Genomic DNA, 113,257 nt, shown 5'->3' on the forward strand with positions numbered 1-113,257 from the left:
AGTGCTTGGCATACTGGGGGCGTCCATGTATGAGCGGGCTTGCCCCGCGCTGGGCCGCGAAGCGGCCCCACTCCAGACGACGCGCCCCCCCCCCCCCGACCCACTAACTCACAAATCACCACCTTTACTGCCACACCCGGAAACAATTCCCCACGCATTCCTTCCCACGCAAAACTGTTCCCGTGACGTTTACGTCACCCTGATCTGTGACCTTTCTTCACGGCAAGGTGCCATCACCGGCGCAGCGGTTACTCCGCTACACACTCGACGCGCAAAAATACATGCACCCTTTTAGTGCACCCCTCCTCGCACCGCCCTTTCCTGGATCAGAATCCACGGCGAAACCACAACCGCCCATAGGCTCGGGTCACGCTCGACCAAGTCCAGCGCCCGCGTCGCAGACACTTCGCCCAGGCTGCCGGAGGCCAGCCAGGCGGCGACTTTGTCGCGGTTATCTTCGGCCATGCCCTCAGCCGCCTCGATCAAATCCAGGCTGGCATCGACCCACAATAGGGCACCCTTGGCAAAGAACGGCTCAAGCTCCTTCCAGGAGATTTCGGCGGTTTCACCGAGCAGCTTGGCATAGAGGGTGCTAGGTTCTTGCGTCATGGGAGTCCACCTTGGAAAAAGTCGGCGCAATCATAGCGTCACGTCTCGTTTAGAAAAACCCAAGGCAGAAAAACCCGGTTGCAATTGAGTCATCGAGAAAAACGTCAGGAAAGCCAAGGATTGCCGAAGCGTCTGTCACCACCCGCGCCGCAATTCTGTCTTTTCCTGTCGTTAAAGCGACACCCACGGAATTTGCCCCTGGCAGCCAGCTTTTCAAGCGATCAACCGGCGCTCTACACTGTACCGGTACAGTTGCCAGGCGGTTGCCGGGGGGATATTCCAGATATCCGATCCGGTTCAGCTGCCGATCAGGCCGCTAGAACTATAAAAAATACAACAGTAAGAGTGGAGCACTATGAATAAGGCTACTAAGCAGATTTCCAAACTGTTTGCCGCTATGGTCCTGGCTGGGGTTGCGGGCCATTCGTTCGCTGCCGACACCATCAAGATCGGCATCGCCGGTCCGAAGACCGGCCCTGTGACCCAGTACGGTGACATGCAGTTCATGGGCGCCAAGCAGGCCATCGCCGACATCAACGCCAAGGGCGGCGTCGACGGCAAGATGCTCGAAGCCAAGGAATACGACGACGCCTGCGATCCCAAGCAAGCCGTGGCCGTGGCCAACAAAGTGGTGAACGACGGCGTCAAGTTCGTGGTCGGTCACCTGTGCTCCAGCTCTACTCAACCCGCCTCGGATATTTATGAAGACGAAGGCGTCATCATGATTACCCCGGCAGCCACCAGCCCGGAAATCACTGCCCGTGGCTACAAGCTGATCTTCCGCACCATCGGCCTGGACAGCGCCCAGGGCCCCGCGGCCGGTAACTACATCGCCGACCACGTGAAGCCCAAAGTCGTTGCGGTACTGCACGACAAACAGCAATACGGTGAAGGCATCGCCACCGCGGTCAAGCAGACCCTTGAGAAGAAAGGCGTAAAAGTTGCCGTCTTCGAAGGCCTGAACGCCGGTGACAAAGATTTCTCCTCGATCATCCAGAAACTCAAGCAAGCCAACGTCGACTTTGTCTACTACGGCGGCTACCACCCTGAACTGGGTCTGATCCTGCGCCAGTCCAAGGAAAAAGGCCTGAACGCCAAGTTCATGGGGCCGGAAGGCGTCGGCAACGACTCCATCTCCCAGATCGCCCAGGACGCTTCCGAAGGCCTGCTGGTAACCCTGCCGAAATCCTTCGACACCGATCCGGCCAACAAAGCCATCGTGGAAGAGTTCACCAAGAACAAGCAGGACCCGACCGGTCCGTTCGTGTTCCCGGCCTACTCGGCCATCGAAGTCATCGCCGGCGGTATCAAAGCCGCCAAGAGCGAAGACACCGCCAAAGTGGCTGAAGCCATCCACGCCGGCACCTTCAAGACCCCTACCGGCGACCTGAGCTTTGACAAAAAGGGCGACCTGAAAGACTTCAAGTTCGTGGTCTACGAATGGCACTTCGGCAAACCTAAAACCGAAGTTTCTCCTCAGTAAGCCAGGCATTACTGGTCAACAAGCCCACTGTGAAAGCAGTGGGCTTTGTTTTACGAGGTTTATGGGCCATGTCACCCGCGATCCGGGCGCTGGCTCACCTGAAAATCTTAAAACCGTCACCAGCGGTTCGCTGGCAAACGCTTTGTGCAAATGTGCTCACAGAACACAGCGCAGGGCCGGAACATGACTCCACCAGTGAAATGCGTATCGGGTTTTTAGGAGCGCTGTAATGCCTGAGATCTATCATTTTTTCCAACAGCTGGTTAATGGCCTGACCATTGGCAGCACCTATGCCTTGATAGCCATTGGCTACACAATGGTTTACGGCATCATTGGAATGATCAACTTCGCCCATGGCGAGGTGTACATGATTGGTTCCTACGTGGCCTTCATCGCCCTTGCCGGGCTGGCCATGATGGGTATCCACTCCCTGCCGCTGTTGATGACCGCTGCCTTCATTGCATCGATCGTCGTAACCAGTGCCTATGGCTACAGTATCGAACGCGTTGCCTACCGCCCCCTGCGCGGCAGCAACCGTCTGATCCCGTTGATTTCCGCCATCGGCATGTCGATTTTCCTGCAGAACACCGTATTGCTGTCCCAGGACTCCAAGGATAAATCCATCCCCAACCTGATCCCGGGGAGCATCTCCTTCGGCCCAGGCGGCGCGGAAGAAGTCCTGATTTCCTACATGCAGATCCTGGTCTTCGTGGTCACGCTGGTGGCGATGCTGGGCCTGACCGTGTTTATCTCTCGCTCCCGTCTGGGCCGCGCCTGCCGGGCCTGCGCCGAAGACATCAAGATGGCCAACCTGTTGGGCATCAATACCAACAACATCATCGCCCTGACCTTCGTGATCGGTGCCGCGCTCGCTGCCGTCGCGGCGGTGCTGCTGAGCATGCAGTACGGCGTGATCAACCCCAACGCCGGTTTCCTGGTAGGCCTCAAGGCCTTTACCGCAGCGGTCTTGGGCGGTATCGGCAGTATCCCGGGCGCCATGCTCGGCGGGCTGGTGCTGGGTGTGGCCGAAGCGTTTGGCGCCGATATTTTCGGCGACCAGTACAAGGACGTCGTGGCGTTCGGCCTGTTGGTCCTGGTGTTGTTGTTCCGTCCGACCGGCATTTTGGGCCGTCCGGAGGTTGAGAAAGTATGAGCAGATATCTTAAATCGGCGTTCTTCAGCGCCTTGCTGGTCTGGGCCGTGGCCTTTCCAGTACTCGGCCTCAAACTGAGCATTGTCGGCATCAACCTGGAAGTGCATGGCACCGGTCCCGTGACCCTGACCATCATTGCCCTGTGCTCGGTGCTGATGTTCCTGCGGGTGCTGTTCAGCCAGCAGGTCGGGGCTTTGTTCAAAAGCAACCGTGGCCCGTTGATGTCGCCCAAGGTCAGCCAATTCCTGACCCTGCCGCGTACCCAGCGCTACATCATCATCGGCCTGATCGTGGCCGCGTTGATCTGGCCGTTCTTCGGCTCGCGCGGCGCAGTCGACATCGCCACCCTGATCCTGATCTACGTGTTGCTGGGCCTGGGCCTGAACATCGTGGTGGGCCTGGCCGGCCTGCTCGACCTCGGTTATGTGGGCTTCTATGCGGTAGGCGCCTACACCTACGCGCTGCTGTCGCACTACCTGGGCTGGAGCTTCTGGATCTGCCTGCCGCTGGCCGGCATGGCGGCGGCCACGTTCGGCTTCCTGCTGGGCTTCCCGGTGCTGCGCCTGCGCGGTGACTACCTGGCCATCGTGACCCTGGGCTTCGGTGAAATCATCCGCTTGTTCCTGCGTAACCTCACCGACATCACCGGCGGCCCCAACGGCATCAGCAGCATCCCCAAGCCGACGTTCTTCGGGCTGTCCTTCGACCGCACCGCTGCCGAAGGCCTGCAGACGTTCCACGAGTACTTCGGGATCGACTACAACCCGGTGAGCAAAGTGGTGTTCCTCTACCTGGTCGCGCTGCTGCTGGCGCTGGCTGCGCTGTTCGTGATCAACCGCCTGCTGCGCATGCCGATCGGCCGTGCCTGGGAAGCGCTGCGCGAAGATGAGATCGCCTGCCGCGCCCTGGGCCTGAACCCCACTATCATCAAGCTCTCCGCCTTCACCCTGGGCGCTGCGTTCGCCGGTTTCGCCGGCAGCTTCTTTGCCGCGCGCCAGGGCCTGGTGACACCGGAATCGTTCACCTTTATCGAATCGGCGATCATCCTCGCCATCGTGGTACTGGGTGGCATGGGCTCGCAGTTGGGCGTGATCCTGGCGGCGATCGTGATGATCCTGCTGCCGGAAATGATGCGTGAGTTCAGCGAATACCGCATGTTGATGTTCGGCGCCCTGATGGTGCTGATGATGATCTGGCGTCCTCAAGGCCTGCTGCCCATGCAACGTCCACATATGGAGCTGCGCAAATGAGCCGCGAGATCCTGAAAGTCGAAAATCTGAGCATGCGCTTCGGCGGCCTGCTCGCGGTCAACGGCGTGGCCCTGACTGTGAAAGAGAAACAGGTTGTGGCGCTGATCGGCCCCAACGGCGCCGGCAAGACCACGGTGTTCAACTGCCTCACCGGCTTCTACAAACCGAGCGGCGGCAGCATCCTGCTGGACGGCCAGCCGATCCAGGGCCTGGCCGGTCACGAAATCGCGCGCAAGGGCGTGGTGCGCACGTTCCAGAACGTGCGGCTGTTCAAGGACATGACGGCGGTCGAGAACCTGCTGATTGCCCAGCACCGGCACCTGAATACCAACTTCTTCGCCGGCCTGTTCAAGACCCCGGCGTTCCGCAAGAGCGAGCGCGAGGCCATGGAATACGCCGCGTACTGGCTGGACAAGGTCAACCTTACCGAGTTTGCCAACCGTCCCGCCGGCACCCTGGCCTATGGTCAGCAACGTCGGCTGGAAATCGCCCGCTGCATGATGACCCGCCCACGGATCCTCATGCTCGACGAACCGGCCGCGGGCTTGAACCCCAAGGAAACCGAAGACCTCAAGGCGCTGATCAGCGTACTGCGTGAGGAAAATAACGTGACGGTGCTGCTGATCGAACACGACATGAAACTGGTCATGAGCATCTCCGACCATATCGTGGTGATCAACCAGGGCACGCCGCTGGCCGACGGAACCCCGGAGCAGATCCGCGACAATCCCGAAGTGATCAAAGCCTATCTGGGGGAAGCGTAAAATGCTGCAATTCGAAAACGTTTCCACTTTCTACGGCAAGATCCAGGCCCTGCACAGCGTCAATGTGGAAGTGCGCCAGGGTGAGATCGTCACCCTGATCGGTGCCAACGGTGCCGGTAAGTCGACCCTGCTGATGACCTTGTGCGGTTCGCCCCAGGCCTACAGTGGCAGCATCCGTTATATGGGTGAGGAACTGGTGGGCCAGCCGTCGTCGCAGATCATGCGCAAGAGCATTGCCGTGGTGCCCGAAGGCCGTCGGGTGTTTTCGCGCCTGACCGTGGAAGAAAACCTGGCAATGGGCGGGTTCTTCACCGACAAGGGCGACTATCAGGAGCAGATGGACAAGGTGCTGCACTTGTTTCCACGGCTCAAGGAACGCTTCAGCCAGCGCGGCGGCACCATGTCCGGCGGCGAGCAGCAAATGCTCGCCATCGGCCGCGCGCTGATGAGCAAGCCCAAGTTGCTGCTGTTGGACGAACCGTCCCTGGGCCTGGCCCCGATCATCATCCAGCAGATCTTCGACATCATCGAACAACTGCGCAAGGACGGTGTAACCGTGTTCCTGGTGGAGCAGAACGCCAACCAGGCGCTGAAGATCGCCGACCGTGCCTATGTGCTGGAGAACGGCCGGGTGGTGATGCAAGGCTCGGGCGAGCAACTGCTGACCGACCCGAAAGTGCGCGAGGCGTACCTGGGCGGTTAAGAGAAGGTTGCTGAACGAACCGGATCCAAATGTGGGAGGGGGCAGCCCCTCCCATTTTTTTTGCATTGTTTGAGGTTATTTCTCCCGCCCCTGTAACGAACCGCGTCCTCCTACCTCTAGTGGTGCAAGCAGGCATTCAAGCCCGCTTCTCAACCCACTGCTGGAGTTACCCCAATGACGACCAAACTGTCCGCCACCGCCCTCATCCTCGCCCTGGGCTCGACCTTGAGCCTGTCCGCCCTGACCACCAGCGCCCACGCGGCCGATGACATGCAAAAGTGCTTCGGCGTTGCTGAAGCCGGCAAGAACGATTGCGCCGCCGGCCCCGGCACTTCCTGTGCGGGCACCTCGAAAACCAAGGATCAGGCCGATGCCTGGAAACTGGTCCCCGCCGGTACGTGCACCCAGACCCCCAGCACTACCTCGCCGACCGGCTTCGGCCAGGAAGCCGCGTTCGCCGCCAAATCCTGAACCCCCACCCGGCCGCGCCTGAGTATCGACGATGACACCTATATTCCCGCCCACATGCTCACCGGCTCAGGCGCCCGGCTTGCCTGATCGGGCCGGGCTGGGGCTCAAGCACGAGCACTTTGTCGAAGTGCTTGAAACCTCGCCCGACCTCGGTTTTTTTGAAGTGCATGCCGAAAACTACATGATGGCCGGCGGCCCGTTTCATCACTACCTGGGGCTGATCCGTGAACGCTACCCGCTGTCGCTGCACGGCGTGGGCCTGTCCATCGGCGGCGAAGGCCCGCTCGACCGTGACCACCTGGCACGCCTGGCTGCGCTGCTTGAGCGCTATCAACCCCAGGCTTTTTCCGAACACCTGGCCTGGTCCAGCCATGGCCCGGTGTTTCTCAACGACCTGCTGCCCCTGGCCTATGACAGCGCCACCCTGCACCGTGTGTGCGATCACATCGACCAGGTCCAGAGCACGCTCAAGCGGCCAATGCTGCTGGAGAACCCGTCGACTTACCTGTTATTGGAACGTTCGACCCTGGACGAGACTGACTTCATCAGCGAGGTCATCCGGCGCACTGGCTGCGGTTTGCTGCTGGACGTGAACAATGTCTATGTGACGTGCACCAACCACCAGCGTGATCCGGATGCCTACCTGAACGCCCTGCCCTTGCATGCCGTGGGGGAGATACATCTGGCCGGCTTTGCCGAAGACACCGACAGCCTGGGCGATCGCCTGCTGATTGACGACCATGGCGCCTCCATTGATAACGCCGTATGGCAGCTGTATCAACGGGTGCTGGGGCGGATCGGCGCGGTACCGACGCTGATCGAGCGGGACAACCAGGTGCCCGCCTTATCGGTGTTGTTGGCCCAAGCGTGGCAGGCCGAATGGCAGCTGTCGCAGGTGCGCCCATGACTACCCACGGCACATTTGCCCGCGCACTGCTGGAACCCGACCGGGCCTGCCCGGCTGGTTTGTTCAGCCGTAACGGTGCCGATCCGGCCAGCCGCTTTGCGGTATACCGCAATAACGTGCACAACGGCTTGATCAATGCGCTGGCATCGGCGTACCCGGTCACTCTGCAACTGGTGGGCGATGCCTTCTTTCGCGCCATGGCCGGCCTCTACGTGCAGGCGCATCCGCCCACCAGCCCATTGATCGGCGAATACGGCAGCACCTTCGCCGGGTTTATCCAAGACTTCGAACCGGCGGCCAGCGTGCGCTACCTGGCGGATATCGCACGCCTGGAGCGCCTGCGGGTACGTGCTTACCACGCCGCCGATGACCAGCCGCTGGCGCCACAGGCCGTGCTCGACGCCTTGCAAGGTCGCGCCGACCTCGGCGCGGTGCGCCTGCAGCTGCATCCCAGCGTCGCCACGCTGATGTCACCGTATGCCGTAGTCACAGTATGGGCGGCGCATCAGACCGAAGGCGGCCTGGCCACCCTCGATCCCGGGTACGCGCAAGGCGCGTTGGTCCTGCGCCAGGGCTTGGAGGTCAAGGTGTTCGCCATCGACGCCGGCTCCGTGACCTTCATCCAGCGCCTCGTCTGGGGCGAAACATTGCAGACCGCCGTAGAAGGGGCCCTGGAAGCCAGCAACGACTTCGACCTGCACCAATGCCTGACGCTGTTGATCAGCCACCACGCCATCACTTATTTACACCTGGACTCAAAGGTATCGCCATGAACACCCACGCACAGTGCCTGATCAAACGGGCCATCCAGCTTTTTGAACAAATGCCTTACAGCCTGATCGGGTTTTTCGCGCGCTTCTCCATCGCCGCGGTGTTCTGGAAATCCGGGCAGACCAAGGTCCAGGGCTTCGCGATTGACCTGGTCAACGGCACCTTCGAGCTGGGGGAGCCGCGCTTGGCAGCCTCGACGCTGCCGCTGTTTCGCAGCGAATACAAGGTGCCGTTACTGACCCCGGAAGTGGCCGCGCACCTGGCCGCATTCGCCGAGCATTTTTTCCCGTTACTGATCCTGCTGGGGCTGGCCACACGGTTCTCGGCGCTGGCCCTGATCGGCATGACCCTGGTGATTCAGCTGTTCGTCTACCCGGACGCTTATCCGACCCACGGCACCTGGCTCGCCCTGTTATTGCTGTTAGTCGCCAAAGGGCCGGGGCGTCTGTCCATCGATCACCTGATTGCCCGTCGCTACCGTTAAAGCCGATCGAGGGCCTCGCCGCCGCGCTTGAACCAATCCACCAGGTAATCGGCCAACACCTGGGTGCGACGCGGCAGGCCACCCTGATAGGGATGAACCAGGTACATCGGCTGGCTGGCCGTCTGGTAATCGCGCAGCAGCCAGCGTAAACGTCCGTCAGCCAGCTCCGCCGGCAACACGTAGGACGGCAGCCGCGCGATCCCCGCGCCCACCAGTGCGGCTTTTTTCAACAGGTTGTAGTGATTGGACGCGAACGTGCCGCTGACCCGTACCCGCAACAATTCGTGCTGCTGGTGGTAGAGCCACTCTTCGCGCCCGCTGTAGTGGCTGTTGAGCAGGCAACGGTGCAGGGCCAGATCCGCCGGGGTCCGCGGTTCGCCATGCTGCTCCAGGTAGGCCGGGCTGGCGCAGGTCATTTCGCGCCAGGCCAGCAGCGGTCTGGCCACCAGGCGCTCGTTCTCGACCGCGCCTGATCGCACCCCCAGGTCGAAACCGTCCCGCGCCAGGTCGCGATAGCGGTTGTTGAGCTCCAGCTCGATCTGCACCTGGGGGTACTGCTCGGTAAATTCCAGCAGTAAGCCGTCAAAGAAGGTTTCGCCCAGCGACACCGGCACCGTCATTCGCACCGGTCCCGCCAGGTCGTCCTTGAGCCGCGCCAGGGCCTGGCGTGCCCGCTCCACCTGCGCCACCAACGCCTGAGCCTGGGGCAGTAACGCCGCGCCGGCCGCGGTAAGGCTGAGCCGCCGCGTGGTGCGATGCAACAACACCACGCTGAACTGTGCTTCCAACTGGCTGATGCGCTTGGATAACTGGCCCTTGCTGCAGCCCAATTGCTCGGCGGCCACGGTAAAGCTGCCGGCCTCGATCAACACGGCGAAGGCCGCAAGGTCATCCATCTCGCTCATGGATTGTTTCCAAATGAAAACCAAAGGTTGCCTATTAGCGCGTTTATCCCGTTCAAAAGCCACCCTAGACTGGGTCGACATTCACCCTTGAAGGAACAGCACCATGAAAATCCTATTGATTGGCGCCAACGGCACGGTCGGCTCGGCGGTCAAGGCGGAGCTCGCCCAACGTCATGACGTTATCAGCATCGGCCGCACCCGCGGCGACTTCCAGGTGGACATCAGCGACAGCGCGTCCATCCGCAGCCTGTTCGAACAGACCGGCAGGTTCGATGCGCTGGTCTGCGCCGCCGGCAGCGTGACGTTCGCCGCCTTGGGTGAGATGCATGAGGGTGACTTCGAACTGGGCCTGCGGGACAAATTGATGGGTCAGGTCAACCTGCTGCTGATCGGCCGAGAGTACGCCAATGACGGCGCCTCCTTCACCTTCACCAGCGGCATCCTCAACCGCGATCCGATTCGTACCGGCGCGTCGGCCGCCTTGGTCAACGGTGCCATCGACGGGTTTGTCAAAGCCGCGGCGATCGAATTGCCACGCGGGCTGCGCATCAACGCGGTAAGCCCCACAGTGCTGGTGGAAGCGATGGACAGCTACGCGCCGTATTTCCGTGGCTACAAACCGGTCAGCGCTGCCGATGTGGCACTGGCCTACGCCAAAAGCGTAGAAGGCCTACAAACCGGCCAGACGTTTATCGTGGGGTGAAAGTCAATTCCGTAAGAATTGCCTGATGCTGGCGGGTGGGCTTGTGATGCGACGCCAGCCTGCGTAACGTGGCGGCACTTGCCTGGAGACCCTTTATGCGTGCCGCCCGTACCCTCGCCCTGTTCGCCTTGCTTCCCCTGTTCGCCGCGTGCCAGCTGTTCGAAAGCGAGCCGGCCAAGCCCTCCCTCGCCGGGTTGACCCGCATGCAGGGCGAGCTGACGGCGGCAGGCGACAAGCTGCTGTTCCAGCCGTGCAACGACAAACGCAACTACGTGGTCAAGGACACCGGCGGCACCAGCATCCTGCAGGAAGCTGCGTCCCTGGCCGGGCAGCAGGGCGCTTTGTTTGCCGACCTGCGCGGCAAGTTCTCCGGCGTCGCCAGCGGTACCCAGGGCGAAGTGGAGTTGCAGCAGCTGTACCGCGTCGAACGGTCCACCTCCGCCTGCGACGATCCCGACTTCAAGCGCATGATCCTGCGCGCCAATGGCCACAAGCCTGCGTGGGCCCTGAATGTCGCGGCCAAGGGCATGGTGCTCGAGCGCGAAGGCTTGCCGCCGTTGGCAGTGCCCTATGTGGAGGAGCAGCTCGGAGACGGCCGCTTCAACCTGATGACCGAAGCCAACAACGAACACATCGAACTGTGGGTGGCCCCGCAACGCTGCGTGGACAGCGTCAGCGGCAGCCTGCAGCACATGAGCGCCGAATTGCGGATCAACGGTAAAGTCCAGCGTGGCTGCGCGGCGTTCGGCGGCTCGCGGGACGATTGATCGGCGCCCGCGCTGTTTTAACATGACGGGACACCCGCGTTGGGGCTTATAATCGCCGGTTTGCAAAACCGCCGGCCTTACCAGGCGCCGCACACCGGATCCCGTCATGTTACGAATCACCGAACTCAAGCTGCCCATCGACCATCCCGAAGAAGACCTGCGGCCCGCCATCGTGCAGCGCCTGGGCATCGCCAGTGATGACCTGCTCGATTTCACGCTGTTCAAACGCAGCTACGACGCGCGCAAGAAATCGTCGGAGCTGTGCTTTATCTACACCATCGACCTGACCGTCAAAGGTGACGAAGCCGCGCTGCTGCGCAAGTTTGCCGATGACCGCAACGTCAACCCGGCCCCGGACGTCAGCTACAAAGTGGTCGGCCACGCGCCGGCCGATCTGGTGGAGCGCCCGGTGGTGGTCGGGTTCGGCCCATGCGGCATCTTTGCCGGGCTATTGCTGGCGCAGATGGGCTTCAAGCCGATCATCCTCGAACGCGGCAAGGAAGTGCGCCAGCGCACCAAGGATACCTGGGGCCTATGGCGTAAAAGCGTGCTCAACCCCGAGTCCAACGTGCAGTTCGGTGAAGGCGGCGCCGGGACGTTTTCCGATGGAAAGCTGTACAGCCAGATCAAAGACCCGCAGTTCCACGGCCGCAAAGTACTGCACGAGTTCGTCAAGGCCGGTGCGCCGGAAGAGATCCTCTACGTCAGCAAGCCCCATATCGGCACCTTCCGTCTGACTGGCGTGGTGGAAAATATGCGCCAGCAGATCATCGCTCTCGGCGGTGAAGTGCGCTTCGAGCAACGGGTAACCGACGTGCTGATCGAAGACGGCCAACTGAACGGCGTGGTGCTCGATGGCGGCGAGCAGATCCTGTCCAGGCATGTGATCCTGGCCCTCGGCCACAGCGCCCGCGATACGTTCCGCATGCTGCACAGCCGGGGCGTGTACATGGAAGCCAAGCCGTTCTCGGTAGGCTTTCGTATCGAACACCCGCAGTCGCTGATCGATGCCGCGCGCCTGGGCAAGTATGCGGGCCACCCGAAACTCGGCGCCGCCGACTACAAATTGGTTCACCACGCCAAGAACGGCCGTTCGGTCTACAGCTTCTGCATGTGCCCGGGTGGCACCGTAGTCGCGGCCACGTCCGAGCCGCACCGCGTGGTGACCAACGGCATGAGCCAGTACTCGCGTAACGAGCGCAATGCCAACTCCGGTATCGTGGTCGGCATCACGCCGGAAGTGGACTACCCCGGTGGCCCGCTGGCCGGTATCGAGCTGCAGGAGCGCCTGGAATCCCACGCTTATGTTCTCGGTGGCAGCAACTACGAGGCACCGGCGCAACTGGTCGGTGACTTTATTGCAGGCAAGCCCTCCACCGCCTTGGGCAGCGTGGAACCGTCCTACAAACCGGGCGTGTCGCTGGGCGATCTGGCCTTGGCGCTGCCGGACTTCGCCATCGAAGCGATTCGTGAAGCGTTGCCAGCGTTCGAAAAGCAGATCAAGGGCTACTCGCTGCACGATGCGGTTTTGACCGGTATCGAGACCCGCACCTCGTCGCCGCTGCGGATTACCCGTAACGAATCGATGCAGAGCCTGAACGTCAAGGGCCTGTTCCCGGCCGGCGAAGGTGCGGGTTATGCCGGTGGAATTCTATCGGCGGGCGTGGACGGGATCCGGATCGCCGAGGCATTGGCGCGGGACATGTTGGCCAGGCGGGGCTGAAGCGGTAAGCGGCAAGTGCGTCTGCTCTGACTTGCCGCTGCCCTCTTAAATATTCGCCCGCAGTACGCTGGCGGGCAGCGGTTCGCCGCGCTCCACGCTGGCGGCAACGGCCGATATCAAAGCACCCAGTTCATACCCCTGCCCCGCGAGCCACGCCTGATCGTAATAGGTGGTGGCATAGCGCTCGCCACCGTCACATAAAATCGCCACGATCGAGCCCGACTCCCCCGCCGCTTTCATCTGCTGCGCGGCCATCAGCGCGCCGATCAGGTTGGTCCCGCTGGACCCGCCGACGCGTCGTCCCAGGCGCTCGGCCAGGTAATGCATCGCGGCCAGGGACAGCGCATCAGGCACCTTGACCATCGCGTCGATGACCTTCGGCAGAAACGACGCTTCGACCCGTGGTCGGCCGATGCCTTCGATGCGCGAACCGCAGTCCAGGCGCAGGGTGGCGTCGCCGCTCTGGTAGAAGTCGAAGAACACCGAACGCTCGGCATCGGCGCATAACACGCGGGTGCAATGCTGGCGATAGCGAACATAACGTCCCAGGGTGGCGGTCGTGCCGCCGGTGCCCGGACTGGAGATCAGCCAGCTTGGTTCGGGGTGCTGCTCAAAGCGCATCTGCTGGAAGATCGACTCGGCAATGTTGTTGTTCGCTCGCCAATCGGTGGCACGTTCGGCATAAGTGAACTGATCCATGAAATGACCGCCACTTTCCTGGGCCAGACGTTCCGACTCGGCGTAAATCCGCGTCGGATCCTGCACCAGATGGCTCTTGCCGCCATAGAACGCGATCTGCGCGATCTTTTCCTGGGACGTGGTCGCGGGCATCACCGCAATGAACGGCAGGCCGAGCAGACGCGCAAAGTACGCCTCCGAAATCGCCGTGGAGCCACTGGACGCTTCAATGACCGGCGCGCCCGGCTTGAGCCAGCCGTTACACAGCGCATAGAGAAACAACGAGCGCGCCAGCCGATGCTTCAGGCTCCCGGTGGGGTGGCTGGACTCATCCTTGAAATACAACTCGATACCCGGCAGGCCCGGTAACGGCAGTGGGATCAGGTGGGTGTCGGCGCTGCGCTGGAAGTCCGCTTCAATGATGCGAATGGCTTCGCGGGCCCAGGGACGGTGGTCGCTCATCGGGGATATCTCTAAGGATGTTGAACGCAATCTTAGGATGTTTCCTACACTCCACACAGATACAGTGAAGACTGAATTGGACACACAATTGCTAGTCTTTGGCGCAACGCCTCTGCCACCTGCCACTTATAACAAATAAGAATATAACTTTTGTTTTAACAACTAACGGTACGGGTTAGGGTACCCACCTATTGAACCTGGATTGGAGAGCATCCCTTGCCTCTGCGTAGCACGTTTACCCGTTTCTTTCAGCTCGAAGCCGCTAGTGGCCTGCTGCTGATCGCCGCCGCAGCGTTGGCGCTGATCATCAACAACTCACCGTTGTCGCACCTCTACGCCGCGTTTCTGGACGTGCCGGTGGTGGCGCAGATCGGCGCATTGCAAATCGCCAAGCCGGCCCTGCTGTGGATCAACGATGGCCTGATGGCCCTGTTCTTCCTGCTGATTGGCCTGGAGGTCAAGCGCGAGCTGCTCGATGGCCATCTGTCCAAACCGTCCCAAGTGGTGTTGCCGGGCGCGGCGGCAATTGGCGGCATGGTGGTGCCGGCGCTGATCTACTGGGCCATCAACAAGGACTTCCCTGCCGCGCTGTCCGGCTGGGCGATCCCGATGGCGACCGACATTGCCTTCGCCCTCGGCGTGCTGGCCCTGCTGGGCAAGCGCGTGCCGGTGTCGCTGAAGCTGTTCCTGATGACCCTGGCCATCATCGATGACCTGGGCGCGATCATTGTGATCGCCGTGTTCTACTCCACCGACCTGTCCGGTGCCGCCCTGGCCGGTGCGGGCGCCTGCCTGGTGGCGTTGATCGCGATGAATCGCCTCGGCGTGATCAAGCTGGCTCCCTACTTGATCGTCGGGCTGATCCTGTGGGTGTGCGTGCTCAAGAGCGGCGTGCATGCCACGCTGGCCGGTGTGACCCTGGCGTTCTGCATCCCGCTGCGCACCAGAAATGCCGAGCCTTCGCCGCTGCTGACCCTGGAACACGCCCTGCACCCGTGGGTGGCCTACGGCATTCTGCCGTTGTTTGCTTTCGCCAACGCCGGTGTGTCTCTCACCGGCGTCAGCCTGGAAAGCTTTACCCACCATGTGCCCATGGGCATCGCCGCCGGCCTGCTGTTCGGCAAGACTATCGGCGTGTTCGGCCTGACCTGGCTGGCCATCAAGACCGGCCTTGCCGCCCTGCCGACCGGCGCCAACTGGGGCCAGGTGTTCGGTGTGGCGATCCTGTGCGGTATCGGCTTCACCATGAGCCTGTTCGTCGGCTCCCTGGCGTTTGTGCCGGGGGCCAGCGAGTTTGCCGGTGAAGATCGCATGGGTATCCTGACCGGGTCGATACTGGCGGCTTGCATCGGTTACGCCGTCACCGCGATGGCGAGCCGCAAAAAAGTCTGACTACGCGCGTAGTAAACGGCGCAACAAAAAACCCCAACCGGTCACCCGGTTGGGGTTTTTCTTTACCCGTCGATTAACCCTCAGCGGGTAACGCGGCTGGTACCGTCAACGGTCATGATGCGCACACGATCGCCGATGCGGAAGATTTCATTCTCCTGCACGGCCTGAACATAGGCGCGCATGCTGCCATCGTCTTCGCGTACGGTGATTTCAACACCCTGTGTACGAGTCAGGCCTTCTTCGGTCGCCGAACCCAGCAGGCCGCCGGCCACCGCACCGATCACCGCCGTGACGATGCTGCCGCGACCGCCGCCGATGGCACTGCCACCCACGCCGCCGACGACTGCACCGGCAGCGCCGCCGATAGGCGTCTTGGTGCCTTCGATTTTCACCGGACGCAGGGATTCGATGGTACCCATGCGAACGGTCTGTACACGACGCGCTTCGTCACGGGAGTACGAGTCGCCGGTCAGACTCGAGGCGCAGCCACCCAACAGCAACGACAAGGTGGTAAAGCAGGCAACCAGTAAAACAGACTTACGCATAGCATCAACTCCAAAGGACAGGTATTCATTAAACGCTGCCGCTTGACGCCTGTCACGGCAAGCCCGGCAGAAAACTGTTTTCATTCAGCCCCAGTACAGACAGCCCGTACCCGACAACTCGACGAACAGTAACACCCCGGTCGTCATCAGGACATCCATGGACTATTTCATCATTGTAGTCACAACCCTCGCCGGCCTGTATTTCCACGGCTGGCTCTACGTGCGCATCCGCCACTGGGTGGATCGCGACCTCGCGCTGTCACTGGCAGGTGATGACCCGCATAAACGCAGTTTCATGCTGCAACAACTGGAGACGGCGCGCGCCCTGAGGATCAAACGCAGGGACTTGCCAGGCTGGCTGAAAGACGCCGCGCAGCACTACACGCCCGCAGTCTCTTGAACAGAGACCGCGGGGTGAAGGGCATCATTCAGTTGAAGTGACGAAAGGTGAAGCTCAGGGCGCCAGGCGCTCGCGGACCCACTGGGTGTCGTCTTGCAGACGATAGTTGAGGCGGTCATGCAGGCGGCTGGCGCGGCCCTGCCAGAACTCAATGCGCTCGGGCAACAGGCGGTAGCCACCCCAATGCTCGGGGCAATCGGGCTGACTGTCGCTGAAGCGTTGTTCAGTGGCCTTGAGCAGCTCCTGCAGCGCTTCACGGTCGCGAATCACCCGGCTCTGCGGTGAGGCCCAGGCGCCCAGGCGGCTACCAAGTGGACGAACCTGGAAATAAGCGTCCGACTCCTGAGGCGTGACCTTGACCACCCGCCCTTCAATGCGCACCTGGCGTTCCAGGGTCGGCCAGAAGAAGGTCATGGCCGCGAACGGCCGCGCCGCGAGCTGCTGGCCCTTGGCGCTTTCGTAGTTGGTGAAGAAGGTAAAGCCCTGGGTATCCAGGCCCTTGAGCAACAGGATACGACAGTGAGGTCGACCGTCCTGATCGACCGTGGCCAGGGTCATGGCATTGGCCTCCACCGGCGGCTGCTCGGTTTTCACCGCATCGGCAAACCACTGGTGAAACAACGCAAACGGCTCGCTCGGGGCTTGGGCCTCGCTCAAACCGTCCCGTGTGTAGTCACGACGCATATCGGCCAGTGCCTGGGTCATGCGGCTTTATCCTTTTGGTTCAGCGGGTCAGTTTTTCGCCTGGTCGTTTGCAGCCGGATCTGCCGCCTTGGCCTTGGCCGGAGCAGGTTTCTTCGCGGCAGGCTTGGCAGGCGCCTTTTTGGCAGCCGGCTTGACGGCGGCTTTCTTGGCGGCAGGTTTGGCGGCAGCGGCTTTTTTTGCCGGCGCCTTGGCGGCCGGCGCAGGGGCCGGCACGTTCTGCACGGCTACCATTTCAGCCACGGGCGGGGTCTTGCCGGAGTTGTACTTGTTCAGCAACGCCAGCATGGTGGTGCGCTGGGTGAACATGATTTCCATGCGACGGTTCAGGGCGCGTCCCTGGTTGCTGTCGTTGGCCGCACGCGGCATCAGGTCACCCATGCCACGCAACATCAGGCGGTCTTGCTTGAGGCCGCTGAGGCTGAAAATCGAGGCGATGGACTGCGCACGTTCCTTGGTCAACGCCTGGCTGGCCGGGGCACTGCCGGTAGCGTCGACATGCCCCAGGACCAGCACGGCGGTCTTGGGATCGGACTCAACCGCCTTGGCCACACGGGTAAACGGCCCCAGCGTCACTGGCAACAACATTGCCGGGCGCTTGGGGTTGTAGGAACCGTCGACCGGGGCAATCACCACCAGCACGTTGTCGCGGCGTTCCAGTTGCAGGTTGCTGTCCTTGATGGCAGCACGCAGGCGCGGCTCGTAGTCGTCCAGCCAGGCCTGAGTGATTTTCGGGTCAGGCATTTGCACGTTGGCGACGTCGACCTTGGCCAATGGCTTTGGCTTGCTTTCGAACGGCCACCACCAATGGGTCTCCGTGTCGGTCTTGGCCACGGCTGGGGCCGGGTCTGCGGCTTTGAGATCGGCTTTCAGATCGGCCTTGGCGTCGGCGGCCTTGTCATCGGCGCTCTTGGATGAAAACGGCCACCAGCTGGAGCCGGTGTCGGCCTTGGCCACCGGAGCAGGCGCTGGGGCAGGCGTCGCCGCAGGAGTAGCTGCGGTGGCCGGTGCGGCAGGCTTGGCGCCAGCGGCGGGTTTAGCCTCCGGCTTGGCATCGGCCTGGCTCACAACGTCCTTGGTAGCCGCCTTGTCCGATCCGAATGACCACCAATGCCCACCTTCGGCATCATTTTGTGGAGTTTGTGCACAGCCGGTAACAGTGAGGCAAAGCGCCAGAGCCAAGGACTTGTTCGATAACATGAGATATCCACAAAATGAGAAAAGAAACGGGGGTCTGAGTGACCCGTTAAACAGACGCTTACAGAACATTTAAGTTACATGATTTCGTTCAGCGCCTTTTATAGTTGCCTTTGTAACAAAAAATTGTGAAACGGCAAGGGTTTTACAGACAACCGGCCAATATTCCGACCAACTTCTGCGCACGCGGGTCCATAAGTACATAAGGGCCGAGTGTATTAGTGACGAACCCAAACGCTACATCATGTTCAGGATCGGCAAAACCTACCGAACCGCCCGCCCCCGGATGCCCGAAAGCGCGGGCGCCAAGGCCGAATGTGGCATTGGGCAAGTGGGGTTGATCCAACATGCAGCCCAGGCCGAAGCGGGTTTGGGTCAATAATGTTTTATCCGGCCCGATACTGTGTTCGCGCGTCAATTGTTCGAGCATGTCAGCTTCCAGCAAACTACCGTCCAACAAACCACTATAAAAACCGGCCAGGCTGCGCGCATTACCGTGACCATTTGCCGCTGGCTGCTGCATACGTCGCCATTCGGGTTTATTAGTGCTGGTCAGAATAGACGGTGGGTTGGTAAAAGCCCGCGTGGTCATGGCCGCCGGTTCACGCATCATTACTTGCAGTAAACGTTGCGCGGCTTCATCGCCCATATTGCCTTTGCTGCGGGCTATATGCGCAACCCGATGAAACTGGTCATCGGCCAGGCCTACATGAAAGTCCAGCCCCAGCGGCTGCGCGACCCGCGCCACAATCGATTCGCCTGGCCCACGGCCATCGGCACGCCGCAGCAGCTCGCCGACCAGCCAGCCATAGGTGATCGCCGCATAGCCATGGCCCTGCCCCGGTGTCCACCACGGGGCTTCGGCAGCCAGGGTGTCTACCATCAGCTTCCAGTCGTACAGGGCTTCGGCGGGCAGGGCCTCGCGGATCGCCGGCAAACCGGCCTTGTGGCACAGCAATTGGCGCAGGGTGATGTCTTGCTTGCCGGCCGCCGCGAATTCCGGCCAGTACTGGGCGACCGGTGCGTCCAATTGCAGCTTGCCCTCGGCCACCAGTTGCAGGGCCGTGACGGCGGCGAAGGTTTTGGTACAGGAGAACAGATTGACGATGGTGTCGCTGTGCCAGGCTTGAGCGCCGTCCTTGTCGGCGGTGCCGGCCCACAGGTCGACCACGCTCTCACCGCCGATCTGAATGCACAGCGCCGCTCCACGCTCCTGCGGGTCATCGAACAACGCGGCGAAGGCTTCACGTACCGCTTCGAACTGGAGCTCGTAATGACCCTGAATCTGCACCTAAGCCCCCTCGTGAAGCACCATGAAAAGTGGGCGACATTGTTCCAGCCCTTGTGGGGTTTGTGAACCCGTCAGCGCTGAATCAATGACCATTTCCAGAATGCCCACCCGCGTGCCCGGTGCCCTGCGCAGCGCCTTTGCCGTCATGGGCCGAGCGACCGCCTGCCTTTTCCTGCGCTGCCGCGGCCGCATTGGCTTTCTCGGCTTCCTTGCCCAATTGCTCGACCGCCGCCAGGTTGCTTTTGCGCACGCTCTCGACGAAGCCCTGAAAGGGCACATCGGTGATGCCTGCCAGGCCGAAATGGCCGTTTTCACCGTCCAGCAAACGGCCGGTCACGGGTTGGTCCAGATATTGGAACCAATGCACGCCGACAATGGACGGCTCGGCCATGGCTTGCTTGAGGAAGTTGGCATACGCCGCGCCGCGATCCTCTTCCCTGGCCAACTGCGTCACACCGCCCCAGAACGGACCACGGTCGGCCGAGCCAACGTTGAACTCGGTGATCAGCACCGGCTTGTCCAGCGCACGCAGGGCGGCGAAGTCATAACCGTCCTGGGGTTTGAGGGTGTACATGTTAAAGCTCAACACGTCGCAATACTGCGCGCAGGACGCCACGGCCTCCGGCGTACTCACCGCAAAGCGGCCGCCGAGCAGCAATTGGTTGGGGGCGTGCCATTTGAGCGAGTCGGAGATGGTCTTGAAATACGCATCGGCGAAGGTTTTCTGGAAGTATTTGAAGTCGGCCTCGATTTCCGGGTGCGCAGGGTTGGGCATCGGCGGCTCGAAACCGGGATCTTCCATCAGTTCCCAGCCTGTAAGCTCGATCCCCCAGGCTTTCGACAGGCCCTCCTCGTTGCGGTATTTGTCGCGCAATTGCTTAAGAAACGCACGCTTGGCCGGTACATCGGTGGTCATGCGCAAGGTGCCATATGCCAGGGCATAGCGGGCTTTGGGGTCATCGCCAGGACCGGCCCAGGCCAGTTCGTTATCGGCGAAGAAGCCGATCAGCCAAGGGTCGTCGCGATGATCGCGGGCGGCGATGGCCACGGCGCGTTCGGTGGCCATGGCAAAGCGTGGGTCGAACGGGTCAGGCATGCCACCCCACCAGTCGGTGCCCGTGCTGATGCTGGCGTAGTCGCCGACGATGGACAGCGGCAAGGTGTACGGCACACGGTCGGCGGTGGCCAGGTCCGGGTCGCTCCAATTGCCTACGGTGTTAAAGCCCCAGGCCTGCAGACGGTCGAGGGTGTGGTTGACCCAGCGTTTCTGGTCGAACCCTGCCGTGCCGTAGGCGCGTTCCAGATTGGCGCGGTAAAAATCGTACCAGCGCCCGGCGCCGAAGCTGCGGCCTTCGCCCGAACCGTTGCCGGTGCGGTGATCAGCACTGCCGTAATATTTGTCGAAGGGCTCGCCGGCCTTGGGCAAGGCGGCAAACATCCATTCACGACCGGCCACATAAGTCTGGCTATTGTCCGCAGCCACGGTGTTTACGCCGAGGGAATAGAACGGATGTCCCTGCGGGGTCACCAGGTACCAGCGGCCGTCGCGTTTTTCGGTGCGGAAAAAGCCGCTGGCGGTGAACGCAGGGCCTTTGTTCCAGCCGCCGTAAGGGTCCAGCGAGGATTTGTCCCGCGTGGCCAGCCATGCCTGCAGTTGCTGCTGCTCCCTGGCGGCGCCAGCCTTGAGTTGCTCATCACTGCTGACCTTCTCCGGCCAGCGCGCACGAGTGGATTGACCATAGGCGTCGACCAGTTCGCTGTAGGCTGCCTTGATGACCGGTTCCACGTCCTGTACGCCGAAGCGCTCCAGCAGGATGCTCTGGGCCACATTGGGATTGAGCATCGACACGCTGACCGACACCACCTGGCTGCGGTCGATCTCGCCGGCGCTGCTGGCCAACAGTACACGCTGGCCGTCCACCGTGATCGGCATCGGCGGGCCGGCCTTCATGCCCTGGCTCAGCGCCGAGTTGGCTTGCAGCGGGATCAGCAAGGTCTGGGCCGGGCCGGCCGGCAGGTCGATGCGGCTGGTCAACGTGCGGCCGTCATTGCTCTGCACCTTGACATACAAGGTCAGCGCCCAGTCCATGGCACTTTGAATGCGCAGGCTCACGGCCCCGGACTGCGACCAGTCCCATGCACCGCTTTGCGGGCTGAGCACCAGGCTCGGTTCGGCCGCCGGGTTAAAGGTGATGCGCCGCAGCACCTCGCCCTCGGGAGTTTGCTCGGCATTGTATTGCGGCAGGCTGGCGTCCTGGGTCGCCACCTTGACCACATCGGCAGGTCGGACGAAGTTGAACAGTGTTTGCTGCCCGGCGGGCGCGGCGATCAAGGGCGCTGCGAACAGCAAGGCAAAAAGAGCAGGCAGCGTGCGAATCATACGAGCAAGGTTCTCCCAGACGGCCGGTGAATGGCCTGTGATGACGGTGATGAGATAGACCACAAAGTGGGCGAATTCGCCCACGGTGGATTAAGAAATTTCGCGCCGGAACGGCGGCAATGCGTTAAGGATAGCCTTGCCATAGCGCTGAGTGACCAGTCGGCGGTCGAGCAAGGTGATGGTGCCCCGATCCTGTTCGGTACGCAGCAGGCGGCCGCAGGCCTGCACCAGCTTCAGCGAGGCATCCGGCACCGAGATTTCCATGAACGGGTTGCCGCCCCGCGCTTCGATCCATTCGGCCAGCGCCGCTTCGACCGGATCGTCCGGAACCGAGAAAGGGATCTTGGCGATCACCACGTGTTCGCAGTAGGCCCCCGGCAAGTCCACGCCCTCGGCGAAACTCGCCAGGCCGAACAGCACGCTGGAGTCGCCGCCGTCCACCCGCGCCTTGTGCTTGTTGAGGGTCTCCTGCTTGGACAGGTTGCCCTGGATAAACACCTGCTTGCGCCAGTCGCGATCCAGGCCGTCGAACACATCCTGCATCTGCTTGCGCGACGAGAACAGCACCAGGGTGCCGCGCGAGCCTTCGACCAGTTCCGGCAGGTCGCGGATGATTGCCGCGGTGTGGGCCGCCGCGTCCCGTGGGTCGGCCTTGAGGTCGGGCACCCTCAGCACGCCGGCGTCGGCGTGGTGGAAGGGGCTCGGCACCACGGCGGTGACGGCTTTTTTCGGCAGCCCGGCGCGCATGCGGAAACGATCGAACGTACCCAGCGCGGTCAACGTGGCCGACGTCACCAAGGCCCCATAGGCCACGTTCCACAGGTTGCGACGCAGCATGTCGGCGGCAAGGATCGGGCTGGCGTTGACCTCGATATCGAATAGCGCACCACTTTCGGCCAGGGTCAGCCAGCGCGCCATGGGCGGGTTGTCTTCCGGGTCTTCGACGGTAAAGGCGGTCCACAGCTCCCAGTTGCCCTGCGCGCGCGACAGCAGGCTGCCGAACAGCGGGTACCACTCCTCGGCCTGGTTGCTGGCGATGCCGATGTTGACCTCGCCATCCATGCCTTCCTTGAGCAGGTCGGTGAGACGGGTGAACAGGTCGGTCAGGCGTGAAAAACCCTTCTTCAGCTCGATGCCCATTTCGCGCATGTGCTCGGGGATCAGGCCGCCGACGAAACGGTGGCGTGGCCGTTCGCGGCCTTCCACGTCTTCGCCGGGCTTGAAGTCGGCCACCTGCTCGCAGGCACTGAACATGAACTGCTGCTGGGTCTTGATCTCCCGCGCCAGCTCCGGCACCTGCTCGATCAGCTTGCCCAGATCGCCGGGCAGCGGGTGCTGGGCCAGCAGTTTGGTCAGATTTTTTGCGGTGGACTCCAGCCAATCGGCGGTAGAGCGCAGGCGCGTGTAATGGGCGAAGTGGCCGATGGCCTTGTCGGGCAAGTGGTGGCCTTCGTCGAAGACATAGAGCGTGTCGCGCGGATCGGGCAACACCGCACCGCCGCCCAGCGCCAGGTCGGCCAGCACCATGTCGTGGTTGGTGACGATCACATCGACCTTGCCCATGCCTTCGCGGGCCTTGTAGAAGGCGCACTGGCCGAAGTTGGGGCAATGCCGGTTGGTGCACTGGCTGTGGTCGGTGGTCAGGCGCGCCCAGTCGGAATCTTCCAGGGCGGTGGGCCAACTGTCGCGGTCACCGTCCCATTTATTGCCGGCCAGTTTCTCGATCATGCTGGTAAACAGCTTCTGGCTGGCCTCATCGACTTCAATCCTGAAGCCTTCTTCTTCGAACAGCTGCGCGGTGGCGGTTTGCGCGTGGCCTTCCTGCAGCAGTACGTCGAGCTTGGACAGGCACATATAGCGGCCACGGCCCTTGGCCAGGGCGAACGTGAAGTTCAGGCCGCTGTTGCGCATCAGGTCGGGCAGGTCCTTATAGACGATCTGCTCCTGCAGCGCGACCGTGGCGGTGGCGATCACCAGGCGCTTGCCGGCGGCCTTGGCGGTCGGGATCGCGGCCAGGCTGTAGGCCACGGTCTTGCCGGTACCGGTGCCGGCCTCGACGGCCACGACCGCAGGCTCGCCTTCGCGGCGGCCTTCGTCGTCGGTGTCGATATCCCCGAGGACTTTTGCCACTTCGGCAATCATCAGGCGTTGGCCGTAGCGCGGTTTCAAGCTCTTGGCTTCGAGAAAACGCGTGTAGGCGCCCTGGATCGTGGTTTTGAGTTCAGTGCTGATCATGAATAGTCGGGCGCAAAAAACGCTGGATAAATTTTCAGTGGTTCGGATCGGCGGCTATCATACCCCGCTAATTAATCCCGCGCAGAACGGAGTACCGCAATGACCGTCTTCAGCCTCGCTTACACCCTGCATGTATTAGCCGCCCTGGTATGGGTCGGCGGTATGTTTTTCGCCTGGATGATCCTGCGCCCCGCCGCTGTGGCGGCCCTTGAAGGCCCTGCCCGGCTCAGGTTGTGGGCGAATGTGTTTCAACGTTTTTTTGTGTGGATCTGGGTGGCGGTGCTGATTTTGCCGATCAGCGGTGTCGGCCTGCTGCACCTGCGCTTCAACGGCTTTGAAACCGCGCCGCGTTATGTGCAGGTGATGATGGGCTTGTATCTGGTGATGACCGCATTGTTTATCCGCATCCAGGCGTTGAAATTCCCGGCGCTGCGCGCGGCGGTGGTGGCCGAGGACTGGCCGGCGGGCGCGGCGGCCCTGGGACAGATTCGCAGGTTGGTGGGGAGCAACCTGATCATCGGGCTGGTGGTGGTGGCTATTGCTTCGGCGCGACCGATGTTCTGAGGGTCAGGCAAGCTGCAAGCCTTGACTTGCAGCTTGACGCTGCGGCGTTTCAGAGCCGCTGAATAGTCACGGCACCCGCCGGCCCGGCAGGCCCTGGCTGCCCTTCCAAACCTGGGCGGCCTTTTTCGCCGCCCTCGGTGCGGTACACCAGGCAGCCCTTGGATTGCCCACCTTTACCCGGCTTGCCCGCCGTTCCGGCAAGGCCGCCCGGACCGCCATCCACCCACACCTTGATCCGTTCGGCCGGGAAGTCTTTCGGCAACTCGACCCGCACCTGCGCGCCCGCCGCGCCTGGCAAGCCATCGCCGCCATTATCCCCGTTGGCGCCTCGCCCGGCCGCGCCCCAGGTGCAGCCCGGGTCTTCGCCGTTGGCGCCATCCAGACCGGCGTAGCCCTGGGCACCGGCGCCGCCACGGGCGTCCACCGAGAGTTCTTCGGCCGTCAGGGCATTGATGCGCAAAGTCAGGTCGCGCCCGGCCTTGGCCGGTTTTTCATGGGTGCCGGGAGCCCCACGCGAGGTGATCTGGCTGCCAGGGTCCAGCTGCGCCTGGCGCACCTGCAATTGCAGCGCGGTACTGCCGGGAACAATGGCGATGCGCGCGTCGCGGCCCAGATGCAACTCTTCCACGGTGACCTGGCTGATGGTGGCCGGCACCAGCAAGGTGCCGTAGTCCGCCACGTCCAGGCGCTCCAGTTGCAACACGCTGGTGCTGCTGGGCAGACGCATCAACGAGTTGGTTTCCACACTGACGCTCTGGGCCAGGGCAATGGGGCTGACCAACAGGGCCAACAGAAAAACCTTATGCATCATGGGGCTCCTGAGTATTTTCCAATTTTTCTTTGGACGCACAGTAACGACTTCCACGGACGGTTTGCCAGTGAAGGATCAAAAAACTTGAGAAGGGAACAATGCAGGAGGCTTGGCGGCAACATCCCAGCGGATCCCACTGGGGCAACGGCGGTCAGCGGTTGTTCTGGATTTGCGTAGTACAGTTTCAGCGCGCGACTTCTCGCGCCGGGGCCGCAGCATAAAGCGCGCTCTTTTCATCGGCACCAGCCCCGGATTCATTGGGATTGACCGCTTCACAGGACTTTTCGCCACCACCCGCTCTAGGCCCGCACGCTCAGCCGCGCTAGTCTCTATGGTCCTGATGTGAGGATCTGTGATGACCGCCGGTAACTCTGCCCGTACACCCCAGCAAGCCCTGGCCGCCCTCCTTGACCAGCACGCGCCCAAACGCTTGCTGGTGTTGGGCGTCGGTCGGTTCCCGGCGCTGGAGGCCTTTGAACAAGCGCACCCGGACAGCCAAGTGTGCTGTGCCGGGCCCGGCCCGTTGCCGGCAGACCTGGCGGCCCAGCGTTTTGACCTGGCGCTGGTGGTCGACTGCCTGGAACACTTGTCAAAACCCCAGGGCCTGACGCTGCTCGGCGGCATCCGCAACCTCAATGCCAGCCGCATTGCCGTGCTGGTCGACCTGGGCGCCTGCGACTGGAAGGACACCGACTTCTACTCCCTGGCGCTGCAGGCCGGCGAGCGTTTCCAGCGCGACGAGCAGGTCCTGACCTTGTTCACCTACGATCTGCTTGACTATAAACAGGTGCCCGACTGGCTCAACGCCCGGTTCTGGGCCAACCCGGAAAACTTCGGAAAGTATTGGTGGTGATCCCGATGAGTACATCCATTTGCCCCTGCGGCAGTGGCAACCTGCTGGATGCCTGCTGCGGCCATTATCACGCCGGCCACCCGGCGCCCTGTGCCACCGCGTTGATGCGCTCGCGCTACAGCGCGTACGTATTGGGCCTGGTGGATTATCTGGTGGCCACCACCCTGCCCGCGCAACAGGCCGGCCTGGACCGCGACGCCATCGCCGCGTGGAGCGCCCAAAGCACTTGGCTTGGCCTTGAGGTGGAAAGTTCGGAGGTGTTCGGCGGCCAGCCGGAACACGCGTTCGTGACCTTCACCGCACGCTGGCATGACAGCACCGGCGAACATAGCCACCGCGAACAGTCCTCTTTCGTACAGAATGACGGGCGCTGGTACTTCATTGACCCTACAGTGCAAGTCAAGGCCAGTCGCAACGATGCCTGCGTATGCGGCAGCGGGCAGAAATTCAAGAAGTGTTGTTCCAGCTACCTCTAACCCCCAGGAATCGCGCCATGCTTCGGATATACAGCTTGATGCTGGCGTTAACCCTCGGCCTGAGCGGCTGCGCGTCGTGGTTCGAAGACGACACGCCACCGCCTCACGTGTCGCTGGTGAAGGTCGAGGTGGTGCGCGCCAAATTGCTGGAGCAGAAATTCAAGCTGTACTTTCGTGTAGACAACCGCGACGACGCCGACCTGACCGTGCGCGGCTTGGTCTACAAGGTAAGCCTGGGCGATTTCGTGCTGACCGAAGGCGAGTCCAATGAATGGCTGACTGTGGCGCCGCACGGCCACGCCGTTTTCAAGGTCACGGTGCGCACCAACCTGTGGCCGCAGATACGTGATGTGGTGCAGATGCTGAAAAAACCCGACAAGCCCGTGCCTTACCGTCTGGAAGGCGAGCTGAAAACCGGATTATTCATCGGTTATGACGTGCAGGTCGCGCACAATGGGCAGATAATCCCCGGCGATTTTATTCCGGAGCGACATCGATGACTCAACAACCCCATGTCCATGGTCCTGACTGCAACCACGATCACGATCACGTTCACCATGATCATGACCACGGCCATGTCCACGGCCCGAACTGCGGTCATGCTCACCAGGAGCCGGTGCGCAATGCGCTGAAGGACGTTGGTCGCAACGATCCTTGCCCATGCGGCAGCGAGAAAAAATTCAAGAAGTGCCACGGCGCCTGATCGCGACCGCTGACATTCACTTGACCCTCGTGGGAGGATTCCAACCGCCTCCCACACTGTTTTGCCCAAGGCTTACGCAATTACACAACTCCTGCTTGCGTCGTTTCACCGCGCTCACTAACGTAGCGCCTTTACTGACGCTACCCCCCGCAGGAGCTTTGCCATGGCCTCGCCAGCCCTTTCACATTTTCTTCCCCGGTTCGGCGTTGCCGCGGCAGTGGCCAGTGCATTGAGCCTGGCCGGTTGCCAACTCCAAAGCACCCAGGACACCCTGCCGCCGGTGGCCGGCGTACAGCCGCTCAAGGGCCTGGCCCAGAATGTGTCGGTGCGCCGCAATGCCCAGGGCATGCCGCTGATCGAAAGCAACACCTTCCACGATGCGCTGTTCAGCCTTGGGTACGTGCACGCCAGCGACCGCATCCAGCAGATGGTCACCCTGCGCCTGCTGGCCCAGGGCCGTCTGGCGGAAATGTCGGGGCCTGAGGTGCTGGACGTGGACCGCTTTATGCGAGCGGTCAACCTGAAAAAAAGTGCCGGCGAGCTGTATAACGCCTCGTCGCCGCGCCTCAAGCGGTTCTTCGAAGTGTACGCCCGCGGTGTCAATGCCTATTTGTTCCGCTACCGCGACAAGCTGCCGCCGGATCTGGCCCAGACCGGCTACACGCCCGAGTACTGGAAACCGGAAGATTCCGCACTGCTGTTCTGCCTGCTCAATTTCAGCGAGTCGGCCAACCTGCAGGAGGAATTGGCGTCCCTGGTGCTGGCGCAGAAAGTTGGCGTCGACAAGCTCGCCTGGCTTACACCAAGCGCGCCGGATGAGCCGATCCCACTGGCCGAAGCCGACAAACTCAAAGGCATCAATCTGGGCCAGATCACCGGCCTGGTGGGACTCGACGCGGTCAGTCAGCAGTTGAGCAGCCTCAACGCGCTGGCGGTCACCACGTCAAGCAACTGGGCCATCGGTCCGCAGCGCAGCCGCGCCGGCAAGAGCCTGCTGGCCAGCGATTTCGCAGCCCAGCCACAGGCACCGTCGCCGTGGAGCTACGTGCAGATCCGCGCCCCGAAATACCAGGCCGTGGGTGCCTCGATTGCCGGGCTGCCCACACTGCTGTCCGGGTTCAACGGCAAAGTGGCGTGGAGCATGAGCGCGGTCAAGGGCGACACCCAGGACCTGTTCCTGGAAAAGGTCAAACGCCAGGGCTCCGCCCTGTATTACGAAAACAACGGCAAATGGCTGCCGGCCGGCGTGCGTAACGAAACCTTCTTTATCAAGGGCCAACGCTCGATCCGCGAAGTCGTCTACGAAACCCGCCACGGTGCTCTGCTCAACAGCAGCCAGGCCTTGACCAGCGGTTTGGGCCTGGCCCTGCAAAGCGCCGACTTCAAAGATGATAAGAGCCTGGACGCGTTCTTCGACCTGTCCCGCGCGCAAAATGCCGGTAAAGCCTCGGACGCCACCCGGGAAATCCGCGCGATCGCCCTGAACATGATCTTCGCCGACGCCAGCAATATCGGCTGGCAGGTCACCGGTCGCTTTCCCAACCGCCGTGAAGGTGAAGGCCTGTTGCCGTCGCCGGGCTGGGAGGGTCGCTTTGACTGGGACGGTTACGCCGATGCGATGCTGCACCCCTATGATCAGGACCCGCCCCAGGGCTGGATCGGCACCGCCAACCAGCGCACCGCGCCACGCGGCTATGGCATGCAGCTATCCAACTCCTGGGATGCGCCGGAGCGCAGCGAACGCCTGGCGCAACTGGCCAATGCCGGCAAACACGACAGCCGCAGCGTGATCGCCATGCAATACGACCAGACCACGGCCTTCGCCGCCAAGCTCAAGAGCATGTTCCAGGCGCCGGGCATGGCCCAGCCATTGAAGCAGGCGATGGATGGGTTGCCGGCCGCCGAGCAGGCCAAGGCACGGGAAGCGCTGAAGCGCTTGATGGCATTCGATGGTCGCCTGGTATCGACGTCCTCGGACGCAGCGCTCTACGAACTGTTCCTGCAGGAGAGCACCCGACAGATCTTTCTCGACGAACTCGGCCCGGAAAACAGCGCCAGCTGGAAAGCCTTCGTGAGCAACGCCGGCCTCTCCTACGCCGCCCAGGCCGACCACCTGCTGGGCCGTGAAGACAGCCCGTTCTGGGACGACGTGCGCACCGCACAGAAGGAAGACAAGCCGACGATCCTCGCACGCAGCCTGGCGGCTGCCATTACCGCTGGCGACAGCCAACTGGGTACGGACCACAAGGCGTGGCAGTGGGGCAAGTTGCACAGCACCACCTGGAAAAACGCGCAAGGCCAAGTGATCCGTGGGCCGCTGGCCAGTGGCGGCGACCATAACACCTTGAACTCGGCGCCTTACAGTTGGGGCCAGGATTTCAACACTACCCAGGTGCCGGCATTGCGCATGATCGTCGACTTCGGCCAGGCGGAACCGATGATGGGCCAGGGTGGCATCGGCCAATCCGGTAACCCGGCCAGTCCGAACTATGCCAATGGCATCGACCCGTCGCTCAAGGCGCAATACCTGAGCTTCCCGATGCAGCCGCAGAACTTCGACAAGGTGTACGGCAAGACCCGCCTGACCCTGACCCCAGGCAAGTAAACGCTGGAAAATGCAGGAGGGGCTTGTTGTGGTGAACCGGCTCACCACAGAGTCAGGTGTCTGCCTTTAGATTGATGCAGATGCCTATGCCCCTCCCACCTTTTCAGCCAGTGTCGAACGTCTATTGAAGTACGATCAGCCGGTTTCGCCGTTGATCATCGGTAGCCTGCTGGAACAACCAGGATCCACATGCATTCAGATAGAACTTCTGCGCTCGCCCCTGCCTCATAAGTAACAAGCCCCTCTTGCGGTCATCCCATGGACCTTGTCATCGCCCGCCCCGAAGGCCTCTATTGCCCCGCCGGGGATTTCTACATTGACCCCTGGCGCCCGGTGGAACGCTCCGTAATCACCCACGCCCATGGCGACCATGCCCGCACCGGCAACACCCACTACCTCGCAGCCGCGCCCGGCGAAGGTATCCTGCGCTCGCGACTGGGGCAGGACATCAACCTGCAGACCTTGCCCTACGGCGAACGTCTGGTGCACCACGGGGTAACCTTGAGTTTCCATCCGGCGGGGCATGTACTCGGTTCGGCCCAGGTGCGCCTCGAATATCAGGGCGAAGTCTGGGTAGCGTCCGGCGACTATAAAGTCGAGCCCGATGGCACCTGCGCGCCCTTCGAGCCGGTGCAGTGCCACACGTTTATTACCGAATCCACCTTCGGCCTGCCGATCTACCGCTGGCAGCCGCAGGCGCAGATCTTTGCGGGAATCAACGAGTGGTGGCGTGGGAATATCGCCAACGGCAAAGCCAGCGTGTTGTTCTGTTATTCCTTCGGCAAAGCCCAGCGCATCCTGCATGGCATCGACGCCAGCATCGGCCCGATCCTCTGCCACGGCGCGGTCGAGCCGTTGAACCGGGTGTATCGCGATGCCGGCATCTATATCCCCGAAACCCTGTACGCCGGCGATTTCAAGAAAAACGACCCGCTGCTGCGCCAGGCGCTGATCATCGCGCCGCCCTCCACCGGCGGCGGCACATGGATACGCCGCTTCGGCGATTACAGCGATGCCTTCGCCAGCGGTTGGATGCGCCTGCGCGGCACCCGACGGCGGCGCGGAGTGGATCGCGGTTTTGTCCTGTCGGACCACGCAGACTGGCCGGGCCTGTTGTGGGCCATCGAGCAAACCGGCGCCGAGCGGGTGATGGTGACCCACGGCTCCGTCGGCGTCCTGGTTCGCCATCTGCGTGAAAAAGGCTTGGATGCACAGGGCTTCACCACCGAATACGGGGACGACGAAGAAGAGGTCTCGGCATGAAGGCCTTCGCCGAGCTGTACGCCAACCTCGACGCCACTACCTCCAGCAACGCCAAGCTTGCCGCTTTGCAAACCTACTTCCGCCAGGCCCCGCCGGCCGACGCCGCGTGGGCGGTGTATTTCCTCTCCGGTGGGCGGCCACGGCAACTGGTGCCGACCCGCCTGCTGCGTGACATGGCCACCGAGGCGTCGGGCATCGAGCCGTGGCTGTTCGAAGAAAGCTACCAATCGGTGGGCGACCTGGCCGAGACAGTTTCCCTGCTGCTGCCGGAGTCGCCCTACACCTCAGAGGACGGCCTGGCCGTGTGGCTGGAGGAAAAACTGCTGCCCTTACGTGGCCTGCCGCCGGCGGAGCTGGCCGAACGCTTGCCGGCGCTGTGGGCGCAACTGGATCAACCGAGCCTGATGGTGTGTATCAAGCTGATCACCGGCAGCTTCCGTGTGGGGGTGTCCAAACTGCTGGTCACCCGCGCCCTCGCGGCGATGGCCGGGTTGGACAGCAAGCGCGTGGCACAAAGGCTGGTGGGCTACACCGATCTGTCCAATCGCCCTACGCCGCAAGGGTATCTGAAGCTGATCGCCGCCGAATCGTCGGACGAACACGCTCAACGTGGCGGGCAGCCGTATCCGTTTTTTCTGGCCCATGGCCTGGCGCAACCGGTGGAGCAATTCGACACCTTGCTTGGTTCACCCAGCGACTGGCAGGTGGAGTGGAAGTGGGACGGCATTCGCGCGCAAGTGGTCAAGCGCGAGGGCCGCCTGTGGGTCTGGTCCCGAGGCGAGGAGCTGGTGACGGAGCGTTTTCCTGAACTGCACAGCCTGGTGAGCGGCCTGCCCGACGGCACGGTGATCGACGGCGAGATCGTGGTGTGGAAGGACGCAGTGCAACCTTTTGCCCTGCTGCAACAGCGGATCGGTCGCAAGACCCTGAGCAAAAAAGTCCTGGAAGACGCGCCAGTGGCAGTGCTCGCCTATGACCTGCTGGAACACCAGGGTCACGATTGGCGCAACCATCCCCAGGCCGAGCGCCGGGCACAGTTGGAACAGGTGATCGCCCAGTGCAACCAACCCGTGCTGCTGCCTTCGCCGCTGCTGACGGGCGCGACCTGGCAGGATCTGGCGCAGCAGCGCGAGGATTCGCGAAGGCTGGGGGTGGAAGGCATGATGCTCAAGGCACGCGACGGCCTTTACGGCGTGGGCCGCACCAAGGACATGGGCGTGTGGTGGAAATGGAAGGTCGACCCGTTCAGCGTCGACGCGGTGCTGATCTACGCCCAGCGCGGCCACGGGCGGCGCGCCAGCCTTTACAGCGACTACACCTTTGCGGTGTGGGATGGCCCGCCGGGCAGCGAACGCACGCTGGTGCCGTTCGCCAAGGCCTACTCCGGGCTGACCGACGAGGAAATGCGCAAGGTCGATGCCATCGTGCGCAAGACCACCGTGGAAAAATTCGGCCCGGTCAGCAGCGTGACGCCGAGCATGGTGTTCGAGTTGGGGTTTGAGGGCATCGCTCTGTCCAAGCGCCATAAAAGCGGGATTGCGGTACGGTTCCCGCGAATGTTGCGCTGGCGCCAGGATAAAAGTGTGGAAGACGCCGACAACCTCGCGACCTTGCAGGACCTGTTGGCCTGAGACAAATCCCCCAAATGGTGCATTGAAAAATCGGTGCCCATTTTTGGGCATCTCCTACACTCTCGACGCTACCTTCCTACCTTTTAAAACGCTCATTCGGAACTATGGTGCAGAAATTGCTACTTAGGATCCGTCTGACACCGTTCAGTAACAGTCCTAATCGCGCCACAAGCGCTTATCTTGGTTTCAAGGGATTACATAATGAAAAAAGCATTGCTGACCCTTTCTGCACTGGCTCTGTGCATGGCCGCCGGTACCGCGCTGGCCAAGGAATACAAGGAATTGCGTTTTGGTGTCGACCCGTCCTACGCCCCGTTCGAATCCAAGGCGGCCGACGGCAGCCTGGTGGGCTTCGATATCGACTTGGGCAATGCCATCTGCGCCGAGCTGAAGGTCAAGTGCAAGTGGGTCGAAAGCGATTTCGACGGCATGATTCCGGGTCTCAAGGCCAACAAATTCGACGGCGTGATTTCGTCCATGACCGTCACCGATGCCCGCATGAAGGCCATCGACTTCTCTAACGAGCTGTTCTCCGGCCCGACCTCGCTGGTGTTCAAGAAAGGCGCGGGCTACTCCACGCCGGAGTCGCTCAAGGGCAAAACCGTTGGCTACGAGCAAGGCACCATTCAGGAAGCCTACGCCAAGGCCGTACTGGATAAAGCCGGTGTAACCACCAAGGCCTACGCGAACCAGGATCAGGTTTACGCTGACTTGACCTCCGGCCGCCTCGACGCTTCGGTACAAGACATGCTGCAAGCCGAACTGGGCTTTTTGAAGTCGCCGGCCGGCGCCGGCTATGAAGTCAGCGCGGCCATCGACGACCCTTTGCTGCCGTCCAAAACCGCCGTCGGTATCAAAAAAGGTAACACTGAGTTGAAGGCCCTTTTGGATAAAGGTATCAAAGCGTTACACGATGATGGCACCTACGCCACCATTCAGAAGAAACACTTTGGCGATCTGAACCTGTACAGCGGCAAATAATGCCTGGGCGCCCCTGTTTATTCAGGGGCGCTTTTTTATCGCCATAGGTCCCGATTTATGTTCGAAGAACTGTTGCAAACCCTCGGGCTGAGCGCACTCAGCTTGAAGGGTTTCGGCCCGCTGTTGCTGCAAGGCACCTGGATGACCATCAAATTGTCGGTGCTGTCCCTGGCCGTCAGCGTATTGCTGGGGTTGCTCGGCGCCAGCGCCAAACTGTCCAGCCTGCCCTTTCTGCGTATCCCCGCGCAGCTCTACACCACGCTGATCCGCGGCGTACCCGACCTGGTGCTGATGCTGTTGATTTTCTACAGCCTGCAAACCTGGCTCACTGGTCTGACCGACTTGATGGAATGGGAGTACATCGAGATCGACCCATTCAGCGCCGGGGTAATCACCCTGGGCTTTATCTACGGTGCCTACTTCACCGAGACGTTTCGCGGCGCGATTCTCGCCGTACCCCGTGGCCAACTGGAAGCCGCCACCGCCTACGGGCTCAAGCGCGGCCAGCGGTTTCGCTACGTGACTTTCCCGCAGATGATGCGCTTTGCCCTGCCGGGCATCGGCAATAACTGGATGGTGATGCTCAAGGCCACCGCGCTGGTGTCGATCATCGGCCTGGCGGACTTGGTCAAGGCGGCACAGGATGCCGGCAAAAGCACTTATCAGCTGTTCTACTTCCTGGTACTGGCCGCGTTGATCTACCTGTTGATCACCAGTGCCTCCAACTTTGTCCTGCGCCGTCTTGAACGCCGCTACTCCGCTGGCGCCCGGGAGGCCGTGCGATGATCGAACTCCTGCAGGAATACTGGCGCCCGTTTCTGTATAGCGACGGCCAGCACGTCACCGGCCTGGCCATGACCCTGTGGCTGCTCAGCGCCGCACTGGTCATCGGGTTTCTGGTGTCGATCCCGCTGTCCATTGCCCGCGTCTCGCGCAACCCGCTGGTGCGCTGGCCGGTGCAGTTCTACACCTACCTGTTTCGCGGCACGCCGCTCTATATACAGCTGCTGATCTGCTACACCGGCATCTACAGCATTGCCGCCGTGCGCGCGCAACCGGTGCTGGACGCGTTTTTCCGCGATGCGATGAACTGCACCATCCTGGCCTTTGCCCTCAACACCTGCGCCTACACCACGGAGATCTTCGCCGGCGCGATCCGCAGCATGGCCCACGGCGAGGTCGAAGCCGCCAAGGCCTACGGGCTCAGCGGCTGGAAGCTGTATGCCTACGTGATCATGCCCTCGGCGCTGCGCCGGTCGCTGCCGTACTACAGCAACGAAGTGATCCTGATGCTGCACTCGACCACAGTGGCGTTTACCGCGACGATTCCGGACATCCTCAAGGTGGCTCGGGACGCCAACTCGGCCACCTTTATGACCTTTCAGTCATTCGGTATTGCCGCGCTGATCTACCTGACCGTGACCTTCGCCCTGGTCGGCCTGTTTCGCCTGGCGGAGCGGCGCTGGCTGGCGTTTCTCGGCCCCAGCCACTAAGGAGCGCTCATGCGTCATCGGATTCATCAACTGATCGCGCCGGTGCCCGGCACCGCGCGGCAGATCCACAGTTTTCACTTTGGCCCGGAACACAGCCACGGCAAGGTCTACCTCCAGGCGTCGCTGCACGCCGACGAATTGCCGGGCATGCTGGTGGCCTGGCATTTAAAGGCGCGCCTGGCCGAACTGGCCGCCGCCGGGCGCCTGCGCAGCGAAATCGTGTTGGTGCCGGTTGCCAACCCGGCGGGCCTGGAACAGGTCTTGATGGACACCCCGCTGGGCCGCTATGAACTGGAGAGCGGGCAGAACTTCAATCGGCTGTTCGTCGACCTCAGCGACGAGGTAGGCAATCAGGTCCAAGCGTTGCTCGGCGACGATCCGCAGCACAACGTGCGAGTGATCCGTGCCGCCCTGGTCAGCGCCCTGGCCGGGCAAAGCGCAACGACCCAGTTGCAGTCCCAGCGCCTGGTGCTGCAACGCCTGGCCTGCGACGCCGATCTGGTGCTGGACCTGCACTGCGATTTCGAAGCGGTGGCGCATCTGTACACCACACCTGAAGCCTGGCCCCAGGTCGAAGCGTTGGCGCGCTACCTTGGCTCGGAGGCCAACCTGCTGGCCACGGACTCGGGCGGCCAGTCCTTCGACGAATGCTTCAGCCTGGTGTGGTGGCAGCTGCAGCAGCGCTTCGGCGCGCGGTTTCCGATCCCCTTGGGCAGTTTGTCGGTGACCGTCGAACTGCGCGGCCAGGGCGACGTCAACCATGGCCTGGCGAGCCTCGACAGCCAGGCGATCATCGATTATCTGATCCGCTTCGGCGCCATCGCCGGCGACGCACCGCCCCTGCCCGAGCTGCCCTACCCGGCCACCCCGCTGGCCGGCGTGGAGCCGGTGGCCACGCCGGTGGGCGGCTTGCTGGTGTTTGCCGCCCTACCCGGCGAGTACCTGGAAGCCGGGCAATTGCTCGCTGAAATCATCGACCCCATTACCGACCGCGTAACGCCCGTGCGCTGCCGCACGGCCGGCCTGCTTTACGCCCGTTCGCTGCGCCGCATGGCCACTGCCGGGATGGTCATCGGCCATGTCGCAGGCACCGAAGCCTACCGCAGCGGCTATCTACTTTCGCCTTGAGGATGCACGCCCCATGTACAAATTGACCGTTGAAGGCCTGCATAAAAGCTATGGCGACAATGAGGTGCTCAAAGGTGTTTCGCTCAAGGCCAGGACCGGTGACGTGATCAGCCTGATCGGCGCGAGCGGCTCGGGCAAGAGCACCTTTTTGCGTTGCATCAATTTTCTGGAAACGCCCAACGATGGCGCCATGACCCTCGACGGCCAGCCGATCCGCATGGTCAGCGACCGCCACGGCATGCGCGTGGCCGACGACGCCGAACTGCAACGCTTGCGCACGCGGCTGGCGATGGTGTTCCAGCACTTCAACCTGTGGAGCCACATGAGCGTGCTGGAGAACATCACCATGGCTCCGCGCCGGGTGCTGGGCTGCAGTAAGAAGGACGCCGAAGACCGCGCCCGCCGTTACCTGGACAAGGTCGGCCTGCCGGCTCGCGTGGCCGATCAGTACCCGGCGTTTCTCTCCGGCGGGCAGCAACAGCGCGTCGCCATCGCCCGCGCATTGGCGATGGAGCCGGAGGTGATGCTGTTCGACGAGCCCACCTCGGCCCTCGATCCGGAACTGGTGGGCGAAGTGCTGAAGGTGATCCAGGGCCTGGCGGAGGAAGGCCGCACCATGATCATGGTCACGCACGAAATGAGCTTTGCGCGCAAAGTGTCCAGCCAGGTGCTGTTCCTGCACAAAGGCCTGGTGGAGGAGCAAGGCGCGCCGGAAGACGTGCTGGGTAACCCCAAGAGCGAGCGCCTGCATCAGTTCCTGAGCGGTAATTTGAAGTAAACCTTTGTGATGCCTGGGGGGTCTGTGGAATAAGCCCTCCAGAGCGTCAGCCGCCGCATGGCAAAACCCCACGACTTCGCCAGGCAATGGTTCGCCGCCAAAGGCTGGAAACCGTTCGCCTTCCAAAAAGCCGTGTGGACGGCGGTCAAGGAGGGAAATTCCGGCTTGCTGCATGCCAGCACCGGTGCCGGCAAGACTTACGCGCTGTGGTTTGCCGCGCTCAATCGCTTCGCCATCACGCGCCCGCCGGCCACCGGCAAACGCAAGCCACCGGCCGAGCCGCTGACGGTGTTGTGGATCACGCCGATGCGAGCCCTCGCCGCCGACACCGCGCGCGCCTTGGAAGCGCCGCTGGCGGCGTTGCAAATCCCGTGGAGTGTCGGCCTGCGCACCGGCGACACCAGCAGTGCCGAACGCGCCCGACAAACCCGTCGCCAGCCGACCACACTGGTCACCACCCCGGAAAGCCTGACCCTGATGCTGGCCCGCGCCGACAGCGAAGCCAGCCTGGCCCATGTGCGCATGGTGGTAGTGGATGAATGGCACGAACTGATCGGCAACAAACGCGGGGTGCAGTTGCAACTGGCCCTGGCGCGCTTGCGACGTTGGCAGCCTGAATTGCTGGTGTGGGGGATTTCCGCGACGCTGGGCAATCAATCCCACGCTTTGGAGGTACTGGTCCCACAAGGCGGAGGAATCAATGTGCAGGGGCAAACGGCCAAGGCGCTGCACGTCGATACGCTGTTGCCACCCGTGGCCGAGCGCTTCCCCTGGGCCGGACATATTGGTTTGAAAATGCTGCCGCAGGTGGTGGCCGAGGTGGACACCAGCAGCAGTTGCCTGGTGTTCACCAACACCCGGGCACAGTCGGAAATCTGGTACCAGGCATTGCTCGATGCGCGGCCGGATTGGGCCGGAGTGATAGCCCTTCACCATGGTTCGTTGTCCCGGGAGACGCGCGACTGGGTCGAACGGGCGCTGAAAGACGGGCAACTCAAGGCGGTGGTGTGCACCTCGAGCCTGGACCTGGGGGTGGATTTTCTGCCGGTCGAGCGCGTGCTGCAGATCGGTTCGGCCAAGGGCGTGGCGCGCCTGATGCAGCGCGCCGGGCGCTCCGGCCACGCACCCGGGAGGCCGTCGCGGGTGACGCTGGTGCCGACTCACAGCCTGGAACTGATCGAAGCCGCGGCGGCGCAGGATGCAATTGCCGAGCGACGCATCGAAGCCAGGGAATCTCCTTACAAACCACTGGATGTGCTCGTACAACACTTGGTGAGTATGGCCTTGGGTGGCGGCTTTATGCCCCCATCGTTGCTGGAGGAAGTACGCGGCGCCTGGGCCTATCGCGACCTCACTGACGCCGACTGGGCCTGGGCCCTGGGCTTTGTGCGCCACGGCGGCTTATCACTGACCGCTTACCCGGATTACCGCCGCGTGGAGCCCGACGAGCACGGCATCTGGCGGGTGCCGGATGCACGGTTGGCCAGGCGCCATCGCATGAGCGTGGGCACTATCGTCAGCGATGCGAGCATCCAGCTTAAATTCTGGAGCAAGGGCGGTGGCGGCAAGAACCTGGGCAGTGTGGAAGAAGGCTTTATTGCGCGACTCAAACCGGGGGACGGTTTCCTGTTTGCCGGTCGCTTGTTGGAGCTGGTGCGGGTGGAAAACATGACCGCCTACGTACGCCGCAGTACCGCCAAAAAGGCCGCAGTGCCGCGTTGGAATGGCGGGCGCATGCCCCTTTCCAACGAACTGGCCCAGGCCGTGGTGGAACGCTTCGATGCCGCTGCCCAGGGTCACTTCGACGGCCCGGAGATGCAGGCGGTACAGCCACTCCTGCAGACGCAACTGCGTTGGTCCGGCCTGCCGACCCGCGCGCACTTGCTGGCCGAAGCCCTGAAATCCCGCGAGGGTTGGCACCTGTTCCTTTACCCGTTCGCCGGGCGCCAGGTGCACCTGGGCCTGGCCAGTTTGCTGGCGTGGCGCGTCAGCCAGGGGCAACCCGTCACATTCTCCATCGCGGTCAACGACTATGGCCTGGAATTGCTCAGCGCCACTCCGGTGGATTGGCCCGCGCTGTTGAACGCCCCGCTGCTGAGCCCGGACCGCTTGCTGGAGGACGTCGCCGCCAGCCTGAACGCCGGTGAACTGGCCCTGCGGCGCTTTCGCGAAATCGCGCGCATCGCCGGGCTGGTGTTTGCCGGCTACCCCGGCGCGCCGAAAAGCACCCGGCAAGTGCAGGCCTCCAGCGGCTTGTTCTTTGAAGTGTTCAAGCAGTATGACCCGCACAACCTGTTACTGGCTCAGGCCGGCGAAGAAGTATTGCGCGACGAATTGGACATTCGTCGACTGGAAGCGGCGCTACGGCACCTGTCCACTCTGACACTGGAGCTGCACCTGATTGAACGGCCCACGCCCCTGGCATTTCCGCTGCTGGTTGAGCGCATGCGCGAAAGTATGAGCTCGGAAAAACTCTCGGAGCGCATCGCGCGGATGGTCAAGGATTTGGAAAAAGTCGCGGATAACGGAAAAGCTTGATGTATTGCTCAGTTCAATTGGAAGGCGAAGAGCTATGGCTGCTGGCCCAGAAGGCCATCTACTGGCCCGCGCGCCGGTGCTTGCTGGTCGCCGACGCGCATTTTGGCAAGGCATCGGCCTATCGCAGCCTGGGACAGCCGGTGCCCCAGGGCACCACCACCGACAACCTGGCGCGCCTGGACCGGGTGCTGGAGGCATTCGATTGTGCGCGAGTGGTGTTTCTGGGTGACTTCCTGCACGGCCCAGGCTCCCATGCCAGCGGCACGTTGGGCGCCCTGCGAGCGTGGCGCGAACAGCATCGTGACCTGCCGCTGACGTTGATTCGCGGCAATCACGATAAGCGTGCGGGTGACCCGCCTGGCGACCTCGGGATCGACGTGGTGCCAGAACCGCTGTTGATGGGCCCGTTTGCCTTGCAGCACGAACCCGACGCTCATCCCAGCCACCATGTGCTGGCAGGTCATGTGCATCCGGTATATCGCTTGCGCGGCAAGGGGCGCCAGAGCCTGCGCCTGCCCTGCTTTCAGCTCGGGCCACGGGTCAGCCTGCTACCGGCGTTCGGGGCGTTTACAGGAGGCTATGCGGTCGAGCCGGACGCCGATCACCGAATTCTGGTGATCGGCGATCAGGAGGTATGGCCTGTCAGGTGATGCAGGCCAACCCTAAAGGCTTCAAGCAACGGGCGCGGGTGGCGGCTCGTCCGGCAGGGTAGGCTCACCGGGCTCGGTGGGCTGCGGGTAATCCGGCTCGGGTTGGCCGGGGATGCCGCCCGCATAGGCAGGATCGGCCATCAGAGACCATGCCAGAACGCCAATCTGATTGGGTTCAAGGCGAGCGAGTTCTGCGCTGATTCGGGGGTCGATCTTCATAAGGTACTCCTCAAGCGTGGCTCGACACGTTTTACACGTGCCGAGGCAGTACACCCAATAGAGTCACTTTCTTCAGACTAATTCCCTTTGCGTGTCGGAGCTTTCGATCAAGCGCGCGGCAGCGTGACGCCGAGCTGGCCCTGATACTTGCCGCCACGGTCCTTGTAGGACACTTCACAGGCCTCGTCGGACTGCAGGAACAGCATCTGCGCCACCCCTTCGTTGGCGTAGATTTTCGCCGGCAACGTGGTGGTGTTGGAGAACTCCAGCGTCACGTGGCCTTCCCATTCCGGCTCAAGGGGGGTCACGTTAACGATGATGCCGCAACGGGCGTAGGTGCTTTTGCCGAGGCAGATGGTCAGCACGTCGCGCGGGATACGAAAGAACTCCACGGTGCGCGCCAGCGCGAACGAGTTCGGCGGGATAATGCACACATCGCTCTTGATATCGACGAAGCTTTTTTCATCGAAGTTTTTTGGATCGACGGTTGCCGAATTGATATTGGTGAACACCTTGAATTCATCGGCGCAACGCACGTCGTAGCCGTAGCTGGACACACCGTACGAAATCAGGCGTTCGGCGCCCTCTCCACGCATCTGGCGCTCGACAAAGGGTTCGATCATGCCGTGCTCTTGCGCCATGCGGCGAATCCACTTGTCCGATTTGATGCTCATGGCGGGTGTCCTGAATAGCGAGGTGGAAAAATTCTGTGAGGCATCTTACCGGGGCCGGCGTTGGGGTTCAAAGGGCGTGGGGGTTTTCTTGATGAATGCGCCCTGGACCTGGAGCCGCAGCCAGCGGGGCCGGGAGCCATCGCGTTGCGTGGGGTGTCGGTAAATACCACCGCCAGTCACGAAAATAGAGAAACCTTCGGAAATACCATTGGCACGTTCCGGAAAAAGGGTTAAGGTGGCGCCACTGTGCTGCTTGTGTCACTGAGAATCTCTACACGATATGTTGAATTTCGATCCAACCATCTCCAAGAATTTTTCCTGCTCTTTGCACTCAGTCTCGGCCAGGGCTTTTCCTGAGTCGCAGTTAACTTTGTCCAAGGAGATACACCATGTCTAATCGCCAAACTGGTACCGTTAAGTGGTTCAACGATGAAAAAGGCTTCGGCTTCATCACTCCACAATCCGGTGACGACCTGTTCGTTCACTTCAAAGCTATCCAATCCGACGGCTTCAAAAGCCTGAAAGAAGGCCAACAGGTTTCTTTCATCGCTACCCGCGGTCAGAAAGGCATGCAAGCTGAAGAAGTTCAAGTTATCTAACTTGTACTGACTTAGTCGAAAAGACCCCGCCCTTAAAAGCGGGGTTTTTTTATGCCTGCGATTTGGTATCCAAACCCACTTGATGCCTGAAATAAAAATGTGGAAGGGGGCTAGCCCCGATGGCGGGTCAGCAGTCACATTTGCATTGACTGTCACACCGCTATCGGGGGCAAGCCCCCTCCCACATTCAGGCATTCAAGCAGACGCTATTGAAACAGCGATTCACTCGACAGGCCATTTTTCTCCAGGATCTCACGCAGGCGCTTGAGCCCTTCAACCTGGATCTGCCGCACCCGCTCGCGGGTCAGACCGATCTCCAGGCCTACATCCTCCAAGGTACTGCTCTCATGGCCGCGCAGGCCGAAGCGGCGAATCACCACTTCACGCTGTTTGTCCGTAAGTTCAGACAACCACTGGTCAATGCTTTGGGAAAGATCATCGTCCTGCAACAGCTCACAAGGGTCTGTCGGGCGATCATCCGTGAGGGTGTCCAGCAGGGTTTTATCCGAATCCGGACCCAGCGAGACGTCGACCGAAGACACGCGCTCGTTAAGACCAAGCATGCGCTTGACCTCCGCTACCGGTTTTTCCAGCAGGTTGGCGATTTCTTCGGGTGAGGGTTCATGATCGAGTTTTTGTGTCAGCTCACGCGCCGCCCGCAGGTAGACGTTGAGCTCTTTGACCACATGGATCGGCAACCGGATCGTGCGGGTCTGATTCATGATCGCCCGTTCGATGGTCTGACGAATCCACCAGGTGGCGTAGGTCGAAAAACGGAAGCCGCGTTCAGGATCGAACTTTTCCACTGCTCGAATCAGGCCAAGATTGCCCTCCTCGATCAGGTCCAACAGGGACAGCCCACGATTGACGTAGCGCCGGGCAATTTTCACTACCAGCCGCAGGTTGCTTTCAATCATGCGCTTGCGCCCAGCCGGATCGCCTTTTTGCGACAAGCGCGCAAAATGGACTTCCTCTTCAGGGGTAAGCAGAGGGGAAAAGCCGATTTCATTGAGGTACAGCTGGGTCGCATCAAGCGCCCGGGTGTAATCAATGTATTTGTGTTGCTTTAACGCGGAGGAGTTCTTGGATTTGGTTCGAACTGAAGGTGTAGCAGGTCCCTCATTCGACATCGATTCCATAGCGATGCTGGTCTCCATAAGGAGAACCTCATCGTCGATGTCAAACTCCGGCGCTTCTTTACTGAGAGCCATTGTTATAGTCCTTTGGTGAGTTCGACCTCAAGCTCAAGCGACGCCTTTATCCTTGGCAACGCTGGAGCCTGTTCCTTCTACGCTAGGAACAGGCTGGCAACACATCAACGACGGGGTAGGAATTGCAATGGATCTACAGGCTTCCCTTGACGGCGAATCTCAAAGTGCAGTTTCACCCGGTCCGTACCAGTTGACCCCATTTCGGCAATTGTCTGTCCGACTTTGACCTGCTGTCCCTCCCGAACCAACAGCCTGCGGTTGTGACCGTAAGCACTGACGTAGGTGTCACTGTGTTTGATGATGACGAGTTCGCCGTAACCCCGTAGACCACTCCCGGCGTACACCACTGTCCCATCAGACGCAGCTAAAACAGGCTGTCCCAAATCCCCGGCGATATCAATGCCTTTATTCAAACTACCGTTTGAAGAGAATTTTCCAATCAACACTCCGTTTGAGGGCCATCCCCAACCGGTCGGCGCAGGCCCCGCAGGTGGCAACGGCGCGGGCGCCGGCTTGTTTGCGGGGGTCGGCACCGCCGTGCCTGCAGGCCGCGTAGTGATGGTGGTCTTGCTGGACGACGAGGCCGAAGATCCAGAGGTTGTCACAACTGTCGTAGGCGCAGAACCGCTACGCCCATCGAAGCGAATGGTCTGGCCTGGATGAATCGTATACGGCACGGGAATATTGTTTCTAGCTGCGAGCGCCTTGTAGTCCCAGCCATAACGGAAGGCAATGGAGAACAACGTATCGCCCTTGCGTACCACGTATTGTCCAGTGGTGACGGTAGGTTTTTGCGGTACCGAGCTGTTGCGGTCAACGACTCGTGCGCCACTGCTTGGCGAGCTGGAGCAGCCGACCAACACGGAACTGAAGACGAGGCCAAGCACCAGTCGCTGAAAACTTGTTTTACTCATACGCTGCGCAAGACCTGTGAGACTCACCCGCCGCTCCCTTTGTGGTGGCTGAACATGGACGCCTGTATCAGGCTGGAAAGATGACGCAAGTATAACTGGGCATTGAAGTTTTACCGGCACGCGTGCGAAACGAATCTTTGAGAATGCCGAATGTATCCACCCATCATGCTGACTTCATAGACCCCGCCGTAAGACACATCCGCGCCAGCAGAATTCACTGGCCGCGCAAATAGATCAGGCCAGCGGGCCGTTGAGCAACGGCACAAAGCGCACGGCTCCCAGGATATGCCGGGAAAAGCCTTCATCCTCACGAACGATAAGCATCAGTTGCTGCACTTCGCCGGAGCCGACCGGAATGACCAGGCGCCCACCCGGTGCCAATTGGTCGAGCAGGGCCTGCGGCACGTCGGTGGCCACGGCGGTGACGATAATGCCGTTATACGGCGCCAGCGCCGGCCAGCCTTCCCAGCCGTCCCCCCAACGAAACACCACGTTGCGCAGGTTCAGCTCAACCAGGCGCTCCTTGGCGCGGTCCTGCAACACCTTGATGCGCTCCACCGAAAACACCCGTTCCACCAGCTGCGACAGCACCGCCGTCTGGTAACCGGAACCGGTGCCGATTTCCAGCACCTTGTCCAACGGGCCCGCCGCCAACAGCAGCTCGCTCATGCGCGCCACCATGTACGGCTGGGAAATCGTCTGGTTATGCCCGATGGGCAGCGCGGTGTCTTCATAGGCGCGATGGGCCAGGGCCTCATCGACAAACAGGTGCCGCGGCGTGCGCCGGATCACTTCCAGCACTTGGGCGTTGGACAGTCCCTCTTCGTAGAGACGCTGGATCAGCCGCTCGCGGGTACGCTGGGAGGTCATACCGATGCCGCGACGCAATAGATCGTCTTGTTCACGTGCCATCAGCGCAACCCCTCCAGCCAGCCATCGAGACCACTGAAGGCATCACTGAAGGTGCGATCGAGTTGCAATGGTGTAATCGACACATAACCTTGCATTACCGCGTGAAAATCCGTGCCGGGGCCGCCATCTTCGGCGTCGCCGGCGGCCGCGATCCAATAACCCTCCCTGCCACGCGGGTCCACCACCTTCAACGGCGCCGCCGCGCGGGCGCGGTGGCCCAGGCGCGTGAGCTGGATACCACGAATATGGTCCAACGGCAGGTTGGGAACGTTGACGTTCAGCACCGTGCGCGGCGGCAGGTCCAAGGAAGCGTGGGCCTCCACCATCAGGCGCGCAAAATGGGCGGCGGTCGGCAGGTTGTCGAGCTGGCGTGAGGCGAAGGAGAAGGCGAACGAGGTGCGCCCCAGGAAACGCCCTTCCAGGGCAGCGGCCACGGTGCCGGAATACAGCACGTCATCGCCCAGATTGGCGCCGAGGTTGATGCCCGACACCACCAGATCCGGCTCCTGCTCCAACAGGCTGTTGATCGCCAGGTGTACGCAGTCGGTAGGGGTGCCGTTCACGCTGATAAAGCCATTGGCCAGAACCTGCGGGTGCAGGGGACGGTCGAGCGTCAGCGAACTGCTGGCGCCGCTCCTGTCCTGGTCGGGGGCGACCACTATGCACTCGGCGTAATCCTGCAGCGCGGCATGGAGCGCGGCAAGGCCGGGTGCGGTGGCACCGTCATCGTTTGATATCAGAATACGCATGGGCTGTCCGTCTGCCCCACCGGCACCAGATCAACAAGCTCGCGCACCAAGACAGTGGCGAAGCATCCGGCCGGCAGGACGAATTCCAATTGCAGAATGTCAGGCCGGGGATAATGCCACGTCAACCCGCTAATGGGCAGTCGAAGAATGCGACGTTCCTGGCTCATGCCCGCCTTGACCAGCCAATCGCGCAGGTCGGCCTCACTGGCGGCGACCGCCTGTTCCAGCTCGAAGGTGGCACCCGCGGCAGGTGAATCGCCCTCGCCCCACTGCGGCCCCGTCGGGTGCAGGTCCAGGATCGCCAGGCGCGGATCGCTGCACTCGGCTTCACCGGCCGGAAAAAAACTGCGGCTGTCGGTAAAGGCGAGCAAATCGCCCACCTGGGCGCGCTGCCAGGAGCCGTCGGCGACTCGCGCCGCCAGGACTTTGTTGAACAGGAAACTGCGCGCGGTGGACAGCAGCCGCGAGCGCACATTGCGCTGCTCGGGCAAGGCCTTGCGCGCCGCCCAGTCGCGAGCGTCGACGACGTTGCCACCGTTATGCCCAAAGCGCTGGGCACCGAAATAGTTGGGGATGCCGTGCTTGGCGATCTGCTGCAAGCGGGCGTCGATCGCGGCGGTATCCGCGGCCAATTGAGTCAGACGCAAGGTGAAGCCGTTGGCCGAATGCGCGCCGCGCTGCAGCTTGCGTTTATGGCGCGCGGTTTTGAGGATGGTGAGGCTGTCGTTTTGCGCCGCGCTCATGTCCGGGTCGGCCCTGCCCGGCAATTGCACGCTGAACCACTGTCGGGTCAGCGCCTGGCGATCCTTGAGTCCGGCATAGCTGACAGTGCGCAACGGCACGCCGGCCGCCTTGGCTATCCGCCGCGCCGCCTCTTCGGTGTTCAAGCCGCGCTTTTCCACCCACAGCCACAGGTGCTCGCCCTCGCCGGTCAGCGGGATGTCGAGCACTTCGTCCACTTGGAAGTCTTCGGCCGTGGCTTTCAGTACCGCGCTGCCCAGCGCTTCGCCATAGGCCCGCGGGCCCAGCAGTTGCAGGTCAGTCATGCGCGCAGCAACAAGGCGACGGAGTGCACCGCGATGCCCTCTTCACGACCGGTGAACCCGAGTTTTTCGGTGGTGGTGGCTTTCACGTTGACTTGATCCACTTCAATTTGCAGGTCTGCGGCTATCAGTACACGCATCGATTCGATATGGGGCGCCATTTTCGGTGCCTGGGCGACAATGGTGTTATCGACATTGCCGACCTTCCAGCCTTTGGCATGGATCAGGCCGACCACATGGCGCAGCAGCACGCGGCTGTCGGCGCCCTTGAAAGTGGGGTCGGTGTCTGGGAAGTGCTTGCCGATATCACCCAATGCCGCCGCGCCGAGCAATGCATCGCTCAAGGCATGCAGGACGACATCGCCGTCGGAATGCGCCAGCAATCCGTGGTGGTGCGCAATGCGCACACCGCCCAGGGTAATGAAATCGCCCTCAGCGAAACGGTGCACATCGTAGCCGTGGCCAATACGCATAAAAAAACGCCCCGATTTAATTCAGGGCGTGATTCTACCTACTTTTTTCTCACATTAACCGAGCAAAGCACGTGCGTGATGCCGCAAATGATCTTCGATGAAGCTGGCAATGAAAAAGTAGCTGTGGTCGTAGCCTGGTTGCAGGCGCAGTTCCAGCGGATGGTTGGCCGCCTTCGCGGCCTGGCGCAGCGCTTCAGGCTTGAGCTGCACGGCGAGGAAATCGTCGCGATCGCCTTGATCTACCAGCAATGGAAGTTTGTGCGAGGTTTCGCTGATCAGCACGCAGGCATCCCACTCACGCCATTTGGAACGTTCTTCGCCCAGATAGCGGGAAAAGGCTTTCTGGCCCCATGGGCAGTCCATGGGGTTGCTGATCGGCGAAAAAGCCGACACTGAAAGGTAACGCTCCGGGTTGCGCAACGCACACACCAATGCGCCATGTCCGCCCATGGAGTGGCCGCTGATGCCGCGCTTATCGGACGCCGGGAAGTGTGCCTCCACCAACGCCGGCAATTCCTGCACCACGTAGTCATGCATCCGATAGTGCTTGGCCCAGGGTTCCTGGGTGGCGTTCAGGTAGAAGCCGGCGCCGAGGCCGAAGTCCCAGGCGTTGTCAGGATCACCCGGCACGCCGGGGCCTCGGGGGCTGGTGTCCGGCGCCACGATGATCAACCCCAGTTCCGCCGCCATGCGCTGGGCACCGGCTTTCTGCATGAAGTTCTCATCGGTGCAGGTCAGGCCGGACAGCCAGTACAGCACCGGCAGCTTGCCGCCCTGCTCCGCTTGCGGCGGCAGGTAGACGGCGAAGGTCATGTCGCAACCGAGCACGTGGGAATTGTGTTTGTAGCGTTTGTGCCAGCCGCCAAAACTCTTCTGGCAGGAGATATTTTCCAGGGTCATGGGAGTGCTCCCAGCTGCAAGTGGCAAGCTTCAAACGGCAAGTAAGGCGTACACCCACTTGCTGCTGATAGCTCGCCGCTTGCCGCTGCTTCAAAAGTGAATGACGGTACGAATGCTCTTGCCTTCATGCATAAGGTCAAACGCTTTGTTGATATCTTCCAGGCCCATGGTGTGGGTGATGAAGGTATCCAGGGGGATTTCGCCGGTCTGGGCCATTTCCACGTAGCTTGGCAATTCGCTGCGACCGCGTACGCCGCCAAACGCCGAACCGCGCCAGACGCGACCGGTGACCAGTTGGAACGGACGGGTAGCGATTTCCTGGCCGGCCCCGGCTACGCCGATGATCACCGATTCGCCCCAGCCTTTGTGGCAGCACTCAAGCGCAGCCCGCATCAATTGGACGTTGCCGATGCACTCGAAGGAAAAATCCACGCCGCCATCCGTCAGGTCGACGATCACGTCCTGGATCGGGCGGTCGTAGTCTTTCGGGTTAATGCAGTCGGTTGCACCCAGTTGCTTGGCGATTTCGAACTTGGCCGGGTTAATGTCGATGGCGATGATACGTCCGGCCTTGGCCTTGACCGCCCCGATCACCGCAGACAGGCCAATGCCCCCCAGGCCGAAGATGGCCACGGTGTCGCCTGGCTTGACCTTGGCGGTGTTGAGCACCGCACCGATACCGGTGGTGACGCCGCAACCGAGCAGGCAGACCTTTTCCAACGGTGCTTCTTTAGGAATCTTGGCCACGGAAATTTCCGGGAGCACGGTGTACTCGGAAAACGTCGAGGTGCCCATGTAGTGGAAAATCGGCTGCCCTTTGTAGGAGAAACGCGTAGTGCCATCGGGCATCAAGCCTTTGCCCTGGGTGGCGCGAATGGCCTGGCACAGGTTGGTCTTGCCCGAGCGACAGAATTTGCACTGGCCGCATTCCGGGGTGTACAGCGGGATCACATGGTCACCCACCGCTACTGAAGTCACGCCCTCGCCGATGGCCTCGACCACCGCACCGCCCTCATGGCCAAGGATGGACGGGAAGATGCCTTCCGGATCGGCGCCCGACAGCGTATAGGCGTCGGTATGGCACACGCCGGACGCGACCACGCGCAACAGTACTTCGCCGGCCTTTGGCATGGCGACATCCACTTCTACGATCTCAAGGGGTTTCTTGGCTTCGAAGGCTACGGCGGCGCGGGACTTGATCATCCGGAAATCTCCATCGGGTTGAAAACTGAAGCGATGAGTGTAAAACATGACCGGCTGATTAATAATCCGACCAAAAGCAAAACTTTATTGCTGTACAGGGATAATCGCCATGCAGGACAACCGCTGGGAAGGCATCGATGAGTTCGTCGCGGTCGCCGAATGCAACCAGTTCACCGCCGCCGCCGAACGCCTGGGGGTTTCGTCGTCCCATATCAGCCGGCAAGTTGCGCGCCTGGAAGACCGGCTGCAGACGCGGCTGCTCTACCGAAGCACCCGCAAGGTCACACTGACAGAGGCCGGTCAGACCTTTCTGCAACACTGCCAGCGCCTGCAGGATGGACGCGAAGAAGCCTTGCGCGCGGTGGGCGACCTGACCAGCGAACCCAAGGGCATGTTGCGCATGACCTGTGCCGTGGCTTACGGCGAGCGTTTTATCGTGCCATTGGTGACGCGATTCATGGGGCTTTATCCGCAACTGCGGGTGGATATCGAGCTGAGCAACCGCCAACTGGATCTGGTGCACGAAGGCCTCGATCTGGCGATTCGCCTGGGGCGCCTGCAAGACTCAAGCATGGTCGCCAGCCGCCTCGCGCCTCGGCGAATGTACCTGTGTGCGTCACCGTCCTACCTGGCCCGGTACGGCCGGCCGCATAGCTTGTCGGAATTGAGTCGGCACAATTGCCTGATCGGCAGCTCGGACATCTGGCAACTGGCCCAGGACGGGCGCAAATTTTCCCAACGGGTACAGGGAAACTGGCGCTGCAACAGTGGACAAGCCGTGTTGGATGCGGCGCTGCAAGGGGTCGGGTTGTGCCAACTGCCGGACTATTACGTGCTGGAGCACTTGCACAGCGGCGCGTTGGTGTCGCTGCTGGAGGCGCATCAACCACCGAATACCGCGGTGTGGGCGCTGTATCCGCAGCAACGACATTTGTCGCCAAAGGTCAGGAAGTTGGTGGATTTTTTGAAGGAGGGGTTGGCCGAGCGGCCGGAGTACAGCGGTTGAGTATTGGGTGTCCGGGCGGGCCTCATTGCGGGCAAGCCTAGCTCCCACAGTTGACCGAGTTGCCTGGGGGAGAACGTGATCGAATGTGGGAGCTGGCTTGCCTGCGATGAACTCGACCCGGTGCAACTGACTACCGGCGATTGGCCCAACGCAGCCGCAGCCACTCCAGGTCTTCCGGCCGGGTCACCTTGATATTGTCCGAGCGCCCTTCGATCAAGCGCGGCGCCTGCCCGGACCATTCCATGGCCGAGGCCTCATCGGTGATCAGCGCGTTGGCCACCAGGCTGTCGGCCAACGCGCGGTGCAAGGCTCCGAGGCGGAACATCTGCGGCGTATAGGCTTGCCAGATCAAGCTGCGGTCGACGGTTTCCACCACCCGCCCCTGCTTGTCGACGCGCTTGAGGGTATCGCGAGCCGGCACCGCCAGCAGGCCACCGACCGGATCGTCCGCCAACTCAGCCAGTAACTTATCGAGATCATCACGGCTCAGGTTAGGCCGCGCCGCATCATGCACCAACACCCAATCGTCATCGCTGGCGCCCAGGGCATTGAGGTGCAGCAGTGCATTGAGCACCGAGCCCGAGCGCTGCGAACCACCGTCCGCACGTTGGATACGCGGGTCAGCGGCACATGCCAGGTTGGGCCAATACGGATCATCAACAGCAAGACTGACCACCAGGCCCTTGAGCAGAGGGTGGTCAAGAAAACAGCCCAGGCTGTGTTCAAGAATAGTGCGCCCGCCCAATTGCAAGTACTGCTTGGGACGGTCCGCGGCCATACGGGCACCGACGCCCGCGGCAGGAATCACGGCCCAGAAGGCCGGCAAACGATAGCTCATTGGGCCAACTGGTAGAGGGTTTCACCCTCCTTGACCATGCCCAACTCATGGCGAGCCCGTTCTTCAACGGTCTCCGTGCCCTTTTTCAACTCAAGCACTTCGGCGTCGAGGACGCGGTTGCGCTCCAGCAGGCGTTCGTTTTCGGCGTGCTGGTCGGCAATTTGTTGGGTCAGGTCTTTTACCTGCGCGAAGCTGCCGTTACCTACCCATAGGCGGTACTGCAGGCCAGCCAGCAGCAGGAGCAAGACGAGAAACAACCAATTGGGACTGCGCATCGAATATCGGGTATCCAGTGGAAAAAGACAGCCATGCATCACTTTTGGAGCAACTGATAGCACGAAGCCTGGAAGAACCAGGCTTGTGCTAGATAGTCACCAGATTAACGCCGAAATTCACATTGCCGTGAGTTTTCCGACGCAATCCGCCGACTTTTTACCATGTGACGCTCAGCCGCGAAACTCGCCGCGACCGTTGTACTTGGCTTTGCCGGCCAGTTGCTCTTCGATACGCAGCAATTGGTTGTACTTGGAAACACGGTCGGAACGGCACAGCGAACCGGTCTTGATCTGACCAGCCGAGGTGCCCACGGCCAGGTCGGCAATGGTCGAATCTTCGGTTTCGCCGGAACGGTGCGAGATTACGGCGGTGTAGCCGGCGGCCTTGGCCATCTGGATGGCTTCCAGGGTTTCGGTCAAGGTGCCGATCTGGTTGAACTTGATCAGGATCGAGTTGGCGATCTTTTTATCGATGCCTTCTTTCAGGATCTTGGTGTTGGTCACGAACAGGTCGTCGCCCACCAGTTGGACTTTTTCGCCGATCTTGTCGGTGAGGATTTTCCAGCCGTCCCAGTCGGACTCGTCCAGGCCGTCTTCGATCGAGATGATCGGGTAGCGCTGGGTCAGGCCCTTCAGGTACTCGGCAAAACCTTCGGAGTTGAACACCTGGCCTTCGCCGGACAGGTTGTACTTGCCGTCTTCGTAGAATTCACTGGCCGCGCAGTCCAGCGCCAGGGTCACGTCGGTGCCCAGGGTGTAGCCGGCGTTGGCCACGGCTTCGGAGATAACCTTGAGGGCATCTTCGTTGGAGGCCAGGTTCGGGGCGAAACCACCCTCGTCACCGACCGCGGTGCTCAGGCCACGGGCCTTCAGCACAGCCTTGAGGTGATGGAAAATCTCGGTGCCCATGCGCAGGCCTTCGGAGAAGGTCTTGGCGCCAACCGGCTGCACCATGAATTCCTGGATGTCGACGTTATTATCGGCGTGCTCGCCACCGTTGATGATGTTCATCATCGGCACCGGCATCGAGTAGACACCTGGAGTGCCGTTCAGGTTGGCAATGTGCGCGTACAGCGGCAGGTCCTGATCCTGGGCAGCGGCCTTGGCGGCGGCCAGGGACACGGCGAGGATGGCGTTAGCGCCCAGGCTGCCTTTGTTGTCGGTGCCGTCGAGCTTGATCATCGCGTGATCCAGCGCTTTCTGGTCCAGCGGGTCTTTACCCAGCAGCAGGTCACGGATCGGGCCATTGATGTTGGCTACTGCCTTGAGGACACCCTTGCCCAGGTAACGGCTCTTGTCGCCATCACGCAGTTCCAGCGCTTCGCGCGAACCGGTGGAAGCACCGGACGGCGCGCAGGCGCTGCCGATGATGCCGTTATCGAGAAGCACGTCGGCTTCGACGGTGGGGTTGCCACGGGAGTCGAGAACTTCACGACCTTTGATGTCGACGATTTTTGCCATTGTTGTAAACACTCCAAAGTTGACGAAAACGCTCTATACCGCTCGATTTAACTTGTCGCGCACATTGCAATATTTGGAACAAACTTGCCAGTCATAGTGCCCTCTCAGGGCTCATTGCGAGCAAGCTCGGCTCCTGCACGGAGAAAGCGCAGTTATGCGGTTTCTACCGTCGGAAAACTCTTTACCAGCTCATCCAACTGCTTGAGCTGTGCCAGGAACGGCTCCAACTTGTCCAGGCGCAGGGCGCAAGGACCGTCGCACTTGGCATTGTCGGGGTCCGGGTGGGCTTCCAGGAACAGGCCGGCCAGGGATTGGCTCATGCCCGCCTTGGCCAGGTCGGTGACCTGGGCACGACGCCCGCCGGCGGAGTCCGAGCGACCGCCGGGCATTTGCAGCGCGTGGGTCACATCGAAGAACACCGGGTATTCGAACTGTTTCATGATGCCGAAACCGAGCATGTCCACCACGAGGTTGTTGTAGCCGAAGCTCGAACCGCGCTCGCAGAGAATCAACTGGTCGTTACCCGCCTCCACGCACTTGCTCAGGATGTGCTTCATTTCCTGAGGCGCGAGGAACTGGGCTTTCTTGATATTGATCACAGCGCCGGTCTTGGCCATCGCAACGACCAGGTCGGTCTGGCGCGACAGGAAGGCCGGCAACTGGATGATGTCGCACACCTCGGCGACCACGGCAGCCTGTTCAGGCTCGTGGACATCGGTGATGATCGGCACGCCGAAGGCTTGCTTGATGTCCTGGAAGATCCGCATGCCTTCTTCAAGGCCCGGGCCGCGATAGGAGGTTACGGACGAACGGTTGGCCTTGTCGAAGCTGGCCTTGAACACATAAGGAATACCCAGTTTCTGGGTAACCCGCACGTATTCTTCACAGACCTGCATCGCCATGTCACGGCTTTCCAGCACGTTCATGCCGCCGAACAGCACCATGGGCTTGTCGTTGGCAATCTCGATGTCGCCTACGCGAATGATCTTCTGGGCCATCAGGTTTACGCCTTTTTCTGATGTTGCGTCAGTGCAGCTTTGACGAAACCGCTGAACAGTGGGTGACCATCACGTGGAGTCGAGGTGAACTCAGGGTGGAACTGGCAGGCCACAAACCACGGATGATCCGGCGCCTCGACCACTTCAACCAGCGCGCCATCACCGGAGCGACCGGAAATTTTCAGGCCGGCTTCTTTGATCTGCGGCAGCAGGTTGTTGTTCACTTCATAGCGATGGCGGTGACGCTCGACGATCACGTCCTTACCGTAGCAATCGTGAACCAGCGAGCCCGGCTCCAGCAGGCAATCCTGCGCGCCCAGGCGCATGGTGCCACCCAGATCGGAGGCTTCGGTACGCACTTCGACCGCACCGGTGGCGTCTTCCCACTCGGTGATCAGGCCCACGACCGGGTGACCGCTCTTGCTGTCGAACTCGGTGGAGTTGGCGTCTTTCCAGCCCAGCACGTTACGGGCGAACTCGATAACGGCCACTTGCATGCCCAGGCAGATACCCAGGTACGGCACTTTGTTTTCACGGGCGTACTGCACGGCGGTGATCTTGCCTTCCACGCCACGCAGGCCGAAACCGCCAGGCACGAGGATCGCATCCACGCCTTCGAGCAGCGCGGTGCCCTGGTTCTCGATGTCTTCGGAATCGATATAGCGCAGGTTGACCTTGGTGCGGTTGCTGATACCGGCGTGGCTCATCGCTTCGATCAGCGACTTGTACGCGTCCAGCAATTCCATGTACTTGCCGACCATGGCGATGGTGACTTCGTGCTCGGGGTTGAGCTTGGCGTCGACCACCGCTTCCCACTCGGACAGGTCCGCGCCGTTGCACTGCAGGCCGAAACGCTCGACCACAAAATCGTCCAGGCCCTGCGAATGCAGGATGCCCGGGATCTTGTAGATGGTGTCGGCGTCTTCCAGGGCAATCACCGCACGTTCTTCAACGTTAGTGAACTGCGCGATCTTGCGACGCGAGGAAATATCGATCGGGTGATCGGAGCGGCATACCAGCACGTCCGGCTGCAGGCCGATGGAACGCAGTTCCTTGACCGAGTGCTGGGTTGGCTTGGTTTTGGTTTCGCCGGCAGTGGCGATGTACGGTACCAAGGTCAGGTGCATCAGCATCGCGCGCTTGGCGCCGACTTCGAAACGCAGCTGGCGGATGGCTTCGAGGAACGGTTGGGACTCGATGTCACCCACGGTACCGCCGATCTCGACCATCGCCACGTCGGCATCGCCCGCACCCTTGATGATGCGGCGCTTGATTTCGTCGGTGATGTGCGGGATCACCTGGATGGTTGCACCCAGGTAGTCACCACGGCGCTCTTTGCGCAGCACGTGCTCGTAGACACGGCCAGTGGTGAAGTTGTTGTTCTGGGTCATGGTCGTGCGGATGAACCGCTCGTAGTGGCCCAGGTCCAGGTCGGTCTCGGCGCCGTCGTGTGTGACGAACACTTCACCGTGCTGGAACGGGCTCATGGTGCCCGGGTCGACGTTGATGTACGGGTCCAGCTTGAGCATGGTGACTTTAAGCCCCCGCGCCTCCAGGATGGCCGCCAATGAAGCGGAGGCAATGCCTTTCCCCAATGAAGAAACAACACCGCCCGTGACGAATATGTAGCGCGTCATGAAAAACCCTAGAAGTCTGCGTTAAAGCGGTCCGAGCCGCCGGGGAAAGCGAAGAGAGGCCGAAGCCCCCGATCACCTGCATTAATCACAGTGCACCTTTCAAAAAAACCGCCGCGTGGTGACAGACCAGCAATGGAACACCGGTACGTTGATCGCTACACATTTTTTGGAATCGCCCAGCAAAGACTGCTTGGTAATCGGCAACTGCTGCGATTCAGGCGAATCCACAGAAGTTGTATCAAGAAGGGAGCGTAGTCTACCGGAAAGGCTCTATCAGCTCAAACCTTGATCGCAGGTCTGTGGCACCCAATGCAATTGCCAGCCTTCACTCGGTGCGACCCGCAGTCCAGCGAGGGTGGGCACGCCGAGCAATCGTTCGCACTGATACAGCAGCGGCAATCTGCCACGGACGAAGCCCGGCACGCCGCTTTCGTTGAGCAAACGCTTCAGATCTCGTCGACCGCGGCCCGGCACGTCAAGGGTTTCACCGCCCTGGCGATAACGGACCTCGAACGGACCTGCCGGCGCCTTGCCGACAATTCTCAGCAGGCCATTGCCGGGTAACGGTAGCGGGTGTTGCGCATCAGGCCAGCTCACCGCGGTGTCGGAAAATTCCGACCATGAGGAAGGCAACCACCAGATGCGCTCGCCGCAACGGTGTAATTGCCCATCAGCCAGACGCCATAACGGCTGCGCGTCGTGCCGGGCATCACGCAAGGACTGCCAGCCGACCCAGTGATCGCTGTCGGGCAGACGTGTCAGCGGACTCAGCCAATGGCGCAAGGCGTTGCGCTGCCGGGCATCGGAAAGCTCTCGCAGACAAGCAAGCGCCAGGGATGGCAAGGGCAGCCAGGGAAATGGCGAGGGCTGATCGGCTGCCTGCAGATCTATCCGGGCCAACTCATCGAGCAAGCCCTGGGCTTCGTTCAAGTGTTCCGCGCTGCGGGCCAGCCGGCTGACGGCTTGCGGCCAGCGCTCGGTCAGTCTCGGAAATACGCGGTGGCGCAGGTAATTGCGGGAGAACTGAGTGTCCGTATTGGAAGGGTCGGCGATCCACTGGAGCTGATGCGCCATGGCATAGGCTTCCAGCTCGCCCCGAGAGACATGCAACAGAGGGCGCACCAAGTGACCACCCGCCAACGGACGATGCACGGGCATTGCCGTCAACCCACGTACGCCCGCGCCGCGCAACAGGCGAAACAACAGCGTTTCGGCCTGGTCTTCACGATGCTGGGCAGTGAGCATCACCGCCCCTGCCCCCATCACCTCGGTAAACGCCTGATAACGCGCCTCACGCGCCGCACCTTCTAAACTGGCGCCGGGCTGCACCTGCACGCGCATGACACGCAGGGGCACGCCCAGGTGGTCGCAGATTGACTGACAATGGCTCGGCCATGCGTCGGCGGCGGCTTGCAAGCCATGGTGGACATGCACAGCGCTTAGAGGCGGAATTGACTCGGAGTTGGCCAGGAGATGCAGCAGAACAGTGGAATCAAGGCCGCCAGAGAAGGCGATATGCCAAGCCGGGGCGTTGCGCCACGGGGCCAGGGCGTGCAGGAGCTTGGCGGGCAAAGTCGGTTTCATCAAACGTTACCGCCGCAAATCTGAAATACGTTGACCAAGCATACACACAGCAAATATGGGAGGGGGCTCGCCCCCGATTGCTGAGTGTCAGTCACTGTATTTGCTGACTGATGCACCGCTATCGGGGCAGGCCCCCTCCCACATTAATGCTGTTGCGACCTTAGAGACCGTAGCTCATCAGGCGCTCGTAGCGACGAGCCAGCAGCGCTTCGTTATCCAGCTTCTTGAGCATCGCCAGCTGCGAGCCCAATTCTGCACGGATGGTGGCGGCAGCTGCAGCCGGGTCGCGATGGGCGCCGCCCAAGGGCTCGGCGATCACTTTGTCAACGATACCCAGGCCTTTGAGGCGGTCGGCGGTGATACCCATGGCCTCGGCGGCGTCCGGTGCTTTTTCGGCGGTTTTCCACAGGATCGAAGCGCAACCTTCGGGCGAGATCACCGCGTAGGTCGAATATTGCAGCATGTTCAACTGGTCGCAGACGCCAATCGCCAGCGCACCGCCGGAACCGCCTTCACCAATCACGGTGGCGATGATCGGGGTCTTCAGGCGCGACATGACACGCAGGTTCCAGGCAATCGCTTCGCTCTGGTTGCGCTCTTCGGCGTCAATGCCTGGATACGCGCCCGGCGTATCGATAAAAGTCAGGATCGGCATCTTGAACCGCTCGGCCATTTCCATCAGGCGGCAGGCCTTGCGGTAACCTTCCGGACGCGGCATGCCGAAGTTGCGACGCACCTTCTCGCGCACTTCACGGCCTTTCTGGTGGCCGATAACCATGACCGGCTGGTCGTCCAGACGTGCAATACCACCCACGATAGCCGCGTCGTCGGAGAAGTGACGATCGCCGTGCAGTTCGTCGAACTCGGTAAAGATGTGCTGGATATAGTCCAGGGTGTACGGACGGCGCGGGTGGCGAGCCAGACGCGCGATCTGCCAACTGGTCAGCTTGCCGAAGATGTCCTCGGTGAGCGTGCTGCTCTTTTCCTGCAGGCGGGCGATCTCATCGCCGATGTTCAGCGAATTGTCATTGCCGACCAGGCGCAGCTCTTCGATCTTGGCTTGCAGGTCAGCGATCGGCTGTTCGAAATCAAGAAAATTCGGGTTCATAAGCGTCCGTCTTGGGTCGACGGCCAGGGAGTGCCTGGCCAGCCGGTTGTCTATTCGCGCCCTACCTTAAGGGAGAGGCGCGTTTAGGTCGAGATTAAATGTTTTGTCGATCAAGCTGAATGCCACTACCGGGCCAGCCATCAACGGTATTGGAGGAAGACGTTGTCTCGCCCGAACTGGTCACGCAATGCTTGAATCAAGCCATCGGCGGGATCAATTCGCCAGCTTTCGCCGAACTGAAGCATGGCCTTCGCATCGTTACCGGTGTACTCCATGGTCACCGGGCACGCGCCACGGTGACGCTTGAGCAGATCACCCAACCAGCGTAGCTGATCGCCTTTCAGGGCCTCGGTTTTCACCTTCAGGCGCAGGCTCTCGGCCAGGTTGGTGCGGGCATCCTCCATGCTCATTACCCGTTTGATCCGCAGGCGCAGGCCGCCGGAGAAGTCATCGTTGCTGACCTCCCCTTCCACCACCACCATGGCGTCGGTCTGCAACAGCGACTGAGCAGAATGGAACGCATCGGCGAACAACGAGGCCTCGATCCGCCCCGAACGGTCATCAAGAGTAATGAAGCCCATCTTGTCGCCCTTTTTGTTCTTCATCACCCGCAGCGCAATGATCATGCCGGCCACGGTCTGGGTATCCCGCGCCGGTTTCAGGTCGATGATGCGCTGGCGAGCGAAACGGCGGATTTCGCCTTCGTACTCGTCAATCGGATGACCGGTAAGGTAGAGCCCCAGGGTATCTTTTTCGCCCTTGAGACGTTCCTTGAGCGTTAACTCCTTGGCCTTGCGGTGGTTGGCGTACACATCCGCGTCTTCTTCGACGAACAAGCCACCGAACAGGTCGGCATGCCCACTGTCATGGGTACGGGCAGTCTGTTCCGCTGCCTTGATCGCCTCTTCCATCGCGGCCAGCAGCACGGCGCGGTTGCGGTCGATATTGGCCTGGTAAGCCTTGGGCTCATCGTGGAAATACGGGCCGAGACGGTCGAGTGCGCCGCTGCGGATCAGGCCATCGAGGGTGCGCTTGTTGATGCGTTTGAGGTCGACTCGCGCGCAGAAATCGAACAGGTCTTTGAAAGGCCCGTCCTGACGCGCTTCGGTGATGGCTTCCACCGGGCCTTCGCCCACGCCCTTGATCGCGCCCAGGCCATAAATGATGCGACCTTCGTCGTTCACCGTGAACTTGAACTCCGAGGCGTTCACGTCCGGCGCGTCGAGGCGCAGCTTCATGGTGCGCACTTCCTCGATCAAGGTCACGACCTTGTCGGTGTTGTGCATATCCGCCGACAATACCGCGGCCATGAACGGCGCCGGATAGTGGGCTTTCAGCCAGGCGGTCTGATAAGACACCAGACCGTAGGCGGCGGAGTGGGATTTGTTGAAGCCGTAACCGGCGAACTTCTCCACCAGGTCGAAGATGTTACCCGCCAGGTCGGCATCGATATTGTTGGTGGCGCAACCTTCAATGAAACCGCCCCGCTGCTTGGCCATTTCCTCTGGTTTCTTTTTACCCATGGCCCGACGCAGCATATCCGCTCCGCCAAGGGTGTAACCCGCCATCACCTGAGCGATCTGCATCACCTGTTCCTGATACAGGATGATGCCGTAGGTCGGCGCCAATACCGGCTTGAGGCCTTCGTACTGGTAATCGGAGTGCGGGTACGCCAGCTCGGCACGCCCGTGCTTACGGTTGATGAAGTCATCCACCATGCCCGATTGCAGCGGCCCCGGACGGAACAGGGCCACCAGTGCGATCAAGTCTTCCAGGCAGTCGGGCTTGAGCTTTTTGATCAGCTCTTTCATCCCGCGCGACTCGAGCTGGAACACCGCCGTGGTTTCGGCTTTTTGCAGCAGGGTGTACGTCGGCTTGTCATCCAGTGGAATAAAGGCGATATCCAGCGGTTCCTCGCCCACCTTGGCGCGGTCGCGGTTGATGGTCTTGAGCGCCCAATCAATGATGGTCAGGGTGCGCAGGCCGAGGAAGTCGAACTTCACCAGGCCGGCCGCCTCCACGTCATCCTTGTCGAACTGGGTCACCAGGCCGTCGCCTTCTTCGTCGCAATAGATCGGCGAAAAGTCGGTGAGCTTGGTAGGCGCAATGACCACGCCGCCGGCGTGCTTACCGACGTTACGCACAACACCTTCAAGCTTGCGGGCCATCTCCCAGATTTCGGCGGCTTCTTCGTCGACCTTGATGAAATCGCGCAGGATTTCTTCCTGCTCGTAAGCCTTTTCCAACGTCATGCCGACTTCGAACGGGATCATCTTCGACAGGCGATCGGCCAGGCCGTAGGACTTGCCCTGCACCCGCGCCACGTCGCGGATCACCGCTTTGGCCGCCATGGAACCGAAGGTAATGATCTGGCTCACGGCGTTGCGGCCATACTTCTCGGCCACGTATTCGATCACGCGGTCGCGACCGTCCATGCAAAAGTCGACGTCGAAGTCGGGCATGGAAACCCGCTCCGGGTTCAGGAAGCGTTCGAACAGCAGGTCGTATTCCAGCGGGTCCAGGTCGGTGATCTTTTGCACATAGGCCACCAGCGAGCCAGCACCTGACCCTCGGCCCGGACCAACCGGCACGCCGTTGTTCTTGGCCCACTGGATAAAGTCCATCACGATCAGGAAGTAGCCGGGAAAGCCCATCTGGATAATGATATCCAGCTCGAAATTCAGCCGGTCGACGTAGACCTGGCGCTTGGCTTCGTAGTCTTCGGTGGTGTCCTTGGGCAGCAGGACCGCCAGCCGCTCCTCGAGGCCATCGAACGACACCTTGCGGAAATACTCATCGATGGTCATGCCAGCGGGAATCGGGAAGTTGGGCAGGAAGTGCTTGCCCAGTTTCACCTCGATATTGCAGCGCTTGGCGATCTCGACGGAGTTTTCCAGGGCCTCGGGCAGGTCGCTGAACAGCTCGGCCATTTCTTCGGCACTTTTAAGGTACTGCTCTTCGCTGTAGTTCTTCGAACGGCGCGGATCGTCCAGGGCCCGGCCTTCGCCGATGCACACGCGGGTTTCGTGGGCCTCGAAATCCTCTCGCTTGATAAAGCGCACATCGTTGGTCGCCACCAGTGGTGCGCCGAGCTTATCGGCCAGCGCCACGGCGGCGTGCAGGTGTTCTTCATCGTTGGGACGGTTGGTGCGTTGCACTTCCAGGTAGAAACGGTCGGGAAAGACCTGCATCCACTCGCGAGCCAGCACTTCGGCTTCCTGCGGGTTGCCGCCCAGCAGCGCAATACCGATCTCGCCCTCCTTGGCGGCGGACAGCATGATCAGACCTTCGCTGGCCTCGGCGACCCATTCACGCTCGATGATGATCGAGCCGTTGCGCTGACCCTCGATAAAACCACGGGAAATCAATTCGGTCAGATTGCGATAGCCCACGCCGTTCATCGCCAGCAGGCTGATACGGCTCAAGGGGTTGTCCGGGTCTTTGTTGGACAGCCACAGATCGGCGCCGCAGATCGGCTTGATGCCGGCGCCCATGGCATTCTTATAGAACTTGACCAGAGAACACATGTTGTTCTGATCAGTCACCGCAACCGCAGGCATGTTCATGCCCACCAGGGTTTTGACCAGAGGTTTGATCCGTACCAGGCCGTCGACCAGGGAATACTCAGTGTGCAGGCGCAGGTGAACGAATGAAGCCGGCATAGTGATCCTGTTCCAATACGTGAAGACAACAAGGCCCGGATTGTACCGGGCCTTGGCAAAAACATCAGCTTCGCGACTAAACCTCGATGAAGCTCTCGCGCAGCTCGTAGGCCTGGCGTACCGGGGCGAACGAGCGCCGATGAATCGGCGTGGGACCCAGGCGTGCCAGAGCTTCCAGATGAACGGGCGTCGGGTAGCCTTTGTGCCCACCAATGCCGTAGCCGGGGTAGATCAATTCAAACGCGGCCATTTCACGATCACGACTGACTTTGGCCAGGATCGAGGCCGCCGCAATTGCAGGCACCTTGCTATCCCCCTTCACCACCGCTTCCGACGGCATCCCCAGTTTCGGGCAACGGTTGCCGTCGATCATGGCCATTTTCGGGGTGATGTGCAGGCCTTCGACGGCACGCTGCATGGCCAGCATGGTGGCGTGCAGAATATTCAGCTTGTCGATTTCTTCGACTTCAGCCCGGGCAATATGCCAGCTCAAGGCTTTTTCACAGATTTCGTCGAACAGCTTTTCACGGCGGGCTTCAGTGAGCTTTTTCGAATCGTTCAACCCCAGAATCGGACGGTTCGGATCCAGGATCACCGCCGCCGTGACCACTGCGCCGCACAGCGGGCCGCGGCCGACTTCGTCGACGCCGGCCACCAGCTCATGGACTTGAGCAACCAGGCTGAAATCCAGGCCCATTTGCGTACTCATAAAGCTTCCTGTTGTTTGCCGATCAAGGTCAACACGGCGTCAGCCGCCTGGTTCGAGGCATCACGACGCAGTGTGCGGTGAATCGCATCGAAACCACGGGTCTGCTCTTCGCCGCCGTCGATCAAGGGTAGTAGGGTTTGCGCCAGGGCGTCAGGCGTCGCATCGTCCTGCAACAACTCCGGCACCAACAGGCGCTGGGCCAGCAGGTTGGGCAGGGAGATGTAAGGGCTTTTGACCATGCGCTTGAGGATCCAGAAGGTCAGCGGCGCCAGACGATAGGCCACGACCATGGGGCGCTTGTACAGCAGGGCTTCCAGCGTAGCGGTGCCCGAAGCAATCAGCACCGCATCACAGGCCGCAAGGGCCAGGTGCGATTGACCATCGAGCAGGGTTAGCGGCAGGTTGCGGCCTTGAAGCAAGGTTTCGATCTGAGCACGGCGTTGCGGGCTGGCACACGGCAACACAAACCGCACGCCAGGCTTGAGGTCTTGCAGACGTTCGGCGGCATCAAAGAAGACGCTGGCCAGGCGCCCGACTTCACCGCCTCGACTGCCGGGCATGAGCGCCACGAGCGGGCCATCGGGCAAGCCCAGTTCGGCACGGGCCGCGGCTCGATCAGCCTGCAAAGGTATCTCATCGGCCAGGGTATGCCCGACAAACCGCACCGGCACGCCCTTCTCTTCATAAAACCTGGCTTCGAAGGGCAACAGGGTCAGCATCAGGTCGCAACCCTCGCGGATCTTCAGCACGCGCTTCTGACGCCACGCCCACACGGAGGGGCTGACGTAGTGCACGGTCTTGATGCCCGCCTGGCGCAGCTTGAGTTCGATATTGAGGGTGAAATCGGGTGCATCGATGCCGATGAAGACGTCGGGCTTTTCCTCGATCAGGGTCTGAATCAACAGCTTGCGGCGCGCCAGGAGTTCGCGCAGGCGCCCCAGCACCTCTACCAACCCCATGACCGACAAGCGCTCCATAGGGAAATAGGACACAAGCCCCTCAGCCTGCATCAACGGACCACCGACACCGATGAATTCCACGGCCGGGTGCTGTGCCTTTAGCGCCCGCATAAGACCTGCGCCCAAAATGTCGCCGGAAGCTTCTCCGGCTACCAGCGCTATACGCATATTGGCCATGATCAGCGAGTGATGCCGCGCGTCGACATCTGGATAGAGTCGCGGAATACCGCAACTTCCGGGAACAGCGCAGCCGGCTCGGTGAGTTGGGTCAATGCCTGCTCCACGGTCAGCCCCTGGCGGTAAACCACCTTGTAGGCACGACGCAAGGCGTGAATGGCCTCGTCGCTGAAACCACGACGACGCATGCCTTCGAAGTTCATGCTGCGAGCTTCGGCGGGGTTGCCGAATACCGTGACATACGCCGGAACGTCCTTGCCGATAGCGGTGCCCATGCCGGAAAAGCTGTGGGCGCCGATATGGCAGTACTGGTGCACCAGCGTGAACCCCGACAGGATCGCCCAGTCGTCAACGTGCACATGCCCGGCCAAGGCGGTGTTATTGACCAGTATGCAGTGGTTGCCGATCACGCTGTCGTGGCCGATATGGGCATAAGCCATCACCAGGTTGTGATCACCCAGGGTGGTTTCGGCGCGATCCTGCACGGTGCCGCGATGAATGGTCACACCTTCTCGAATGATGTTGTGATCACCGATGACCAGGCGTGTTTCTTCACCCTTGTATTTCATGTCCGGTGTGTCTTCGCCTACCGAGGAGAACTGGTAGATGCGATTGTGTTTGCCAATACGGGTCGGCCCTTTGAGGATCACGTGCGGCCCGATGACAGTCCCCTCGCCGATTTCCACACCTGCGCCGACGATCGACCAGGGGCCGACCTCAACGTCGGCGGCCAGTACGGCCGACGGATCGATGATTGCGCGAGGGTCAATCAAACTCATAGTTTGCGTTCCGCACAGATAATCTCGGCGGAGCAGACCGGCTTGCCATCCACCGAGGCCTGGCATTCGAACTTCCAGATCTGGCGCTTGCAACTGATGAATTTGGCTTCGAGGATCAACTGATCACCCGGGGTGACCGGGTTGCGGAAACGCAGCTTGTCGGAGCCCACGAAATAGTAGAGCGTGCCGTCCGCAGGCTTGAGGTCAAGCATTTTAAAACCAAGGATACCGGCAGCCTGGGCCATCGCTTCAATGATCAACACGCCCGGCATGATGGGATGCGCGGGGAAGTGACCGTTGAAGAACGGTTCGTTGATGCTGACATTCTTGTAGGCGCGAATGCGCTTTTCCTCGACATTGAGGTCCACTACACGGTCCACCAGCAGGAACGGGTAACGGTGGGGCAGGTATTCGCGAATCTCGTTGATGTCCATCATTTCGGGGGGAAGCCTGTAATAAAGATTGGGGGCGGGCGGACTAAAGGCACGCCCCGCTAGCAAATCAAGGAGGCAGTCTAGCGGCTGTGCACACTTGATATGAAAATGGTATCAGCCTTCTGATGAAGCATTACCGCCAGGGGTCACTTCTCCAACACGCTTTTCCAGCTGCTTGAGCCGTCGGGCCATATCGTCGAGCTGGCGCAAACGCGCCGCACTCTTGCGCCATTCAGCCGCAGGTTGCATGGCGGTACCGGAAGAGTAGGCACCCGGCTCGGTAATCGAGTGGGTCACCATGGTCATGCCGGTGATGAAGACGTTGTCACAGATATCGATATGCCCTACCAGGCCGACACCGCCGGCGAGCATGCAATGCTTGCCGATACGGGTGCTGCCGGAAATCCCCACGCACGCCGCCATGGCGGTGTGATCGCCAATCTGTACGTTGTGGGCGATCTGGATCTGGTTGTCGAGCTTCACCCCATTGCCGATCACGGTATCGGCCAGGGCCCCGCGATCAACTGCAGTGTTCACGCCGATTTCCACGTCGTCGCCAATCAGCACGCCGCCGACCTGGGCAATCTTGTGCCAGACGCCTTTGGCGTTGGCAAATCCGAAGCCTTCGCCTCCGATCACCGCGCCCGACTGAATGACCACACGCTGGCCGATACGCACATCGTGATACAGCGTCACGCGCGGCGCGAGCCAGCCATCGGCACCGATCTCGCATCGCGCACCGATAAAGCAGTGCGCCCCCACCGTGACGCCTGCGGCAATGCGCGCACCACTCTCGATCACCGCAAAGGCACCAATGCTGGCCGCAGGGTCGACCTGGGCGTCATCGGCGATCATCGCTGACGGGTGAATGCCGCCGGCTGCCTTGGGTTTGGGATCGAACAGGTGCGACACCTTGGCGTACGCCAGGTACGGGTCGGCCACCACCAGCGCATCCCCGGCAAAACCTTCGGCATCGGCGGCTTTGAGCAATACGGCTGCGGCGCGGCTGTCGACGAGGTATTTACGGTATTGAGGGTTTGCGAGGAAGCTCAACTGAGCTGGGCCAGCCTCCTGCAAGGTGGCTAGCCCAGTGATTTCTTTCTCCGGGGAGCCATGCAAAGTGGCCCCCAGGAACTCGGCCAACTCGCCGAGCTTGATAGTCGCGGTCATGGCTTACTTCAGCTGGTTCATGCGCTCGATCACCTGACGGGTGATGTCGTATTGAGGCTTGACGTCAATCACGGCGCCGCGCTCGAACACCAGGTCAAAGGCGCCTTTCTTGATCACTTCTTCCACAGCGCTGTCGAGTTTCGGCTTGAGCTGCTTAAGCATTTCGCGATCGGCCACAGCCTTGGCTTCGTTCAGCTCTTTGGACTGGAACTGATAGTCACGGGCCTTTTGCTTGAATTCCAGCTCCAGACGCTCGCGCTCGCCTTGCTGCATCTTGTCACCACCGGCCACCAGACGATCCTGGATGCCCTTCGCGCTGCTTTCCAGGGTCTTGAGCTTGGTCAGTTGCGGACCGAATTTTTTCTCGGCATCCACGGCATATTTTTTGGCCGCATCGGATTCCAGCAGGGCCATCTGATAGTTCAGAACGGCGATTTTCATTTCGGCGAAGGCCGGGGTGGCTACCAGCACGGTTGCCAGCAGAACCAATTGAGTCAACTTACGCACGATGCACTCCTACAGAATCCGTTGTCGTTATCTTAGGTCAGACGCTTAGAACGTCTGGCCGAGGGAGAATTGGAAAATCTGGGTTTCAGCGTTATCCGGTTTCTTGATTGGCATGGCCAGCGCAAAGCTCAACGGGCCCAGCGCAGTCACCCACGTCACACCCACACCCACGGAGCTCGCCATGTTGCTGAGGCTCACGTCGTTGCACTGGGTATTGGACTTCAAACCGCTTGGGTTTTTGATCTGCTCGCACTTGGAATCGAACACGTTACCCACGTCCCAGAATACGGATGTGCGCAGGGAACGCTGATCTTTCACGAACGGCAGTGGGAACAGAATTTCAGCACCACCCTGGATCAACACGTTACCACCGAACGGCAGTGGGTCGTTGTCAGTGTCAGGTTGAGTGCCGATGTTACCGGTTTGCGCAACACCGCGGCTCGGGGTACCGCGCGGGCCGAGAGTGCTGTCCTTGAAGCCACGTACCGAGTTGAAACCACCTGCATAGTAGTTTTCATAGAACGGCAAGCCATTGGTCGAACCGTAACCGTCGCCATAGCCCAGCTCGGTGTGCAGGCGCATGGTGTAGTTGTCGCTCAACGGCTGGAACAACTGGCCGCGATAGTCGAGTTTGAAGAACGACAGGTCGCTGCCCGGCGTGGTGACTTCCGCCGTCAGGCTCTGGGAATGGCCACGGGTTGCCAGCACGCCTTTGTTCAGGGTCGACTCGGACCAGCCGGCGGACGCCTTGAAGTTCAGGAACTTGTCGCCTTCACGACGGGTGAAGTCGAAGATCTCGTCCACGGTATAAATACCGGTCTTGATCTCATCCTGCTGCGCAGTCAGGCCGAAGGTCAGGCGCGAAGTTTCGCTGATCGGATAGCCGATGTTCACGCCAGCACCCAGGCTGTCGATCGCATAGCTAGCTACGTCTACGTCGAGATCTTTGTAGTCGGTGGTGCGGTAGAAGGCGTTGTAGCCCAGGCTCACACCGTCGGCGGTCCAGTAGGGGTCGACATAACCGAAGTTATAGCGGCTCTGGTATTCGCTGCGGGTCAGGCCAATGGAAACCTTGTTACCGGTACCCAGGAAGTTGTTCTGGGTGATCGAGCCACCCAGGATCAGGCCGGCGCTCTGCGCGAAACCGACACTGGCGGTGATCGAGCCCGAGGCCTGCTCTTCAACGGCATAGTTCACGTCAACCTGGTCGTCCACACCTGGCACAGCCGGCGTTTCGACGTTGACTTCCTTGAAGAAGCCCAGGCGTTCAAGACGGGTCTTGGACTGGTCGATCAGGTAGGTCGAAGCCCAGCCACCTTCCATCTGACGCATCTCACGACGCAGCACTTCGTCGGCGGACTTGGTGTTGCCACGGAAATTGATGCGGTTTACGTAAGCACGCTTACCGGGGTCGACCACGAAGGTGATATCAACGGTGTGGTCTTCGTCGTTGGGGGTCGGCACGCCGTTGACGTTGGCGAAGGTGTAGCCTTCGTTACCCAGGCGGCGGGTGATCAGTTCGGAGGTGGTGGTCATCAGCTTGCGCGAGAACACCTGGTCTTTCTGCACCAGCAACAGGGACTTGACCTGGTCTTCAGGCACTTTCAAGTCACCGCTGAGCTTGACGTCACGAACCTTGTACTTCTCGCCTTCGTTGACGTTGACAGTGATGTAGACGTGCTTCTTGTCCGGCGTAATGGACACCTGGGTGGAGGCGATGTCCATGTTGATATAGCCGCGATCCAGGTAGTAGGAACGCAGGCGCTCCAGGTCACCGGAGAGTTTCTCACGGGCGTACTTGTCATCGTTCTTGAAGAACGACAACCAGTTGGTGGTCTTGAGTTCGAACAGGTCGACCAGGTCTTCATCCGGGAACTTGGTATTGCCTACCACGTTGATGTGCTGGATGGCCGCCACGGTCCCTTCGTTGATGTTGACCTTGAGGCCGACACGGTTACGCGGCTGCGGAACCACTTCCGTTTCCACGGTCGCGGAGTAGCGACCCTGGGCGACGTACTGGCGCTGCAGTTCGTTACGCACGCCTTCAAGGGTGGCGCGCTGGAAGATTTCACCTTCGGCCAGGCCCGATTGCTTCAGGCCTTTCATCAGGTCTTCAGTAGAGATCGCCTTGTTGCCTTCGATCTCGATACTGGCGACGGATGGTCGCTCGACGACGGTGATGACCAGGACGTTGCCTTCTCGACCCAGTTGGATGTCTTGAAAGAACCCGGTTTTGAACAGCGCACGAGTGGATTCCACCAGGCGACGATCATCAGCCTGTTCCCCGACGTTCAACGGCAAGGCACCAAAGACGCTACCGGCGGAAACCCGCTGGAGGCCGTTGACGCGAATATCGGAGATGGTGAAGGACTCGGCGTGAACTTCGGCGATCATCAATACGGTGAGAACCGCAGTTAGCAGCAGACGTTTCATGAAGTCCTTTCTTATTCCAACTGGCAATAAACAAACTGCCGCAAAATGCGGCAGATTCGCAATTCAGCGAAGCGTTACAGTCGACCCAAATCGTTGACCAGGGCTAACAACATCACCCCGACCACCAAACTGATACCGATCTGTATCCCCCAACCCTGCACACGATCCGACAAGGGGCGACCACGCACCCACTCGACCAGATAAAACAACAGATGTCCCCCATCCAATACTGGAATGGGCAACAAATTCAGAACCCCCAGGCTGATACTCAGATAAGCCAGGAAATTCAGGAAATCCGCGACACCCGACTGGGCAGAAGCGCCCGCCACTTTAGCAATGGTTATCGGCCCACTCAAGTTTTTTACCGAGAGCTCGCCGAACAACATTTTCTTGAGGGATTCGAGCGTCAGCACGCTCATGGTCCAGGTGCGTTTCGCACCCTCGCCAATTGCCGCCAATGGACCGAAGCTGACCTCGCGCATCATCGAAGGCGGCCACTCGGGACTTTTGACACCCGCACCCAGGTAACCTGCGGCCGCCTTGGCTTCCCCGCGCACCGCCAGGGTCACCGGGACGTCGATTTGAGCACCATCGCGCTCAACTTTCAGCACAATTCTGGTATCAGGGCGCACACGAACCAGATCAACCACCTGCTGCCATTCGCTCAACGGCTGACCATCGAGCGCCAGCAGGCGGTCGCCGGTTTTCAGGCCTGCGGCCTGGGCCGGGCCTTTGGAGTCGAGTTCGGCGAGCACCGGCGGCAACGCCGGACGCCACGGACGAATGCCCAGCGACTTGATCGGATCGGGCTCGTCAGCACCCTTGAGCCAGTGGTCCAGGGCCAACGCACGTGAGGCTTCGGCGCTGGAGTCCTGCTCACGCACCACGACGTTGACGGTGCCGCTCTCACCCAGGCGGCGCACCAGCTGAAGATTGACCGCCCCCCAACCCGTGGTCGGTTCGCCATCAATGGAAACAATTTCCTGACCCGCGACCAGACCGGCCTTCGCCGCGATACTGTCTGCCTCGACCGCACCGATCACCGGGCGGATCTGCTGGCTGCCCAGCATGGCCAACACCCAGAAAAACAGCATGGCCAACAGAAAGTTGGCGATCGGACCGGCGGCCACTATGGCGATACGCTGACGAACGGTCTTGCGATTGAAGGATTGATCCAACTGATCAACCGGCACCTCGCCTTCGCGTTCGTCGAGCATCTTGACGTAGCCACCCAAAGGGATGGCCGCGATCACGAACTCGGTACCGTGGCGGTCATGCCAACGCACCAGCGGCATGCCGAAACCGACGGAAAAGCGCAGTACCTTGACGCCGCAACGACGCGCCACCCAAAAGTGGCCGAATTCGTGGAAGGTAACCAGCACACCCAGAGCAACCAGGGTGCCGACAATCATATAAAGCGCACTCATCTAATTTCTCCGCATTCCAATCCAGTGCCTGAAGGCTCAACGCGCCTGCAGACTATTGCGCGCTGCGGCTCAACCAATCTTCGGCCAGGGCCCGGGCCTTGGCGTCCGCCTCGAACACTGCGCCCAGATCATTGACGGCTACGACAGGCTCACGGCTCAAGACGTCCTCGATCATACTCGCGATCTGTGGAAAACGGATGCGCCGCTCGAGAAACGCCGCCACGGCCACTTCATTGGCCGCATTAAGCATCGCCGGCGCACTGTTACCCGCCTCCGCCGCCTGGCGCGCCAGGCGCAGACAGGGAAAACGCTGCTCGTCGGGCGCTTCGAAATCCAGGCGAGCCACGGCAAACAGATCCAGCGGCGCCACGCCCGAGTCGATGCGCTCAGGCCATGCGAGAGCATTGGCGATCGGCGTACGCATATCGGGATTACCCAACTGCGCCAATACCGAGCCGTCCACGTAATCCACCAGGGAATGAATCACACTTTGCGGGTGAATCACCACCTCGACCTGCTCAGGCCGCGCGTCGAACAGCCAGCAGGCCTCGATCAACTCCAGACCCTTGTTCATCATGCTTGCCGAATCCACGGAGATCTTGCGCCCCATCGACCAGTTCGGATGGGCACATGCCTGGTCGGGAGAGACCTGCTCCAGCTCGGCCAACGGCGTTTGCCGGAACGGACCGCCCGAGGCCGTGAGCAGGATCCGACGTACGCCGACCTGGCTCAAACCCCGTGCGAAGTCACCGGGCATGCATTGGAAAATGGCGTTGTGCTCGCTGTCGAGCGGCAGCAGCACCGCCCCGCTCCTGCGCACAGCCTGCATAAAGAGTGCACCGGACATCACCAGTGCTTCTTTATTAGCCAACAGGATCTTTTTGCCCGCATCGACGGCCGCCAGGGTAGGCCGCAGGCCCGCCGCACCGACAATGGCCGCAACCACGGTGTCGACTTCGGCATCCGCCGAAACCTGGCACAGCCCCTCCTCGCCCACCAGCACCTGGGTGGCGAGCCCGGCTGCGCGCAAACCATCCTGCAAGGCGCGCGCCGCAGCCGCCTCGGGCACCACGGCGAAGCGCGGCGCATGGCGCACGCACAATGCCAGTAGCTCGCTGAGGCGGGTATAGCCGGTCAGCGCGAACACCTGATAGCGGTCCGGGTGACGCACGATCACATCCAGCGTGCTCAGCCCCACCGAACCGGTGGCCCCCAGCACGGTCACCTGCTGCAGGCGACTCACGAAGCGGTCATCCACAGCAATACGGCAAAGATCGGAATGGCGGCGGTAAGGCTGTCGATACGGTCAAGCACCCCGCCATGTCCAGGCAACAGATTACTGCTGTCCTTGATACCGGCCTGGCGCTTGAACATGCTTTCGGTGAGATCACCCACCACCGAAATAAACACCACGATGGCCGTGCCCAGCAGGGCCAGAATAATTTCCTTACCTGTCCAGCCGCGCACGAGACCGACCACCAGCGCGATAACCAGTGTCAGGGCGAGGCCACCGTAAACACCCTCCCAGCTCTTGCCCGGGCTCACGGCCGGCGCCAGCTTGCGCTTGCCGAATGCCCGGCCCGAGAAGTAGGCGCCGATATCCGCGCCCCAGACCAGCACCATCACCGCCATGATCAGCCAGTTGCCCATCGGCGAATTCTTGATTTCCACCAGCCCTTGCCAGGCCGGCAGCAAAATCAACAGGCCAATCACCAGCTTGGTGGCGACGCTGGACCAATGGCCGCTGGTACGCGGATAGGTCAGCACCAGGAAGGTCGCAAGCGCCCACCACAGCACGGCCGCCCCCAACACCCACGGCACCACGATGCTCGACAGGGTATGCATCAAAAACAGCAACACCGCCACGACCGCTGCGTAGGCCACGCGCGGCAACTGGGCAGTAAAACCGGCAAGGCGCGCCCACTCCCAGGCGCCCAGGGTCACGACCAGGCCAATAAATAAGGCGAAGCCGGAACCGTCGAGCAGGAAAAACCCACACAAGGCGATCGGCAATAGGATCAGGGCGGTGATGATTCGTTGTTTAAGCATTTAGACCCGGGCTCCAGCTTCGATCTGCTCGCTTGTTTTACCAAAGCGACGCTGACGGGAAGCGAAATCGGCCAGCGCAGTGCGCATGGCATCGTGTTTGAAGTCCGGCCAGAACAGGTCGGAGAAGTACAGCTCGGTATAGGCCAACTGCCACAACAGGAAGTTACTGATGCGGTGCTCGCCACCGGTGCGAATGCATAAGTCCGGCAATGGCAGATCGCCGGTCACCAGGCAGGTTTGCAGCAATTCGGGCGTGATGTCGTCCGGTCGCAGATGACCGGCCTGCACTTCGCGGGCCAGCCGCTGCGCGGCCTGGGCGATGTCCCACTGGCCGCCGTAATTGGCTGCGATCTGCAACACAAAACGGTCGGCGCCGGCGGTAATCGCCTCGGCTTCACGCATGGCCGCCTGCAGTTCCGGGTGGAACCGCGAGCGATCACCAATGATGCGCAGGCTGATGTTGTTGTCGTTAAGGCGCTTGGCCTCACGACGCAGGGCCTTGAAGAACAGGTCCATCAGAGCGCTGACTTCTTCGGCGGGCCGCTGCCAGTTCTCACTGGAGAACGCGAACAAGGTGAGTACTTCCACCTTGGCCTCGGCACACACCTCAATCACCGCCCGCACTGCATCGACACCCGCTTTATGCCCGGCAACACCCGGCATGAAGCGTTTCTTCGCCCAGCGATTATTCCCATCCATGATGATCGCGACATGGCGCGGCACCACGGAGGGTACAGTCTGCTTGGTCTTTTCCATGAAGGCGTCCTGACCCCTTATACGGCCATCAGGTCCTTTTCTTTTTCTTCGGTTGCCTGGGTGATCTTCGCCTCGGCTTCCTTGGTCAGCTTATCGATATCGGCAACGGCGCGACGCTCTTCGTCTTCGCTGATTTCCTTGTCCTTGACCAGCTTCTTCAGCTCACCCAGGGCATCGCGACGAATGTTACGCACTGCAACGCGCGCGTCTTCCGCCGCGCTGCGCGCCTGCTTGGTGAAGCCCTTACGGGTTTCTTCGGTGAGGGCAGGCATGGAGATCAGCAACAACTCGCCCAGGTTGGTCGGGTTGAGGTTCAGACCGGCGCTCTGGATCGCCTTGTCGACCGCAGCGAGCATGTTGCGCTCGAAGGCCACGACTTGCAGGGTCCGCGAGTCCTTGACGGTGACGTTGGCCACGCTGCTCAGCGGGGTGTCGGCGCCATAGTAAGGCACCATGACACTGCCCAGGATGCTCGGGTGCGCCTTGCCGGTACGAATCTGGCCGAATGCATGGCTCAGAGATTCCAGGGATTTCTGCATACGCGCTTGGGCGTCTTTTTTGATTTCGTTGATCATTGTTGGCCTTCCTCGATCAGAGTCCCTTCCGCACCGCCATGGACGATATTCAGCAGGGCGCCGGGCTTGTTCATGTTAAATACGCGCAGCGGCATCTTGTGGTCGCGGCACAGGCAAATAGCCGTCAGGTCCATCACGCCCAGCTTGCGATCCAGCACTTCATCGTAGGTCAGATGATCGAACTTCTCGGCATGCGGGTCTTTGAATGGGTCTGCGGTGTACACACCGTCCACCTTGGTGGCCTTGAGCACCACGTCGGCATCGATCTCGATGGCACGCAGGCAAGCCGCCGAGTCCGTGGTGAAGAACGGGTTGCCCGTGCCTGCGGCGAAGATCACCACTTCTTTGGAGTTCAAGTGACGCATGGCTTTGCGACGATCATAGTGATCGGTCACGCCGACCATGGAAATAGCCGACATTACGATGGCCGAAATGTTGGCGCGCTCCAGGGCGTCGCGCATGGCCAGGGCGTTCATCACAGTGGCCAGCATGCCCATGTGGTCACCGGTGACCCGATCCATGCCGGCAGCACTCAGTGCCGCGCCACGAAACAGGTTGCCACCGCCAATCACCAGGCCCACTTGCACGCCAATGCCGACCAGTTGGCCGACTTCCAGCGCCATGCGGTCGAGCACCTTGGGATCGATCCCGAACTCTTCCGAGCCCATCAGGGCCTCGCCGCTGAGCTTGAGTAGAATGCGTTTATAGCGAGCCTGATAACCACTGCCCTGCTGAGCCATTGCGAATCTCTCCTGCGGCGTATTTTCAAAAATTCTTGGCGAGCCGTTTACGGCTTGCGTTCACTCTAGCTGGACGCTATCACAGCGCCATCGGAACACGGCTTTGTAAGCCAGTTCCGACGGGAAGCCAAATAAAATCGGCCTTCCCATTTGAAAAGAGGCTGCGCGCGTGAGCGGGCAGCCTCTTTCGGGCGACAGTTGAAACTGTCTTATTGCTTGGCGGCAGCCAGCTGGGCAGCAACTTCTTCAGCGAAGTTGTCGACCGGCTTCTCGATGCCTTCGCCTACTTTGAAGTAAGTGAAGGAAACGATTTCAGCGCCGGCTTTCTTGGCCAGCTCGCCAACCTTGATTTCAGGGTTCTTGACGAACGCCTGCTCAACCAGGCTCGCTTCTGCCAGGAACTTGCTGATACGGCCTTTGACCATGTTCTCAACAATGTTTTCCGGCTTGCCTTTGATTTTCTCTTCGTTCAGCTGCAGGAACACCGCTTTTTCGCGCTCGATGGCTTCGGCGGATACTTCCGAAGGCAGCAGGAACTCAGGGTTGCTGGCTGCGACGTGCATCGCGATATCTTTGGCCAGCTCAACGTTGCCGCCCTTCAGAACTACCGCAACGCCGATCTTGTTGCCGTGCAGGTAACCACCAACCACGTCACCTTCAACACGGACCAGGCGACGGATGTTGACGTTTTCGCCAACCTTGCCGACCAGTACCAGACGGGCAGCTTCCTGAGCTTCGATCAGAGGCTCGACGGTGGTCAGCTTGTCAGCGAACGCTTTTTCGACGCTGGCCGCAACGAATGCCTTGAAGTCGTCCTGCAGAGCCAGGAAGTCGGTCTGGGAGTTCACTTCCAGCAGAACAGCGGACTTGCCGTCTTCTTTCAGAGCGATGGCGCCTTCAGCAGCTACGTTGCCTGCTTTCTTGGCAGCCTTGATAGCGCCGGAAGCACGCATGTCATCAATGGCTTTTTCGATGTCGCCGCCGGCCTTGGTCAAGGCCTTTTTGCAATCCATCATGCCTTCGCCGGTACGCTCACGCAGTTCTTTAACCAACGCTGCAGTAATCTCTGCCATTTCAAAATCCTCTTGGATAGGTTTTCAACCATTCCACCCGAGCAAACGGGCGATCAATTCTTCTCGAACCACCCTTGTAGGCCGCTGCACGTTACAGATGATGTAGCTGCGCTGCCGACAAATGGTTTTCGAGGGGGCAAAAAGGGGGCCAAGCCCCCTTTTTGCTTACTGAGTCAACGCCAGGGCGTCAATTACTCAGCGGCAGCTACCGGAGCTTCTTCAACGAACTGCTCGGTACCACCAGCAACGTGGTTACGACCACGGATTACAGCGTCAGCCATCGAACCCATGTACAGCTGGATAGCGCGGATAGCGTCATCGTTGCCTGGGATGATGTAGTCAACGCCTTCCGGGCTGCTGTTGGTATCGACTACGCCGATAACAGGGATGCCCAGCTTGTTGGCTTCGGTGATCGCGATGCGCTCGTGATCAACGTCGATAACGAACAGTGCGTCAGGCAGACCGCCCATGTCCTTGATACCACCCAGGGAACGATCGAGCTTTTCCAGGTCACGAGTGCGCATCAGCGCTTCTTTCTTGGTCAGCTTGGCGAAGGTACCGTCTTCGGCTTGCACTTCAAGGTCACGCAGACGCTTGATGGAAGCACGGATGGTTTTGAAGTTGGTCAGCATGCCGCCCAACCAGCGGTGATCGACGTACGGCGAACCGCAACGTGCTGCTTCTTCAGCAACGATCTTGCCGGCGGAACGCTTGGTGCCGACGAACAGAATCTTGTTTTTGCCCTGGGCCAGGCGCTCTACGAAAGTCAGAGCTTCGTTGAACATTGGTAGGGTTTTTTCAAGGTTGATGATGTGGATCTTGTTGCGCGCGCCGAAAATGTATTTACCCATTTTCGGGTTCCAGTAACGGGTCTGGTGACCGAAGTGCACACCGGCCTTCAGCATATCGCGCATGTTGACTTGGGACATGATAGTTCCTTAATAAGTCGGGTTTGGCCTCCACGTATCCCAATGACCAACCAGCGGCATCAAGGCCTCCGGCACCCAGGTCATCGTGTCGACACGTGTGTGGATTTAAGCTTTTCGGGGTATCCCCGGAAAGCGGCGCATTTTATACCACACGAAGGGCGAAAACGAAACCCGCAATCACAGTTGCCGTCAGCTGTCTCAACGCAAGCCTTTGAAACCAGCCGAAACAGCCCCACCCTATAGAGAGAAGCGATCACCAGACGTTCATGACTTGAGACCCTGGTCTGTTAGAATCGCGTTTTTTGGGGCTTGTGCGAATTCTGCAACCTCTTTGTCGCACACCCGTAAACCGTATTGATTTCAGCGCGTCGCGCTAGAGAGAGCCTGTATGACCGTTAGTTTGAAAACCGCCGAAGACATTGCCGGCATGCGCATTGCCGGCAAACTGGCTGCCGACGTGCTGGAAATGATTGCCGAACACGTCAAGCCCGGCGTCACTACCGAAACCCTGAACCAGATCTGCCACGACTATATCGTCGACGTGCAGAAGGCTATCCCTGCTCCCCTCAACTACAAAGGCTTCCCCAAGTCGATCTGCACGTCGGTCAACCATGTGGTCTGCCACGGTATTCCCGGCGACAAGCCGTTGAAGGACGGCGACACCCTGAACATCGACGTGACCGTGATCAAGAACGGCTACTTTGGCGACACCAGCCGCATGTTCCACGTCGGTAACGTTCCGGTATGGGCCGAGCGCCTGTCCCAGGTCACCCAGGAATGCATGTACAAGGCTATCGAGATCGTCAAACCCGGCTGCCGCCTGGGCGACATCGGCGAAGTGATCCAGAAGCATGCCGAAAAGAACGGGTTTTCGGTAGTGCGCGAATTCTGCGGCCACGGCATCGGCACCGTGTTCCACGAAGAACCGCAGATCCTGCACTACGGCCGCGCCGGCACCGGCATGGAACTGAAGGCGGGCATGACCTTCACCATCGAGCCCATGATCAACCAGGGCAAGGCCGACACCAAGGTGCTGGGCGACGGCTGGACCGCCATCACCAAGGATCGCAAGCTCTCGGCCCAGTGGGAGCACACCTTGCTGGTCACCGAGACGGGCTACGAGATCTTCACCTTGCGCGCAGACGACACCATCCCGCGCGTTTCGGCGTAATCCAAGGCTGCGTTGGTTTTCCCAAACGGTGTTGTGACTGATTCATAGATAGAAAGGAAAGCCGAACGATGCCCCAGGTGGATCCCGAACTCTTCGACCGCGGCCAGTTCCAGGCCGAACTGGCATTGAAGGCGAGCCCGATCGCCGCCTTCAAGAAAGCCATCCGCCAGGCCCGCGAGGTGCTCGACGCGCGCTTTCGCAGTGGGCGCGACATCCGTCGCCTGATCGAGGACCGCGCCTGGTTTGTCGATAACATTCTGCAAAAGGCCTGGGAGCAGTTCACCTGGAGCACCGACGCCGATATCGCCCTGGTGGCGGTCGGCGGCTACGGTCGTGGCGAATTGCACCCCTACTCCGACATCGACCTGCTGATCCTGCTGGGCAGCGCCGATCATGAGGTCTTTCGCGATTCCATCGAGCGTTTTCTCACACTGTTGTGGGACATCGGCCTGGAAGTCGGCCAGAGCGTACGCTCGGTGGACGAATGCGCCGAAGAGGCCCGTGCCGATCTGACCGTGATCACCAACCTGATGGAAAGCCGCACCATCGCCGGCCCCGAACGCCTGCGCCAGCGCATGCTCGACGTCACCAGCACCGCGCACATGTGGCCGAGCAAGGACTTCTTTCTGGCCAAGCGCGCCGAGCAGAAAGCCCGGCACCACAAGTACAACGACACCGAGTACAACCTGGAACCCAACGTCAAGGGCTCGCCCGGCGGCCTGCGGGACATCCAGACCATTCTGTGGGTTGCCCGTCGCCAGTACGGCACCCTGAACCTGCGCGCCCTGGCCGGCGAAGCGTTCCTGGTGGAAAGCGAAAATGCGCTGCTGGCCTCCTCCCAGGAATTCCTGTGGAAAGTGCGCTACGCCCTGCACATGCTCGCCGGGCGCGCCGAAGACCGCCTGTTGTTTGACCACCAGCGCTCCATCGCCACATTGCTCGGCTTCGAAGGCGAAGACGCCAAGACCAGCATCGAAAGCTTCATGCAGCAGTACTACCGCGTGGTCATGAGCATCGCGCAACTGAGCGATCTGATCATTCAGCACTTCGAAGAGGTCATCCTGGCCCCCGAAGATGAAGCACCGCCGCAGCCAATCAACGCGCGCTTCCAGTTGCACGACGGCTATATCGAAGCACGCAGCGACAATGTCTTTCGCCGCACGCCTTTCGCCATGCTGGAAATCTTCGTGCTGATGGCCCAGCAGCCGGAAATCAAAGGCGTGCGCGCCGACACCATTCGCCTGCTGCGGGAAAATCGCCACCTGATCGACGACGACTTTCGCAACGATATCCGTAACACCAGCCTGTTCATCGAGCTGTTCAAGTGCAAGATCGGCATCCACCGCAACCTGCGCCGCATGAATCGCTACGGCATCCTCGGGCGCTACCTGCCCGAGTTCGGCTTTATCGTGGGGCAGATGCAGCACGACCTGTTCCACATCTATACCGTCGACGCGCACACGCTCAACCTGATCAAACACCTGCGTAAGTTGCAGTACACCCAAGTGTCGGAGAAATTCCCGTTGGCCAGTAAGCTCATGGCCAAACTGCCCAAGCCCGAATTGATTTACCTGGCCGGGCTGTATCACGACATCGGCAAAGGTCGGCATGGCGACCACTCGGAAGTCGGTGCCGTTGACGCCGAGGCCTTCTGTCAGCGTCATCAACTGCCGCTGTGGGACAGCCGCCTGATCGTCTGGCTGGTGCAGAACCACCTGGTGATGTCGACCACCGCCCAACGCAAGGACTTGTCCGACCCGCAGGTGATCCACGATTTCGCCCAGGTGGTCGGCGATGAAACCCGCCTCGACTACCTGTACGTGCTCACGGTGTCCGATATCAACGCCACCAACCCCACTCTGTGGAACTCCTGGCGCGCCAGCCTGCTGCGCCAGCTGTACACCGAGACCAAGCGCGCCCTGCGCCGTGGCCTGGAAAACCCGGTGGACCGCGAGGAGCAGATCCGGCGAACCCAAAGCGCCGCCCTGGATATCCTGGTGCGCGGCGGCAACGACCCCGACGATGTCGAGCAATTGTGGTCGCAATTGGGTGACGATTACTTCCTGCGCCACACCGCCGGCGATGTGGCCTGGCACACTGACGCGATCCTGCAGCAACCCGCCGACGGCGGCCCGCTGGTGTTGATCAAGGAAACCACCCAGCGCGAATTCGAGGGTGGCACGCAGATTTTCATCTATGCGCCGGACCAGCATGATTTCTTCGCCGTGACCGTGGCCGCCATGGACCAGCTCAACCTGAACATTCATGACGCTCGGGTCATCACCTCCAGCAGCCAGTTCACCCTCGACACCTATATCGTGCTCGACACCGATGGCGACTCGATCGGCGATAATCCGGCGCGCGTGAAGAAGATCCGCGAAGGCCTTACCGAGGCCCTGCGCAACCCCGATGACTACCCGACCATCATCCAGCGCCGCGTGCCGCGCCAGCTCAAGCACTTTGCGTTCGCACCCCAGGTGACTATTTCCAACGATGCGCAACGCCCGGTCACCGTGCTGGAGCTCAGTGCGCCGGATCGCCCTGGCCTGCTGGCACGCATCGGCGGGATCTTCCTGGAGTTCGACCTGTCGCTGCAGAACGCCAAGATTGCGACGCTCGGCGAGCGGGTCGAAGACGTGTTCTTCATTACCGATGCCGATAACCAACCGTTGTCGGACCCTGAACTGTGCCGGCGCTTGCAGGAAGCCATCGTCCAACAGTTGAGCGTGACACAGGAGCCCGGAGTCGAGCTGACGCGCCTGACAATTTGATATCAGGAGCGGCCCGCCGCTCCTTTTGCAGTTTTAACGCCTTGCACGAGATCCACCGATGAACAACGCCCTGAACCAGCTGCAGCCCTACCCGTTCGAGAAACTGCGCGCCCTGCTGGGCAGCGTCACGCCAAACCCGGACAAGCGCCCCATTGCCCTGTCCATCGGCGAACCCAAGCACAAGTCGCCGACATTCGTGGCCGAGGCGTTGAGCAGCAATCTCGATCAGATGGCGGTATACCCCACCACACTGGGCATTCCGGCGCTGCGCGAGGCCATAGGTGCCTGGTGCGAACGTCGCTTCAGCGTGCCCAAGGGCTGGCTGGACCCGGCGCGCAATATCCTGCCGGTCAACGGCACCCGCGAAGCCCTGTTCGCGTTCACTCAAACCGTGGTCAATCGCGGTGACGACGCACTGGTGGTGAGCCCGAACCCGTTCTACCAGATCTACGAAGGCGCCGCGTTCCTCGCCGGCGCCCAGCCGCATTATCTGCCGTGCCTGGACAGCAACGGCTTCAACCCGGATTTCGACGCGGTCTCGCCGGACATCTGGAACCGTTGCCAGATCCTGTTCCTGTGCTCCCCCGGCAACCCGACCGGCGCGTTGATTCCAATCGACACCCTGAAAAAACTTATCGCCCTGGCCGATGAATACGACTTTGTGATCGCCGCCGACGAGTGCTACAGCGAGCTGTATTTCGACGAGCAAACCCCGCCGCCGGGCCTGCTCAGCGCCTGCGTTGAACTGGGTCGCCAGGACTTCAAGCGTTGCGTGGTGTTTCACAGCCTGTCCAAGCGTTCCAACCTGCCGGGCCTACGCTCAGGTTTTGTGGCCGGTGATGCCGAGATTCTGAAGGCCTTCCTGCTGTACCGCACTTACCATGGCTGCGCTATGCCCGTGCAGACGCAACTGGCCAGCATCGCGGCCTGGCAGGACGAGGCTCATGTCCAGGCTAACCGTGAGCTGTACCGCGAGAAATTCGACGCCGTATTGGCGATCCTCAAGCCGGTGCTGGATGTGCAGGCCCCGGACGGCGGGTTCTACTTATGGCCGAAGGTGAATGGCGAAGACGCTGCGTTCTGTCGCGACCTGTTCGTGCAGGAGCATGTGACCGTAGTGCCCGGCTCGTATCTGTCGCGCGAGGTGGACGGTTTCAACCCAGGCGCAGGGCGTGTGCGCATGGCGTTGGTGGCGCCATTGGCGGAGTGCGTGGAAGCGGCCGAACGCGTGCGCGCCTTTGTCCAACGCAATATTTGAGGCCTGCGGCCCGTACGCGCCACAACGCATACGGGCCAAACTTACACGCCCTCATACCTGATGCTGGAACCACCCTGTGGTCAGGACGACTCAAGGGACACCCTTGTCCTTCAACACCACAGGTCAGCCCGCATGATTTCTCCCACGCACTTCACCCCGATTTATCCGTCAATCACTGACTGCAGCGTCGAAAACGCACACCCGTCCGAAAGAGGCGCAAGAACCCGCCGCAATGTGGGAGAGCCTGCCAAATACTGGCCACAGAACAGCACCCTCAAGATCGCACTATCCGATTACGAAATGAATGATCCCTATGTGGTGGCCGTCAAAAACGCCGCCAGCCAGTGGTTGCCGCATATCAATCTACGCTTCGAGTTCGTCTCGGGAGACACGGGTGATGTGCGCATCACGCAGCACGGCAACAAAAGCGGAGGCAGCTCTGAAATAGGCACCGATGCCGTGAACAGATTCGGTGACCCAACCATGCTGTTGCCTCTGGACCATACGGCTGCCAACTTCGAGTACACCGTCATTCACGAATTCGGGCACATGCTCGGCGCCCTCCACGCCCATCAGCACCCCGACGCAACTATCTCGTGGAACCTGCCCGCTCTGAGTCGACAGTTCACGCAGAGCATGCTGCAAGACAACTTCCTGAAGGTGCCGCGCAGCGGTACGTATGACCTTTTGCCCTATGACCCGGACTCGGTCATGCACTATTCCACTCAAAGCGGGTGGACCACCGACACCGTCGTGCACTCAAGGAACGCGATGCTCAGCCAGGGCGATATCGCCTGGGCGAAGAAGGCCTACCCCAGGGCGCCGGCGACCGCCGAGTGACCCCAGTAGCGACTCCCTTCACTTTCGCGGCCCCAGGTTGGCCTCGCTCATGTCCAGGTCCGCCAGCACCTCGCGCAATACATCGTCGCCGATCTGGTGCTGGCGGCTGAGCCGATACAGCTCCAATCGCTGGGCCCTCAATGCCTTGAGCCGCAACCTGCTTTCCAATTGATCCAGTTGCAACGCCAACGCCTGTGCTTCGGCGGAGTCGTTGAACACCTCCAATTGATGGCGGTACTCCGACATGATTCGCGCCTTGAGTTCGGTGGCCAACGCCGCCTGTGCCGCATCCTGTGTCTCGTTGGACTCCTCGATTTCCAACGCATGGATAGCGGCCACCGCCGTCTTTTTCCAAGCCTCGCGCACCTCTTTATGGCGCTTTTCGTCAGGACTCTTTTCGATACCGCGCAACAGTAGCGGCAAGGCGATGCAGGCGGCGATCAACGACAGCAGGATTACCCCGGCCGCGATGAAGATCAGCAAATCACGTTCGGGAAAATCCTGGCCTGGCGCGAGCAGCAGCGGCACTGACATGACACCGGCCAGGGTCACGGCACCGCGCACACCGCCGACGGTCAACAGCCAGCAGGAGCGCGCGGTTGGGACCAATGTCAGTTCGCTTTTGCCACGCAGCCGTCGCAGCAGTCCCGACAGGCGCCAGATGCTTTGTACCCAGACGAAGCGCAACACCACCAAGACCAGGAAAATTGCGACGACTTCCAGACAGCGATACAGCAAGGTCGGCCACAGCGTCGATTCATGACTCACCACTGCCTTGATGATGTCCGGTAACTGAAGGCCCAACAGCAGGAAAATCAGGCCATTGAAGGCGAACTCCAGCAACGACCATACGCTGCGATTAAGCAGGCGTGTGCTGGTCTGGCGTGGCAGCAGGTCGAGCCAGCTTTGCATCATGCCGGCCGCCACCGCCGAGAGAATGCCCGAGGCGCCCAAGCGCTCGGCAAGCACATAGGCGGCGAACGGCAGCAGCAACATGAACACCACATGCGTCGCCGGATCGTCCCAGCCGCGAGCGATCATCCAAGCGCGCAACCGCCCGACCAGCCAACTCAATGCCACGCCCACCGCCAGGCCACCGACGGCAACCAGCACGAAGGTCAGGCTGGCATCGGCCAACGAAAACACCCCGGTCAACGCCGCGGCCAAGGCGAACTTGAAGGTCACCAGACCCGACGCGTCATTCATCAACGCCTCGCCCTGCAGCATGTGCATCAGTGGCGTCGGCAAGCGATTCTGGGAAATGGCCGACACCGCCACGGCATCGGTCGGCGATAACACGGCCGCCAGGGCGAAGGCCACCGGCAGCGGGATCGCGGGCAATATCCAGTGGATGAAGTAACCGGCACCCACCACGGTAAACAGCACCAGCCCTACCGCCAACGTCAGGATCGGCCCGCGCAAACGCCATAATTCACGCTTGGGCATGCGCCAGCCATCGGAGAACAGCAGCGGCGGCAAGAACAGAAACAGAAATAACTCAGGGTCCAACGCCACGTGCAGCCCCAAGGTGGGCCAGGCCAGCAAGGCGCCAGCGGCAATTTGCACCAAAGGCAACGGCAACGGGATGACACGCCCGACCAGGCGCGAAACGCTGACCAGCATCAGCAGGATAAGAACGGTGTAGGCGGTTTGCATAACGCGGGTTCCCGGACAATCAACAAGCAACGACACCCCTCTGGCAACAACGCGCCGTTGAAGTGCCATATTAGCCGCCTATGCTGCGCGCTGGCGTTTGCACAAAAGTCGCACGGCGCTGACGAGCGGCACCCAAATGCGCTGGGCGTGGCATAATCCCAGACCTTTGGCTTTCATCAGCCCATTCCATTGGATCAGAGGGGGGCAATTCCTTGACCGCTTCAAGCAAAACGTTGCACCTTTTCGGTATCAAAGCGTGCGACACCATGAAAAAGGCGCGTACCTGGCTCGATGAGCACGCGGTGAATTATGAGTTCCATGACTACAAAACGGCCGGTATCGACCGCGAACACTTGACCCAATGGTGCAACGAGCACGGCTGGCAAGTGGTGTTGAACCGCGCGGGTACCACCTTTCGCAAACTCGAAGACGAACGCAAAGCCGATCTCGATCAGTCGAAAGCCATTGAATTGATGCTCGCGCAACCCTCGATGATCAAGCGCCCGGTGCTGGATCTCGGCGACAGAACCCTGATTGGCTTCAAGCCAGACATTTATTCGGCGGCCCTCAAGTAGGCCAGCCCTTTTATTTTTGTAGAGGTAACAGCATGTCCCATTCCCTGTTCAGCCTGGGCTTCGGCGTCGGCACTCAGAACCGCCAAGGCGCTTGGCTGGAAGTGTTCTACGCACAGCCGTTGCTCAACCCTTCGGTTGAAATCGTCGCGGCCATCGCGCCGATCCTCGGTTACAGCGAAGGCAACCAGGCCATCACGTTTACCGTCACTCAGGCCCTGCAAATGGCGGATGCGCTCAAAGGCGTCGATGCTACCCAGGCCGCGCTGCTCAGCCGTCTGGCCGAAAGCCACACGCCGCTGGTCGCCACCCTGCTGGCCGACGACGCCGCGCTGACCTCCACGCCTGAGGCCTACCTCAAGCTGCACCTGCTGTCCCATCGCCTGGTCAAGCCCCATGGCCTGAACCTGGCCGGTGTATTCCCGCAACTGCCGAACGTGGCGTGGACCAGCCAGGGCGCGATCGACATCGGCGAATTGGCCGAGCGTCAACTGGAAGCGCGCCTGCGTGGCGAACTGCTGGAAGTGTTCTCGGTGGACAAGTTCCCGAAAATGACCGACTACGTGGTCCCGGCCGGGGTGCGCATCGCTGACGCCGCGCGCCTGCGCCTGGGCGCCTACGTCGGCGAAGGCACCACCGTGATGCATGAAGGTTTCGTCAATTTCAACGCCGGCACCGAAGGCCCGGGCATGATCGAAGGCCGCGTATCGGCCGGTGTATTCGTCGGCAAGGGTTCGGACCTGGGCGGCGGTTGCTCCACCATGGGCACCCTGTCGGGCGGCGGCAACATTGTGATCAAGGTCGGCGAAGGCTGCCTGATCGGGGCCAATGCCGGTATCGGTATCCCGCTGGGCGATCGTAATACCGTGGAGTCGGGCCTGTACGTCACCGCCGGCACCAAGGTCGCGCTGCTCGACGAGCAGAACCAACTGGTGAAGGTGGTCAAGGCGCGCGAGCTGGCCGGCCAGCCCGACCTGCTGTTCCGTCGCAACTCCGAGACCGGTGCCGTGGAGTGCAAAACCCACAAATCGGCCATCGAACTGAACGAAGCGCTGCACGCTCACAACTAAGCAGCCACTCGATGCCACTGGCGGGCCTTACCTTCGCGGTGCGGCCCGCTTATACGAGTCTTGATCATCATGCTTGTGCCCTCCCCCTGGCGCGCGGACTTTCCGGCGATCGCCACCCTGCAACGGCAGGACCAGACCTATCTGGACAACGCCGCCACCACGCAGAAACCCCAGGCGCTGCTGGACGCGATCAGCCATTACTACGCCAACGGCGCAGCCAATGTACACCGCGCCCAACACTTGCCCGGCGCTCATGCGACCCAGGCCTTCGAAGACAGCCGCAGCAAGGTTGCACAGTGGTTGAATGCAGGTGACAGCGGGCAAATCGTATTTACCCATGGCGCAACGTCTGCGCTGAACCTCCTGGCCTATGGCCTTGAGCACTTATTCACAGCGGGCGATGAAATCGTTATCAGCGCCCTGGAACACCACGCCAATCTACTGCCGTGGCAGCAACTGGCTGAACGTCGCGAGTTGGAGCTGGTGGTATTGCCACTCAATGATGACGGCGTGATCGATGTTGAAGCCGCCGCAGGATTGATCGGCCCCCGCACGCGCCTGCTGGCGGTGAGCCAGTTGTCCAATGTATTGGGAGCCTGGCAACCGCTGGAAACCTTGCTGGCCATGGCCCGAGCCCACGGCGCCCTGACCGTGGTGGATGGCGCCCAGGGTATCGTCCATGGTCGCCATGACGTGCAGGCCCTGGGCTGCGACTTCTATGCCTTTTCCAGCCACAAACTGTACGGCCCGGATGGCGTCGGCGTGTTGTTTGGCCGCAATGAGGCCCTGCATGGCCTGCGCCACTGGCAATTTGGCGGCGAGATGGTCCAGCAGGCGGACTATCACAGCGCCAGCTTCCGTCCCGCGCCGCTGGGTTTCGAAGCCGGCACGCCGCCGATCGCCGGCGTGATCGGCCTGGGCGCGACCCTGGATTACCTCAGCTCGCTGGACCCTCAGGCGGTTCTCGCCCATGAAGCCGCGCTGCATGATTACCTGCTGCGCGGCCTGAAAGCCCGCAACGGCGTGCGCGTGCTGGGCTCGCCGCAGGCCGCGTTGGTCAGCTTTGTGGTCGACGGCATCCATAACGCCGACCTCGCGCACCTGCTCACCGAGCAAGGGATTGCCGTACGCGCCGGCCATCACTGTGCAATGCCGCTGCTCAAGGCGATGCACTTGTCGGGGGCGGTCCGTGTATCCCTGGCGCTGTACAACGATTCCGATGACCTGGAACGCTTCTTCGGCGCGCTGGATCAGGCGCTGGAGATGTTGCGATGAACTTGCCCACGCAGGCCGCGAGTGCGCTTGAAGCGTTTCAAGCCGTCGGCAGCTGGGAACAACGCGCCCGAATGCTGATGCAGTGGGGCGAACGCCTGCCCGCCTTGGCGGATGAAGACAAGGTCGATGCGAACCTGGTGCAGGGCTGCGAGAGCCTGGTGTGGTTGGTTGGCCGGTTGGAGAGCGACCACTGGCAGTTCGCCGCCAGCAGCGATGCGCGGATGATTCGTGGGTTGGTGGCATTGCTGCTGGCGCGGGTCAACGGATTATCGAGCGCGCAGTTGCAGGTGGTCGACTTGCCCGACTGGTTCAATCAACTCGGGCTTTCCCGCCAACTGTCGCCGTCGCGCAGCAATGGCTTGAATGCAGTCCTGCAGCGCATGCGAACACTAAGCCAAACACAGAACTGAATGTGGGAGGCGCGGCGAGACTCAGGTGGGCTTGACGCGCTCCGACGGCCGGCGCACCCCGGCCACAATTTTGTCCACCGCCTTGGTCGCCGCCACCATGCCGAAGGTCGCGGTGACCATCATCACCGCGCCAAACCCACCGGCGCAGTCCAGCTTCACCCCATCGCCCACGAAGCTTTTCTGCAAACAGATGCTGCCATCCGGCTTGGGATAGCGCAGTTGTTCGGTGGAAAACACGCACGGCACGCTGTAGTGACGGGTCACGGTGCGGGAGAAACCATAGTCGCGGCGTAACGTGGAGCGCACTTTCGAGGCCAACGGGTCGTTGAAAGTACGGTTCAGGTCGCAGACCTGAATCAGTGTCGGGTCGATCTGCCCACCCGCGCCGCCGGTGGTGATGATCTGGATCTTGCGGCGCTTGCACCAGGCAATCAGCGCGGCCTTGGCGTTGACGGCGTCGATGCAGTCGATCACGCAATCGATGTTCGGCGTGATGTACTCGGCCATGGTGTCGCGGGTCACGAAATCCGCCACCGCATGCACCGTGCACTCCGGGTTGATGCCGCGCAGGCGTTCGGCCATGACCTCGACCTTGGGCCTGCCCACGGTGCTGTCGAGGGCGTGCAACTGGCGGTTGCTGTTGCTGACGCAGACGTCGTCCAGGTCAAACAGCGAAATCTCGCCGACACCGCAGCGGGCCATGGCCTCAGCCGCCCACGAGCCCACGCCGCCGATGCCGACGATCGCCACATGGGCCGCTTTCAAGCGTTCCAGGCCCTCAATGCCATACAAACGGGCAACGCCTGCAAACCGCGGATCTTCTGTACTCATGACCACCACCTCAAAAACCGGCGCGCATTATAGGGCTACGCAGCGACAAGTTTTAAGCTACAAGCTACAAGTTAAGAACTTAGATGTACTTTCGCTGCCCAATGTCCGGTTTTTCTCGGCTTGCTGTACGGTCAGGGAAAGGCCGGTGTAGGATGCGCGCCGTTCGGCGCAGGCCGGCACCTCATTTCGTTCCACACCCTTTGGAACCCGCATAACCATGGCATCGCGTAAATTTGGACTCAACCTGGTGGTGGTGCTGGCAATTGCCGCGCTGTTCACCGGCTTCTGGGCGCTGATCAACCGCCCGGTCTCCGCACCCAACTGGCCTGAACAAATCTCCGGGTTTTCCTACTCGCCGTTCCAGCAAGGCCAGTACCCGCAAAAAGACCAATACCCCACCGATGAACAGATGCGTCAGGACCTTGCGATCATGAGCAAGCTGACGGACAACATCCGTACTTACTCGGTCGACGGCACCTTGGGGGATATTCCCAAACTGGCCGAAGAGTTCGGCCTGCGAGTAACCCTGGGGATCTGGATCAGCCCAGACCTGGAGCGCAACGAACGCGAAATCCAGCGCGCCATCGAGATCGCCAACAGCTCGCGCAGCGTTGTGCGCGTGGTGGTGGGCAACGAAGCGTTGTTCCGCGAGGAAATCACCCCTGAGGCCCTGATCGTGCTGCTGGACCGCGTGCGCGGTGCCGTCAAAGTTCCGGTGACCACTTCCGAGCAATGGCACATCTGGGAACACAACCCACAACTGGCCAAGCACGTTGACCTGATCGCCGCGCACATCCTGCCGTACTGGGAACATATTCCGGTGGATAAAGCCGGCCAATTCGTACTCGACCGCGCCAGGGACCTGAAGAAAACCTTCCCGAAAAAACCGCTGCTGCTGTCGGAAGTCGGCTGGCCGAGCAACGGCCGCATGCGCGGCGGGGCTGACGCATCGCCCGCTGACCAGGCGATTTACCTGCGTACGCTGGTGAACAAGCTCAATCGCCAGGGCTACAACTACTTTGTGATCGAGGCATTCGACCAGCCGTGGAAGGCCAGTGATGAAGGCTCGGTCGGCGCTTATTGGGGCGTGTTCAACGCCGCGCGCCAACAGAAATTCAACTTCGAAGGGCCGGTCGTGGCGATTCCGCAATGGCGCGTGCTGGCCATCGGCTCGGTGGTGCTGGCACTGCTGTCCCTGACCCTGCTGATGATCGACGGCTCGGCCCTGCGCCAGCGCGGCCGGACGTTCCTGACCTTTATCGCGTTCCTGTGCGGTTCGGTGCTGGTATGGATCGGCTACGACTACAGCCAGCAATACAGCACCTGGTTCAGCCTGACCGTCGGCTTTTTGCTGGCGCTCGGTGCACTGGGCGTGTTCATCGTGTTGCTGACCGAAGCCCACGAACTGGCCGAAGCGGTGTGGACCCACAAGCGTCGGCGTGAATTCCTGCCGGTGCTCGGCGATTCGGACTACCGCCCGAAAGTATCGATCCACGTGCCGTGCTACAACGAGCCGCCGGAGATGGTCAAACAGACCCTGGACGCCCTGGCCGCCCTCGATTACCCGGACTACGAAGTCCTGATCATCGACAACAACACCAAGGACCCGGCCGTCTGGGAGCCGGTGCGCGATTACTGCGAGACCCTCGGTCCGCGTTTCAAGTTCTTCCACGTCGCGCCACTGGCCGGCTTCAAGGGCGGCGCGCTGAACTACCTGATCCCGCACACCGCCAAGGACGCCGAAGTGATCGCGGTGATTGACTCCGACTACTGCGTATCGCCCAACTGGCTCAAGCACATGGTGCCGCACTTCGCCGACCCGAAAATCGCCGTGGTGCAATCGCCGCAGGATTATCGCGACCAGAACGAGAGCACCTTCAAGAAGCTCTGCTACGCGGAATACAAAGGCTTCTTCCATATCGGCATGGTCACCCGCAACGACCGCGATGCGATCATCCAGCACGGCACCATGACCATGACCCGCCGCTCGGTGCTCGAAGAGCTGGGCTGGGCCGACTGGTGCATCTGTGAAGACGCCGAACTGGGCCTGCGGGTATTCGAGAAAGGTCTGTCGGCGGCGTATTACCACGACAGCTACGGCAAAGGTTTGATGCCCGATACCTTCATCGACTTCAAGAAACAGCGTTTCCGCTGGGCCTACGGTGCGATCCAGATCATCAAGCGCCACACCGCCAGCCTGCTGCGCGGCAAGGACACCGAGCTGACCCGTGGCCAGCGTTACCACTTCCTGGCGGGCTGGCTGCCGTGGGTGGCGGACGGCATGAACATCTTCTTCACCGTCGGCGCGCTGTTGTGGTCGGCGGCGATGATCATCGTGCCGACGCGGGTCGACCCGCCATTACTGATTTTCGCGATTCCGCCATTGGCGTTGTTCGTGTTCAAGGTGGGCAAGATCATCTTCCTGTACCGCCGTGCGGTGGGCGTGAACCTCAAGGATGCGTTCTGCGCAGCCCTGGCCGGGTTGGCGTTGTCCCACACCATCGCCAAGGCGGTGCTGTATGGCTTCTTCACCACCAGTATTCCGTTCTTTCGTACACCGAAAAACGCGGATAACCACGGTTTCTGGGTGGCGATTTCCGAAGCCCGCGAAGAAATGTTCATCATGCTGCTGTTGTGGGGCGCGGCGCTGGGGATCTACCTGGTGCAGGGCCTGCCGAGCAATGACATGCGCTTCTGGGTGGTGATGCTGCTGGTGCAGTCGCTGCCGTACGTGGCGGCGCTGATCATGGCGTTCCTGTCGTCGCTGCCCAAACCGGCGCCGGCGGTGGAGCCCGCGCCGGCCGCGTAAAAACTTGCGCAATGCACTAAACGGCGGCCTCTGGCCGCCGTTTTGCTATAAGATAACGGCCGTTTTGTCCGCCCGCCCTGCTCTTCCAAACACGCTTTCCGGAGTTTTCCCCATGACGGCCCATGCCGACCTTTCGCCGACCCTTCAACTTGCCATCGACCTGATCCGTCGTCCCTCGGTCACGCCGATCGACGCCGATTGCCAGAAGCTGATGATGCAGCGCCTGGGCGATGCCGGTTTTGCGCTGGAGCCGATGCGCATCGAGGACGTGGACAACTTCTGGGCCACCCATGGCAAGCACGACGGCCCGGTGTTGTGCTTCGCCGGTCACACCGATGTGGTCCCGACCGGCCCCGTGCAGGCCTGGCAGAACGACCCATTCGACGCCTTGATCGACGAGAACGGCATGCTCTGCGGGCGTGGCGCAGCCGACATGAAAGGCAGCCTGGCGGCCATGCTGGTAGCGTCCGAGCGCTTCGTCGCCGACTACCCGGACCACAAGGGCTCGGTGGCCTTCCTGATCACCAGCGATGAAGAAGGCCCGGCGCACCATGGCACCAAGGCCGTGATCGAGCGCCTGGCCGCGCGCAAGGAGCGCCTGGACTGGTGCATCGTCGGCGAACCGTCGAGCACCACCCTGGTCGGCGATGTAGTCAAGAACGGGCGCCGTGGCTCACTCGGCGCCACGTTGACCGTGCGCGGCGTGCAAGGCCACGTGGCCTACCCGCACCTGGCGAAGAACCCCATCCACCTGGCTGCGCCGGCACTGGCCGAGCTGGCCGCCGAGCATTGGGACGACGGCAACGCGTTCTTCCCGCCTACCAGTTTCCAGATTTCCAACCTCAACTCCGGCACCGGCGCCACCAACGTGATTCCCGGCGAGCTGACGGCAGTGTTCAATTTCCGCTTTTCCACCGAGTCCACCGTGGAAGGTCTGCAGCAACGAGTTGCGCAGATTCTCGACAAGCACGGCCTGGACTGGCACGTGGAATGGGCGCTGTCGGGGCTGCCGTTCCTGACCGAACCGGGAGCGTTGCTGGACGCGGTGTCGGCCAGCATCAAGGCGATCACCGGTCGCGACACCCAGGCGTCCACCAGTGGCGGCACGTCCGATGGCCGCTTCATTGCGACCCTCGGCACCCAAGTGGTCGAACTGGGGCCGGTCAACGCGACCATCCACCAGGTCAATGAACGCATTCTGGCCAGCGACCTCGATGTACTGACAGAAATCTATTACCAGACCCTGATCAAGTTGCTCGCCTGATGCTCGCCTGCCCCATTTGCAGCGCTCCGCTCAACGCAGTGGACAATGGCGTGGCGTGCCCGGCCGGGCATCGATTCGACCGTGCGCGCCAGGGTTACCTGAACCTGTTGCCGGTGCAGCACAAGAACAGCCGCGACCCCGGCGACAATCTGGCCATGGTCGAGGCCCGTCGCGACTTCCTCAATGCCGGGCACTACGCCCCGGTGGCCAGGCGCCTGGCTGAACTGGCCGCTGAACGTGCACCGCAGCGCTGGGTGGATATCGGCTGTGGCGAGGGCTATTACACTGCGCAGATCGCCGAGGCGCTGCCCCATGCCGACGGCTACGCGCTGGATATTTCCAAGGAGGCGGTCAAACGCGCGTGCAGGCGCAACCCGGCGCTGACCTGGTTGATCGCCAGCATGGCTCGCGTGCCGTTGGCCGACGCCAGTTGCCAGTTCCTGGCCAGCGTGTTCAGCCCGTTGGACTGGCAGGAAGCCAAGCGCCTGCTCAGCCCCGGCGGCGGCTTGATGAAGGTCGGCCCTACCCGCGGCCACCTGATGGAGCTGCGCGAACGTCTGTATGACGAAGTGCGCGAATACACCGACGACAAGCACCTGGCCCTGGTGCCATCGGGCATGAGCCTGGCACACAGCGAAATCCTCGAATTCACACTGAGCCTGGCCGATCCCCGGGACCGCGCCAACCTGCTGGCCATGACGCCCCACGGCTGGCGGGCCAGCGCCGAACGCCGCGCCGAAGTGATCGAAGCGGTTGAGCCGCTTAAGGTCACGGTGTCGATGCGCTACGATTATTTCGTGCTTCAATAACCGACTTTATTTTCGCGAATGGATTTTCGAATCCCGCAACGAGGAACATCCATGCGCCAACCCGATATCGAGATTTACCTCAAGGACGCCGACGTCGACCACAAGGCCATTGCTGCCTGGCTCGGCACCGCCCTGGGGACGTGCAGCGACTGGGTCCAGAAAGGCCAGACCTACAAGTGCACGGCCGGCAACGTGCCTGTCACCTGGCTGCCAAAGGCCGTCGGCAAATGGAACAGCCTGTACCTGGAAAGCGACCAGACCCCATGGGACGACGACATCGCCTGCGCCCGCGCCGCGTTTGCCGCGCTGAACGTTGAAGTGCGCTGCGCGCCGGGCTCGTGGGTCGAGGAAGAAGGTGAAGAAAGCGCCGACACCTGGATTCGCATCAGTGCAGACGGTGAAGAGCAGATTACTTGGAGGACGGGTTGAAAAAGCAGCTTCAAGCGGCAAGCTGCAAGCTGTAAGCCAAAGCGCTTGTAGCTTGTAGCTTGTAGCTTAAAACCTGCCACTCAGCCTACAGGCCGACCACATCCTCGGCCTGCAAACCCTTCTCGCCGCTCACCACGGCGTATTCCACCTGCTGGCCCTCGGCCAGGGAGCGGTGGCCTTCACCGCGAATGGCGCGGTAGTGCACAAACACATCCTGGCCGTCCTCACGCTGAATGAAGCCATAGCCCTTTGCATCGTTGAACCACTTCACATTGCCGGTTTCACGCGTTGCCATCTGTTTTACTCCCACTTCGGTTTTTATTATTGAGCCGGTTCGCGTTGAACTGCCGAGTATATGGCAGGTTCAAAGCCTTCAACTCAAGTTTACATCGCTGCTTTTTTGCCGATTTTCGGCGAATACGGCACACTACCCGCCCGAGCGCCTGCTCGGTTTTTCTCACTTGAAGCAGCTCGCCTATGACCCGCTCCCCGTTCCGCCGTCTGGTGTTTGGCACCTTGCGCCGACTGTTGTACCTCTGGGTTCGCTCGGAGACGATCAACCAGTCGTCCCTTACCCTTAACCTGGACCGCAGCCGGCCGGTGTTCTACGTCCTGCAATCGCCCTCCCTCACCGAACTGGCCGTAGTCGACGCCGAGTGCACCAAGGCCGGCCTGCCACGCCCGGTGTTGCCGGTGTCGGTAGGCCCGCTGATGGAGCCGGCGGCGTTCTTCTACCTCACGCCGGAACCGGACTGGCTGGGTCGCCAGGACAAGCGCGGCGCGCCACCGACCCTGACCCGCCTGGTCAACACCCTCAGCGACCATGCCGAAGAGAATGCACAAATCATTCCGGTCAGCGTGTTCTGGGGCCAGTCCCCCGAGAGCGAGTCCAGCCCGTGGAAGCTGCTGTTCGCCGACAGTTGGGCGGTCACCGGGCGTCTGCGTCGGCTGTTGAGCATTCTGATTCTGGGACGCAAGACCCGTGTGCAATTCTCCGCGCCTATCAACCTGCGTGAATTGATCGAGCACAATAAAGGTCACGAACGCACCGTGCGCATGGCCCAGCGCATCCTGCGTGTGCACTTTCGTAACCTGAAGACTGCGGTGATCGGCCCCGACCTGTCGCATCGGCGCAATCTGGTGAAGGGTCTGGTCAATATGCCGCTGGTGCGCCAGGCCATCGCCGACGAAGCCGAACGCGAAAAGATCTCGCCGGAAAAAGCCAAAGCCCAGGCCCTGCGGTATGGCAACGAAATCGCTTCGGACTACACCTACACCGCGATCCGCTTTCTGGAAGTGGTGCTGAGCTGGTTCTGGAACAAGATCTACGACGGCATCAAGGTCAATAACATCGAGGGTGTGCAACAGGTCGCCCAGGGCTACGAGGTGATCTACGTCCCGTGCCATCGCAGTCATATCGACTACCTGCTGCTGTCCTACCTGCTGTTCAAGAACGGCCTGACCCCGCCGCACATTGCCGCCGGCATCAACCTCAACATGCCGGTGATCGGCAGCCTGCTGCGCCGTGGCGGTGCGTTTTTCATGCGCCGCACCTTCAAGGGCAATCCGCTCTACACCGCCGTGTTCAACGAATACCTGCATACGCTGTTCACCAAGGGCTTCCCGGTGGAGTACTTCGTCGAAGGCGGACGCTCGCGCACCGGGCGCATGCTGCAGCCGAAGACCGGCATGCTGGCGATCACATTGCGCAGCTTCCTGCGCTCATCGCGCATGCCGATTGTGTTCGTGCCGGTGTACATCGGTTATGAGCGCGTGCTCGAAGGCCGCACTTACCTCGGAGAATTGCGCGGGGCGAGCAAGAAGAAAGAGTCGATCTTCGATATTTTCAAGGTGGTCGGTGCGCTCAAGCAGCGCTTCGGCCAGGTCGCGGTCAACTTCGGCGAGCCGATCAAGCTGGCGGAATTTCTCGACGCCGAGCAACCGGACTGGCGCGCCCAGGATTTGGGGCCGAACTACAAGCCGGCATGGCTCAACGAAACCACCCATCGCCTGGGCGAACAGGTGGCGCGCCACTTGAACGAAGCCGCCGCCGTGAACCCGGTGAACCTGGTGGCCCTGGCGCTGCTGTCCACTACGCGCCTGGCCCTGGATGAACAGGCCATGGCCCGTCAGCTGGATCTGTACTTGACGCTGTTGCGCCGCGTGCCGTACTCGCCCCATACCACCGTGCCGGAAGGCGATGGCATGGCGCTGATCCGGCACGTCAAAGACATGAAGCTGCTGTCGGAACAAAGTGACGCTCTGGGCAAGATTCTGTACCTGGACGAGCAGAACGCGGTCTTGATGACCTACTACCGCAACAACGTGCTGCACATCTTCGCTCTGCCGGCGCTGCTGGCGAGCTTCTTCCAGAGCAGCTCGCGCATGAGCCGCGAACAGATCCTGCGGTACACCCACGCGCTGTACCCGTACCTGCAATCGGAGCTGTTTATCCGCTGGTCCCTGGACGAGCTGGACGCCGTCATCGATCAATGGCTGGAAGCGTTCGTCGAACAAGGCCTGCTGCGTTTCGAAAACGACGTGTACCTGCGCCCGGCCCCGAGTTCGCGACACTTTGTGCTGTTGACGCTGCTGTCCAAAAGCATCGCCCAGACCCTGCAGCGCTTCTACATGGCGATCTCGCTGCTGCTCAACAGCGGCCAGAACAGCATCAGTGCCGAAGAATTGGAAGACCTGTGCACGATCATGGCCCAGCGCCTGTCGATCCTGCATGGTCTCAACGCGCCGGAGTTCTTCGACAAGAGTCTTTTCCGACATTTCATTCAGACGTTGCTGGAGCAAGATGTGCTGCGCCGCGATGACGCCGGCAAGTTGAGCTATCACGACCTGCTCGGCGAGCTGGCCGAAGGCGCGGCCAAACGCGTACTGCCGGCCGAGATTCGCCTGTCGATCCGCCAGGTGGCCTTGCACCGTGTGGACGGTGCCGGGGATGCGCCGGTGCAAGCGCAAGAAAGCCACTAGATTGAATAACGCGCCGGAGAGCCTCCGGCCCCGTTGAAAAGGAGCTGCACCATGAAAAAGATCATTCTTCTGGGCCTCACCGCCCTGCTCGGAGCCTGCCAATCCATGAGTCCCGCGCCCAAGGCCAGCCTCGACGGCGAAGTGTTCTACCTGCAACGTATCGCCCTGCCGCCAACGGCGACCTTGAGCGTGAGCCTGCAGGACGTGTCCCTGGCGGACGCGCCCGCAGCGGTCCTGGCCGAGCAGAAAGGCCCGGTCAAAGGTCAGGTACCGCTGGCATTTCACTTGAGCTACGACCCGGCGCAGGTCAAGCCTGGCCACAGTTATGCGGTGAGTGCTCGCATCGAGCTGGAGGGCAAGCTACTGTTTACCACGACTGAACGCCACACAGTGCGACTCGACGGCCAGGATCCACAGCCGCTGCGCCTGCGCGTCAATGCCGTGGCCCCCTGAAGCAGCCCCCTGAATTCGAACATAAGGAAGCCCTCATGCTCCGCAACTCCCTTCGCCTCACTGCCCTGTGTGCCGGCCTGCTGCTCGGCGCCAACGCCTTGGCCCTGGATCTGGGCAGCCTGTCCCAGAGCGACGCCGCCGGCGGCCTGAAGGATGCCCTGACCCAAGGCGCTCAGGTCGCCGTCAAGCAGCTGGGCGTGCCCGGTGGTTTCAGCAATAACCCCGAAGTGAAGATCGGCCTGCCGGGCAAGTTGGGCAAAGTCGCCGACAAACTGAAAATGTTCGGCATGGGCGACCAGGTCACCCAGCTGGAAACCAGCATGAACAAAGCCGCCGAAACGGCCGTGACCCAGGCCCAGCCGATTCTGGTGAATGCCGTGAAAAACATGAGCGTCACCGACGCCAAAGGCATCCTCAGCGGCGGCCAGGATTCGGCCACCCAATACCTGGATAAAAGCAGCCGCGAACAAATTCGCGCCAAGTTCCTGCCCATCGTCAAGGCCGCGACCGACAAGGTCGGCGTCGCGCAGCAATACAACGCCCTGGCCGGCAAGGCCGCAGCCTTCGGCGCCCTGGACGCCAAGAGCGCCAACGTCGAAAACTACGTGACTGAACAGGCACTGGATGGTTTGTTCAAGATGATCGCGCAGCAGGAAGAGACGATTCGCCAGAACCCTGCGGCGGCTGCCACCAGTTTGGCGAAGAAAGTGTTCGGCACCCTTTAAACGAAGCACAGAACAGTACCGATGAACCACAAAAAAGCCCTGATCTCCTCAGGGCTTTTTTGTTTTTCACCGCGCACAAAGCCAGGCGGGACGATTCGATAATGTGTCAGGTGAGAATCGAGGTCGCCAGGCGGCCAAGCAGCACCGTCGCAAAACAACCAATGGCGAGCGCGGCGGTCCGGTTGATGACACGCGGCGTCAGCCAGTGCCGCCCGCGCCCGACGACGCCGGCGCCGAATACGATCCAGGCCGCCCCGACCGGTATCACGACCAATGCCAGCGTGCCCATGAAGGCGAGGTAACCGGTCCAGTGGATAAACGTATCGGGTGGCGCGATCAACGAGGCGATCAACAGCCCTTTAGGGTTCATCACCGTCATCCAGAAAAAATACCCACCGGTGAAGCGGTCCTGGTTCACGTCTTCCAGAGCTTTTACGCTGCGCCATAAGCGCCAGGACAGCACTAGCAGGTAGGTGCCCGCCGCCAACTGGATCAGCTTGACGGCCCAAGGGGAGTAAGCCGCCAGGTAGAGCAGCGCCACTCCCCACACCGACACTTGCAGCAGGTACGCCAGGCATTCGATAAAGGCCAGCTTCCACGACGCCCGCAGGCCGAACAACACACCGGCGCGGAACAACAGCGTGTTAGTCGGGCCAGGGGCAAGCAACAACAACATCAGGGCTGAAACGGTGGCCAGCATGATTACGCGACGTCCTTCCTCACTCGGAACCACGCAGCATACAGGGCCGGCAGGAACAATAGGGTCAATGCCGTGGCCACGATCAACCCGCCCATGATTGCAACCGCCATCGGCCCGAAGAATACGCTGCGCGACAGCGGGATCATCGCCAGCACCGCCGCGAGTGCCGTCAGCACAATCGGCCGGAAGCGGCGCACGGTGGCTTCGATGATTGCCTGCCAGGGGGCCAGGCCGGCCTTGATGTCCTGCTCGATCTGGTCCACCAGGATCACTGAGTTGCGCATGATCATCCCGGACAGGGCAATGGTGCCGAGCATGGCGACGAAGCCAAAAGGCTGACGGAACGCCAGCAGGAACAAGGTCACGCCGATCAGACCCAACGGCGCCGTCAGAAAAACCATCGCCATGCGTGAGAAACTGCGCAGCTGCAACATCAGCAACGTCAGCACCACCACGATAAACAGCGGTACCCCGGCCTTCACCGAATTCTGGCCGCGCGCGGAATCTTCAACGGTGCCGCCGACTTCCAGCAGGTAACCGTCGGGCAGTTCAGCGCGCACGTCGGCGAGGGTCGGCAGGATCTGCTGCACCAGCGTCGCAGGTTGTTCCTTGCCGTAGATATCCGCGCGGACCGTCACGGTGGGCAAGCGGTTGCGGTGCCAGATCACGCCTTCCTCAAAACCGTATTCGAGGGTGGCGATCTGCGACAGCGCAACGCTTTTGCCATTGTCGGTGGGCACTGCCAGGCTGGGTAACCGCGACAGTTCGGTGCGTTCATGGCGAGTGCCGCGCAGGAGGATTTCGATCAACTCGTTGTCCTCGCGGTACTGGCTGACGCTGGAACCGGTCAACGAGCTCTGCAGGAATTTCGACAGGTTGGCGGTGCTCACGCCCAAGGCCCGAGCGCGGTCCTGGTCGATATTGAGGGAGACGATTTTGCTCGGTTCTTCCCAGTCCAGGTGTACGTTGACCACGTGGGTGTTTTCGCGAACCTTCGCAGCGACCTTGCGTGCCAGGGCGCGGACTTCCTCGATGTGCTCGCCGGTTACGCGAAACTGCACCGGGTAGCCCACGGGAGGACCGTTCTCCAGGCGAGTGACACGCGAGCGCAGGTCGGGAAACTGTTCGTTGAGCGTGCCAATCAGCCAGGTGCGCAGGGTTTCGCGTTCTTCGATGCTGTTAGCCAGTACCACGAACTGGGCGAAACTGGTGGCCGGCAATTGCTGGTCCAGGGGCAGGTAAAAGCGCGGCGAACCGGTGCCGATATAGGCCACATAGTTGTCGATACCGGCATGCTCCTTGAGCAGCGTTTCCAGGCGTTTGACCTGGTCGGCGGTGTTGCTCAGGGACGCGCCTTCGGCCAGTTTCAGGTCGACCATCAGCTCCAGGCGACCGGACGCGGGGAAGAACTGCTGCGGCACGAAGCGAAACAACGCCACCGAGCCGACGAATAACATAAGTGTCAGCACGATCACGGTTTTGCGCCGTTTCACACACCACTCCACCACCCGCCTTACACGTTGATAAAACGGCGTACCGTAGGGATCCGGGCCATCGTGACCGTGCTTGGCGGCATGAATTTTCGCCAGGTCCGGCAGGAGTTTTTCCCCCAGGTAGGGCACGAACACCACGGCGGCGACCCAGGAAGCGAGCAACGCAATGGTCACCACCTGAAAGATCGAACGGGTATATTCGCCGGTACTCGACTGCGCGGTTGCAATCGGCAGGAAGCCCGCCGCAGTGATCAGCGTGCCGGTGAGCATCGGGAAGGCGGTACTGGTCCAGGCGAAGCTGGCGGCCTTGAGCCGGTCGTAGCCTTGCTCCATTTTGATTGCCATCATTTCCACGGCAATGATGGCGTCATCGACCAGCAGGCCGAGGGCCAATACCAAAGCGCCGAGAGAGATCTTGTGCAGACCGATGCCGAGGTAATACATGGTGGCAAAGGTCATTGCCAACACCAGCGGGATCGCCAGCGCCACCACCATGCCGGTGCGCAGGCCGAGGGAGAAAAAACTCACCAGCAGCACAATGGCCAATGCCTCGGCCAGCACTTGGACGAATTCGCCGACACCGGTTTTTACTGCGGCGGGCTGGTCCGACACCTTGCGCAGTTGCATGCCCGCTGGAAGGTTCTTTTGCAGGCGTGCGAATTCGCCTTCAAGCGCCTTGCCCAATACCAGAATATCGCCGCCCTCGCGCATCGCCACGGCCAGCCCGATGGCGTCTTCACCCATGTAGCGCATGCGCGGTGCGGGTGGATCGTTGAAACCGCGATGGATATCGGCCACATCGCCGATCCTGAAGGTGCGGTCACCCACGCGAATGGGGAAATTGCGGATCTCCTCGACCGTCTTGAAGTTGCCCGAGACGCGCAACTGCACACGCTCGCTCGGGGTTTCGAAGAAACCGGCGGTGGATACCGCGTTCTGTTCCTGCAAAGCCTGCTGCACGGCGGCCAGCGGCAAGCCGAGGGTGGCGAGCTTGAGGTTGGACAGTTCAATCCAGATTTTTTCGTCCTGCAGCCCGAGCAAGTCGACCTTGCCCACATCGGCCACCCGCTGCAGTTGAATCTGGATGCGGTCGGCGTAGTCCTTGAGCACTGCATAGTCGAAACCGTCGCCGGTCAGGGCGTAGATATTGCCGAAGGTGGTGCCGAATTCGTCGTTGAAAAACGGCCCCTGGATATCCGGCGGCAGCGTCTGGCGGATATCGCTGATTTTCTTGCGCACCTGGTACCACAGTTCGGGAATCTGCGCCGAGTGCATTGCGTCGCGGGCGATGAAGGTCACCTGTGACTCGCCGGGCCGGGAAAACGAGACGATGCGCTCGTAGTCACCGGTCTCCATGAGTTTCTTCTCGATGCGCTCGGTTACCTGCCGCGAGACTTCCTGGGCCGTGGCGCCCGGCCAATTGGTTTTGATCACCATGGCTTTGAAGGTGAAGGGCGGGTCTTCGCTTTGCCCCAGCTTGGTGTAGGACAACGTGCCCACCACGGCCAGCAGGATCATCAGGAACAGCACGATCTGGCGATTACGCAACGCCCATTCGGAAAGATTGAAACCCATCGGGACTACTCCTTGGCCGCCAGATTCACCACACGGTTGGAGCGGTCCACCGGGCGCACCTGCTGCCCCTCGTGGAGCACATGCACACCCGCCGCCACCACCCAATCACTGGCGCTCAAGCCTTCCAGCACCGGCACGGTTTTTTCACCGAAGGCGCCGATACGCACAGGCGTGCGCTTGAGGGTGTAGTCCGGCTCCACACGCCAGACGTAGGACGCACCGTTCTCCGCGCTGAGGGCAGACAGCGGAACGGACAGCGGAATATCACGATCAACTTGGATGAACACGCGAGCGCTCTGCCCCAACTCAGCCGGGACTTTGCCCCCGGTAAACGCCACGCGTGCCGCGAAGGTGCGCGACTTCGGGTCGGCAGCGGGCGACAACTCACGGATGCGCCCGGCGAAGCGTTGGTCCGGCTGGCTCCACAACTCCACGGACACCGGCTGCCCGATCTTGAAGCGACCGAAACCCTGTTCGGGCAGGCTGATCAGCACTTCGCGCTCGCCATCGGTGGCCAGGGTGAATACGGTTTGTCCTGCTGCCACCACTTGACCGACCTCCACGGCACGTTTGGCCACCACGCCATCCTGCGGCGCGCGCAGGACCGCGTAGGCAGCCTGGTTACTGGCCACATCGAATTCGGCTTTGATCTGCTTGAGGCGGGCTTCACCTGAGCGGTAGAGGTTTTCGGCATTGTCGTATTGGGAACGACTGACCATCTGACGCTCCAGCAGCGTCTTGTAGCGGTCACGCTCGGCGCGCACCAGGCTCAGATTGGCCTCGGCGGCGGCGACCTGGGCGCGGCTGGCCTCCAGTTGCAAACGCACATCCTGGGGATCGAGTTCAGCCAGGGCCTGGTTGGCCTTGACCCGCTCGCCTTCGTCCACCAGGCGCTTACTGACTTTGCCGCCGATGCGAAAGGCCAGGTCCGGTTCATAGCGGGCGCGCACTTCACCGGGGTAGCTGTCCATCGACTGCGCCGACGGCTGCGGCTGCACCACCATGGCCGGGCGGAGGGTGGTCTGGGCCGTCTCTTCATGGCCGCAGGCGGCCACCAGGAGGGCCAGACACGCAGGCAACGCAAGGGGCAGGAAAATGCTGCGCATGCTGAAGGACCTTTCGCAAATGATGCTATGAATAATTATACTGGCCAGTATGTTATTAATACCAAACTCGCCAGTCCAGTATTAAAGGTAAAAATGTCCGACAATCCTCTCAACACCAATAGCCCCGGGCGTCCCAAGGACATGGCAAAACGCCAGGCAATCCTCGAAGCAGCCAAATTCCTGTTCTTGAGCAATGGTTACGCCAGCACCAGCATGGACGCGGTGGCCTTGGAGGCCGGCGTGTCGAAACTTACGGTCTACAACCACTTCACCGACAAAGAAACCTTGTTCACCGCAGCCGTCGTGGCCAAGTGCGAGGAACAATTGCCGGTGATGTATTTCGAGATGCCCGAAGGCGTGCCGGTGGAAACGGTACTGCTGACCATCGCCCGGGGTTTCCATCGGCTGATCAACAGCGAAGAATCGGTGAACCTGCACCGGTTGATGATGACCACCGGCAGCCAGGACGTGAAACTCTCACAGATCTTTTTCGAGGCCGGCCCGATGCGCATGCTGCAGGGCATGGAGCGTCTGCTCAGCACAATCAACCGGAGTGGCGCCCTGAGCATCGACGAGCCGTTCAAGGCGGCCGAGCATTTCTTCTGCCTGCTCAAAGGCACGGCGAACTTCTGCCTGCTGTATGGCTGCGGCGGCCAATTGAGTGAAGACGCCGCCGAAGCCCATGTGCAGGATGTGGTGGGATTGTTTATGCGGGCCTATAAGCCTTGAAGGATTTCAGGGCTTGAGTGCTTTTTTGGGGTAAATGTCATAGCGACTGGATTTACCCTCCAGCGCATGGCTTGGCTTGGGCCCATCGATGCACGGCGCCTTGCGCGGGCGCTTGACCACCACGCGGTGGCTGGCCAGGGCCAATGCTGCGGCGAGCAGGGCCTGAGCATCTGGGTCATCGCCCACCAGTGGACGGAACAGGCGCATTTCCTTCTTCACCAGGGCCGTTTTCTCACGATGCGGAAACATCGGATCGAGGTAGATGACCTGAGGCGGCTCGCCTTCCCAGTTGCGCATCACCTCGATGGAGTTGCCCTTCAGCAACTGCATGCGCGCCACGATCGGCGCCACCTCGAAATCATCCGCGCCACGCGCCAGGCCGTCTTCAAGCAAAGCGCCAATCAACGGTTGGCGCTCGATCAGGCTCATATCGCAACCCAGGCTGGCCAGCACGAAGGCATCCTTGCCCAAACCGGCCGTGGCATCCAGCACTCGCGGGCGTACGCCCTGGGCGATGCCCACGGCCTTGGCAATCATCTGCCCGCTGCCTCCGCCATATAACCGTCGGTGCGCCGCGCCACCCTCAACAAAGTCCACACGCACCGGCCCCGGCGCGTCAGGGCTCAGTTGCTGCAATTGCAGGCCGTGTTCGCCGACCTGCAAGGAAAAATCCGCATCCGCCAGCATTAGCGGCAAGCCAAGCTGGGCAGCCCACTGCTCGGCGCGGGCCTGGAAAGCGTCGGCCAAGGCCTCGACCCGGATGCGGCTGGCCGCTGGTTGTTCGCTCATCAATCGCTACGCTCAAAAATATTAAGGATCGGCCAATACCGGCCGATAAAACCAACAGTCAGGTATTTTGCCAGAGCTGAGCGTCGACCGAAGAAAATGTCAGACATTCTCCCCCTAACCATCGGTGTACTGCCGACCCACAACCACTATGGCCTGCGCAATACACAAGCGTTGGCCGGCGTGAGTCATGTGTGGCAGGACTTCTTCGCCCGGGCATTGGCCGAGCAGCTCGGCGACACGCCGGACGCGCTGGCGGCCCAGGCGCCGGCACCGATGGACCCGGCGGTAGAACCCAGCGCCGGCGCCGACCTGCTGTCGCAGATCCTCACTCAGCGCGAGTGCGACGTCAAAGACACCGAAATCGCCCCGCCAGAACCGTTGTTCCTGCCCATCGCTGAATTCGAAACCGAGTTGCTGCCACCGGCCGCCACGCCATTCCCGGAAGAGGAAATCGTCGCCCAGCAGCGCCAGCAGAACTTCGAAAGCGGCTGGGTACGCCCTATCGTACTGAGCGCCGGGCAGCCGTTACCGGAGCCAGCCCCCGCGCCGGAACCGCGCGCCCTGCACTTGCCGATCGCTGAGTTCGAACTGGACCTGTTGCCACCGCCGCCTACGCCTTACCCCGAAGAAGCGTTGGTGGAGCAGCAAAAAGCCCTGGACTTCGACTACTACTGGGCGCGCCCATTGATCACCCATAACCTGCGCCTGGCCGCCTGATCCTCAGCGACACACCCACCAGCGCCCCATATCCAGGTGAAAGTGATTACGGTGCGCGGCGTTGTAGTCCGGGCTTAATACCACATTGAAATCATCACAGGCACTGTCGCGCACCTGGCGAAGGAACCGCGCATTGGCGCCCTCCCCCGGCCAATCCCGGAGCACGCTGATGCTGCGTCCGTCGGCCAAGCGAAAGCCGGCGATATCCAGCGCATTGGCCGATGCATGCTGGCTCATTCGCCCGCCGGCACGGTTATACATCGTGCGGCAGGCAAAACTGCCCAGGTGATCGACCCGCGTCACGGCTTGGCCAAACGCCGCCTGCGCCGCCGGTTGCAGGCTGTGGCGCTCGAACAGCGCGAACGCCACGGCCAGCGGGCAACTGGCGAGAAAGCTGCTGCTCAATCCCACCTCTGCACCCTGCACGCGCAAGGTGTTGCGCAATGGACAGGCGGCATCGGCGGGTGAATCAGCTTGATGGCTCACGCGCAAGCCTGAAGTCTTCAGCACCTGGTCGCACAGCGCCGGGTCGTCCTGCAGACGTCCCAGCTTAAAACGCGTCAACAGGTTCGGGCTGGCGCGCACATCCAGCGGCGCCCATGGGTTCCACTCTGGTGCCAACGGCACCCAGCCACGCCATACACCAACAACCACCGCGCCGCCCAGCACCAGCAGCACGCCCATCGCCTTGATAAACCGCATGGGTCAGACCTTGAAAAACTGATTGGCCGTGCTGAACGGCATCGAGCGATCAGTAAAGGTAAAGGTGCCCAACTCATAGACCTCCTGGGCCGCGCGATAGAACTCGCCATAGGCCGCCAGCGCCATCGCCGAACCCACGCTGATGCGCTTGACGCCCATCGCGCTCAATTGCGCGACGCTGAGTTTCAGCGCACCGGACATCAACACATTCACCGGTTTGGGCGCGACCGCCTTGACCACCGCCAACACCTCATCGGCAGTTCGCAGGCCCGGCGCGTAAAGCACATCGGCACCGGCCTCGGCGTAGGCCTGCAGACGGCGGAGGGTGTCGGGCAGATCCAGACGTCCATGCAGAAGGTTTTCCGCGCGGGCGGTGAGCGTGAACGCAAACGGCAAACTGCGGGCCGCGACTACCGCCGCTTGTACTCGCTCCACAGACAGGTCGAAGGCATAAATGGGATCGCCAGAGTGTCCGGTGGCGTCTTCGATGGAACCGCCGACAATCCCCGTGGCCGCCGCACGCAGGATGGTCTGGGCGCAGCCATCCGGGCTGTCGCTGAAGCCGTTTTCCAGGTCGGCCGCCACCGGCAGTGTCGTGGCCTGGGCGATCTGGTGCGCGTTGAGCAAGGTGTCGTCCAGAGACAACGCGCCCTCCGCATCCGGCCGACCAAGGCTGAAGGCATAACCCGCGCTGGTGGTGGCCAAGGCTTCGAACCCCAGGCTGGCAAGCATCACGGCGGAACCGGCGTCCCACGGGTTGGGCATCACGAACGCGCGGTCGCGTTCATGCAGGAGCTTGAAGGTTTCGGCGCGAAGGGTTTGAGCATCCATGGCAGGCTCCAGGCGGGAAAAGGAACCTTAGAGTAACCCCAGTTGCTCCGCTTCGGGCTCGCGATCCAACATGGGCAACGGCGCAAGGCCGGGCAAGCGTGCCATCAGTTGGGTATGAAAGCGCATGGCCAATTGGGCGGCGAGGCGATTGTCCGAGGTATGCAGAAACACGTAGGGAGTGCGGCCCTCTTCGATCCAACCGGCGACTTTTTCAATCCAAGGCACTAGAAACGGGTCGTTGGCCTCCAGCTCCGGATGGCCAATGAAGCGCACCTGCGGAAACTGAGTCAGCGCAGCCGGCCGCGGCGGCACTTTGGGCTTTTTCGATTGCGCGTGCAGCACCGCCGGCGATGTCGAGGTGCAACTGAACAACGCACGCGGGTCCAGGCAGATACGCTCGACACCCCGGTCACGCAACAGGCGATTAAGCCTGCGCTCGGCATCGCCTTTGGCGAAGAACTCGGGATGACGGACTTCCACCGCCATCGGACGCTCAAGCCCGTCGATAAAACCGGCCAGTTCCGCCAGGCGCTGCGGTGAGAACGAGGTCGACAATTGCAGCCATAGCGGCGTGACGCGCTCACCCAACGGGCTCATCAGGCCCACAAAGCTTTCTGCCGCCGGCAGTTGCTCGCGCAGATCGCCATCGTGGCTGATATCCCTGGGGAATTTGGCGGTGAAACGAAAATCCTCAGGCATGATTTCGGCCCAGCGCTGCACCGTGGCGGCCGAGGGGCGAGCGTAGAAAGTGGTGTTGCCTTCAACGGCGTTGAAAACTTGGGAATAAAGGGCGAGGTAATCGCTGGCGCGGGCGTCGGCTGGGTAAAGATACTCACGCCAGGCGTTTTCACTCCAGGACGGGCAACCGAGGTAGTAAGGCCGACGCATCAGATGTGAACGTCGAGGCCCAGCACTTCCATATCCCATTCGACAAAGCCGGCGGTAGTCAGGTAACTGGCCAGGGCCGTGGCAACGCTTTTGCTCATGGAACGTGGGAACACCATATCCTGCTGACGGGCAGGCAGGCCGCTGATACGCGCACTGCCGGCGCTTTGGGCCGACGACGCTGCTTCGGACTGGACTTCGATGAAGTCCGGCGAATCTTCGACCGAATCGTCTACCGTGACGTTCGCCTTGCGCGGCTTACGTTTGAGGGGGTAGGACTGTGAGGAAAATCCGTCTATACGCATCGATGCGAACTCGCTATCAGTGATGGCATTTTAGTGGCGACTTCCGTTGCGCGCAAATGCTCTGGTGATAACTAGAACACATAATTTGAAAAAGGTTTAAATCCTGGGGCAAATTCTGACGATTGGCGCAGATTGCCATCACTTTGGCGTCAAATCAGCCCGCGTTCGGCTTTGGTTTGCGCGACTTTATCGCGCAGGTACACCGGTGCCGCCTGATCGGCGGGGATCGCCTCACCGCGCTCGAAGGCATAACGCGCCAGGGTCAGCAGGTCTTCGGCATGGGGCAGCATGGCCGCATCCTGGCCAGCCAGCTTGACCGCGATGCGCTCGCCGTAGCCCCAGCCGGTGCCCGCGCCGAACCAGTCGCCGCTGGCGTCCTGCGGCAGCGCCGACGCTTCGGGAGGCTGCACGGCCTCCGTGCCGACCAGGCGCATTTCGCCTTCGGCTGCGCGATAACAGCCCCAGTAGACTTCATCCATCCGCGCGTCGATGGCGGCGGCCACCTGCACGGCGCCGTGTTCACGCAAGGCGCGCTGGGCCAGCACGGCAAGGTTGGAGACCGGCAGCACCGGGCGTTCCAGCGCAAAGGCCAAGCCCTGTACTACGCCGATGGCGATGCGCACACCGGTAAATGCGCCGGGGCCGCGACCAAAGGCGATAGCGTCCACCGACGCCAATGTGGTGCCGGCGTCTTCGAGCAGTTGCTTGATCATCGGCAACAGCTTCTGCGCGTGCAGGCGTGGGATCACCTCGTAGTGGCTGGTTACTTTGCCGTCGTGCAGCAAGGCAACGGAGCAAGCTTCGGTTGCGGTGTCCAGGGCCAGCAGGGTGCTCATCGGTGTCGGTGTCCAAGTCGGAAAAAAGTGCGCCAGTATAAACAACAACGGCCCGCAAGCGGGCCGTTGTGTGTAACGCCGAGCGGGTGATCAGCTCAGGGCTTCCATGACCTTGGCGGTGATGGCTTCCACCGAACCAACGCCCGGGATGTGGCTGCACTTGGGCTTGCCGTTGGCAGCGGACAGCTTCTGGTAGAAATCCACCAGCGGCTTGGTCTGGGAATGGTAGACCGACAGGCGATGACGCACGGTTTCTTCGGTGTCGTCCTTGCGCTGTACCAGGTCGTCGCCCGTGATGTCGTCCTTGCCTTCAACTTTCGGCGGGTTGTAGACGGTGTGGTACACGCGGCCCGAGGCTTCGTGAACGCGACGACCGGCGATACGCTGGACGATCTCTTCATCATCAACCGCGATTTCCACCACCGCATCCAGTTCGACACCGGCCGTTACCAGCGCCTCGGCCTGGGGAATGGTGCGAGGGAAACCGTCGAACAGGAAGCCGTTGGCACAGTCAGGCTGCGCGATACGGTCCTTGACCAGGGCGATGATCAGGTCATCGGAAACCAGGCCGCCGGCGTCCATGATGCTCTTGGCCTGGATGCCCAGGTCGGTGCCTGCTTTTACCGCGGCGCGCAGCATGTCACCGGTAGAGATTTGTGGAATGCCGAATTTTTCAGTGATGAACTTTGCCTGAGTACCTTTACCGGCCCCGGGAGCTCCCAGCAGAATGACGCGCATCGATGTGCTCCTCAATTTTTTATAGAGATGACGCTCGGATTCGCCGCATGGGGCCAATCTCGTAAAAATGTGATTCGGGCCGACCAAACGGCCAAAGGCTGATCAAGATACACAGCAGGCCCTGCCCACACAAGCCGCCGAAAGTCGGAGGAACCCGCGCCGCGCATGCGTCATAGGTAGGGTATGCCAACGTGCAACCCTGGCCCTTGAACAGCGACCGCCCCATTCGGGGCGGTCGTCGAGGTTTACCCGCAAGCTATTGAGAACACGCGAAAAACCTCAGCCGGTGTTGCGCAGGCCTGCCGCGATACCGGCCACGGACACAAGCAGCGCCTGTTCCAGAGGGCTGTCCTGCGCGGCTTGCTGGCGACGCGAGCGCGCCAGTAGTTCGGCCTGCAGCAGGTGCAAAGGGTCAAGGTAAGTGTTGCGCAGGCGGATGAACTCCAGGGTATCGGGGCTGTGGGCCAGCAGTTGCGACTGGCCGGTCAGCCCGAGCACCACCGAGCACGCCTGCGACAATAGGTCGCGTAAGTGCGCACCCAATGGCAACAGATCGGGCTCCACCAGGCGCTCGTCATACAGCCGCGCAATATCCGCATCCGCCTTGGCCAGAACCATTTCCAGCATGTCGATACGGGTGCGGAAGAACGGCCACTGCTCGCGCATCTGCCCCAGCAAGTCGCCTTCACCCCGTTCCAGGGCCTTGCTCAACGCGGCCTCCCAGCCGAGCCAGGCCGGCAGCATCAGGCGGGTCTGGGTCCAGCCGAAGATCCACGGGATGGCGCGCAGGCTCTCGATACCACCCGCGCGGCGCTTGGCCGGTCGGCTGCCCAAGGGCAGGCGCCCCAGCTCCTGCTCGGGGGTGGACTGGCGAAAATATTCAACGAACTGCGGATTTTCCCGCACCACGGCGCGGTAGGCCCTTACACCGTCCGCCGCCAATTCATCCATCAAATGGCGCCAGGCCGGTGCAGGCGGCGGTGGCGGCAAGAGCGTCGCCTCCAGGACGGCGGCCAGGTAAAGGTTAAGGTTCTGCTCGGCGATGTCCGGCAGGCCGAACTTGAAGCGGATCATTTCGCCCTGCTCGGTGGTGCGAAAGCGCCCCGCTACCGAGCCCGGAGGCTGGGACAGGATCGCCGCGTGCGCCGGGCCGCCGCCACGGCCGACGGTGCCGCCGCGGCCGTGGAACAACAGCAACTCCACTTGCTGTTCGCGGCAGATGTCCACCAAACGCTCCTGCGCGCGGTACTGCGCCCAGGCGGCGGCGGTGGTACCGGCGTCCTTGGCCGAGTCGGAGTAGCCGATCATCACTTCCTGCGGGCCTTGCAACCGGGCCCGATAGCCCGGCAACTGCAGCAATCGTTCAATCACCGGGCCGGCGTTATCCAGGTCGGCCAGGGTTTCGAACAGCGGCACCACGCGCATCGGTCGCTGCACGCCCGACTCTTTGAGCAGCAACTGCACCGCCAGCACATCCGAGGCCGCGCCGGCCATGGAAATAACATAGGAACCCAGCGATGCCGCCGGGGCTGCCGCCACTTCCCTGCACGTGTTGAGCACTTCGGCCGTGTCGTCCGACGGCAGGAAATAACCCGGCAGCAACGGTCGACGGTTGTCCAGTTCCTGCATCAGGAAACGGATACGGGTCTCCTCGTCCCACTCTTTGTAGCGCCCAAGGCCGAGGTAGTCGGTGATTTCGGTCATGGCCGCGCAATGGCGAGTGGAATCCTGACGCACATCCAGGCGCACCAGGAACAGGCCGAACGTCACCGCGCGGCGCAGGCAATCGAGCAGCGGTCCATCGGCGATCACGCCCATGCCGCATGCATGCAGCGACTGGTAGCACAACTGCAGCGGTTCGAGCAGGTCATGGTTGTCCTGCAACACCTCGGCGGGCGCCGGCGTGCTGCTGCTCAATGCGGTGTGGGCCCACTGGCGCGTGGCGCGCAAGCGTTCGCGCAACTGCTTGAGCAAGGCGCGATAGGGTTCGACACTGTCGCCGACCCTGGCCTGCAGCGCCGGGCTGGCCTGTTGCATCGACAGCTCGGAGGCCAGGTGATCGATATCGCGCAGGTACAGGTCGGCGGCCATCCAGCGCGCCAGCAGCAGGACTTCTCGGGTGACCGGCGCGGTCACGTTCGGGTTGCCGTCACGGTCGCCCCCCATCCACGATGCAAAGCGAATCGGCGCGGCCTCCAGGGGCAGACGCAGGCCGGTGGCGGCATGCAAGGCCTGGTCGGCCTTGCGCAGATAATTGGGGATGGCGTGCCACAGCGAATGTTCAATCACCGCGAAGCCCCATTTGGCCTCGTCCACCGGGGTGGGCCGGGTGCGACGGATCTCTTCGGTGTGCCAGGCTTCGGCGATCAGACGTTGCAGGCGCTCGCGGATCTGCTCGCGCTCGGCGCTGGTAAGGTCGCGGTGGTCCTGCAGGGCCAACTGCGCGGCAATGGCGTCGTATTTCTGGATCAGCGTACGGCGCGCCACTTCGGTCGGGTGGGCGGTGAGCACCAGTTCGATCTCAAGGCTCGCCAATTGGCGGGCCAGGGACTCATCGCTGTGGCCTTCGCTTTGCAGGCGCGCCAGCAACTCGGGTAACACACGGGCTTCGAAGGGGGCGGGCTGCGATTCATCGCGCCGATGAATCAACTGATACTGCTCGGCGATGTTGGCCAGGTTGAGGAACTGGTTGAAAGCCCTGGCCACTGGCAGCAGTTCATTTTCCTGCAACTGGTTGAGGCTGGCGATCAGTTCATCGCCAGCGGTTTTCTCCGAGTCGGTGCCACGGCGGTCGGCCTTGGCGCCTTTGCGGATCTGCTCGATCTTGTCGAGAAAATCGTCGCCATACTGCTCTCGAATCGTGTTGCCCAACAGCTCACCCAGCAGGTGAACATCCTCTCGCAAGCGTGCATCGATATCACTCATCAGCCACTCTCCAGCCAGAAATCCGGGACGCGCAGACCTGCCAGAGTGCCGCCCGCATTGTTTTATGACAAGACTTTAAACCTTGTGGGTTGCAGCTAGTCTCAACGTTAAGCCGTCGCGATACGCGAGCGGCTGGTCACTCATCACCGCCCGCCCACCGTGGGCTTTATTGAGGTTGCCATGAAAATCCGAGAATTGGCCCAGCACTGGGAAGAGAATGCCAAGGGTCGCCTGACCAAGACCGAATACGCGATTCACCTGGATGTAGAAGCCGCCGCCCGGCTGGCGGCCATCGCCGAGATGTACCCCAAGCGCAACACCGAAGAGTTATTGGGCGAGCTGATCGGCGCCGCGCTTGAAGAGCTTGAAGCCAGCTTTCCCTACATCAAGGGTCAGCACGTGATTGCGACCGATGAGGAGGGCGACCCGCTGTACGAAGACGTCGGCCCCACCCCACGCTTTTTGTCGCTGTCGCGTCGCTATCTGCATGATTTATCTACCAGTGCGGACGAATCCCAGCACTGAGGTACTGTCGTTTAATCCACTCCTTCCTATGTATTTCGGGCCTGACGCAGGCCCGAAATACTATCCGGCACTGCAAAAGTTCCAATTTTTTTCCCTGACCATTCAGTCAATTATTTTTTTAGGCAAATCGCCATCTCTACTGAACTTTTGAAAAAAGCCTCCGGTCACAGCCAGTAAGCCATCACTTGGAACGGCCGTTTGAAAGGGCACCAGGCGCTTTATTACCGGGCTCGCAGCCGTTCACTGACTGAGATGGATTTTGATTTTTTCAGGAGTTATCCAATGGAGTTGAAGACGATGAAGACCAGCACTGCCAAATCCTCGTTTAACCACCTGCGCGGGCTCAAATTGGCCGCGCTGGCAATCGGCACCAGCTTCGTACTGGCTGGCTGCGCCGGCAACCCGCCGACTGAGCAATATGCGGTGACCCAGTCTGCGGTCAAC

At 61.2% G+C, this 113,257-nt stretch carries 107 protein-coding genes (1 of these 107 cut by a window edge); 50 read left to right on the plus strand and 57 right to left on the minus strand.

The window, feature by feature from the left end:
- Positions 1–291 precede the first annotated feature (291 nt).
- Complete coding sequence (locus QRN10_RS01235) at positions 292–609, minus strand: DUF2288 domain-containing protein (protein ID WP_253511026.1); 318 nt, start codon at positions 607–609, stop codon at positions 292–294.
- 355 nt (positions 610–964) lie between these two features.
- On the opposite strand from QRN10_RS01235, the gene QRN10_RS01240 reads away from it, so the two are divergent.
- The 9 genes from QRN10_RS01240 to QRN10_RS01280 all read left to right on the plus strand — a co-directional run bounded on the left by QRN10_RS01240 (position 965) and on the right by QRN10_RS01280 (position 8,595).
- Positions 965–2,092, plus strand: coding sequence for a branched-chain amino acid ABC transporter substrate-binding protein (locus QRN10_RS01240; RefSeq protein WP_253511024.1), 1,128 nt, complete (start codon positions 965–967; stop codon positions 2,090–2,092).
- Between the two features lie 229 nt (positions 2,093–2,321).
- Entirely contained in the window at positions 2,322–3,245 is a 924-nt protein-coding gene (gene livH / locus QRN10_RS01245; protein WP_034096299.1) for a high-affinity branched-chain amino acid ABC transporter permease LivH, read from the plus strand.
- Entirely contained in the window at positions 3,242–4,495 is a 1,254-nt protein-coding gene (locus tag QRN10_RS01250; RefSeq protein WP_181079411.1) for a high-affinity branched-chain amino acid ABC transporter permease LivM, read from the plus strand. The genes livH and QRN10_RS01250 overlap by 4 nt, the downstream gene beginning before the upstream one ends.
- A complete protein-coding gene (livG, locus tag QRN10_RS01255; protein ID WP_181079408.1) occupies positions 4,492–5,259 on the plus strand; it encodes a high-affinity branched-chain amino acid ABC transporter ATP-binding protein LivG in 768 nt (255 codons plus the stop codon). The genes QRN10_RS01250 and livG overlap by 4 nt, the downstream gene beginning before the upstream one ends.
- 1 nt (position 5,260) lies before the next feature.
- Positions 5,261–5,962, plus strand: coding sequence for an ABC transporter ATP-binding protein (locus tag QRN10_RS01260; RefSeq protein WP_181079406.1), 702 nt, complete (start codon positions 5,261–5,263; stop codon positions 5,960–5,962).
- Positions 5,963–6,136: 174 nt separating this feature from the next.
- Entirely contained in the window at positions 6,137–6,433 is a 297-nt protein-coding gene (locus QRN10_RS01265) for a BufA1 family periplasmic bufferin-type metallophore (protein WP_181079403.1), read from the plus strand.
- Positions 6,434–6,464: 31 nt separating this feature from the next.
- Positions 6,465–7,340, plus strand: coding sequence for an MNIO family bufferin maturase (gene bufB / locus QRN10_RS01270; RefSeq protein WP_285427726.1), 876 nt, complete (start codon positions 6,465–6,467; stop codon positions 7,338–7,340).
- On the plus strand, positions 7,337–8,113 hold the full coding sequence (locus QRN10_RS01275; RefSeq protein ID WP_285427727.1) for an HvfC/BufC N-terminal domain-containing protein: 777 nt from the start codon (positions 7,337–7,339) through the stop codon (positions 8,111–8,113). Before bufB ends, QRN10_RS01275 begins: the two co-directional genes overlap by 4 nt.
- Positions 8,110–8,595, plus strand: coding sequence for a DoxX family protein (locus QRN10_RS01280; protein ID WP_181079395.1), 486 nt, complete (start codon positions 8,110–8,112; stop codon positions 8,593–8,595). Before QRN10_RS01275 ends, QRN10_RS01280 begins: the two co-directional genes overlap by 4 nt.
- Here QRN10_RS01280 and QRN10_RS01285 read toward each other — a convergent pair.
- Complete coding sequence (locus QRN10_RS01285; protein WP_181079392.1) at positions 8,592–9,500, minus strand: LysR family transcriptional regulator; 909 nt, start codon at positions 9,498–9,500, stop codon at positions 8,592–8,594. The genes QRN10_RS01280 and QRN10_RS01285 overlap by 4 nt on opposite strands.
- A 103-nt stretch (positions 9,501–9,603) precedes the next feature.
- Here QRN10_RS01285 and QRN10_RS01290 point away from each other — a divergent pair, with 103 nt between their 5' ends.
- The 3 genes from QRN10_RS01290 (at position 9,604) to QRN10_RS01300 (ending at position 12,693) form a co-directional block, all read left to right on the plus strand.
- A complete protein-coding gene (locus QRN10_RS01290) occupies positions 9,604–10,203 on the plus strand; it encodes a short chain dehydrogenase (RefSeq protein ID WP_181079389.1) in 600 nt (199 codons plus the stop codon).
- 95 nt (positions 10,204–10,298) lie between these two features.
- Entirely contained in the window at positions 10,299–10,970 is a 672-nt protein-coding gene (locus tag QRN10_RS01295) for a COG3650 family protein (protein ID WP_181079386.1), read from the plus strand.
- A gap of 106 nt (positions 10,971–11,076) precedes the next feature.
- Entirely contained in the window at positions 11,077–12,693 is a 1,617-nt protein-coding gene (locus QRN10_RS01300; RefSeq protein WP_253511003.1) for an NAD(P)/FAD-dependent oxidoreductase, read from the plus strand.
- Positions 12,694–12,738: 45 nt separating this feature from the next.
- On the opposite strand, the gene QRN10_RS01305 is transcribed toward QRN10_RS01300, so the two are convergent.
- The gene (locus tag QRN10_RS01305) at positions 12,739–13,833 is read right to left on the minus strand and encodes a PLP-dependent cysteine synthase family protein (protein WP_285427728.1); all 1,095 of its coding nucleotides are present in this window, start codon (positions 13,831–13,833) and stop codon (positions 12,739–12,741) included.
- 216 nt (positions 13,834–14,049) lie between these two features.
- Here QRN10_RS01305 and nhaA point away from each other — a divergent pair, with 216 nt between their 5' ends.
- Complete coding sequence (nhaA, locus tag QRN10_RS01310; protein ID WP_181079378.1) at positions 14,050–15,225, plus strand: Na+/H+ antiporter NhaA; 1,176 nt, start codon at positions 14,050–14,052, stop codon at positions 15,223–15,225.
- Between the two features lie 80 nt (positions 15,226–15,305).
- Here nhaA and QRN10_RS01315 read toward each other — a convergent pair whose 3' ends face one another.
- A complete protein-coding gene (locus tag QRN10_RS01315) occupies positions 15,306–15,770 on the minus strand; it encodes an outer membrane lipoprotein (RefSeq protein ID WP_181079376.1) in 465 nt (154 codons plus the stop codon).
- A 157-nt stretch (positions 15,771–15,927) separates the two neighbouring features.
- Here QRN10_RS01315 and QRN10_RS01320 point away from each other — a divergent pair, with 157 nt between their 5' ends.
- Entirely contained in the window at positions 15,928–16,170 is a 243-nt protein-coding gene (locus QRN10_RS01320; RefSeq protein ID WP_253510997.1) for a hypothetical protein, read from the plus strand.
- 54 nt (positions 16,171–16,224) lie between these two features.
- Here the strand turns inward: QRN10_RS01320 and pdxH are convergent, their stop codons facing one another.
- The 5 genes from pdxH to dinG all read right to left on the minus strand — a co-directional run bounded on the left by pdxH (position 16,225) and on the right by dinG (position 23,975).
- A complete protein-coding gene (pdxH, locus tag QRN10_RS01325; RefSeq protein WP_181079370.1) occupies positions 16,225–16,875 on the minus strand; it encodes a pyridoxamine 5'-phosphate oxidase in 651 nt (216 codons plus the stop codon).
- Between the two features lie 27 nt (positions 16,876–16,902).
- Positions 16,903–18,072 (minus strand): OmpA family protein, encoded by a 1,170-nt coding sequence (locus tag QRN10_RS01330; RefSeq protein WP_285427729.1) that lies wholly within the window; start codon positions 18,070–18,072, stop codon positions 16,903–16,905.
- 142 nt (positions 18,073–18,214) lie between these two features.
- Positions 18,215–19,360 (minus strand): serine hydrolase domain-containing protein, encoded by a 1,146-nt coding sequence (locus QRN10_RS01335; protein ID WP_266248297.1) that lies wholly within the window; start codon positions 19,358–19,360, stop codon positions 18,215–18,217.
- A gap of 82 nt (positions 19,361–19,442) precedes the next feature.
- Positions 19,443–21,740 (minus strand): beta-galactosidase, encoded by a 2,298-nt coding sequence (locus tag QRN10_RS01340; RefSeq protein ID WP_285427730.1) that lies wholly within the window; start codon positions 21,738–21,740, stop codon positions 19,443–19,445.
- A 90-nt stretch (positions 21,741–21,830) separates the two neighbouring features.
- Positions 21,831–23,975 (minus strand): ATP-dependent DNA helicase DinG, encoded by a 2,145-nt coding sequence (dinG, locus tag QRN10_RS01345; RefSeq protein WP_181079360.1) that lies wholly within the window; start codon positions 23,973–23,975, stop codon positions 21,831–21,833.
- 99 nt (positions 23,976–24,074) lie between these two features.
- Here dinG and QRN10_RS01350 point away from each other — a divergent pair, with 99 nt between their 5' ends.
- On the plus strand, positions 24,075–24,539 hold the full coding sequence (locus QRN10_RS01350) for a CopD family protein (protein ID WP_253510991.1): 465 nt from the start codon (positions 24,075–24,077) through the stop codon (positions 24,537–24,539).
- 49 nt (positions 24,540–24,588) lie between these two features.
- Here the strand turns inward: QRN10_RS01350 and QRN10_RS01355 are convergent, their stop codons facing one another.
- Complete coding sequence (locus QRN10_RS01355; RefSeq protein ID WP_285427839.1) at positions 24,589–25,347, minus strand: collagen-like protein; 759 nt, start codon at positions 25,345–25,347, stop codon at positions 24,589–24,591.
- Positions 25,348–25,705: 358 nt separating this feature from the next.
- Between QRN10_RS01355 and QRN10_RS01360 the strand changes: the two genes are divergently transcribed.
- The 14 genes from QRN10_RS01360 (at position 25,706) to pdeM (ending at position 40,449) form a co-directional block, all read left to right on the plus strand.
- Positions 25,706–26,203 carry a DUF6231 family protein gene (locus QRN10_RS01360; RefSeq protein ID WP_181079353.1) on the plus strand — a complete coding sequence of 166 codons (498 nt, stop codon included), beginning with the start codon at positions 25,706–25,708 and terminating at the stop codon, positions 26,201–26,203.
- Positions 26,204–26,208: 5 nt separating this feature from the next.
- Entirely contained in the window at positions 26,209–26,679 is a 471-nt protein-coding gene (locus tag QRN10_RS01365) for a YchJ family protein (RefSeq protein WP_253510982.1), read from the plus strand.
- Between the two features lie 17 nt (positions 26,680–26,696).
- The gene (locus QRN10_RS01370; protein WP_181079348.1) at positions 26,697–27,179 is read left to right on the plus strand and encodes an LEA/WHy family protein; all 483 of its coding nucleotides are present in this window, start codon (positions 26,697–26,699) and stop codon (positions 27,177–27,179) included.
- On the plus strand, positions 27,176–27,382 hold the full coding sequence (locus QRN10_RS01375) for an SEC-C metal-binding domain-containing protein (protein ID WP_181079345.1): 207 nt from the start codon (positions 27,176–27,178) through the stop codon (positions 27,380–27,382). The genes QRN10_RS01370 and QRN10_RS01375 overlap by 4 nt, the downstream gene beginning before the upstream one ends.
- A gap of 163 nt (positions 27,383–27,545) precedes the next feature.
- Positions 27,546–29,987 (plus strand): penicillin acylase family protein, encoded by a 2,442-nt coding sequence (locus QRN10_RS01380; RefSeq protein ID WP_285427731.1) that lies wholly within the window; start codon positions 27,546–27,548, stop codon positions 29,985–29,987.
- A 258-nt stretch (positions 29,988–30,245) separates the two neighbouring features.
- Positions 30,246–31,250 (plus strand): ligase-associated DNA damage response exonuclease, encoded by a 1,005-nt coding sequence (locus QRN10_RS01385; protein ID WP_253510975.1) that lies wholly within the window; start codon positions 30,246–30,248, stop codon positions 31,248–31,250.
- Positions 31,247–32,881, plus strand: a complete 1,635-nt coding sequence (locus QRN10_RS01390) for an ATP-dependent DNA ligase (RefSeq protein ID WP_253510971.1) — start codon at positions 31,247–31,249, stop codon at positions 32,879–32,881. Before QRN10_RS01385 ends, QRN10_RS01390 begins: the two co-directional genes overlap by 4 nt.
- Positions 32,882–33,082: 201 nt before the next feature.
- Positions 33,083–33,862, plus strand: coding sequence for a transporter substrate-binding domain-containing protein (locus tag QRN10_RS01395; RefSeq protein WP_181079334.1), 780 nt, complete (start codon positions 33,083–33,085; stop codon positions 33,860–33,862).
- A 57-nt stretch (positions 33,863–33,919) separates the two neighbouring features.
- Positions 33,920–34,648 (plus strand): ABC transporter permease, encoded by a 729-nt coding sequence (locus tag QRN10_RS01400; protein WP_181079331.1) that lies wholly within the window; start codon positions 33,920–33,922, stop codon positions 34,646–34,648.
- Positions 34,645–35,355, plus strand: a complete 711-nt coding sequence (locus tag QRN10_RS01405) for an ABC transporter permease (RefSeq protein WP_181079329.1) — start codon at positions 34,645–34,647, stop codon at positions 35,353–35,355. The genes QRN10_RS01400 and QRN10_RS01405 overlap by 4 nt, the downstream gene beginning before the upstream one ends.
- Before the next feature lie 9 nt (positions 35,356–35,364).
- The gene (locus tag QRN10_RS01410) at positions 35,365–36,483 is read left to right on the plus strand and encodes a succinylglutamate desuccinylase/aspartoacylase family protein (RefSeq protein WP_181079326.1); all 1,119 of its coding nucleotides are present in this window, start codon (positions 35,365–35,367) and stop codon (positions 36,481–36,483) included.
- 13 nt (positions 36,484–36,496) lie between these two features.
- Positions 36,497–37,261, plus strand: coding sequence for an ABC transporter ATP-binding protein (locus QRN10_RS01415; RefSeq protein ID WP_285427732.1), 765 nt, complete (start codon positions 36,497–36,499; stop codon positions 37,259–37,261).
- Positions 37,262–37,318: 57 nt separating this feature from the next.
- The gene (locus tag QRN10_RS01420; protein WP_285427733.1) at positions 37,319–39,799 is read left to right on the plus strand and encodes a ligase-associated DNA damage response DEXH box helicase; all 2,481 of its coding nucleotides are present in this window, start codon (positions 37,319–37,321) and stop codon (positions 39,797–39,799) included.
- A complete protein-coding gene (gene pdeM, locus QRN10_RS01425; RefSeq protein WP_253510959.1) occupies positions 39,799–40,449 on the plus strand; it encodes a ligase-associated DNA damage response endonuclease PdeM in 651 nt (216 codons plus the stop codon). The genes QRN10_RS01420 and pdeM overlap by 1 nt, the downstream gene beginning before the upstream one ends.
- Before the next feature lie 21 nt (positions 40,450–40,470).
- Here pdeM and QRN10_RS01430 read toward each other — a convergent pair whose 3' ends face one another.
- Together QRN10_RS01430 and dcd are read right to left on the minus strand one after the other, a co-directional pair.
- Complete coding sequence (locus QRN10_RS01430; RefSeq protein WP_010212420.1) at positions 40,471–40,668, minus strand: hypothetical protein; 198 nt, start codon at positions 40,666–40,668, stop codon at positions 40,471–40,473.
- A 107-nt stretch (positions 40,669–40,775) separates the two neighbouring features.
- The gene (gene dcd / locus QRN10_RS01435) at positions 40,776–41,342 is read right to left on the minus strand and encodes a dCTP deaminase (RefSeq protein WP_034096266.1); all 567 of its coding nucleotides are present in this window, start codon (positions 41,340–41,342) and stop codon (positions 40,776–40,778) included.
- Positions 41,343–41,731: 389 nt separating this feature from the next.
- Here dcd and QRN10_RS01440 point away from each other — a divergent pair, with 389 nt between their 5' ends.
- A complete protein-coding gene (locus tag QRN10_RS01440) occupies positions 41,732–41,941 on the plus strand; it encodes a cold-shock protein (RefSeq protein WP_002554837.1) in 210 nt (69 codons plus the stop codon).
- A gap of 206 nt (positions 41,942–42,147) precedes the next feature.
- On the opposite strand, the gene rpoS is transcribed toward QRN10_RS01440, so the two are convergent.
- From rpoS to QRN10_RS01480, 8 genes are all read right to left on the minus strand, one after another.
- A complete protein-coding gene (gene rpoS, locus QRN10_RS01445; protein WP_181079314.1) occupies positions 42,148–43,152 on the minus strand; it encodes an RNA polymerase sigma factor RpoS in 1,005 nt (334 codons plus the stop codon).
- A gap of 104 nt (positions 43,153–43,256) precedes the next feature.
- The gene (locus tag QRN10_RS01450) at positions 43,257–44,093 is read right to left on the minus strand and encodes a peptidoglycan DD-metalloendopeptidase family protein (protein WP_181079312.1); all 837 of its coding nucleotides are present in this window, start codon (positions 44,091–44,093) and stop codon (positions 43,257–43,259) included.
- Positions 44,094–44,300: 207 nt separating this feature from the next.
- Positions 44,301–44,936, minus strand: a complete 636-nt coding sequence (locus QRN10_RS01455) for a protein-L-isoaspartate(D-aspartate) O-methyltransferase (protein WP_181079416.1) — start codon at positions 44,934–44,936, stop codon at positions 44,301–44,303.
- Between the two features lie 41 nt (positions 44,937–44,977).
- Positions 44,978–45,727, minus strand: a complete 750-nt coding sequence (gene surE / locus QRN10_RS01460; protein ID WP_181079309.1) for a 5'/3'-nucleotidase SurE — start codon at positions 45,725–45,727, stop codon at positions 44,978–44,980.
- Complete coding sequence (truD, locus tag QRN10_RS01465) at positions 45,715–46,773, minus strand: tRNA pseudouridine(13) synthase TruD (protein WP_285427734.1); 1,059 nt, start codon at positions 46,771–46,773, stop codon at positions 45,715–45,717. Before truD ends, surE begins: the two co-directional genes overlap by 13 nt.
- Complete coding sequence (gene ispF, locus QRN10_RS01470; protein WP_285427735.1) at positions 46,770–47,243, minus strand: 2-C-methyl-D-erythritol 2,4-cyclodiphosphate synthase; 474 nt, start codon at positions 47,241–47,243, stop codon at positions 46,770–46,772. The genes truD and ispF overlap by 4 nt, the downstream gene beginning before the upstream one ends.
- 54 nt (positions 47,244–47,297) lie before the next feature.
- Positions 47,298–48,143 carry an S-formylglutathione hydrolase gene (fghA, locus tag QRN10_RS01475; RefSeq protein ID WP_285427736.1) on the minus strand — a complete coding sequence of 282 codons (846 nt, stop codon included), beginning with the start codon at positions 48,141–48,143 and terminating at the stop codon, positions 47,298–47,300.
- A 90-nt stretch (positions 48,144–48,233) separates the two neighbouring features.
- Positions 48,234–49,346 carry an S-(hydroxymethyl)glutathione dehydrogenase/class III alcohol dehydrogenase gene (locus QRN10_RS01480; RefSeq protein WP_285427737.1) on the minus strand — a complete coding sequence of 371 codons (1,113 nt, stop codon included), beginning with the start codon at positions 49,344–49,346 and terminating at the stop codon, positions 48,234–48,236.
- Between the two features lie 109 nt (positions 49,347–49,455).
- On the opposite strand from QRN10_RS01480, the gene QRN10_RS01485 reads away from it, so the two are divergent.
- The gene (locus QRN10_RS01485; RefSeq protein WP_285427738.1) at positions 49,456–50,352 is read left to right on the plus strand and encodes a LysR substrate-binding domain-containing protein; all 897 of its coding nucleotides are present in this window, start codon (positions 49,456–49,458) and stop codon (positions 50,350–50,352) included.
- A gap of 130 nt (positions 50,353–50,482) precedes the next feature.
- Here QRN10_RS01485 and ispD read toward each other — a convergent pair whose 3' ends face one another.
- The 23 genes from ispD to rpsB all read right to left on the minus strand — a co-directional run bounded on the left by ispD (position 50,483) and on the right by rpsB (position 76,632).
- Entirely contained in the window at positions 50,483–51,190 is a 708-nt protein-coding gene (gene ispD, locus QRN10_RS01490) for a 2-C-methyl-D-erythritol 4-phosphate cytidylyltransferase (RefSeq protein ID WP_253510942.1), read from the minus strand.
- Entirely contained in the window at positions 51,187–51,465 is a 279-nt protein-coding gene (ftsB, locus tag QRN10_RS01495; RefSeq protein ID WP_003172294.1) for a cell division protein FtsB, read from the minus strand. The genes ispD and ftsB overlap by 4 nt, the downstream gene beginning before the upstream one ends.
- A gap of 171 nt (positions 51,466–51,636) precedes the next feature.
- Positions 51,637–52,926: a phosphopyruvate hydratase gene (eno, locus tag QRN10_RS01500; RefSeq protein WP_181079292.1), complete on the minus strand. Its 1,290-nt coding sequence runs from the start codon at positions 52,924–52,926 to the stop codon at positions 51,637–51,639.
- Between the two features lie 152 nt (positions 52,927–53,078).
- Entirely contained in the window at positions 53,079–53,924 is an 846-nt protein-coding gene (gene kdsA / locus QRN10_RS01505; protein WP_003189190.1) for a 3-deoxy-8-phosphooctulonate synthase, read from the minus strand.
- A 5-nt stretch (positions 53,925–53,929) separates the two neighbouring features.
- The gene (gene pyrG, locus QRN10_RS01510; RefSeq protein WP_071488807.1) at positions 53,930–55,561 is read right to left on the minus strand and encodes a CTP synthase; all 1,632 of its coding nucleotides are present in this window, start codon (positions 55,559–55,561) and stop codon (positions 53,930–53,932) included.
- A gap of 273 nt (positions 55,562–55,834) precedes the next feature.
- Positions 55,835–57,145 carry a tRNA lysidine(34) synthetase TilS gene (tilS, locus tag QRN10_RS01515; RefSeq protein ID WP_285427739.1) on the minus strand — a complete coding sequence of 437 codons (1,311 nt, stop codon included), beginning with the start codon at positions 57,143–57,145 and terminating at the stop codon, positions 55,835–55,837.
- A 160-nt stretch (positions 57,146–57,305) separates the two neighbouring features.
- Positions 57,306–58,253: an acetyl-CoA carboxylase carboxyltransferase subunit alpha gene (locus QRN10_RS01520; RefSeq protein WP_181079287.1), complete on the minus strand. Its 948-nt coding sequence runs from the start codon at positions 58,251–58,253 to the stop codon at positions 57,306–57,308.
- A 140-nt stretch (positions 58,254–58,393) separates the two neighbouring features.
- Entirely contained in the window at positions 58,394–61,915 is a 3,522-nt protein-coding gene (gene dnaE / locus QRN10_RS01525; protein ID WP_285427740.1) for a DNA polymerase III subunit alpha, read from the minus strand.
- 76 nt (positions 61,916–61,991) lie between these two features.
- Positions 61,992–62,624: a ribonuclease HII gene (gene rnhB, locus QRN10_RS01530; protein ID WP_181079281.1), complete on the minus strand. Its 633-nt coding sequence runs from the start codon at positions 62,622–62,624 to the stop codon at positions 61,992–61,994.
- A complete protein-coding gene (lpxB, locus tag QRN10_RS01535) occupies positions 62,621–63,760 on the minus strand; it encodes a lipid-A-disaccharide synthase (protein WP_285427741.1) in 1,140 nt (379 codons plus the stop codon). Before lpxB ends, rnhB begins: the two co-directional genes overlap by 4 nt.
- A gap of 2 nt (positions 63,761–63,762) precedes the next feature.
- Entirely contained in the window at positions 63,763–64,539 is a 777-nt protein-coding gene (gene lpxA / locus QRN10_RS01540; RefSeq protein WP_181079275.1) for an acyl-ACP--UDP-N-acetylglucosamine O-acyltransferase, read from the minus strand.
- Entirely contained in the window at positions 64,536–64,976 is a 441-nt protein-coding gene (gene fabZ, locus QRN10_RS01545; RefSeq protein ID WP_003172281.1) for a 3-hydroxyacyl-ACP dehydratase FabZ, read from the minus strand. The genes lpxA and fabZ overlap by 4 nt, the downstream gene beginning before the upstream one ends.
- Positions 64,977–65,087: 111 nt before the next feature.
- The gene (lpxD, locus tag QRN10_RS01550; RefSeq protein WP_181079272.1) at positions 65,088–66,143 is read right to left on the minus strand and encodes a UDP-3-O-(3-hydroxymyristoyl)glucosamine N-acyltransferase; all 1,056 of its coding nucleotides are present in this window, start codon (positions 66,141–66,143) and stop codon (positions 65,088–65,090) included.
- A 3-nt stretch (positions 66,144–66,146) separates the two neighbouring features.
- Positions 66,147–66,650 (minus strand): OmpH/Skp family outer membrane protein, encoded by a 504-nt coding sequence (locus tag QRN10_RS01555; protein WP_003219314.1) that lies wholly within the window; start codon positions 66,648–66,650, stop codon positions 66,147–66,149.
- Positions 66,651–66,695: 45 nt separating this feature from the next.
- On the minus strand, positions 66,696–69,083 hold the full coding sequence (gene bamA, locus QRN10_RS01560) for an outer membrane protein assembly factor BamA (protein WP_253510931.1): 2,388 nt from the start codon (positions 69,081–69,083) through the stop codon (positions 66,696–66,698).
- Positions 69,084–69,157: 74 nt separating this feature from the next.
- Positions 69,158–70,510: a sigma E protease regulator RseP gene (gene rseP, locus QRN10_RS01565; RefSeq protein WP_181079266.1), complete on the minus strand. Its 1,353-nt coding sequence runs from the start codon at positions 70,508–70,510 to the stop codon at positions 69,158–69,160.
- Between the two features lie 52 nt (positions 70,511–70,562).
- Positions 70,563–71,753: a 1-deoxy-D-xylulose-5-phosphate reductoisomerase gene (gene ispC / locus QRN10_RS01570; protein ID WP_285427742.1), complete on the minus strand. Its 1,191-nt coding sequence runs from the start codon at positions 71,751–71,753 to the stop codon at positions 70,563–70,565.
- Positions 71,750–72,559, minus strand: coding sequence for a phosphatidate cytidylyltransferase (locus tag QRN10_RS01575; protein ID WP_181079261.1), 810 nt, complete (start codon positions 72,557–72,559; stop codon positions 71,750–71,752). The genes ispC and QRN10_RS01575 overlap by 4 nt, the downstream gene beginning before the upstream one ends.
- Positions 72,560–73,315 (minus strand): polyprenyl diphosphate synthase, encoded by a 756-nt coding sequence (gene uppS, locus QRN10_RS01580; RefSeq protein WP_034096241.1) that lies wholly within the window; start codon positions 73,313–73,315, stop codon positions 72,560–72,562.
- Positions 73,316–73,332: 17 nt separating this feature from the next.
- Positions 73,333–73,890 carry a ribosome recycling factor gene (frr, locus tag QRN10_RS01585; protein ID WP_034096240.1) on the minus strand — a complete coding sequence of 186 codons (558 nt, stop codon included), beginning with the start codon at positions 73,888–73,890 and terminating at the stop codon, positions 73,333–73,335.
- Positions 73,887–74,630, minus strand: a complete 744-nt coding sequence (pyrH, locus tag QRN10_RS01590) for a UMP kinase (RefSeq protein ID WP_003189161.1) — start codon at positions 74,628–74,630, stop codon at positions 73,887–73,889. The genes frr and pyrH overlap by 4 nt, the downstream gene beginning before the upstream one ends.
- 209 nt (positions 74,631–74,839) lie before the next feature.
- The gene (gene tsf / locus QRN10_RS01595) at positions 74,840–75,703 is read right to left on the minus strand and encodes a translation elongation factor Ts (RefSeq protein WP_181079258.1); all 864 of its coding nucleotides are present in this window, start codon (positions 75,701–75,703) and stop codon (positions 74,840–74,842) included.
- Between the two features lie 191 nt (positions 75,704–75,894).
- Entirely contained in the window at positions 75,895–76,632 is a 738-nt protein-coding gene (gene rpsB / locus QRN10_RS01600; RefSeq protein ID WP_003219330.1) for a 30S ribosomal protein S2, read from the minus strand.
- Between the two features lie 388 nt (positions 76,633–77,020).
- Here rpsB and map point away from each other — a divergent pair, with 388 nt between their 5' ends.
- The 4 genes from map to QRN10_RS01620 all read left to right on the plus strand — a co-directional run bounded on the left by map (position 77,021) and on the right by QRN10_RS01620 (position 82,672).
- Entirely contained in the window at positions 77,021–77,803 is a 783-nt protein-coding gene (map, locus tag QRN10_RS01605; RefSeq protein WP_181079256.1) for a type I methionyl aminopeptidase, read from the plus strand.
- 68 nt (positions 77,804–77,871) lie between these two features.
- Complete coding sequence (locus QRN10_RS01610) at positions 77,872–80,574, plus strand: [protein-PII] uridylyltransferase (RefSeq protein ID WP_253510927.1); 2,703 nt, start codon at positions 77,872–77,874, stop codon at positions 80,572–80,574.
- Positions 80,575–80,632: 58 nt separating this feature from the next.
- Positions 80,633–81,832 carry a succinyldiaminopimelate transaminase gene (gene dapC, locus QRN10_RS01615; protein ID WP_253510924.1) on the plus strand — a complete coding sequence of 400 codons (1,200 nt, stop codon included), beginning with the start codon at positions 80,633–80,635 and terminating at the stop codon, positions 81,830–81,832.
- Positions 81,833–81,964: 132 nt separating this feature from the next.
- The gene (locus QRN10_RS01620) at positions 81,965–82,672 is read left to right on the plus strand and encodes a M12 family metallopeptidase (RefSeq protein ID WP_285427743.1); all 708 of its coding nucleotides are present in this window, start codon (positions 81,965–81,967) and stop codon (positions 82,670–82,672) included.
- Positions 82,673–82,690: 18 nt separating this feature from the next.
- Here the strand turns inward: QRN10_RS01620 and QRN10_RS01625 are convergent, their stop codons facing one another.
- Entirely contained in the window at positions 82,691–84,328 is a 1,638-nt protein-coding gene (locus QRN10_RS01625; RefSeq protein WP_181079244.1) for a Na+/H+ antiporter, read from the minus strand.
- Between the two features lie 266 nt (positions 84,329–84,594).
- Here QRN10_RS01625 and QRN10_RS01630 point away from each other — a divergent pair, with 266 nt between their 5' ends.
- The 4 genes from QRN10_RS01630 to QRN10_RS01645 all read left to right on the plus strand — a co-directional run bounded on the left by QRN10_RS01630 (position 84,595) and on the right by QRN10_RS01645 (position 87,655).
- Positions 84,595–84,903, plus strand: coding sequence for an arsenate reductase (locus QRN10_RS01630; protein WP_231980866.1), 309 nt, complete (start codon positions 84,595–84,597; stop codon positions 84,901–84,903).
- A gap of 32 nt (positions 84,904–84,935) precedes the next feature.
- Positions 84,936–85,970, plus strand: coding sequence for a 2,3,4,5-tetrahydropyridine-2,6-dicarboxylate N-succinyltransferase (dapD, locus tag QRN10_RS01635; protein ID WP_181079241.1), 1,035 nt, complete (start codon positions 84,936–84,938; stop codon positions 85,968–85,970).
- A 69-nt stretch (positions 85,971–86,039) separates the two neighbouring features.
- Positions 86,040–87,245: an aminotransferase class V-fold PLP-dependent enzyme gene (locus tag QRN10_RS01640; RefSeq protein ID WP_181079238.1), complete on the plus strand. Its 1,206-nt coding sequence runs from the start codon at positions 86,040–86,042 to the stop codon at positions 87,243–87,245.
- Positions 87,242–87,655, plus strand: a complete 414-nt coding sequence (locus tag QRN10_RS01645) for a SufE family protein (protein ID WP_181079236.1) — start codon at positions 87,242–87,244, stop codon at positions 87,653–87,655. The genes QRN10_RS01640 and QRN10_RS01645 overlap by 4 nt, the downstream gene beginning before the upstream one ends.
- A 21-nt stretch (positions 87,656–87,676) precedes the next feature.
- Here QRN10_RS01645 and tcdA read toward each other — a convergent pair whose 3' ends face one another.
- A complete protein-coding gene (tcdA, locus tag QRN10_RS01650) occupies positions 87,677–88,486 on the minus strand; it encodes a tRNA cyclic N6-threonylcarbamoyladenosine(37) synthase TcdA (RefSeq protein WP_502941358.1) in 810 nt (269 codons plus the stop codon).
- A 217-nt stretch (positions 88,487–88,703) separates the two neighbouring features.
- Between tcdA and QRN10_RS01655 the strand changes: the two genes are divergently transcribed.
- The 4 genes from QRN10_RS01655 (at position 88,704) to QRN10_RS01670 (ending at position 93,797) form a co-directional block, all read left to right on the plus strand.
- On the plus strand, positions 88,704–91,295 hold the full coding sequence (locus QRN10_RS01655) for a glycosyltransferase (RefSeq protein ID WP_181079231.1): 2,592 nt from the start codon (positions 88,704–88,706) through the stop codon (positions 91,293–91,295).
- A 112-nt stretch (positions 91,296–91,407) separates the two neighbouring features.
- Complete coding sequence (dapE, locus tag QRN10_RS01660; RefSeq protein ID WP_285427745.1) at positions 91,408–92,559, plus strand: succinyl-diaminopimelate desuccinylase; 1,152 nt, start codon at positions 91,408–91,410, stop codon at positions 92,557–92,559.
- Positions 92,559–93,368, plus strand: a complete 810-nt coding sequence (locus QRN10_RS01665; RefSeq protein WP_181079225.1) for a putative RNA methyltransferase — start codon at positions 92,559–92,561, stop codon at positions 93,366–93,368. Before dapE ends, QRN10_RS01665 begins: the two co-directional genes overlap by 1 nt.
- Positions 93,369–93,419: 51 nt before the next feature.
- Complete coding sequence (locus QRN10_RS01670; RefSeq protein ID WP_181079223.1) at positions 93,420–93,797, plus strand: hypothetical protein; 378 nt, start codon at positions 93,420–93,422, stop codon at positions 93,795–93,797.
- 85 nt (positions 93,798–93,882) lie between these two features.
- Here QRN10_RS01670 and QRN10_RS01675 read toward each other — a convergent pair whose 3' ends face one another.
- On the minus strand, positions 93,883–94,092 hold the full coding sequence (locus QRN10_RS01675; protein ID WP_034096225.1) for a cold-shock protein: 210 nt from the start codon (positions 94,090–94,092) through the stop codon (positions 93,883–93,885).
- 182 nt (positions 94,093–94,274) lie between these two features.
- Between QRN10_RS01675 and plsB the strand changes: the two genes are divergently transcribed.
- The 3 genes from plsB to QRN10_RS01690 are packed head-to-tail and all read left to right on the plus strand — an operon-like array spanning position 94,275 to position 97,957.
- On the plus strand, positions 94,275–96,779 hold the full coding sequence (gene plsB / locus QRN10_RS01680) for a glycerol-3-phosphate 1-O-acyltransferase PlsB (protein WP_181079220.1): 2,505 nt from the start codon (positions 94,275–94,277) through the stop codon (positions 96,777–96,779).
- Between the two features lie 51 nt (positions 96,780–96,830).
- Entirely contained in the window at positions 96,831–97,232 is a 402-nt protein-coding gene (locus QRN10_RS01685) for a YbaY family lipoprotein (protein ID WP_181079218.1), read from the plus strand.
- Between the two features lie 35 nt (positions 97,233–97,267).
- Entirely contained in the window at positions 97,268–97,957 is a 690-nt protein-coding gene (locus QRN10_RS01690) for a DUF4197 domain-containing protein (RefSeq protein ID WP_181079215.1), read from the plus strand.
- A gap of 106 nt (positions 97,958–98,063) precedes the next feature.
- Here the strand turns inward: QRN10_RS01690 and QRN10_RS01695 are convergent, their stop codons facing one another.
- Genes QRN10_RS01695 through QRN10_RS01705 form a run of 3 tightly spaced genes read right to left on the minus strand, consistent with a single transcriptional unit; the run spans position 98,064 to position 102,831 of the window.
- A complete protein-coding gene (locus QRN10_RS01695) occupies positions 98,064–98,657 on the minus strand; it encodes a LysE family translocator (RefSeq protein WP_181079212.1) in 594 nt (197 codons plus the stop codon).
- A 2-nt stretch (positions 98,658–98,659) separates the two neighbouring features.
- The gene (locus QRN10_RS01700) at positions 98,660–101,725 is read right to left on the minus strand and encodes an efflux RND transporter permease subunit (protein WP_253510909.1); all 3,066 of its coding nucleotides are present in this window, start codon (positions 101,723–101,725) and stop codon (positions 98,660–98,662) included.
- Positions 101,726–101,730: 5 nt separating this feature from the next.
- Entirely contained in the window at positions 101,731–102,831 is a 1,101-nt protein-coding gene (locus QRN10_RS01705; RefSeq protein ID WP_285427747.1) for an efflux RND transporter periplasmic adaptor subunit, read from the minus strand.
- Positions 102,832–102,924: 93 nt separating this feature from the next.
- Between QRN10_RS01705 and QRN10_RS01710 the strand changes: the two genes are divergently transcribed.
- Positions 102,925–103,560: a TetR/AcrR family transcriptional regulator gene (locus tag QRN10_RS01710; protein ID WP_181079202.1), complete on the plus strand. Its 636-nt coding sequence runs from the start codon at positions 102,925–102,927 to the stop codon at positions 103,558–103,560.
- 6 nt (positions 103,561–103,566) lie between these two features.
- Here the strand turns inward: QRN10_RS01710 and QRN10_RS01715 are convergent, their stop codons facing one another.
- On the minus strand, positions 103,567–104,349 hold the full coding sequence (locus QRN10_RS01715) for a class I SAM-dependent methyltransferase (RefSeq protein ID WP_253510902.1): 783 nt from the start codon (positions 104,347–104,349) through the stop codon (positions 103,567–103,569).
- Between the two features lie 96 nt (positions 104,350–104,445).
- Here QRN10_RS01715 and QRN10_RS01720 point away from each other — a divergent pair, with 96 nt between their 5' ends.
- Positions 104,446–105,066: an energy transducer TonB gene (locus QRN10_RS01720; protein WP_181079196.1), complete on the plus strand. Its 621-nt coding sequence runs from the start codon at positions 104,446–104,448 to the stop codon at positions 105,064–105,066.
- Between the two features lie 3 nt (positions 105,067–105,069).
- Here the strand turns inward: QRN10_RS01720 and QRN10_RS01725 are convergent, their stop codons facing one another.
- The 7 genes from QRN10_RS01725 to ppc all read right to left on the minus strand — a co-directional run bounded on the left by QRN10_RS01725 (position 105,070) and on the right by ppc (position 112,288).
- Positions 105,070–105,768 carry an extensin-like domain-containing protein gene (locus QRN10_RS01725; RefSeq protein ID WP_181079193.1) on the minus strand — a complete coding sequence of 233 codons (699 nt, stop codon included), beginning with the start codon at positions 105,766–105,768 and terminating at the stop codon, positions 105,070–105,072.
- A gap of 3 nt (positions 105,769–105,771) precedes the next feature.
- Entirely contained in the window at positions 105,772–106,599 is an 828-nt protein-coding gene (locus QRN10_RS01730) for an isocitrate lyase/PEP mutase family protein (protein WP_253510896.1), read from the minus strand.
- A gap of 27 nt (positions 106,600–106,626) precedes the next feature.
- Entirely contained in the window at positions 106,627–107,487 is an 861-nt protein-coding gene (locus tag QRN10_RS01735) for a DUF72 domain-containing protein (RefSeq protein WP_181079188.1), read from the minus strand.
- Complete coding sequence (locus QRN10_RS01740) at positions 107,487–107,789, minus strand: hypothetical protein (RefSeq protein WP_181079185.1); 303 nt, start codon at positions 107,787–107,789, stop codon at positions 107,487–107,489. Before QRN10_RS01740 ends, QRN10_RS01735 begins: the two co-directional genes overlap by 1 nt.
- Positions 107,790–107,938: 149 nt before the next feature.
- The gene (gene tsaB / locus QRN10_RS01745; RefSeq protein ID WP_181079182.1) at positions 107,939–108,625 is read right to left on the minus strand and encodes a tRNA (adenosine(37)-N6)-threonylcarbamoyltransferase complex dimerization subunit type 1 TsaB; all 687 of its coding nucleotides are present in this window, start codon (positions 108,623–108,625) and stop codon (positions 107,939–107,941) included.
- Positions 108,626–108,715: 90 nt separating this feature from the next.
- Positions 108,716–109,363 carry an adenylate kinase gene (gene adk, locus QRN10_RS01750; protein ID WP_181079179.1) on the minus strand — a complete coding sequence of 216 codons (648 nt, stop codon included), beginning with the start codon at positions 109,361–109,363 and terminating at the stop codon, positions 108,716–108,718.
- 279 nt (positions 109,364–109,642) lie between these two features.
- Positions 109,643–112,288, minus strand: coding sequence for a phosphoenolpyruvate carboxylase (gene ppc / locus QRN10_RS01755; RefSeq protein WP_285427748.1), 2,646 nt, complete (start codon positions 112,286–112,288; stop codon positions 109,643–109,645).
- A 180-nt stretch (positions 112,289–112,468) separates the two neighbouring features.
- Between ppc and QRN10_RS01760 the strand changes: the two genes are divergently transcribed.
- The gene (locus tag QRN10_RS01760; protein WP_181079173.1) at positions 112,469–112,813 is read left to right on the plus strand and encodes a pilin assembly protein; all 345 of its coding nucleotides are present in this window, start codon (positions 112,469–112,471) and stop codon (positions 112,811–112,813) included.
- A gap of 282 nt (positions 112,814–113,095) precedes the next feature.
- On the plus strand, positions 113,096–113,257 hold the 5' end (the start) of the coding sequence (locus tag QRN10_RS01765) for a DUF4398 domain-containing protein (RefSeq protein WP_065886057.1). Its footprint extends 264 nt past the window's final position; only the first 162 of its 426 coding nucleotides appear in the window; it begins with the start codon at positions 113,096–113,098; its stop codon lies beyond the right edge, outside the window.

Source organism: Pseudomonas sp. lyk4-R2A-8, assembly GCF_030209095.1.
Taxonomy (GTDB): domain Bacteria; phylum Pseudomonadota; class Gammaproteobacteria; order Pseudomonadales; family Pseudomonadaceae; genus Aquipseudomonas; species Aquipseudomonas quebecensis.

What these genes read in the sequence shown, in the direction of transcription:
- QRN10_RS01235 (WP_253511026.1), bottom strand. Translation starts at nt 609, where the DNA reads ATGACGCAAGAACCTAGCACCCTCTATGCCAAGCTGCTCGGTGAAACC.
- QRN10_RS01240 (WP_253511024.1), top strand. Translation starts at nt 965, where the DNA reads ATGAATAAGGCTACTAAGCAGATTTCCAAACTGTTTGCCGCTATGGTC.
- livH (WP_034096299.1), top strand. Translation starts at nt 2,322, where the DNA reads ATGCCTGAGATCTATCATTTTTTCCAACAGCTGGTTAATGGCCTGACC.
- QRN10_RS01250 (WP_181079411.1), top strand. Translation starts at nt 3,242, where the DNA reads ATGAGCAGATATCTTAAATCGGCGTTCTTCAGCGCCTTGCTGGTCTGG.
- livG (WP_181079408.1), top strand. Translation starts at nt 4,492, where the DNA reads ATGAGCCGCGAGATCCTGAAAGTCGAAAATCTGAGCATGCGCTTCGGC.
- QRN10_RS01260 (WP_181079406.1), top strand. Translation starts at nt 5,261, where the DNA reads ATGCTGCAATTCGAAAACGTTTCCACTTTCTACGGCAAGATCCAGGCC.
- QRN10_RS01265 (WP_181079403.1), top strand. Translation starts at nt 6,137, where the DNA reads ATGACGACCAAACTGTCCGCCACCGCCCTCATCCTCGCCCTGGGCTCG.
- bufB (WP_285427726.1), top strand. Translation starts at nt 6,465, where the DNA reads ATGACACCTATATTCCCGCCCACATGCTCACCGGCTCAGGCGCCCGGC.
- QRN10_RS01275 (WP_285427727.1), top strand. Translation starts at nt 7,337, where the DNA reads ATGACTACCCACGGCACATTTGCCCGCGCACTGCTGGAACCCGACCGG.
- QRN10_RS01280 (WP_181079395.1), top strand. Translation starts at nt 8,110, where the DNA reads ATGAACACCCACGCACAGTGCCTGATCAAACGGGCCATCCAGCTTTTT.
- QRN10_RS01285 (WP_181079392.1), bottom strand. Translation starts at nt 9,500, where the DNA reads ATGAGCGAGATGGATGACCTTGCGGCCTTCGCCGTGTTGATCGAGGCC.
- QRN10_RS01290 (WP_181079389.1), top strand. Translation starts at nt 9,604, where the DNA reads ATGAAAATCCTATTGATTGGCGCCAACGGCACGGTCGGCTCGGCGGTC.
- QRN10_RS01295 (WP_181079386.1), top strand. Translation starts at nt 10,299, where the DNA reads ATGCGTGCCGCCCGTACCCTCGCCCTGTTCGCCTTGCTTCCCCTGTTC.
- QRN10_RS01300 (WP_253511003.1), top strand. Translation starts at nt 11,077, where the DNA reads ATGTTACGAATCACCGAACTCAAGCTGCCCATCGACCATCCCGAAGAA.
- QRN10_RS01305 (WP_285427728.1), bottom strand. Translation starts at nt 13,833, where the DNA reads ATGAGCGACCACCGTCCCTGGGCCCGCGAAGCCATTCGCATCATTGAA.
- QRN10_RS01315 (WP_181079376.1), bottom strand. Translation starts at nt 15,770, where the DNA reads ATGCGTAAGTCTGTTTTACTGGTTGCCTGCTTTACCACCTTGTCGTTG.
- QRN10_RS01320 (WP_253510997.1), top strand. Translation starts at nt 15,928, where the DNA reads ATGGACTATTTCATCATTGTAGTCACAACCCTCGCCGGCCTGTATTTC.
- pdxH (WP_181079370.1), bottom strand. Translation starts at nt 16,875, where the DNA reads ATGACCCAGGCACTGGCCGATATGCGTCGTGACTACACACGGGACGGT.
- QRN10_RS01330 (WP_285427729.1), bottom strand. Translation starts at nt 18,072, where the DNA reads ATGTTATCGAACAAGTCCTTGGCTCTGGCGCTTTGCCTCACTGTTACC.
- QRN10_RS01340 (WP_285427730.1), bottom strand. Translation starts at nt 21,740, where the DNA reads ATGATTCGCACGCTGCCTGCTCTTTTTGCCTTGCTGTTCGCAGCGCCC.
- dinG (WP_181079360.1), bottom strand. Translation starts at nt 23,975, where the DNA reads ATGATCAGCACTGAACTCAAAACCACGATCCAGGGCGCCTACACGCGT.
- QRN10_RS01350 (WP_253510991.1), top strand. Translation starts at nt 24,075, where the DNA reads ATGACCGTCTTCAGCCTCGCTTACACCCTGCATGTATTAGCCGCCCTG.
- QRN10_RS01355 (WP_285427839.1), bottom strand. Translation starts at nt 25,347, where the DNA reads ATGCATAAGGTTTTTCTGTTGGCCCTGTTGGTCAGCCCCATTGCCCTG.
- QRN10_RS01360 (WP_181079353.1), top strand. Translation starts at nt 25,706, where the DNA reads ATGACCGCCGGTAACTCTGCCCGTACACCCCAGCAAGCCCTGGCCGCC.
- QRN10_RS01365 (WP_253510982.1), top strand. Translation starts at nt 26,209, where the DNA reads ATGAGTACATCCATTTGCCCCTGCGGCAGTGGCAACCTGCTGGATGCC.
- QRN10_RS01370 (WP_181079348.1), top strand. Translation starts at nt 26,697, where the DNA reads ATGCTTCGGATATACAGCTTGATGCTGGCGTTAACCCTCGGCCTGAGC.
- QRN10_RS01375 (WP_181079345.1), top strand. Translation starts at nt 27,176, where the DNA reads ATGACTCAACAACCCCATGTCCATGGTCCTGACTGCAACCACGATCAC.
- QRN10_RS01380 (WP_285427731.1), top strand. Translation starts at nt 27,546, where the DNA reads ATGGCCTCGCCAGCCCTTTCACATTTTCTTCCCCGGTTCGGCGTTGCC.
- QRN10_RS01385 (WP_253510975.1), top strand. Translation starts at nt 30,246, where the DNA reads ATGGACCTTGTCATCGCCCGCCCCGAAGGCCTCTATTGCCCCGCCGGG.
- QRN10_RS01390 (WP_253510971.1), top strand. Translation starts at nt 31,247, where the DNA reads ATGAAGGCCTTCGCCGAGCTGTACGCCAACCTCGACGCCACTACCTCC.
- QRN10_RS01395 (WP_181079334.1), top strand. Translation starts at nt 33,083, where the DNA reads ATGAAAAAAGCATTGCTGACCCTTTCTGCACTGGCTCTGTGCATGGCC.
- QRN10_RS01400 (WP_181079331.1), top strand. Translation starts at nt 33,920, where the DNA reads ATGTTCGAAGAACTGTTGCAAACCCTCGGGCTGAGCGCACTCAGCTTG.
- QRN10_RS01405 (WP_181079329.1), top strand. Translation starts at nt 34,645, where the DNA reads ATGATCGAACTCCTGCAGGAATACTGGCGCCCGTTTCTGTATAGCGAC.
- QRN10_RS01410 (WP_181079326.1), top strand. Translation starts at nt 35,365, where the DNA reads ATGCGTCATCGGATTCATCAACTGATCGCGCCGGTGCCCGGCACCGCG.
- QRN10_RS01415 (WP_285427732.1), top strand. Translation starts at nt 36,497, where the DNA reads ATGTACAAATTGACCGTTGAAGGCCTGCATAAAAGCTATGGCGACAAT.
- QRN10_RS01420 (WP_285427733.1), top strand. Translation starts at nt 37,319, where the DNA reads ATGGCAAAACCCCACGACTTCGCCAGGCAATGGTTCGCCGCCAAAGGC.
- pdeM (WP_253510959.1), top strand. Translation starts at nt 39,799, where the DNA reads ATGTATTGCTCAGTTCAATTGGAAGGCGAAGAGCTATGGCTGCTGGCC.
- QRN10_RS01430 (WP_010212420.1), bottom strand. Translation starts at nt 40,668, where the DNA reads ATGAAGATCGACCCCCGAATCAGCGCAGAACTCGCTCGCCTTGAACCC.
- dcd (WP_034096266.1), bottom strand. Translation starts at nt 41,342, where the DNA reads ATGAGCATCAAATCGGACAAGTGGATTCGCCGCATGGCGCAAGAGCAC.
- QRN10_RS01440 (WP_002554837.1), top strand. Translation starts at nt 41,732, where the DNA reads ATGTCTAATCGCCAAACTGGTACCGTTAAGTGGTTCAACGATGAAAAA.
- rpoS (WP_181079314.1), bottom strand. Translation starts at nt 43,152, where the DNA reads ATGGCTCTCAGTAAAGAAGCGCCGGAGTTTGACATCGACGATGAGGTT.
- QRN10_RS01455 (WP_181079416.1), bottom strand. Translation starts at nt 44,936, where the DNA reads ATGACCTCCCAGCGTACCCGCGAGCGGCTGATCCAGCGTCTCTACGAA.
- surE (WP_181079309.1), bottom strand. Translation starts at nt 45,727, where the DNA reads ATGCGTATTCTGATATCAAACGATGACGGTGCCACCGCACCCGGCCTT.
- truD (WP_285427734.1), bottom strand. Translation starts at nt 46,773, where the DNA reads ATGACTGACCTGCAACTGCTGGGCCCGCGGGCCTATGGCGAAGCGCTG.
- ispF (WP_285427735.1), bottom strand. Translation starts at nt 47,243, where the DNA reads ATGCGTATTGGCCACGGCTACGATGTGCACCGTTTCGCTGAGGGCGAT.
- fghA (WP_285427736.1), bottom strand. Translation starts at nt 48,143, where the DNA reads ATGACCCTGGAAAATATCTCCTGCCAGAAGAGTTTTGGCGGCTGGCAC.
- QRN10_RS01480 (WP_285427737.1), bottom strand. Translation starts at nt 49,346, where the DNA reads ATGATCAAGTCCCGCGCCGCCGTAGCCTTCGAAGCCAAGAAACCCCTT.
- QRN10_RS01485 (WP_285427738.1), top strand. Translation starts at nt 49,456, where the DNA reads ATGCAGGACAACCGCTGGGAAGGCATCGATGAGTTCGTCGCGGTCGCC.
- ispD (WP_253510942.1), bottom strand. Translation starts at nt 51,190, where the DNA reads ATGAGCTATCGTTTGCCGGCCTTCTGGGCCGTGATTCCTGCCGCGGGC.
- ftsB (WP_003172294.1), bottom strand. Translation starts at nt 51,465, where the DNA reads ATGCGCAGTCCCAATTGGTTGTTTCTCGTCTTGCTCCTGCTGCTGGCT.
- eno (WP_181079292.1), bottom strand. Translation starts at nt 52,926, where the DNA reads ATGGCAAAAATCGTCGACATCAAAGGTCGTGAAGTTCTCGACTCCCGT.
- kdsA (WP_003189190.1), bottom strand. Translation starts at nt 53,924, where the DNA reads ATGGCCCAGAAGATCATTCGCGTAGGCGACATCGAGATTGCCAACGAC.
- pyrG (WP_071488807.1), bottom strand. Translation starts at nt 55,561, where the DNA reads ATGACGCGCTACATATTCGTCACGGGCGGTGTTGTTTCTTCATTGGGG.
- tilS (WP_285427739.1), bottom strand. Translation starts at nt 57,145, where the DNA reads ATGAAACCGACTTTGCCCGCCAAGCTCCTGCACGCCCTGGCCCCGTGG.
- QRN10_RS01520 (WP_181079287.1), bottom strand. Translation starts at nt 58,253, where the DNA reads ATGAACCCGAATTTTCTTGATTTCGAACAGCCGATCGCTGACCTGCAA.
- dnaE (WP_285427740.1), bottom strand. Translation starts at nt 61,915, where the DNA reads ATGCCGGCTTCATTCGTTCACCTGCGCCTGCACACTGAGTATTCCCTG.
- rnhB (WP_181079281.1), bottom strand. Translation starts at nt 62,624, where the DNA reads ATGAGTACGCAAATGGGCCTGGATTTCAGCCTGGTTGCTCAAGTCCAT.
- lpxB (WP_285427741.1), bottom strand. Translation starts at nt 63,760, where the DNA reads ATGGCCAATATGCGTATAGCGCTGGTAGCCGGAGAAGCTTCCGGCGAC.
- lpxA (WP_181079275.1), bottom strand. Translation starts at nt 64,539, where the DNA reads ATGAGTTTGATTGACCCTCGCGCAATCATCGATCCGTCGGCCGTACTG.
- fabZ (WP_003172281.1), bottom strand. Translation starts at nt 64,976, where the DNA reads ATGATGGACATCAACGAGATTCGCGAATACCTGCCCCACCGTTACCCG.
- lpxD (WP_181079272.1), bottom strand. Translation starts at nt 66,143, where the DNA reads ATGACCGCGACTATCAAGCTCGGCGAGTTGGCCGAGTTCCTGGGGGCC.
- bamA (WP_253510931.1), bottom strand. Translation starts at nt 69,083, where the DNA reads ATGAAACGTCTGCTGCTAACTGCGGTTCTCACCGTATTGATGATCGCC.
- rseP (WP_181079266.1), bottom strand. Translation starts at nt 70,510, where the DNA reads ATGAGTGCGCTTTATATGATTGTCGGCACCCTGGTTGCTCTGGGTGTG.
- QRN10_RS01575 (WP_181079261.1), bottom strand. Translation starts at nt 72,559, where the DNA reads ATGCTTAAACAACGAATCATCACCGCCCTGATCCTATTGCCGATCGCC.
- uppS (WP_034096241.1), bottom strand. Translation starts at nt 73,315, where the DNA reads ATGGAAAAGACCAAGCAGACTGTACCCTCCGTGGTGCCGCGCCATGTC.
- frr (WP_034096240.1), bottom strand. Translation starts at nt 73,890, where the DNA reads ATGATCAACGAAATCAAAAAAGACGCCCAAGCGCGTATGCAGAAATCC.
- pyrH (WP_003189161.1), bottom strand. Translation starts at nt 74,630, where the DNA reads ATGGCTCAGCAGGGCAGTGGTTATCAGGCTCGCTATAAACGCATTCTA.
- tsf (WP_181079258.1), bottom strand. Translation starts at nt 75,703, where the DNA reads ATGGCAGAGATTACTGCAGCGTTGGTTAAAGAACTGCGTGAGCGTACC.
- rpsB (WP_003219330.1), bottom strand. Translation starts at nt 76,632, where the DNA reads ATGTCCCAAGTCAACATGCGCGATATGCTGAAGGCCGGTGTGCACTTC.
- map (WP_181079256.1), top strand. Translation starts at nt 77,021, where the DNA reads ATGACCGTTAGTTTGAAAACCGCCGAAGACATTGCCGGCATGCGCATT.
- QRN10_RS01610 (WP_253510927.1), top strand. Translation starts at nt 77,872, where the DNA reads ATGCCCCAGGTGGATCCCGAACTCTTCGACCGCGGCCAGTTCCAGGCC.
- dapC (WP_253510924.1), top strand. Translation starts at nt 80,633, where the DNA reads ATGAACAACGCCCTGAACCAGCTGCAGCCCTACCCGTTCGAGAAACTG.
- QRN10_RS01620 (WP_285427743.1), top strand. Translation starts at nt 81,965, where the DNA reads ATGATTTCTCCCACGCACTTCACCCCGATTTATCCGTCAATCACTGAC.
- QRN10_RS01625 (WP_181079244.1), bottom strand. Translation starts at nt 84,328, where the DNA reads ATGCAAACCGCCTACACCGTTCTTATCCTGCTGATGCTGGTCAGCGTT.
- QRN10_RS01630 (WP_231980866.1), top strand. Translation starts at nt 84,595, where the DNA reads ATGAAAAAGGCGCGTACCTGGCTCGATGAGCACGCGGTGAATTATGAG.
- dapD (WP_181079241.1), top strand. Translation starts at nt 84,936, where the DNA reads ATGTCCCATTCCCTGTTCAGCCTGGGCTTCGGCGTCGGCACTCAGAAC.
- QRN10_RS01640 (WP_181079238.1), top strand. Translation starts at nt 86,040, where the DNA reads ATGCTTGTGCCCTCCCCCTGGCGCGCGGACTTTCCGGCGATCGCCACC.
- QRN10_RS01645 (WP_181079236.1), top strand. Translation starts at nt 87,242, where the DNA reads ATGAACTTGCCCACGCAGGCCGCGAGTGCGCTTGAAGCGTTTCAAGCC.
- tcdA (WP_502941358.1), bottom strand. Translation starts at nt 88,486, where the DNA reads ATGAGTACAGAAGATCCGCGGTTTGCAGGCGTTGCCCGTTTGTATGGC.
- QRN10_RS01655 (WP_181079231.1), top strand. Translation starts at nt 88,704, where the DNA reads ATGGCATCGCGTAAATTTGGACTCAACCTGGTGGTGGTGCTGGCAATT.
- dapE (WP_285427745.1), top strand. Translation starts at nt 91,408, where the DNA reads ATGACGGCCCATGCCGACCTTTCGCCGACCCTTCAACTTGCCATCGAC.
- QRN10_RS01665 (WP_181079225.1), top strand. Translation starts at nt 92,559, where the DNA reads ATGCTCGCCTGCCCCATTTGCAGCGCTCCGCTCAACGCAGTGGACAAT.
- QRN10_RS01670 (WP_181079223.1), top strand. Translation starts at nt 93,420, where the DNA reads ATGCGCCAACCCGATATCGAGATTTACCTCAAGGACGCCGACGTCGAC.
- QRN10_RS01675 (WP_034096225.1), bottom strand. Translation starts at nt 94,092, where the DNA reads ATGGCAACGCGTGAAACCGGCAATGTGAAGTGGTTCAACGATGCAAAG.
- plsB (WP_181079220.1), top strand. Translation starts at nt 94,275, where the DNA reads ATGACCCGCTCCCCGTTCCGCCGTCTGGTGTTTGGCACCTTGCGCCGA.
- QRN10_RS01685 (WP_181079218.1), top strand. Translation starts at nt 96,831, where the DNA reads ATGAAAAAGATCATTCTTCTGGGCCTCACCGCCCTGCTCGGAGCCTGC.
- QRN10_RS01690 (WP_181079215.1), top strand. Translation starts at nt 97,268, where the DNA reads ATGCTCCGCAACTCCCTTCGCCTCACTGCCCTGTGTGCCGGCCTGCTG.
- QRN10_RS01695 (WP_181079212.1), bottom strand. Translation starts at nt 98,657, where the DNA reads ATGCTGGCCACCGTTTCAGCCCTGATGTTGTTGTTGCTTGCCCCTGGC.
- QRN10_RS01700 (WP_253510909.1), bottom strand. Translation starts at nt 101,725, where the DNA reads ATGGGTTTCAATCTTTCCGAATGGGCGTTGCGTAATCGCCAGATCGTG.
- QRN10_RS01705 (WP_285427747.1), bottom strand. Translation starts at nt 102,831, where the DNA reads ATGCGCAGCATTTTCCTGCCCCTTGCGTTGCCTGCGTGTCTGGCCCTC.
- QRN10_RS01710 (WP_181079202.1), top strand. Translation starts at nt 102,925, where the DNA reads ATGTCCGACAATCCTCTCAACACCAATAGCCCCGGGCGTCCCAAGGAC.
- QRN10_RS01715 (WP_253510902.1), bottom strand. Translation starts at nt 104,349, where the DNA reads ATGAGCGAACAACCAGCGGCCAGCCGCATCCGGGTCGAGGCCTTGGCC.
- QRN10_RS01720 (WP_181079196.1), top strand. Translation starts at nt 104,446, where the DNA reads ATGTCAGACATTCTCCCCCTAACCATCGGTGTACTGCCGACCCACAAC.
- QRN10_RS01725 (WP_181079193.1), bottom strand. Translation starts at nt 105,768, where the DNA reads ATGCGGTTTATCAAGGCGATGGGCGTGCTGCTGGTGCTGGGCGGCGCG.
- QRN10_RS01730 (WP_253510896.1), bottom strand. Translation starts at nt 106,599, where the DNA reads ATGGATGCTCAAACCCTTCGCGCCGAAACCTTCAAGCTCCTGCATGAA.
- QRN10_RS01735 (WP_181079188.1), bottom strand. Translation starts at nt 107,487, where the DNA reads ATGCGTCGGCCTTACTACCTCGGTTGCCCGTCCTGGAGTGAAAACGCC.
- QRN10_RS01740 (WP_181079185.1), bottom strand. Translation starts at nt 107,789, where the DNA reads ATGCGTATAGACGGATTTTCCTCACAGTCCTACCCCCTCAAACGTAAG.
- tsaB (WP_181079182.1), bottom strand. Translation starts at nt 108,625, where the DNA reads ATGAGCACCCTGCTGGCCCTGGACACCGCAACCGAAGCTTGCTCCGTT.
- adk (WP_181079179.1), bottom strand. Translation starts at nt 109,363, where the DNA reads ATGCGCGTCATTCTGCTGGGAGCTCCCGGGGCCGGTAAAGGTACTCAG.
- ppc (WP_285427748.1), bottom strand. Translation starts at nt 112,288, where the DNA reads ATGAGTGATATCGATGCACGCTTGCGAGAGGATGTTCACCTGCTGGGT.
- QRN10_RS01760 (WP_181079173.1), top strand. Translation starts at nt 112,469, where the DNA reads ATGAAAATCCGAGAATTGGCCCAGCACTGGGAAGAGAATGCCAAGGGT.